Annotated in this window: 100 protein-coding genes (2 of these 100 running past the window's edge); 64 read left to right on the top strand and 36 right to left on the bottom strand. The window is 67.3% G+C overall.

What is annotated here, in order from left to right; all coding sequences use genetic code 11:
- A protein-coding gene (locus ACN8ZM_RS24660; RefSeq protein WP_420211015.1) for a hypothetical protein crosses the window boundary here: on the bottom strand, positions 1–121 show its 5' portion. 47 nt of this gene lie to the left of the window's left edge; 121 of the gene's 168 nt are visible here — the first part of the coding sequence; its start codon is at positions 119–121; its stop codon lies beyond the left edge, outside the window.
- A gap of 289 nt (positions 122–410) precedes the next feature.
- Between ACN8ZM_RS24660 and ACN8ZM_RS24655 the strand changes: the two genes are divergently transcribed.
- The 5 genes from ACN8ZM_RS24655 (at position 411) to ACN8ZM_RS24635 (ending at position 7152) form a co-directional block, all read left to right on the top strand.
- Positions 411–776, top strand: coding sequence for a hypothetical protein (locus ACN8ZM_RS24655; protein ID WP_420211014.1), 366 nt, complete (start codon positions 411–413; stop codon positions 774–776).
- Positions 777–822: 46 nt separating this feature from the next.
- The gene (locus ACN8ZM_RS24650; protein WP_420211013.1) at positions 823–2457 is read left to right on the top strand and encodes an LVIVD repeat-containing protein; all 1635 of its coding nucleotides are present in this window, start codon (positions 823–825) and stop codon (positions 2455–2457) included.
- A gap of 129 nt (positions 2458–2586) precedes the next feature.
- Complete coding sequence (locus ACN8ZM_RS24645) at positions 2587–4221, top strand: LVIVD repeat-containing protein (protein WP_420211012.1); 1635 nt, start codon at positions 2587–2589, stop codon at positions 4219–4221.
- Complete coding sequence (locus ACN8ZM_RS24640) at positions 4221–5636, top strand: DUF6765 family protein (protein WP_420211011.1); 1416 nt, start codon at positions 4221–4223, stop codon at positions 5634–5636. The genes ACN8ZM_RS24645 and ACN8ZM_RS24640 overlap by 1 nt, the downstream gene beginning before the upstream one ends.
- Positions 5637–5727: 91 nt before the next feature.
- Positions 5728–7152: a hypothetical protein gene (locus tag ACN8ZM_RS24635; RefSeq protein WP_420211010.1), complete on the top strand. Its 1425-nt coding sequence runs from the start codon at positions 5728–5730 to the stop codon at positions 7150–7152.
- On the opposite strand, the gene ACN8ZM_RS24630 is transcribed toward ACN8ZM_RS24635, so the two are convergent.
- Both ACN8ZM_RS24630 and ACN8ZM_RS24625 read right to left on the bottom strand, forming a co-directional pair.
- Complete coding sequence (locus tag ACN8ZM_RS24630; protein ID WP_420212669.1) at positions 7115–8026, bottom strand: helix-turn-helix domain-containing protein; 912 nt, start codon at positions 8024–8026, stop codon at positions 7115–7117. The genes ACN8ZM_RS24635 and ACN8ZM_RS24630 overlap by 38 nt on opposite strands.
- Before the next feature lie 250 nt (positions 8027–8276).
- Positions 8277–10133, bottom strand: coding sequence for a sulfatase-like hydrolase/transferase (locus ACN8ZM_RS24625; protein WP_420211009.1), 1857 nt, complete (start codon positions 10131–10133; stop codon positions 8277–8279).
- Positions 10134–10267: 134 nt separating this feature from the next.
- On the opposite strand from ACN8ZM_RS24625, the gene ACN8ZM_RS24620 reads away from it, so the two are divergent.
- Entirely contained in the window at positions 10268–11284 is a 1017-nt protein-coding gene (locus ACN8ZM_RS24620; protein WP_420212628.1) for a LysR substrate-binding domain-containing protein, read from the top strand.
- 338 nt (positions 11285–11622) lie between these two features.
- Positions 11623–13872 (top strand): putative bifunctional diguanylate cyclase/phosphodiesterase, encoded by a 2250-nt coding sequence (locus ACN8ZM_RS24615; RefSeq protein ID WP_089453286.1) that lies wholly within the window; start codon positions 11623–11625, stop codon positions 13870–13872.
- Between the two features lie 27 nt (positions 13873–13899).
- On the opposite strand, the gene ACN8ZM_RS24610 is transcribed toward ACN8ZM_RS24615, so the two are convergent.
- Together ACN8ZM_RS24610 and ACN8ZM_RS24605 are read right to left on the bottom strand one after the other, a co-directional pair.
- Positions 13900–14976, bottom strand: coding sequence for a diguanylate cyclase (locus tag ACN8ZM_RS24610; protein ID WP_420212627.1), 1077 nt, complete (start codon positions 14974–14976; stop codon positions 13900–13902).
- A gap of 54 nt (positions 14977–15030) precedes the next feature.
- Positions 15031–16035 carry a chemotaxis response regulator protein-glutamate methylesterase gene (locus tag ACN8ZM_RS24605; RefSeq protein WP_043179381.1) on the bottom strand — a complete coding sequence of 335 codons (1005 nt, stop codon included), beginning with the start codon at positions 16033–16035 and terminating at the stop codon, positions 15031–15033.
- 48 nt (positions 16036–16083) lie between these two features.
- On the opposite strand from ACN8ZM_RS24605, the gene ACN8ZM_RS24600 reads away from it, so the two are divergent.
- The gene (locus ACN8ZM_RS24600) at positions 16084–16656 is read left to right on the top strand and encodes a hypothetical protein (RefSeq protein ID WP_301766734.1); all 573 of its coding nucleotides are present in this window, start codon (positions 16084–16086) and stop codon (positions 16654–16656) included.
- A gap of 137 nt (positions 16657–16793) precedes the next feature.
- Complete coding sequence (locus ACN8ZM_RS24595) at positions 16794–17222, top strand: hypothetical protein (protein ID WP_043181250.1); 429 nt, start codon at positions 16794–16796, stop codon at positions 17220–17222.
- Positions 17223–17298: 76 nt separating this feature from the next.
- Here the strand turns inward: ACN8ZM_RS24595 and ACN8ZM_RS24590 are convergent, their stop codons facing one another.
- Positions 17299–17523, bottom strand: coding sequence for a hypothetical protein (locus ACN8ZM_RS24590; protein WP_011355611.1), 225 nt, complete (start codon positions 17521–17523; stop codon positions 17299–17301).
- 340 nt (positions 17524–17863) lie between these two features.
- Between ACN8ZM_RS24590 and ACN8ZM_RS24585 the strand changes: the two genes are divergently transcribed.
- The 5 genes from ACN8ZM_RS24585 to ACN8ZM_RS24565 all read left to right on the top strand — a co-directional run bounded on the left by ACN8ZM_RS24585 (position 17864) and on the right by ACN8ZM_RS24565 (position 21614).
- A complete protein-coding gene (locus ACN8ZM_RS24585; RefSeq protein WP_089453282.1) occupies positions 17864–18553 on the top strand; it encodes a DUF969 domain-containing protein in 690 nt (229 codons plus the stop codon).
- Positions 18550–19500, top strand: a complete 951-nt coding sequence (locus ACN8ZM_RS24580) for a DUF979 domain-containing protein (RefSeq protein ID WP_420212626.1) — start codon at positions 18550–18552, stop codon at positions 19498–19500. The genes ACN8ZM_RS24585 and ACN8ZM_RS24580 overlap by 4 nt, the downstream gene beginning before the upstream one ends.
- Positions 19501–19519: 19 nt before the next feature.
- The gene (locus tag ACN8ZM_RS24575; protein ID WP_043179372.1) at positions 19520–20542 is read left to right on the top strand and encodes a DUF2891 domain-containing protein; all 1023 of its coding nucleotides are present in this window, start codon (positions 19520–19522) and stop codon (positions 20540–20542) included.
- Positions 20543–20621: 79 nt separating this feature from the next.
- A complete protein-coding gene (locus tag ACN8ZM_RS24570) occupies positions 20622–20876 on the top strand; it encodes a hypothetical protein (protein WP_043181248.1) in 255 nt (84 codons plus the stop codon).
- Between the two features lie 414 nt (positions 20877–21290).
- Positions 21291–21614 carry a hypothetical protein gene (locus tag ACN8ZM_RS24565; protein ID WP_043179369.1) on the top strand — a complete coding sequence of 108 codons (324 nt, stop codon included), beginning with the start codon at positions 21291–21293 and terminating at the stop codon, positions 21612–21614.
- Positions 21615–21773: 159 nt separating this feature from the next.
- On the opposite strand, the gene ACN8ZM_RS24560 is transcribed toward ACN8ZM_RS24565, so the two are convergent.
- Positions 21774–22598 (bottom strand): IclR family transcriptional regulator, encoded by an 825-nt coding sequence (locus ACN8ZM_RS24560; protein ID WP_420212625.1) that lies wholly within the window; start codon positions 22596–22598, stop codon positions 21774–21776.
- A 186-nt stretch (positions 22599–22784) separates the two neighbouring features.
- On the opposite strand from ACN8ZM_RS24560, the gene ACN8ZM_RS24555 reads away from it, so the two are divergent.
- From ACN8ZM_RS24555 to ACN8ZM_RS24525, 7 genes are all read left to right on the top strand, one after another.
- The gene (locus tag ACN8ZM_RS24555) at positions 22785–24440 is read left to right on the top strand and encodes a GMC family oxidoreductase (protein ID WP_420212624.1); all 1656 of its coding nucleotides are present in this window, start codon (positions 22785–22787) and stop codon (positions 24438–24440) included.
- 127 nt (positions 24441–24567) lie between these two features.
- A complete protein-coding gene (locus ACN8ZM_RS24550; RefSeq protein ID WP_043179364.1) occupies positions 24568–25872 on the top strand; it encodes an MFS transporter in 1305 nt (434 codons plus the stop codon).
- A 567-nt stretch (positions 25873–26439) separates the two neighbouring features.
- Positions 26440–27855 carry an NAD(P)/FAD-dependent oxidoreductase gene (locus ACN8ZM_RS24545; protein ID WP_043179362.1) on the top strand — a complete coding sequence of 472 codons (1416 nt, stop codon included), beginning with the start codon at positions 26440–26442 and terminating at the stop codon, positions 27853–27855.
- A gap of 178 nt (positions 27856–28033) precedes the next feature.
- On the top strand, positions 28034–29455 hold the full coding sequence (locus ACN8ZM_RS24540) for an amino acid permease (protein WP_043179361.1): 1422 nt from the start codon (positions 28034–28036) through the stop codon (positions 29453–29455).
- 224 nt (positions 29456–29679) lie between these two features.
- Complete coding sequence (locus ACN8ZM_RS24535; RefSeq protein ID WP_420212623.1) at positions 29680–32616, top strand: molybdopterin-dependent oxidoreductase; 2937 nt, start codon at positions 29680–29682, stop codon at positions 32614–32616.
- A 16-nt stretch (positions 32617–32632) separates the two neighbouring features.
- Positions 32633–33379: a 4Fe-4S dicluster domain-containing protein gene (locus tag ACN8ZM_RS24530; protein WP_043179359.1), complete on the top strand. Its 747-nt coding sequence runs from the start codon at positions 32633–32635 to the stop codon at positions 33377–33379.
- Between the two features lie 40 nt (positions 33380–33419).
- Positions 33420–34367, top strand: coding sequence for a dimethyl sulfoxide reductase anchor subunit family protein (locus tag ACN8ZM_RS24525; RefSeq protein WP_205824347.1), 948 nt, complete (start codon positions 33420–33422; stop codon positions 34365–34367).
- A gap of 32 nt (positions 34368–34399) precedes the next feature.
- On the opposite strand, the gene ACN8ZM_RS24520 is transcribed toward ACN8ZM_RS24525, so the two are convergent.
- Positions 34400–35152: an IclR family transcriptional regulator gene (locus tag ACN8ZM_RS24520; protein ID WP_301766722.1), complete on the bottom strand. Its 753-nt coding sequence runs from the start codon at positions 35150–35152 to the stop codon at positions 34400–34402.
- Positions 35153–35339: 187 nt separating this feature from the next.
- Here ACN8ZM_RS24520 and ACN8ZM_RS24515 point away from each other — a divergent pair, with 187 nt between their 5' ends.
- Together ACN8ZM_RS24515 and ACN8ZM_RS24510 are read left to right on the top strand one after the other, a co-directional pair.
- Entirely contained in the window at positions 35340–36329 is a 990-nt protein-coding gene (locus tag ACN8ZM_RS24515) for an AAA family ATPase (protein WP_043179354.1), read from the top strand.
- Positions 36326–38047, top strand: a complete 1722-nt coding sequence (locus ACN8ZM_RS24510; RefSeq protein ID WP_420212622.1) for a cobaltochelatase CobT-related protein — start codon at positions 36326–36328, stop codon at positions 38045–38047. Before ACN8ZM_RS24515 ends, ACN8ZM_RS24510 begins: the two co-directional genes overlap by 4 nt.
- A 103-nt stretch (positions 38048–38150) precedes the next feature.
- On the opposite strand, the gene ACN8ZM_RS24505 is transcribed toward ACN8ZM_RS24510, so the two are convergent.
- The 4 genes from ACN8ZM_RS24505 to ACN8ZM_RS24490 form a co-directional block, all read right to left on the bottom strand.
- Complete coding sequence (locus ACN8ZM_RS24505; protein ID WP_043179351.1) at positions 38151–38918, bottom strand: sulfite exporter TauE/SafE family protein; 768 nt, start codon at positions 38916–38918, stop codon at positions 38151–38153.
- On the bottom strand, positions 38915–39949 hold the full coding sequence (gene pta, locus ACN8ZM_RS24500; protein WP_420212621.1) for a phosphate acetyltransferase: 1035 nt from the start codon (positions 39947–39949) through the stop codon (positions 38915–38917). The genes ACN8ZM_RS24505 and pta overlap by 4 nt, the downstream gene beginning before the upstream one ends.
- Positions 39950–40076: 127 nt before the next feature.
- On the bottom strand, positions 40077–41894 hold the full coding sequence (gene xsc, locus ACN8ZM_RS24495) for a sulfoacetaldehyde acetyltransferase (protein WP_043179349.1): 1818 nt from the start codon (positions 41892–41894) through the stop codon (positions 40077–40079).
- A gap of 171 nt (positions 41895–42065) precedes the next feature.
- Positions 42066–42464, bottom strand: a complete 399-nt coding sequence (locus ACN8ZM_RS24490; RefSeq protein ID WP_226264921.1) for a nuclear transport factor 2 family protein — start codon at positions 42462–42464, stop codon at positions 42066–42068.
- 518 nt (positions 42465–42982) lie between these two features.
- On the opposite strand from ACN8ZM_RS24490, the gene ACN8ZM_RS24485 reads away from it, so the two are divergent.
- From ACN8ZM_RS24485 to ACN8ZM_RS24475, 3 genes are read left to right on the top strand one after another with little or no spacing between them, the layout of a single operon-like run.
- The gene (locus ACN8ZM_RS24485; protein WP_301766717.1) at positions 42983–43507 is read left to right on the top strand and encodes a PAAR domain-containing protein; all 525 of its coding nucleotides are present in this window, start codon (positions 42983–42985) and stop codon (positions 43505–43507) included.
- A 4-nt stretch (positions 43508–43511) separates the two neighbouring features.
- Positions 43512–44159 carry a M35 family metallo-endopeptidase gene (locus ACN8ZM_RS24480; RefSeq protein ID WP_301766716.1) on the top strand — a complete coding sequence of 216 codons (648 nt, stop codon included), beginning with the start codon at positions 43512–43514 and terminating at the stop codon, positions 44157–44159.
- A complete protein-coding gene (locus ACN8ZM_RS24475; RefSeq protein ID WP_420212620.1) occupies positions 44149–44601 on the top strand; it encodes a hypothetical protein in 453 nt (150 codons plus the stop codon). Before ACN8ZM_RS24480 ends, ACN8ZM_RS24475 begins: the two co-directional genes overlap by 11 nt.
- A 45-nt stretch (positions 44602–44646) precedes the next feature.
- Here the strand turns inward: ACN8ZM_RS24475 and ACN8ZM_RS24470 are convergent, their stop codons facing one another.
- Positions 44647–46173, bottom strand: coding sequence for a PLP-dependent aminotransferase family protein (locus ACN8ZM_RS24470; RefSeq protein ID WP_420212619.1), 1527 nt, complete (start codon positions 46171–46173; stop codon positions 44647–44649).
- A 271-nt stretch (positions 46174–46444) separates the two neighbouring features.
- Here ACN8ZM_RS24470 and ACN8ZM_RS24465 point away from each other — a divergent pair, with 271 nt between their 5' ends.
- Together ACN8ZM_RS24465 and phnY are read left to right on the top strand one after the other, a co-directional pair.
- Entirely contained in the window at positions 46445–46801 is a 357-nt protein-coding gene (locus ACN8ZM_RS24465) for a GNAT family N-acetyltransferase (protein WP_420212618.1), read from the top strand.
- A gap of 44 nt (positions 46802–46845) precedes the next feature.
- Positions 46846–48300 (top strand): phosphonoacetaldehyde dehydrogenase, encoded by a 1455-nt coding sequence (gene phnY, locus ACN8ZM_RS24460; protein WP_420212617.1) that lies wholly within the window; start codon positions 46846–46848, stop codon positions 48298–48300.
- Between the two features lie 45 nt (positions 48301–48345).
- Here phnY and ACN8ZM_RS24455 read toward each other — a convergent pair whose 3' ends face one another.
- Positions 48346–50583 (bottom strand): TonB-dependent receptor, encoded by a 2238-nt coding sequence (locus ACN8ZM_RS24455; protein ID WP_301766768.1) that lies wholly within the window; start codon positions 50581–50583, stop codon positions 48346–48348.
- Positions 50584–50906: 323 nt separating this feature from the next.
- Between ACN8ZM_RS24455 and ACN8ZM_RS24450 the strand changes: the two genes are divergently transcribed.
- On the top strand, positions 50907–51971 hold the full coding sequence (locus ACN8ZM_RS24450; protein ID WP_420212616.1) for an asparaginase: 1065 nt from the start codon (positions 50907–50909) through the stop codon (positions 51969–51971).
- A gap of 105 nt (positions 51972–52076) precedes the next feature.
- Here ACN8ZM_RS24450 and ACN8ZM_RS24445 read toward each other — a convergent pair whose 3' ends face one another.
- On the bottom strand, positions 52077–53051 hold the full coding sequence (locus ACN8ZM_RS24445) for a LysR family transcriptional regulator (protein WP_043179338.1): 975 nt from the start codon (positions 53049–53051) through the stop codon (positions 52077–52079).
- A gap of 141 nt (positions 53052–53192) precedes the next feature.
- On the opposite strand from ACN8ZM_RS24445, the gene aspA reads away from it, so the two are divergent.
- A complete protein-coding gene (gene aspA / locus ACN8ZM_RS24440) occupies positions 53193–54599 on the top strand; it encodes an aspartate ammonia-lyase (protein WP_043179337.1) in 1407 nt (468 codons plus the stop codon).
- Positions 54600–54706: 107 nt separating this feature from the next.
- The gene (locus ACN8ZM_RS24435; RefSeq protein WP_043179336.1) at positions 54707–56218 is read left to right on the top strand and encodes an amino acid permease; all 1512 of its coding nucleotides are present in this window, start codon (positions 54707–54709) and stop codon (positions 56216–56218) included.
- Between the two features lie 62 nt (positions 56219–56280).
- Here ACN8ZM_RS24435 and ACN8ZM_RS24430 read toward each other — a convergent pair whose 3' ends face one another.
- Positions 56281–56964: an alpha/beta hydrolase gene (locus ACN8ZM_RS24430; RefSeq protein WP_043179335.1), complete on the bottom strand. Its 684-nt coding sequence runs from the start codon at positions 56962–56964 to the stop codon at positions 56281–56283.
- A gap of 213 nt (positions 56965–57177) precedes the next feature.
- On the opposite strand from ACN8ZM_RS24430, the gene ACN8ZM_RS24425 reads away from it, so the two are divergent.
- The 4 genes from ACN8ZM_RS24425 (at position 57178) to ACN8ZM_RS24410 (ending at position 60369) form a co-directional block, all read left to right on the top strand.
- On the top strand, positions 57178–57420 hold the full coding sequence (locus tag ACN8ZM_RS24425; RefSeq protein WP_043179333.1) for an antitoxin: 243 nt from the start codon (positions 57178–57180) through the stop codon (positions 57418–57420).
- Positions 57417–57824: a type II toxin-antitoxin system VapC family toxin gene (locus tag ACN8ZM_RS24420; protein WP_043179332.1), complete on the top strand. Its 408-nt coding sequence runs from the start codon at positions 57417–57419 to the stop codon at positions 57822–57824. The genes ACN8ZM_RS24425 and ACN8ZM_RS24420 overlap by 4 nt, the downstream gene beginning before the upstream one ends.
- A gap of 509 nt (positions 57825–58333) precedes the next feature.
- The gene (locus ACN8ZM_RS24415) at positions 58334–58642 is read left to right on the top strand and encodes a DUF485 domain-containing protein (protein ID WP_043179330.1); all 309 of its coding nucleotides are present in this window, start codon (positions 58334–58336) and stop codon (positions 58640–58642) included.
- The gene (locus ACN8ZM_RS24410; RefSeq protein ID WP_420212615.1) at positions 58639–60369 is read left to right on the top strand and encodes a cation acetate symporter; all 1731 of its coding nucleotides are present in this window, start codon (positions 58639–58641) and stop codon (positions 60367–60369) included. The genes ACN8ZM_RS24415 and ACN8ZM_RS24410 overlap by 4 nt, the downstream gene beginning before the upstream one ends.
- Positions 60370–60532: 163 nt before the next feature.
- Here ACN8ZM_RS24410 and ACN8ZM_RS24405 read toward each other — a convergent pair whose 3' ends face one another.
- The gene (locus ACN8ZM_RS24405) at positions 60533–60772 is read right to left on the bottom strand and encodes a hypothetical protein (RefSeq protein ID WP_420212614.1); all 240 of its coding nucleotides are present in this window, start codon (positions 60770–60772) and stop codon (positions 60533–60535) included.
- Positions 60773–60829: 57 nt separating this feature from the next.
- Between ACN8ZM_RS24405 and ACN8ZM_RS24400 the strand changes: the two genes are divergently transcribed.
- The 5 genes from ACN8ZM_RS24400 to ACN8ZM_RS24380 are packed head-to-tail and all read left to right on the top strand — an operon-like array spanning position 60830 to position 65938.
- Positions 60830–63211, top strand: a complete 2382-nt coding sequence (locus ACN8ZM_RS24400) for an MCP four helix bundle domain-containing protein (RefSeq protein WP_089453256.1) — start codon at positions 60830–60832, stop codon at positions 63209–63211.
- Positions 63212–63233: 22 nt separating this feature from the next.
- Positions 63234–63962 (top strand): methyl-accepting chemotaxis protein, encoded by a 729-nt coding sequence (locus ACN8ZM_RS24395; protein ID WP_420212668.1) that lies wholly within the window; start codon positions 63234–63236, stop codon positions 63960–63962.
- A complete protein-coding gene (locus ACN8ZM_RS24390) occupies positions 63959–64540 on the top strand; it encodes a hypothetical protein (RefSeq protein ID WP_420212613.1) in 582 nt (193 codons plus the stop codon). Before ACN8ZM_RS24395 ends, ACN8ZM_RS24390 begins: the two co-directional genes overlap by 4 nt.
- 32 nt (positions 64541–64572) lie before the next feature.
- Positions 64573–65532: a chemotaxis protein CheX gene (locus ACN8ZM_RS24385; protein ID WP_043179324.1), complete on the top strand. Its 960-nt coding sequence runs from the start codon at positions 64573–64575 to the stop codon at positions 65530–65532.
- 40 nt (positions 65533–65572) lie between these two features.
- Entirely contained in the window at positions 65573–65938 is a 366-nt protein-coding gene (locus tag ACN8ZM_RS24380; protein ID WP_011355572.1) for a response regulator, read from the top strand.
- A gap of 40 nt (positions 65939–65978) precedes the next feature.
- Here ACN8ZM_RS24380 and ACN8ZM_RS24375 read toward each other — a convergent pair whose 3' ends face one another.
- Positions 65979–66509 carry a DMT family transporter gene (locus tag ACN8ZM_RS24375; protein ID WP_043181246.1) on the bottom strand — a complete coding sequence of 177 codons (531 nt, stop codon included), beginning with the start codon at positions 66507–66509 and terminating at the stop codon, positions 65979–65981.
- Between the two features lie 90 nt (positions 66510–66599).
- Between ACN8ZM_RS24375 and ACN8ZM_RS24370 the strand changes: the two genes are divergently transcribed.
- From ACN8ZM_RS24370 to ACN8ZM_RS24350, 5 genes are all read left to right on the top strand, one after another.
- Entirely contained in the window at positions 66600–67505 is a 906-nt protein-coding gene (locus ACN8ZM_RS24370; protein ID WP_420212612.1) for a LysR family transcriptional regulator, read from the top strand.
- Between the two features lie 140 nt (positions 67506–67645).
- Complete coding sequence (locus ACN8ZM_RS24365; RefSeq protein WP_205822466.1) at positions 67646–68230, top strand: hypothetical protein; 585 nt, start codon at positions 67646–67648, stop codon at positions 68228–68230.
- A gap of 10 nt (positions 68231–68240) precedes the next feature.
- Positions 68241–68693: a DUF3592 domain-containing protein gene (locus ACN8ZM_RS24360; protein WP_205822465.1), complete on the top strand. Its 453-nt coding sequence runs from the start codon at positions 68241–68243 to the stop codon at positions 68691–68693.
- A 153-nt stretch (positions 68694–68846) separates the two neighbouring features.
- A complete protein-coding gene (locus tag ACN8ZM_RS24355; RefSeq protein ID WP_420212611.1) occupies positions 68847–69791 on the top strand; it encodes a hypothetical protein in 945 nt (314 codons plus the stop codon).
- 35 nt (positions 69792–69826) lie between these two features.
- Positions 69827–70261: a DUF3592 domain-containing protein gene (locus ACN8ZM_RS24350; RefSeq protein WP_301766696.1), complete on the top strand. Its 435-nt coding sequence runs from the start codon at positions 69827–69829 to the stop codon at positions 70259–70261.
- A 12-nt stretch (positions 70262–70273) separates the two neighbouring features.
- Here the strand turns inward: ACN8ZM_RS24350 and ACN8ZM_RS24345 are convergent, their stop codons facing one another.
- Positions 70274–71155, bottom strand: a complete 882-nt coding sequence (locus ACN8ZM_RS24345; protein WP_420212667.1) for a LysR family transcriptional regulator — start codon at positions 71153–71155, stop codon at positions 70274–70276.
- 133 nt (positions 71156–71288) lie between these two features.
- Here ACN8ZM_RS24345 and ACN8ZM_RS24340 point away from each other — a divergent pair, with 133 nt between their 5' ends.
- Positions 71289–72698 (top strand): MFS transporter, encoded by a 1410-nt coding sequence (locus ACN8ZM_RS24340; RefSeq protein WP_420212610.1) that lies wholly within the window; start codon positions 71289–71291, stop codon positions 72696–72698.
- Positions 72699–72818: 120 nt separating this feature from the next.
- On the top strand, positions 72819–73613 hold the full coding sequence (locus ACN8ZM_RS24335) for an enoyl-CoA hydratase (RefSeq protein WP_122949759.1): 795 nt from the start codon (positions 72819–72821) through the stop codon (positions 73611–73613).
- Positions 73614–73761: 148 nt separating this feature from the next.
- Here the strand turns inward: ACN8ZM_RS24335 and alr are convergent, their stop codons facing one another.
- The gene (gene alr / locus ACN8ZM_RS24330) at positions 73762–74883 is read right to left on the bottom strand and encodes an alanine racemase (RefSeq protein ID WP_420212609.1); all 1122 of its coding nucleotides are present in this window, start codon (positions 74881–74883) and stop codon (positions 73762–73764) included.
- Positions 74884–75184: 301 nt separating this feature from the next.
- Between alr and ACN8ZM_RS24325 the strand changes: the two genes are divergently transcribed.
- Positions 75185–75556 (top strand): MAPEG family protein, encoded by a 372-nt coding sequence (locus ACN8ZM_RS24325; RefSeq protein WP_043179313.1) that lies wholly within the window; start codon positions 75185–75187, stop codon positions 75554–75556.
- 27 nt (positions 75557–75583) lie between these two features.
- On the opposite strand, the gene ACN8ZM_RS24320 is transcribed toward ACN8ZM_RS24325, so the two are convergent.
- The gene (locus tag ACN8ZM_RS24320) at positions 75584–76552 is read right to left on the bottom strand and encodes a LysR family transcriptional regulator (RefSeq protein WP_089453247.1); all 969 of its coding nucleotides are present in this window, start codon (positions 76550–76552) and stop codon (positions 75584–75586) included.
- Positions 76553–76671: 119 nt separating this feature from the next.
- Here ACN8ZM_RS24320 and ACN8ZM_RS24315 point away from each other — a divergent pair, with 119 nt between their 5' ends.
- The 8 genes from ACN8ZM_RS24315 (at position 76672) to ACN8ZM_RS24280 (ending at position 86887) form a co-directional block, all read left to right on the top strand.
- A complete protein-coding gene (locus ACN8ZM_RS24315) occupies positions 76672–80211 on the top strand; it encodes an ATP-binding cassette domain-containing protein (RefSeq protein ID WP_043183236.1) in 3540 nt (1179 codons plus the stop codon).
- Positions 80212–80748: 537 nt separating this feature from the next.
- A complete protein-coding gene (gene glnH / locus ACN8ZM_RS24310) occupies positions 80749–81501 on the top strand; it encodes a glutamine ABC transporter substrate-binding protein GlnH (protein ID WP_043183237.1) in 753 nt (250 codons plus the stop codon).
- A 66-nt stretch (positions 81502–81567) separates the two neighbouring features.
- The gene (gene glnP / locus ACN8ZM_RS24305) at positions 81568–82224 is read left to right on the top strand and encodes a glutamine ABC transporter permease GlnP (protein ID WP_011355557.1); all 657 of its coding nucleotides are present in this window, start codon (positions 81568–81570) and stop codon (positions 82222–82224) included.
- A complete protein-coding gene (glnQ, locus tag ACN8ZM_RS24300; RefSeq protein ID WP_205822459.1) occupies positions 82221–82949 on the top strand; it encodes a glutamine ABC transporter ATP-binding protein GlnQ in 729 nt (242 codons plus the stop codon). The genes glnP and glnQ overlap by 4 nt, the downstream gene beginning before the upstream one ends.
- A gap of 20 nt (positions 82950–82969) precedes the next feature.
- Positions 82970–84019, top strand: a complete 1050-nt coding sequence (locus ACN8ZM_RS24295; RefSeq protein ID WP_420212608.1) for a C45 family autoproteolytic acyltransferase/hydolase — start codon at positions 82970–82972, stop codon at positions 84017–84019.
- Between the two features lie 15 nt (positions 84020–84034).
- Entirely contained in the window at positions 84035–85369 is a 1335-nt protein-coding gene (locus ACN8ZM_RS24290; protein ID WP_420212607.1) for an aspartate aminotransferase family protein, read from the top strand.
- A 32-nt stretch (positions 85370–85401) separates the two neighbouring features.
- On the top strand, positions 85402–85956 hold the full coding sequence (locus ACN8ZM_RS24285) for a carboxymuconolactone decarboxylase family protein (RefSeq protein ID WP_420212606.1): 555 nt from the start codon (positions 85402–85404) through the stop codon (positions 85954–85956).
- Positions 85957–86116: 160 nt separating this feature from the next.
- The gene (locus ACN8ZM_RS24280) at positions 86117–86887 is read left to right on the top strand and encodes an extensin (protein WP_420212605.1); all 771 of its coding nucleotides are present in this window, start codon (positions 86117–86119) and stop codon (positions 86885–86887) included.
- Between the two features lie 95 nt (positions 86888–86982).
- Here ACN8ZM_RS24280 and ahpF read toward each other — a convergent pair whose 3' ends face one another.
- From ahpF to ACN8ZM_RS24260, 4 genes are all read right to left on the bottom strand, one after another.
- The gene (gene ahpF, locus ACN8ZM_RS24275; protein ID WP_089453242.1) at positions 86983–88581 is read right to left on the bottom strand and encodes an alkyl hydroperoxide reductase subunit F; all 1599 of its coding nucleotides are present in this window, start codon (positions 88579–88581) and stop codon (positions 86983–86985) included.
- A 128-nt stretch (positions 88582–88709) separates the two neighbouring features.
- Positions 88710–89273 (bottom strand): alkyl hydroperoxide reductase subunit C, encoded by a 564-nt coding sequence (gene ahpC / locus ACN8ZM_RS24270; RefSeq protein ID WP_006488685.1) that lies wholly within the window; start codon positions 89271–89273, stop codon positions 88710–88712.
- 287 nt (positions 89274–89560) lie between these two features.
- Positions 89561–89770, bottom strand: coding sequence for a ribbon-helix-helix protein, CopG family (locus ACN8ZM_RS24265; RefSeq protein ID WP_089453241.1), 210 nt, complete (start codon positions 89768–89770; stop codon positions 89561–89563).
- Between the two features lie 128 nt (positions 89771–89898).
- Positions 89899–90795 (bottom strand): LysR substrate-binding domain-containing protein, encoded by an 897-nt coding sequence (locus ACN8ZM_RS24260; protein WP_011355549.1) that lies wholly within the window; start codon positions 90793–90795, stop codon positions 89899–89901.
- A 177-nt stretch (positions 90796–90972) separates the two neighbouring features.
- On the opposite strand from ACN8ZM_RS24260, the gene ACN8ZM_RS24255 reads away from it, so the two are divergent.
- The 3 genes from ACN8ZM_RS24255 to ACN8ZM_RS24245 are packed head-to-tail and all read left to right on the top strand — an operon-like array spanning position 90973 to position 93961.
- The gene (locus tag ACN8ZM_RS24255; protein ID WP_420212604.1) at positions 90973–92139 is read left to right on the top strand and encodes a branched-chain amino acid ABC transporter substrate-binding protein; all 1167 of its coding nucleotides are present in this window, start codon (positions 90973–90975) and stop codon (positions 92137–92139) included.
- A 33-nt stretch (positions 92140–92172) separates the two neighbouring features.
- Positions 92173–92697 carry an L-2-amino-thiazoline-4-carboxylic acid hydrolase gene (locus tag ACN8ZM_RS24250; RefSeq protein ID WP_043183259.1) on the top strand — a complete coding sequence of 175 codons (525 nt, stop codon included), beginning with the start codon at positions 92173–92175 and terminating at the stop codon, positions 92695–92697.
- The gene (locus tag ACN8ZM_RS24245) at positions 92690–93961 is read left to right on the top strand and encodes a Zn-dependent hydrolase (RefSeq protein WP_420212603.1); all 1272 of its coding nucleotides are present in this window, start codon (positions 92690–92692) and stop codon (positions 93959–93961) included. Before ACN8ZM_RS24250 ends, ACN8ZM_RS24245 begins: the two co-directional genes overlap by 8 nt.
- Positions 93962–94053: 92 nt before the next feature.
- Here the strand turns inward: ACN8ZM_RS24245 and ACN8ZM_RS24240 are convergent, their stop codons facing one another.
- Positions 94054–94533, bottom strand: a complete 480-nt coding sequence (locus ACN8ZM_RS24240; RefSeq protein WP_205822450.1) for a GNAT family N-acetyltransferase — start codon at positions 94531–94533, stop codon at positions 94054–94056.
- A 29-nt stretch (positions 94534–94562) separates the two neighbouring features.
- Positions 94563–95396 (bottom strand): c-type cytochrome, encoded by an 834-nt coding sequence (locus ACN8ZM_RS24235; RefSeq protein ID WP_420212602.1) that lies wholly within the window; start codon positions 95394–95396, stop codon positions 94563–94565.
- Positions 95397–95570: 174 nt separating this feature from the next.
- Between ACN8ZM_RS24235 and ACN8ZM_RS24230 the strand changes: the two genes are divergently transcribed.
- Positions 95571–96425: a DUF3626 domain-containing protein gene (locus ACN8ZM_RS24230; RefSeq protein WP_420212601.1), complete on the top strand. Its 855-nt coding sequence runs from the start codon at positions 95571–95573 to the stop codon at positions 96423–96425.
- Between the two features lie 57 nt (positions 96426–96482).
- Here the strand turns inward: ACN8ZM_RS24230 and ACN8ZM_RS24225 are convergent, their stop codons facing one another.
- The 9 genes from ACN8ZM_RS24225 to ACN8ZM_RS24185 all read right to left on the bottom strand — a co-directional run bounded on the left by ACN8ZM_RS24225 (position 96483) and on the right by ACN8ZM_RS24185 (position 109373).
- Positions 96483–97751 (bottom strand): hypothetical protein, encoded by a 1269-nt coding sequence (locus tag ACN8ZM_RS24225; RefSeq protein ID WP_420212600.1) that lies wholly within the window; start codon positions 97749–97751, stop codon positions 96483–96485.
- Positions 97748–99571 (bottom strand): glutamine--fructose-6-phosphate transaminase (isomerizing), encoded by a 1824-nt coding sequence (glmS, locus tag ACN8ZM_RS24220; protein ID WP_420212599.1) that lies wholly within the window; start codon positions 99569–99571, stop codon positions 97748–97750. The genes ACN8ZM_RS24225 and glmS overlap by 4 nt, the downstream gene beginning before the upstream one ends.
- A 118-nt stretch (positions 99572–99689) precedes the next feature.
- Positions 99690–100178, bottom strand: coding sequence for a Biofilm PGA synthesis auxiliary protein PgaD (locus ACN8ZM_RS24215; RefSeq protein WP_420212598.1), 489 nt, complete (start codon positions 100176–100178; stop codon positions 99690–99692).
- Positions 100156–101427 carry a poly-beta-1,6-N-acetyl-D-glucosamine synthase gene (gene pgaC / locus ACN8ZM_RS24210; RefSeq protein WP_420212597.1) on the bottom strand — a complete coding sequence of 424 codons (1272 nt, stop codon included), beginning with the start codon at positions 101425–101427 and terminating at the stop codon, positions 100156–100158. The genes ACN8ZM_RS24215 and pgaC overlap by 23 nt, the downstream gene beginning before the upstream one ends.
- The gene (gene pgaB, locus ACN8ZM_RS24205) at positions 101424–103523 is read right to left on the bottom strand and encodes a poly-beta-1,6-N-acetyl-D-glucosamine N-deacetylase PgaB (RefSeq protein ID WP_420212596.1); all 2100 of its coding nucleotides are present in this window, start codon (positions 103521–103523) and stop codon (positions 101424–101426) included. Before pgaB ends, pgaC begins: the two co-directional genes overlap by 4 nt.
- Before the next feature lie 15 nt (positions 103524–103538).
- On the bottom strand, positions 103539–106238 hold the full coding sequence (gene pgaA / locus ACN8ZM_RS24200) for a poly-beta-1,6 N-acetyl-D-glucosamine export porin PgaA (protein WP_420212595.1): 2700 nt from the start codon (positions 106236–106238) through the stop codon (positions 103539–103541).
- A gap of 105 nt (positions 106239–106343) precedes the next feature.
- On the bottom strand, positions 106344–107156 hold the full coding sequence (locus ACN8ZM_RS24195; protein ID WP_420212594.1) for a hypothetical protein: 813 nt from the start codon (positions 107154–107156) through the stop codon (positions 106344–106346).
- Positions 107157–107219: 63 nt separating this feature from the next.
- The gene (locus ACN8ZM_RS24190; RefSeq protein WP_420212593.1) at positions 107220–107663 is read right to left on the bottom strand and encodes a hypothetical protein; all 444 of its coding nucleotides are present in this window, start codon (positions 107661–107663) and stop codon (positions 107220–107222) included.
- A gap of 711 nt (positions 107664–108374) precedes the next feature.
- On the bottom strand, positions 108375–109373 hold the full coding sequence (locus tag ACN8ZM_RS24185) for a LysR substrate-binding domain-containing protein (protein ID WP_420212592.1): 999 nt from the start codon (positions 109371–109373) through the stop codon (positions 108375–108377).
- A 601-nt stretch (positions 109374–109974) separates the two neighbouring features.
- On the opposite strand from ACN8ZM_RS24185, the gene ACN8ZM_RS24180 reads away from it, so the two are divergent.
- The 4 genes from ACN8ZM_RS24180 to ACN8ZM_RS24165 form a co-directional block, all read left to right on the top strand.
- The gene (locus ACN8ZM_RS24180; RefSeq protein WP_043183281.1) at positions 109975–111390 is read left to right on the top strand and encodes a circularly permuted type 2 ATP-grasp protein; all 1416 of its coding nucleotides are present in this window, start codon (positions 109975–109977) and stop codon (positions 111388–111390) included.
- Positions 111391–111454: 64 nt separating this feature from the next.
- Positions 111455–112396, top strand: coding sequence for an alpha-E domain-containing protein (locus tag ACN8ZM_RS24175; RefSeq protein ID WP_043183282.1), 942 nt, complete (start codon positions 111455–111457; stop codon positions 112394–112396).
- Between the two features lie 8 nt (positions 112397–112404).
- Complete coding sequence (locus tag ACN8ZM_RS24170) at positions 112405–113388, top strand: transglutaminase family protein (protein WP_089453220.1); 984 nt, start codon at positions 112405–112407, stop codon at positions 113386–113388.
- 96 nt (positions 113389–113484) lie between these two features.
- Positions 113485–115343: the 5' portion of a DUF2126 domain-containing protein gene (locus ACN8ZM_RS24165; protein WP_420212591.1), read on the top strand. The gene runs 1555 nt beyond the window's last position; the window shows 1859 of its 3414 coding nt (coding positions 1–1859); its start codon is at positions 113485–113487; its stop codon lies beyond the right edge, outside the window.

Genomic DNA, 115343 nt, shown 5'->3' with positions numbered 1-115343 from the left:
GGCGGTCGGTGCTGCGGCCCGGCCTGCGCATCCCGTTGCGTTCCTTCATCGCATCGAGGCCGTTGCCCCGGTTAGGGCGTGAGATCGAACCGCCCGGCATCGTCGCGCGCGAATCGCCCATCGCCCATCGGGCGTGATCGGCTCGCGAGATTCGCGTGTGCCGGTTCCCGAATCCGGCGCGCAACCTTGCCCGGCCAGCCCTGGCTCGGGTTACTCCGGACGCAATTTTCCGACAACCCGCAATAAGCAGATATCGCTGCATCGGGGCGCTCACTACCATTCGTCGAACGGCTGAGGGCCGCGCGGATGGCCGGCCTGCCGGCACGAGATACGGCGCGGCGTCAGTGCCGATGAAACGGAGCGCCGCCATGGAGGAAGGGAATCGGCGGCAGCGGCGTCGACTCGTCGCGTTGATCGCGACCGTGTCGGCGCTGGTGCTGGCCTACGGTGTCGCGCGACATCTGTCGCACGCGTCGACGAGACCGCCGGATCAACAGGTGTTTTCCGTCGACGTCGATCGGGACAAGGCGCCCTGGGAACGATCCGTGATCGCGATTCGCGAAGGGATGCCGGCGCATATCAACGTGCATTCGCGAGAGGCGGGTGTGCTGATGGCGCATGAAATACCGGGTGCGCTCGCGGCCTGCACCGTCGGAACCGAGCAGTCGATGGACATTCTCCCGGTCGGGATCACCGGGCGCTTTTCGCTGCACTTTCACAGCCGGACCGGCGAGCAGATCGAGGTGGCTGTCATCGAGATATATCCGGACAACTAACGATAAAGCCGGCTCGGAACGACATTCGAAACAGGAGGAGGCAAAGATGCAGGCACTGTCCCGGATAGCGCTCGTGCTATCGCTTGGCGCCGTCGCGCTCGCCGGCTGCGGCGGAGACGTCGACGACACGACGAGCGCGACGCCCGCCGTATCGGTGGCGGACTACGTCGTGCCGCGGGTGCCCGGCTGCAGCCCGGGCGACACGCCCGAGACGGCGCTGCAAGGGCAGGTGCCCGCCGCGCTGCGCCAGTCCGGATTCGGCGGTTTCAACTGCAACCTGAAGCGCGTCGGCCAGGTTCAGGGCGAGGGCGCTTCATGGTCGGCGGCGACCTATACCGACCGGCAGGGCCGGACCTGCTTCTACCACTCGACGATGGGCGCGACGCCGGTCTTCAACAATCCCGATGCGCCGCCGCGCGTGAACCCGGGCGTGCCGGTGATCGACATCACCGATCCGGCCACGCCGGTGCGGGTGAGTTCGCTGACGTCGACCTCGATGATCGATCCGTGGGAATCGCTGCGCGTGAACGTCGCGCGCGGGATTCTCGCCGCCGACAACGGGCTCGGCGGCGCCGGCGGCCCCGAAGTCGACCTGTACGACGTGGCCACCGACTGCACGCGCCCGCAGTTGCTCGCGAGCGTGCCCGTCGGCACGGGCGCCGACGGCGGCATCCTCCCGGCCACCAAGGCGCTCGGCCATGAAGGCGGTTTCTCTCCCGACGGCTTCACGTATTACGTCGGCGGATCCGCAGTGCGTTCCTACTATGCGGTCGACCTGACGATCCCGACACGGCCGAAGCTGATCTCGGCGATCACGATGGCCGATCTGGGGTTCGGGACGCTGTCCCACGGCTTGTCCGTCAGCCAGGACGGAAACCGTGCGTACTTCGTCGCGACCGGCAATGGCGGTGCGGCAATCGGCACGGGCGCACCGCCGCTGAACAACCCGAATGCGACCGGCGACAACGGGTTCTTCGTCATCGACACCAGTGAAGTGCAGAGCCGGCGCCCGAATGCACACATGCACCGGATCGCGACGGTGCCGGTGCGCGACGGCAGCGGGGCCCAGCATACGATCTCGTTCTCCGTGGGCGGCAAGCCCTATCTGATCGAGGTCGATGAAGGTGGCTCGGGCGGGCTTCAGGATCCGGGCGCGGCGAGCGTGAAGGCCGCGTGCATTGCCGGGATGACGCCGTTCCCGCTGGGCCACATCTACGACATGTCGAACGAAGCGGCACCGCAGCTCGTGTCCGAGCTGCGGCTCGAAACGCACGCGGTGCAGAACTGCGGCAAGGTGATTCCCGATGTGCTCGGCCTTGGCACATTCACGTACGGATCGCACTACTGCAGTGTCGACAACCGGGAGAACGCGACGGCGCTCGCGTGCAGCTACTTCAATTCCGGCATCCGCGTGTTCGACATTCGCGACCCGGCGAAGCCGAAGGAGATCGCGTACTACAACCCGCCTTCGGCCAAGTCGCCCGGCGCCGGCTCCGGTCATCTGATGCTCGGCCAGTATCGCCCGGGCGGCCCGGACTGGTGTGCGTCGCGCCTCGATTTCGATTTCGACCGCCATCTGCTGACTACCGCCTGCCAGGACAACGGCCTGCTCGTGCTGTCGTTCGAGAACGGGGCATGGCCGTTTCCCGAAAGCACGAAAGCGACGGAGGCCGGCAATTGACGCGCGGGCAGCGCACCCCTGCCATGCGACGCAACCGGGATGACTCACAGAAGCGGCCGGCATAGCCGGTGATGGCGACACCCGAGCCGCGCCACATCGACATTTTCAGCAATCCAGGAGGAGACAAGCATGCAATTACCGACCCGGCTGGCGATCGCGATATCGCTCGGCACACTCATGCTCGCCGGCTGCGGCGGAGACGACAACGACGTGACGAGCACGACACCCGCCGTATCGGTGGCGGACTATGTCGTACCGCGAGTGCCCGGCTGCAGCCCGGGCGACACGCCCGAGACGGCGCTGCAAGGGCAGGTGCCCGCCGCGCTGCGCCAGTCCGGATTCGGCGGCTTCAGCTGCAACCTGAAGCGCGTCAGCCAGGTGCAGGGCGAGGGCGCGTCGTGGTCGGCCGCGACCTACACCGACCGGCAGGGCCACACCTGCTTCTACCATGCGACGATGGGTGCCACGCCGGCCTTCAACAATCCCGATGCGCCGCCGCGCGTGAACCCGGGCGTGCCGGTGATCGACATCACCGATCCGGCCAAGCCGGTGCGGGTGAGTTCGCTGACGTCCACGGCGATGATCGATCCGTGGGAATCGCTGCGTGTGAACGTGGCGCGCGGCATCCTGGCTGCCGACAACGGGCTCGGTGGCGGTGGCGGCCCGGAGGTCGACCTGTACGACGTGGCGACCGACTGCACGCGCCCGCAGTTGCTTGCCAGTGTTCCCGTCGGCACGGGCGCAGACGGCGGCATCGTGCCAGCCACCAAGCAGCTCGGCCACGAAGGCGGGTTTTCTCCGGATGGGTTTACCTACTACGTCGGCGGGGCGTTTACAAAATCCTATTACGCGATCGACCTGACCGTGCCGACCCGGCCGAAGATGATCTCGGCCATCAGTGTGCCGGACCTGGGCATGGGGACCATTTCCCACGGACTGTCGGTGAGCCAGGACGGGAACCGCGCGTACTTCGTCTCGTCGGGGAACGGCGGCACGGCGATCGGCATGAGCGCACCGCCGCTGGACAACCCGAATGCGACCGGCGACAACGGGTTCTTCGTCATCGACACCAGCGAAGTACAGAGCCGGCGTCCCAATGCACAAATGCACCGGATTGCGACGATGCCGGTGCGGGACGGCAGCATTGCACAACATACGATCTCGTTCTCCGTGGCGGGCAAGCCCTATCTGATCGAGGTCGATGAAGGCGGCTCGGGCGGGCTTCAGGATCCTAGCGCCACTGCCGTGAAGGCCGCGTGCAATGCCGGCGTGGCACCGTTCCCGATGGGGCACATCTACGACATGTCGAACGAAGCGACGCCGCAGCTCGTCTCCGAACTGCGACTCGAAACGCACGCCGTGCAGAACTGCAGCAAGGTGATTCCCGACATTCTCGGCCTTTCCACGTTCACGTACGGGTCGCACTACTGCAGCGTCGACAACCGGGAGAACGCCACCGCGCTCGCGTGCAGCTACTTCAACTCCGGCGTGCGCGTGTTCGACATTCGCGATCCGGCGAAGCCGAAGGAGATCGCGTATTACAACCCGCCTTCGGCCAAGTCGCCCGGCGCCGGTTCCGCGCACCTGATGTTCGGCCAGTACCGCCCGGGCGGCCCGGACTGGTGTGCGTCGCGTCTCGATTTCGACTTCGACCGCCATCTGCTGACTACCGCCTGCCAGGACAACGGGCTGCTCGTGCTGTCGTTCGAGAACGGCGCGTGGCCGTTTCCCGAAAGCACCAAAGCGACGGAGATCGGCAATTGATGCATAGCAGACAGGTTGCTCGCGGGTCATCGCGTGAAGCGGTCGCAATCGGCAGGGCAGGCGCGCGAGGCCGCGCCCGGCGCAATTCGGGCGTTGCCGCGCTGGCCTTGCTGGCGGCGCTCGCGATGCCGCTGACGTGCTCGGGGTTCGAAGCGGACGTGCACTTCGGCCTCACGTTCTGGCTCGCGACGCAGGCGGGGTTCGCGTCCGGCGAGGCCGACGCGATTGCGCTCGCCGACCAGCGGATGGATGCCGGCTCGATCGAATACATGACGTCGCCGCTGCAGTTTGCCTGCCTGTCGCGCTTCGCGCCCGATGCGCAGGATACCCAGGCGGCGCACTATCCGAGCGAGACCCGTGTGGCGGCCGCGGCCGCCGCCCGGATCGTGGTGCCGGACGGCCCGGCGTCACGGTCTTCGGTCGATGCCACGCTGCGGCGTGCCGAGGGTCGCAACGCGGCCTTCATGCTGGGCGAGTTCGGCCGGTCGCTGCATGCGCTGCAAGACGCGTGGGCGCATCAAGGCACGCCGTCGGTACCGGACTGGCGCCGCTACGGTATCGAATGCGACGCCAGCCTGGCGATGGCCGCGCCGCTCGCGCGCGGTGGCCCGTCCGGCCACGCTGCCGAGATGACCTGGCGTTGGCCCGTCGATACGGAGGCGATGGCGAAGTCGACGTATCTCCAGATGATTCGTTATCCGAAGATCAATGGCGTGTCGAGAAACGCGCGGCCGTGGGAGCAGGTCCGGCCGATGCTCGCCGGTTTCATCGACGCGCGAACCAAGCACGCGAAATCCGGCTGGTTCGTCGCGAACGGCCTGAAGGACACGTCGTTCCTCGACGGCACGAGCCTGCCGGACGGCCCCGCGTGGCAGGCGGTCCGCTGGCACGGCCGGCGCGACGTGCCGAAGCCGGTCGCGCCGACCGGGCAGCCCGGCGTCGACAAGGGGCTCGTCGATTTCTACGCACGCTTCTTCAGCGACTGGGTCACGACATCGCCTGTGGACAAGCGCTGGCTGCCCGCGCTGGCTACCGGCCACGCCGGCAAGCCCGACGGCCCGCTGGTCGAGCAGTTGACCGGCTGGCGCTTGCGGGATCACGGCACCTACCTCGCGATCGGGACGCCCTCGCTGCCGACGGGAAGCGCCGGCGCGAGCCTGCGCAACCGCGCGTCGTTCGCGGTCTTCAAGTCGTTGAACGATGCGGTGCTGCCGCTCATCGTGGAGGGCGACAAGCCGTCACCGATTCTGCCGTTCCTGGTTTTTCCGCTGCCCGATTCGGCCGACGGAAACAAGCGTGCCGTCGCGCTGATCAAGCTGCTCGATGCGCCTTACGACACGATCGGCGTGGTGTCGGAGCAGCGCAGCGGGGCGGGCTGGAAGGTCACGGGACTGATTTCGTCTTCCGATTACTGATATGCGCGACGACTTCGAAGATGGTGCGCGTGGCGCGACAGCCCCCGTCGACAACGGGGTCTCACGCCGCAACGCGTGGCGGGCCCCGGGGGTGGCGGCGCTTCTCGCTTGCGCGCCGACCTGCGCGGATGCGCATGCGTGGAATATTCCGTACTACCTGCCGGTGCCGTTGTGGCTCTATGCGTACGCGGCCACCGGCACGCTCGTGGTGTCCTTCATGATCCTGGCGTTCGCATCGGGCGCGCGCATTCCGGACACGCGCGCGCCGGCGATCCGATGGCGGCGGGAAGGGCGGATACCGGCCGTGGCGCTCGCGGCGGGGCAGGTTGCGAGCATGGGCTTCGTTGTCCTGCTGATCGTGTCGGGCCTCGCCGGCACCCAGAACCCGTTCGTCAACCTCAGCATGTCGGGATTCTGGCTCTGGTTCTATCTTGGGTCGATCTACGTCAGTGCGGTGTTCGGCGACCTCTATGCGTTCACGAACCCGTTTGCGTTGCTGCTGCGGATCGTGGCGCGCGGCGTCCCGGCATTCGACAGGGGCCGGTATCGCTATCCTCGCGGCCTCGCATCGTATCCCGCGCTGCTCGTGTATGTCGCCCTGATCGCGCTGGAGCTGTTCGGCGCGGCACGGCCGCGCGACGCCAGCCTGTTCCTTGCCGGCTACGCGATCTATGCGCTGGCCGGTTCGTTCTGCGTCGGCCGCGACGTGTGGCTCAGGCATTTCGATGCGTTCGGCATCCTGTGCGGATTGTGCGCACGACTGTCGCCGCTCGAGTGGCGTCGCGTGTCGGCGCGCGAAATCGGCATCAGGCTGAGGAATCCGGTCGCCGGCATGGCGTCGGAACCGCCGTTCGACACCAGCGTCGTGATCTTCCTGTCGTTCATGCTGTCGTCGACGGCTTATGACGGCTTGCGCGATACAGCCGTCTGGAACACCTTCTTCTGGCGCGGCATCTATCCGCTGATCGTCGCGGTGTCGCCGGCGCTGAAAAACGACTACGCGATCGCGGGGGACCTCGTGCTCGCCGGGCAGTGGGCCACCTTTGCCGCGGTCGGGCTGGCCTACCATGGCCTGTTCCGGGGCTTCTGCGCGCTCGGCGCGGCGGGATCGCGTTCGACGCTGGATGGTCACGCGTTTGCGCGGCAGTTCTGCCTGTTGCTGTTGCCGATCGCGCTGTTCTACAACGTGTGTCACTACTTCACGCTGTTCATCGACCAGGGGCGGCAGATCGTCTCACTGCTGTCCGATCCGCTCGGGATCGGCTGGAACCTGCTGCCGATCGACCCGGCGCAGGTCGCGCCGACCGCGCTCCTGATCAACGTCGGCTATATCTGGCATGCGCAGGTGCTGCTGATTCTCGCCGGCCATGTGCTGAGCGTGGTCGTCACGCACGCGATCGCCGTCCGTCATCGCGTGCTGGCCGGCGCCGTGGTGCGCAACCAGTTGCCGCTGCTGGTGCTGACGATCGTGCTGACGGTCAGCGGCCTGTGGATCCTGTCGCTGCCGCTCGCGTGACGTTCGCGGCACGCGGCTTGAGCCCGGACGGCGAGCATCCCCACCGTTTGCGGAACGTGGCCGAGAAGTGGCTCGTGGTCGAAAAGCCGCACGCGAGCGCGGCCTCGGTCACATCGCATCGGCCGCGTTCGATCAGGTCGCGGGCGGCTTGCAGCCGGGTCTCGACGATGTACTGATGCGGCGTCACCCCGTTGGCCTTCTTGAAGTTCCGGATGAACGAATACAGGTCGCCGGGATAGTCGACCGCTTCGACCAGCGTCACGAGCGTCAGCGGATCGCGGAAATTGTCGCGGATGTACTCGACGGCTCGCCGCATCCCCTGCGCATGCGTGTACTCGCGGGCCTTGCGCGTCGACTCGAGATACGACATGCGGCCGAGCGCGGCCGCGCCCAGGGTTTCGACATAGGTCGGCCCCGACGGCATCCCCGCGACCGCATCTTCATGGATGCTCCTGATGATCTGCACGAGCAGGTCGTCGTTCACGTCGAAGCGGGGCACGGCCGGCGTGCCGGGCAGCAGGCCGGACCGGGCGAGCCAGGACACTTCGAAGTGGACGGCGAGCCATTCGATGTCGTTCGACCATCGGCTGGAACACCCGAAGCCGGGCGGCACGTAAGTCAACGGCGTGCGCATCACGTGCGGGGCCCAGCCGTTGCTGTCGTCCGTGCGCATTTCGAATCCGGTGGGCATCCGCAGGTGCAGCGTGAAGACCGGCTCGGTCGTTTCGAGATCGATCAGCTCCGATGCTTGCGCGATGTAGTGATCGATCGCCACGACACCGCGCGACGGCGTCGCCAGCTGTCGTTTCCAGCCCGCCGGCGGTTGCCAGTTCGACCGGCGTCCGTCGGGATGTTTTGCACACACATAACTCATCGTTGGCCGGTTCTGCATGCCTGTTCCCTTCATGTCGCCCGGATACCGGCGAAGCGCGCGCTCGCCGCGATGATCCGCCTTGGAGAATCAGCACACTGTAGGGCGTCATGCTTACTCGATGCTTACCTGTCCGGAACGACGATGAAAAGCGGCGCCCCGCGTGCGGTCGAACGGCGCAACCGCACGGCAGGGGATCGCTGGATGCGGAATCGTCCGATGTTTGCCGGTACCGGACGATGGCCGGCCGCCGTCAAAGCCCCTTGCGGATCTGCACCTGGACCTTGCCGTCGCGAATCGGCATCACGTCGGGGCTGTCGTCGCCGACTTCGCTGGCGATCAGGTCGTTCAGGCGGCCGTTCATCGCGAGCAGCAGCTCGCCGTGCCTGTTCCTGTCCGTCGCGAGATTGCGCATCTCGCCCGGATCGCTCGCGACGTCGAACAGCTCGACGTCGTTGCGCGCGAACAAGTTTTCCATCGTCGTCGGCCGGTTGAATTCGAGTGGCGAGAAATAGCGCGTGAACCGGTAGCGGCCGTCGAACACGCTGCGGATCGTGCCGCGCAACCGGAAATCCGGCTGCTGCGCCAGCGCGCGGCGCAACAGCTCGTCCTCGGGCACGCCTTTCTGCCGCAGCGTGCCCAGTTCCTTCAGCATCCATTCGCTGTCGTAGTACAGCAGCATCGCGTAGTTGAACAGCGTCGCGTCGCGCGCCGCGTGCAGCTTCGTCTCGGCCGGCTTCGCGAGCCAGCGTGTGAGGTCGTGCCCCTTCAGCGCATTGCCGCGGATCGACGCGAGACGCGCGTCGTCGAGGCCGGTGAGCCCGAGCAGCGTCGGCGCGATGTCGATGTGCGACGTCAGCGCATCGCACTGCATGCCGCCCGGATACGCGGGATGGCGGATCACGAGCGGCACGTGGTTCTGCGGCTGGTACGCGGTTGCGCCCTTGCCGACGAGCTGGTGCGCGCCGACGTGGTCGCCGTGGTCGGCCGTCATCACGACGATCGTGCGTTCGTCGAGGCCGAGCGATTGCAGCGACTGCAGCAGGCGCACGACGTGCGTGTCGCAATCGCGGACGCAGTTGAAGTAGTTGTCCTGATAGATGCGCAGGCGTTCGTCGGTGAACGGATAGCGGCCGACGAGGTTCGCATGCGCGGCGTTGAACATCCCGTGCGCGGGCGGTCGCCCCGGCTCGTCGTAGCGCTGCCGCCGCGATGCCGCGAGCGGCACGTCGGTCCACGACGTGCGATACAGCGCGTCGTTCGGCGGCGGCGCGTTGCCGAGCAGCGGGTGGTTCGCGTCCTGCACCGTCGAGCCGTTCGTGTCGGTGTTCACGAACATCGCGTCGTGCGGGTTCACCAGATTCACCGCGAGGAACCACGGCTTGCCTTCCTTCGCGAGCCGCGGCGCGTGGTTGCGCATCCAGCTGACCGCGGCCTCGGCCGTGATCCCGTCGTACTGGTAGCCGCCGCGCGCCGCCCCGATCAGGTCGCCCACGCCGAAATAGTCGTCGAAACCGTACGACCGGATCGTGCGGTTGTAGTCGGCCACGGGCGCCGTGTACGGGCTCGTGGTTTCGTGCATCGACGCGCTCAGGTGCCATTTGCCGAGATACGCGGCGTAGTAGCCTGCATCGCGCAGCATGTGGCCGACGGTACGCACGTCCGGCGACATGTCCTTCTGCCAGGGTGCGCCCGCGTTGTCGAGCACGCCGGTGTGCTGGATGTGCTGCCCCGTGTAGATCGTCGAGCGCGACGGCGAGCACACGCATGCGGCGATCTGGTGGTGCATGAACGTGATGCCGTCGCGGCGCAGCGCTTCGCGGCCCGGCACCGGAAACGGCCAGCGGTCGAAGTGGCGCTCCTGGTCGGTCAGGATGAACAGGATGTTGTAGCCGGCTGGCGGCGCGGCGGGCGCGGTCGTCGCGCCATGGAACGCGGGCGCGGGATCGACGCCTGCACCGGCGGCAACCGGGGCGGCCGGCGGCGGGTTCGCGGCCAGCGCGTCGGCGCCGAAGCCGGCCGCCGCGACCGCCGCGCCGGCCAGCTTGAGGAACTGGCGCCGCGCGGTGGGTTCGGCGGCGGCGGCGGGGGTGTCCTGATCGTCTTTCACGTCGGCTGTCTCCTGGTCATGCCGGCTCGTGCCGGGGGTTTTCATGCCGACGACTATGCGGCAGGATCGCGTATCGATCGATGAAAGATCGAGGTCGATCAATAACCTGGCGAACATGAATGACGGAGACGCTCGTGACCCACGATCCACACGGCCCGGCTGGCCGCACGCGGCCGGAACCGCTCGCGCTGCCCGGCGCGCCGGCCCACGAGCAGCGCATCGCGCAGGCGCTGCGGCGGCTGCGCGTGCGCGACATGGAAACGCTCGACACGCTCGGGCGCACGCGCAGCTTCGCGCGCACGGCCGAGGCTGCGTCGATCACGCAGCCCGCGCTGTCGAAATGGCTGCGCGAGCTCGAGGAATCGCTCGGCCTGCCGCTGTTCGAGCGCACGTCGCGGCGCGTCGCGTCGACCGCGTACGGCGATGCGCTGCTCGAATGCATCGGCCGCGTGCTGACCGACATGCGCGGCGTCGCGCCCGCGTTCGATGCGTTGCGCACCGGCACCGGCCGCCCGGTGACGATCGGCCTGCTGCCGAACATGGCGCCGCAACTGATTCCGGGCGCGCTGGCGTGGCTGCGGGAAGCCGGCCGTCCCGTGCAGCTCAACGTGCGCGAGGACACGTTCGACCGGATGCTCGCGCAGGCGCAGCGCCGCGAACTCGACCTGCTCGTGTGCCGGCTCGATGCGTCGGCGCTGAGCGCGGGGCTCGACGTCGCGCCGCTGTACCGCGACGACATGATCGTCATGTGCGGGTCGCGCCACCCGCTGCTCAGGCGCGCGCGGATCGGCTGGCGCGACGCGGCCGCGTTCCCGTGGATTGCGCCGCCGCTCGGGTCGCCCGCGCGCACGGCGCTGGACGCCGAGTTCGCGAAGGCTGGCCTGGCGCCACCGTCCGTGCTGATGGAATCGGTGTCATGGCAGACCAACCGCGCGGTGGCCGAGCAGTTGCCGTGTCTGTTCGTGCAGTCGGCGCGTGCGTTTGCGCTGGCCGCGCGCGCAGGCGAGCGCGTCGGCCGGTTGCCGCTGAAGCTGTCGACGATGCCTGAAACGGTCGGCGCATTGTATGCGGCGCCCGCGGGCGTGTCGGTCGCGGCCGCGATCGATGCGTTGAAGGCTGTGACGCGCACGGATCCTGGCGCGGACGACTGAACGCGAACGGAGCCGGGGGCACCGCCACGATCCGACGCACCGTGTGCGCACGCGGCGCGGGCCGGGCCCGGTCTTGCCCGGGGGCGTCGCATCGCGCGCGAGTCTTTCGGCAAGCTGACTGCCGGCGGCAGACGCCGCACCGACCGCGCGTAACCCCTGATGCGCACGGATCCCCGGCGTGTCACGGATTGGTGTTAAATAGTTTTCGGCGCGCGTTGGCACCGCGCGTTTCACGGGGCGCACCGGGCATCGGCGTAAACCCGGGGCGAAAAACGGCACGAAGGATCGAAAACGAATCGGGCGCATCAGACCCGATCGGACCGACGGCAGGATTCATCTTGAATACCGAACCGCAAAGTTCTCGTTACAGTCTCGGGCTCGCGGCGGAAGTGCTTGCGTCCGAGCAAAGCGTGCTGAGACTGATCACGCGCAACACACCGCTGCCGGAGCTGTTGGTCGAAGTCTGCCGGCGTGCCGAGGCTTTGCTCGGCGACGGCGCGTCATGCACGATCCTGCTGCTCGATCCCGACGGCGTGCACGTGCACGTCGGCGCCGCGCCATCGTTGCCCGCGCAGTACAGCGCGGCGATCGAAGGCGCGTCGATCGGCCCTGCGGCCGGCTCGTGCGGCACGGCGATGTACCTGCGCCGGATGGTCGCCGTCGAAGACATCGAAACCGATCCGCTCTGGGCCGACTACCGTTCCGTCGCGTTGCCGCTGGGCTTGCGCGCCTGCTGGTCGGTGCCGTTCCTTGACGACACCGGCGCCGTGCTCGGCGCGTTCGCCGTCTATCACCGCACGCCGCGCCGGCCGGGCGACGAGGAAACCGCGTTGTTGCGCGATATCGGCAACAGCGTGGGCCTCGCGGTACACCAGGACCGGATCGCGCGACAGCTCGCGCGCAGCGAGGAGCATCACCGGCTCGTGGTCAACAGCCTGCACGAAGGGATCCTCGTCGTGTCGCGCGACGGCGTCGTGGTCGCGAGCAACCCGAGCGCGAACCGGATGATGCGCGTGCACGGCGACCTCGTCGGCCGCCGGCTGTCGACGGTGATCCTGCGCAAGCTGCATGAAGACGGCTCGCCGATCGCGCCCGACGAATGGCCGAGCCGGCGCGCGCTCGAGACGGCCACGCCGATGCTCGACTACACGGTCGGCTTCGGCCTCGCGGACGGCGACGTCATCTGGGTGCGCGGCAACGCGGTGCCGATCGTGAGGCCGGGCGACAAGCAGGCCGACTCGGTGCTCGTGTCGTTCAACGACATCGGCCCTGTGCGCGAAGCGCAGCAGCAGTTGCGCTACCTGGCGACGCGCGATGCGCTGACGGGCCTCTACAACCGCCGCTGGCTCAGCGACCGCATGCGCGAGCTGTTCGGCGGACACGATGCGGCGGGCGGGCCTGCACGCGTCGCGATCCTGTTCATCGATCTCGTCGGCTTCAAGAAGGTCAACGACACGGCCGGCCACGAAGCGGGCGACGCGCTGCTGCGCAGCGTCGCCGCACGGCTCTCGGCCTGCGGCGGCGGCCAGTACGCGCTCACGCGGGTGGGCGGCGACGAGTTCGTGATCCTCGTCGAGGACTGCGCCGATCCCGAGCGGCTCGCGGTGCTCGCGCGCGAAGTGATCGATGCGATCGCGAAGCCGTTCGCGATCGCGAACAACGAATACTGGCTCGGCGTGTCCATCGGGATCAGCGTCGCGCCGCGCGACGGCGACGATGCCGTCACGCTGATGCGCAACGCCGATTCGGCGATGTACGACGCGAAGCAGCGCGGCCGCAACCACTTCACGTTCTTTACCGCGCAGCTCAACCTGCGGCTGCAGCGCCGCTTCGCGATCGAGCAGTCGCTGCGCCGCGCGCTCTCGTCGGACATGCTGCGGCTCGCGTATCAGCCCGTCGTCGACGCACGCAGCGGCCGCACGGTCGGCGCCGAAGCGCTGCTGCGCTGGACGAGCCCCGAGCTTGGGCCGATGTCGCCGACGGAGTTCATTCCGGTCGCGGAAGATACGGGGCTGATCGTCGCGATCGGCCAGTGGGTGCTCGAAACCGCGTGCCGGCAGGCGGCCGAATGGCGCCGCACGATCGCGCCCGACCTGATGCTGGCCGTCAACCTGTCGCCGCGGCAGTTCCACGAGGGGCTCGTCGAATCGGTCGATCGCTGCCTCGCGCAGACGCGGCTCGATCCGTCCGCGCTCGAACTCGAGATTACCGAAGGATTACTGATGAACGACACGGACACCGTGCTGCCGATGCTCGAGGCGCTCACGGACATGAACGTGCGGATCTCGGTCGACGATTTCGGTACCGGCTATTCGTCGCTCGCGTACCTGAAGCGCTTTCCGCTGCACAACCTGAAGGTCGACCGCTCGTTCGTGTCGGGCGTGCCCGATCATCACGATTCGGTGGCGATCACGCAGGCCGTGGTCGCGATGGCGCATTCGCTCGGGATGAAGGTCACGGCCGAAGGCGTCGAGACGCAGGCGCAGTCGTGGTTTCTGCAGCAGATCGGCTGCGACATGCAGCAGGGCTATCTGTTCAGCCGTCCGCTGGATCCGAACGACTACGCGCGCCGGCTCGGCGCCGTGTGAGCGCGGCGCGCGCCCGGCGTTCAGCGTTCAGTCGCCGCGCGGCGCGCCAAAGCCGCCGAACCCGCCGGGGCCCGGCGTCGTCGGCGTCGCATCGATCTCGACGCGGTTCTTGCCTTCGTGCTTCGCGCGATAGAGCGCGCGGTCGGCCGCTTCGATCAGCAGGGTCGTCGGCAGGCCGGGCATCGGCACGATGCTCGCGCCGCCGATGCTGATCGTCACGGTGCTGCCCGTCGACGACTGCGCGTGCCGCAGCCGCAGCGCCTCGACCGCGAGGCGGATCTTCTCGCCGAGCAGCCGCGCGGCGCCGGGCGACGTGGCCGGCATCACGACCGCGAATTCCTCGCCGCCGAAACGCGCGGCGAGATCGCCCGACTGGCCGAGGCAGCGCTCGATGGTCGACGCGATCTGCTTGAGCACGCTGTCGCCCGACACGTGGCCGTACGTGTCGTTGTACAGCTTGAAATTGTCGACGTCGATCATCAGCAGCGACAGCTCGCTGCGCTCGCGCGTGCCGCGCCGCCATTCGGCGGCGAGGTATTCGTCGAGATAGCGCCGGTTCGACAGCCCGGTCAGGCCGTCCGAATGCGTGAGGCGCCGCAGCTCGAGATTGGCTTCGAGCAACTGCTGCTGCGATTGCCGCAGCGCGCGGTAGGCCTCGTCGCGCTGCAGCAGGTTCATGTACGAGCGCGAGTGGTAGCGCACCCGCGCGACGAGCTCGATGCGGTCGGGCAGCTTCACGAGGTAGTCGTTCGCGCCGGCCGCGAACGCGGCGCTCTTGATCGTGGGCTCTTCCTGCGTCGACAACACGATGATCGGCACGTCGCGCGTCGCCGGATTCGTCCGGTACGCTTTCACGAGGCTCAGCCCGTCGGTGCCGGGCATCACGAGGTCCTGCAGGATCACGGTCGGCCGCGTCTCGATCGCGGTGGCCATCGCGTCGTCCGACCGCGGGCAGTAGTGGAAATCGATCCCTTCCTCGTCGACGAGCGCGCGCCGCACGGCTTCCGCGACGATGGTCTGGTCGTCGACCAGCAGCACCATCGCCGGCACGTCGGCGGGCGGCGTGTAGGGGCCGCCTGGCGGGCGAGTCAGGTCAATGGTCATGGTCGATGCGGGTTGTTGCGAGGGCAGGCATGGGTGTTGCGCGGGCTCATGGGCTCAGATCCGCGCGAGCGCCGCCAGCTCGCCCGCGATGCGCCCGAGCGGCAGGATCGCGCGCGCCGCGCCGAGCGTCGCGGCCGCCTTCGGCATGCCGTACACGGCGCTCGTCGCCTCGTCCTGCGCGATCGTATGGTAGCCCTTCATCCGCAGCGCCTTCAGGCCGATCGCGCCGTCGCGGCCCATCCCCGTGAGCAGCACGCCGATCACGCGGCCGGGCCAGTGCTCGGTCAGGCTGTTGAAGAACACGTCGACCGACGGGCGATACGGCGTGGCGGCCGGCTCGCGCGTGTATTCGAGCGTGCCGGCGCGCGTGATGCGCAGGTGATCGTCGGTCGCGGCCAGCAGCGCGACGCCCGGTTGCGGGCGGTCGCCTTCGCGCGCGACGCGCACGGCAAGCGGGGTCTGGCCGTCGAGCCATTGCGCCATGCCTTCGGCGAACGCGCGGTCGACGTGCTGGACGATCACGATCGGGGCATTGAAATCGGCCGGCAGGCCGCCGAGGACCGACGCGAGCGCGCCGGGGCCGCCGGCCGACGCGCCGATCGCGACCAGCGGGCCGCCGCCGGTGCGGGGAGGCGTGCCGGCGAGGCGCGAGCCGCCGGGTGCGTCGAGCAGGCGGCCGATCTGGTCGATCTTCGCGAGCAGCAGTTTGGTCGTGTCGCCGGCCGCGCCGTCGCCGAGCCGCGGCGTGTCGACCGCGTCGAGCGCGCCGGCGCCCATCGCCTCGAACACGCGCCACGCATTCGCGCCGATGCAGCTCGTCACGATCAGGATCGCGCACGGTCGTTCGGATCGCATGATCCGCCGCGTCGCTTCGACCCCGTCGAATTTCGGCATGATCAGGTCCATCAGCACGACGTCGGGCGGCTGTGCGGCGCACAGCTCGACGGCTTGCGCGCCGTCGGTCGCGACCCACAGCACGCGGTGCTCGGGCCGTCGCGCGATCGCGCGGCGCATCGCCTCGACGGCAAGCGGGAGGTCGTTGACGATGCCGATGTTCACAAGCGGAATTCTCCGGTCGGTTCGTAATGTTGGAGGTGGGCCGGGTTCATGGAAGGGGCTGCCTGTTCGGCGCCGCCGGACGGCATCGGCGGCCGGACGGCACGGCATTCTTTTCGGTTGGCGACGCCCCGCATGCTGTCATGCGGCGCGGGCGGCGGCAATCGAAAAATTTGCGCATTGCGCCGTTTCAGTGCGTTTCCTCCATGGCTGCGCGGTGTTTCGGGCGGGCAAAGGGCACGGGCCGACGAAGCGGACATGTTACCGTGGCGCCTTCGACAACAAGAACGGCCGCCACGCAGCATGGGGTACGGAAAGAGAGACCGTGACATCAGCGCCACGTATTGCCGCAGCTATCTGGTGACGCTCGGTGCCGCCTTCGCGGGCGGCAGCGCGTTTGTCCTGTCTGCCGCGCCGGCGGGTAACTGGCCGGGGTGGGGCATCGGGCTGCTCGCCGCGTTTCTGATCGGCGGCGTGCTGCTGGTTGCAATCGGACTGTTCGGCTCCGAGCGGTTCGTGCGCCGTTGCGCGGAATCGGCGTCGGGGCACGAGGCCACGCTGATCGTCATGGCGGTGGCTTATCCCGTGTATCTTCTGCTGCGCCTGGTCTACGACCGGCGCTAGCATCGGCTGGCGTGCGACCGGCAGCGTCGCGCAGCACTTTTTCCGGCAGACGGGGAATCACTACAGATGGCTTTCACAGACGGACGATGGCACGCCATCCGGACGGGGGCGGGCAACCGCATCGCGTGGCGTTCGCGATGACCGCGCCCGACACCCTACTCGTCAGCCGCGACCCGCACGCGCCGATCGTGATCGAGCGCGACGGCGGGTTGCTGTACCGGATCACCATCGAGAGCGGACACGCGTCGTTCTACCGCGATTTTCCGGTCGATCCCGACGCGGTGCGCGTGCTGAGTGACGACGCCGAGCGCTTTTACTTCCTGTTCGCGGCGCTTCACCATCCGTACCAGCTGAGCGCAACGAACCTGTCCGACACGGAACGCGAACGCTATTTCAGCACGATCCTGTTTGCCGGCCGCGACGACGTCGAAGCGTTCATGACGGAACTCGACCGTGCCAGCAACGGTGCCGTCGCGAACCTGCTGAGGATCTTCACGCAGGCCGACTACCGGCAACTGCGCGCGGGCCGGTGGTTCGACATGGGCGCCGGCACGCCGGCCGCGTAGCGCCCGCGCAAGCCCGTCGTCAACCTCAACGGGCGCGGGCGAAATCCGGCCGCGCACCCGGTGCGCGGCCGCGCCATCAATGGCTGCGCGCGTAGCCCTGGATCAGCGCGCGCATCATCCCTTCGACCGTCGCGTCGAGCAGGTCGGTTTCCTGCTCGGACTCCTCGACGAGCGCGGCATACGCGGTCGCGAGCGTCACGCGATCGACCTCATGGCGTTGCTCCATCAGCGTCACCATCCCGTCCTTCGCCAGATGAGCGGAGAACGCGCGGCTGCCGATGGTCTGGAATACGTCAATCATGGCGGCTCTCCCGTCCGTTGCCGATGCTTTCCAGTTTAGTCGGCGCACCGGGGCTCCGCCACGCGCGGCGGGCCGCCGCACGCTGCCCCGGAACGCGTACGGGCGAGCCGCGGCCGGCGCGCCCGTGCCGGCCGGCCGACCACCGTTTCCTCGGATGAAACACCGGCGACACATGGCCCGGGCACGGTATCCGCGCGCTTCAACGTTTACCCGAAGCAGCAAATTGTCGACTTTTTGTCGATAAAGTCTCATGTTAGATTGCGCCGTCCGTCCGAGCCCGGTCGAAACCGGGCAGGCGGCGCGTTGTCACGGCGCCGCGCGTCCGCTACAAGGAGGAGCAATGCTGGTGCTGATTGGGGTGCCGATCGTCGTGATCGGTTTTGCGCTGCGCTTCAATGCGCTGCTGGTGGTCACGATCGCGGGGCTCGCGACGGGGCTGGCGGGCGGGCTGAATCTGGTCGACATCGTCAGCGCGTTCGGCAAGGCGTTCACCGACAACCGCTACATGGGGCTCATCTGGCTGACGCTGCCGGTGATCGCGCTGCTCGAGCGCAACGGGCTCAAGGAGCAGGCGAAGCGGATGATCTCGCGCGTGCAGGCGGCCACCACGGGCCGCGTGCTGATGCTGTATTTCGTGCTGCGCCAGGCGACCGCCGCGCTCGGCCTCACGTCGCTCGGCGGCCATGCGCAGATGGTGCGGCCGCTGATCGCGCCGATGGCCGAGGCCGCCGCCGTCAACCGGCACGGCGAGCTGCCCGAGTCGGTGCGCCAGCAGATCCGCGCGCATGCGTCGGCTGCCGACAACGTCGCGGTGTTCTTCGGCGAGGACATCTTCATCGCGATCCAGTCGATCCTGCTGATCAAGGGCTTTCTCGAACAGAACGGGATCTCCATCGAGCCGCTGCATCTGTCGGTGTGGGCGATCCCGACCGCGATCGCCGCGCTGCTGATCCACTGCGCGCGCCTCGCGCTGCTCGACCGCCGGCTGGCGCGCGGCTTCGGCCTGCTCGCGCAGGAGGGCGCGCGATGATCGGCCTCGAATCGCTGTACACGCTCGCGGGGCTGATGTTCGCCGCGTTCGCATGCTTCAACCTGACCGACCGCACGAACCCGCGCCGCATCGTCAATTTCGCGTTCTGGGCGATCTATGCGGTCACGTTCCTGTTCGGCGCGCTGCTGCCGCATTTCGTGACGGGCTGCCTCGCGATCGCGCTCGCGGTGATTGCCGGTTCGGGCAAGCTCGGGCGCGGCAAGTCCGATGAAGCCGGGGAGGCCGCGGCCGTGCGGCGCGAAACGCTCGCGCAGCGTTTCGGCAACACGCTGTTCCTGCCCGCCCTGCTGATTCCGGTCGTCACGCTGATCGGGACGTTCGCGTTGAAGCTGGTGCCGTTCGTCGACCAGAAGAGCGTAACGCTGATCTCGCTCGTGCTCGGCACGCTCGTCGCGTTCGCCGTTGCGCTCGCGATGCTGCGCGATTCGCCGGTGCATGCGGTGAAGGAGGCACGCCACACGATGGACGCGGTCGGCTGGGCCGCGATCCTGCCGCAGATGCTCGCGGCGCTCGGTGCGCTGTTCGCGGTCGCGGGCGTCGGCGGCGTGGTGTCGGGGCTCGTGAAGGAGTGGGTGCCGATCGATTCGCCGTTCGCGGTGGTCGCGGCCTACACGGTCGGCATGGCGCTGTTCACGATGATCATGGGCAACGGCTTCGCTGCGTTCCCGGTGATGACGGCCGGCATCGGCCTGCCGCTGATCGTCCACCAGTTCCACGGCAACCCGGCGATCGTCGGCGCGATCGGGATGCTGAGCGGTTTCTGCGGTACGCTGATGACGCCGATGGCCGCGAACTTCAACATCGTGCCTGCGGCGCTGCTCGAACTGAAGGACAAGAACGGCGTGATCAAGGCGCAGTGGCCGACGGCCGTACTGCTGCTCGCCGTGAACACGCTGCTGATGTACGCGTTCGTATTCCGCTTCTGACTCGAAGGACGAGATGCCCATGACCGACCGACTCACGCCCGAACTCGCCTCGACATTCGCGTCGCTCGCGCTCGCGCACCTGACCCGCGAATATCCGAACAAGCTCACGCATTCGCTCGAAGGGCCGCACGACGTGCAGGGGCCGCGCGCGCTGCACCCGATCTTCTACGGCAGCTACGACTGGCACTCGTGCGTGCACGGCTACTGGCTCGTGCTGCGCGTGCTCGAACGCTACCCGGCCTTGCCCGAGGCCGAACGCATCATCGCGATCGTCGATGCGCACTTCACCGATGCGAACGTCGCCGGCGAGCGCGCGTATCTCGCGCTGCCGCACAACAGCGGCTTCGAGCGGCCGTACGGCTGGGCGTGGCTGCTCGCGCTCTCCGCGCAACTCGAGCGGCTCGCGCTGAAGGGCGCGCTGCCGCAGGCCGCGCGCTGGGCGAAGACGATGGCGCCGCTCACCGACCTGTTCGTGGCGCGCTTCGAAACCTTCCTGCCGAAAGCGACCTATCCGCTGCGCGTCGGCACGCACTTCAACACCGCGTTCGCGCTGTCACTCGCGCTCGATTTCGCACGCGACACGCAGCGCGACGGGCTCGCGGCGCTGATCGTCGATACCGCGAAGCGCTGGCACCTGAACGATGTCGCATGCCAGGCGTGGGAGCCGTCGGGCGACGAATTCCTGTCGCCAGCGTTGATGGAGGCGGAGCTGATGCGGCGCGTGCTGCCGGCCGCCGAATTCGACGGGTGGTTCGCACGCTTCCTGCCCGATCTCGCGCGCGGCGAGCCGGCGACGCTGTTCGAGCCGGCGACGGTCAGCGATCGCAGTGACGGCAAGATCGCGCACCTCGACGGGCTGAACCTGAGCCGCGCGTGGTGCCAGCGTGCGTTGGCCGGCGCGCTGCCGGAAGGCGATGCGCGACGCGCGAAGCTGCTCGATGCGGCCGACCGGCATCTCGCGAGCGCGCTCGCGCACGTGGCCGGCGACTACATGGGCGAGCACTGGCTCGCAACGTTCGCGGTGCTCGCGCTGGAGGCGTAGCGCGGCGGGTGCTGCGACATGACGGGTTTTCCGCCTGTCGCGGCAGCCGAGCGATGGAAGGGGCATGCAGGAGCGGACGATGGATCAACGTGACGAAAAACGGGCCTGGGTGACGGCAATCATGACGTTCATCGAAACGCAACCCTATGACCCGGACAGGTGCGCGCGATATGTGTACACCGAAGCGCTCGATGCCCAGGCGTATCGGTACCGTGACCGACGGCTCGACACCTTGCTCGATACGATTGGAGGAATGAGTGCAGGGGACGAGTTTCACTATTCACGGGATGAACTCGTTGAAATGTTGCGATCGTATTTGCGCGATGCCGAGTGAGCAGCGGAGCTGAGCGACTCGTTGCCGAACCGGGAAGCGGATGTGCCGAGACATGCCGCTCACGGATCAGGCATGAGCGGGGTGTTGTCCGCATCACCCATTTCCTGGCGCGAACCGCGTCGCCGCTTCCCGCATCGTCGGTACGTTCTCCCGTCAATCGCCAATCGCCAATCGCCAATCGCCAATCGCCAATCGCCAATCGCCGAGCGTCGCGCGCGGGCCGAGCGCGATGCCCCGGGTATGGTTGCGCGAGCAAGCACTGGCTCGCGGCGTTCGCGTTGCTGGTGCGGGCGGTGTAGCGCACGAAACCCCGCCGGCGGCAAGGTCTTCGGCGCGCGGCTATACTCGGCGCTCGGGTTGCCTCGTTCCATGCGTATTGCGCGAGGCGGCCATCCATTCGTTCGCCGCCTCGCCATGGACAAGCTCATTTCCTACGTTGCCGCGATCCACGGGCTCGCGGGCCCGGTGTCGATCGTGTCTCACGCGACGTCGCACGACCGCTGGACCGACGACGACGTCGAGGTCACGCGCGACGAAACCGAATACCGCTTCGACAACGGCGCGATCGTGCGCCGCTCGGTCGAGCAGGACCGCGCGCCGTCCGATCTGCTGTGTGCCGAATGCTGGATCGACTACGACGTGCTTCGCCATCCCGATGCGCAGCGAATCGGTCCGACGAGGATGACGTTCGACAACGCATGCCGCGAAACCTTCTGGCTGCGTTATCACCTCACGTGACTGCGTGACTGCGTGACTGCGTGACTGCGTGACTGCGTGACTGCGTGACTGTGTGACTGCGTGACTGCGTGACTGCGTGACTGTGTGACTGCGTGACTGCGTGACTGCGTGACTGCGTGACTGCGTGACTGCGTGACCGCATGACCGCGCGCAGTCTCGTCAACCCGGCGGCGTGCCCTCAGCCGCATTCAGCAGCGGCGCGAGCCGCGTCGCCGCTTCCCGCATCTTCGGCACGTTCTCCAGCAGGTCGCTGAGCGTCGCCCGCGCGGTCGGCGCATGCACGGCGAGCGCCGCGAGCACGCGTCCACTCGCGGCATCTTTCACCGGCACCGCAACAGCCACCATCCCGCGCACGAATTCCTCGTTGTCGATCCCGACACCGCGCGCCGCGAGCCGGTCGAGTTCGGCCGCGAGCAACTGCGCATCGGTCAGCGTCCGGTAGGTCATCTTCTTCAGCGTGAGCCGCGCGAGCATCGCGTTGCGCTCCAGCGCATTCATCTGCGACAGGAACAGCTTGCCGCTCGCCGTGCAATGCAGCGGCACGCGCATGCCGGGCCGCATCTCGAGCCGCAGCGGCTCGGTCGTCTCGACGCGCTCCACATACAGCACCGTGTCACCGTCGAGCGCGGTGAGGTTGCAGGTCTCACCGAGCACGTCGACGAGCGAACGCAGCACCGAGCGGCAGCCGCGCGTGAAGGTGTTGTTCGACAGCGCCGCGAGCGCGAACTGCGCGGCGCGCGGGCCGAGCGCGATGCCGCGGTCGTGGCCGCGCGAGTCGGGCATGTGGATCACGTAGCCGCGCGTTTCGAGCGATTCGATCAGCCGCAGCAGCGTCGCCTTTGGAATGTGCAGCCGCGCGGCGAGTTGCGACAGCGTGTACGGCTGGCCGGCCGACGCGAGCGCTTCGAGCACCGCGAGGGCGCGCAGGACGCGCGCGTCGTCGGCGGGCGCGCCGTCGGGCGGCGCGGGGGCGGTTTCGCGCATGTGTCTCCTCCGTCGGGATCGGCGTGCGTCCCGGGATGGTTGTGCGATGGAAATGAAACGAATTGAACGGTTTTTGTACCACATTCGCGGCGTGGACAATAAATCGGCTTGTATGCGTTCCGTGTGCTCCATAAATTTGGACGAAACATACCGGATTTTTCCAATACCCCGGAACGGAGACACGGAATGACACGCAGCTTCGACTATGTCGTGGTCGGCGCGGGATCGGCTGGTTGCGTCCTCGCCAACCGGCTGTCCGACGGCGGCCGCCATACGGTGTGCTTGCTGGAAGCCGGCCCCGCCGACAACTACATGTGGATCCACGTGCCGATCGGGTACGGCAAGACGATGTTCCACCCCGTGTACAACTGGGGCTTCCACACCGATCCCGATCCGAACATGCACAACCGCCGCCTGTACTGGCCGCGCGGCCGCACGCTCGGTGGCTGCAGTTCGATCAACGGGCTGATCTACGTGCGCGGGCAGCAGCAGGACTACGACCACTGGGCCGCGCTCGGCAATCGCGGCTGGAGCTGGCGCGACTGTTTGCCGTATTTCCGCAGGCTCGAACACAACACGCTCGGAGAAGGGCCGACGCGCGGCACTGGCGGCCCGCTGTGGGCGTCCGCGATCCGGCAACGGCACGAACTCGTCGATGCGTTCGTCGCCGCGTCGAACCGGCTCGGCGTGCGTACGGTCGACGATTTCAACACGGGCGACCAGGAAGGCGTCGGCTATTACCAGCTCACCACGCGCAACGGGCTGCGCTGCTCGACGGCGGTGGCCTACCTGAAGCCTGCGCGCGGGCGGCCGAACCTGCATGTCGAAACCGATGCGCAGGCGCTGAAGGTGCTGTTCGACGGCACGCAGGCGTGCGGCGTGCGCTACGTACAGCACGGCAAGGTGCGCGAGGTGCGTGCGTTGCGCGAGGTGGTTCTGGCCGCGGGCGCGCTGCAGTCGCCGCAACTGCTGCAGGTGTCGGGCGTCGGGCCGGCCGCGCTGCTGAACCGGCACGGGATTCCGGTCGTCGCCGATCGCGCGGGCGTCGGCGAGAACCTGCAGGATCATCTGCAGATTCGTCTGATCTACGAAGTGACGAAGCCGATCACGACCAACGACGAACTGCATTCGTGGGTCGGCCGCGCGAAGATGGGGCTGCAATGGGCGCTGTTCCGCGGCGGCCCGCTCGCGATCGGCATCAACCAGGGCGGCATGTTCTGTCGTGCGCTGCCGGACGAATCGGCGACGCCCGACATCCAGTTCCATTTCTCGACGCTGTCGGCCGATTCGGCGGGCGGCAGCGTGCATCCGTTTCCCGGCTGCACGTATTCGATCTGCCAGTTGCGGCCCGAATCGCGCGGCACCGTGCGCATCCGCACCGACGATGCGCGCGATGCACCGTCGATCCAGCCGAACTATCTCGACACCGAGCGCGACCGCCGCACGACGGTGGCCGGCGTGCGTTTCGCGCGACGCGTCGCGGCCACCGAGCCGATGGCGCCGCTGATGAAGCGCGAGGTGCGGCCGGGCGCGGACGCGCAGACGGACGACGAACTGCTCGAGTTCTGCCGCGAATACGGGCAGACGATCTTCCATCCATCCGGCACCGCGAAAATGGGCGTCGCGAGCGATCCGCTCGCGGTCGTCGACGAGCGGCTGCGCGTGTACGGCACGCGCGGGCTGCGCGTGGTCGACTGTTCGATCATGCCGACCCTCGTATCGGGCAATACCAACGTGCCGATCGTGATGGTCGCCGAGAAGGCGTCCGACATGATCCTCGAAGACGCGCGCGCGGCCGATCGCGGTCATGGCGTCGCATCGGCCGCCGAGGCGCTCGCGTAGGGCCTCGCCACGCATCACCCGCGTGGCCCGTGCTCCTGCGCCCGGACGGCCGCCGCGCGTTTATCGATGCCCCCGCCGGCACGGCGCCGGGGCAGGTTGCGGCGCATCCTTACCTGGAGAAGCTCGCATGGCAATCGATTCCCGGGTCGTCCGACGCGTGGCCGCGGCCAGCGTGATCGGCGCGACCGTCGAGTGGTACGACTTTTTCCTGTACGGCGTGGTCGCCGGCATCGTGTTCGACAAGCAGTACTTTCCGTCCGGCGACGCGTTCGTGTCGACGATGCTCGCGTATGCGACGTTCGCAGTCGGCTTCGTCACGCGGCCGCTCGGCGGCCTGCTGTTCGGCCATCTCGGCGACCGCGTCGGGCGCAAGTCCGCGCTGATCCTGACGATGCTGATCATGGGCGTGTCGACGGCCGGCGTTGCGTTCCTGCCGACCTATGCGCAGATCGGCATGTGGGCGCCGGTGCTGCTGCTGACGCTGCGCGTGCTGCAGGGCATCGGCCTCGGCGGCGAGTGGGGCGGCGCGGTGCTGATGGCCTACGAGTACGCACCGCCGCACCGGCGCGGGCTGTATGCGAGCCTGCCGCAGATCGGGCTCGCGATCGGACTGTGCCTCGCGGCCGGCGTGGTCGCGGCACTGTCGCGTGCGTTGCCGGACGCCGCATTTCTCGCATGGGGCTGGCGCGTCGCGTTCGCGGCGTCGCTGTTGCTGGTCGCGGTCGGCTTCTACATCCGCACGCGCGTGGCCGATACGCCCGAGTTCGTCGCGCTCAAGCGCCAGCGGCGCGATACGAAGCTGCCGGTCGTCGAACTGCTTGCGAATTATCGGCAGGCGATCTTGCTCGGGATGGGTGCACGCTATATCGACGGCGTGTTCTTCAACGTGTTCGCGGTGTTCTCGATCGGCTACATGACGCGCAACCTGTCGATCTCGCGTGGCGACGCGCTGCTCGGCGTGATGAGCGCGGCAGTCGTGATGTGCGTGTTCATCCCCGTGTTCGGCAGCCTGTCGGACCGGCTCGGCCGTGCGCGTGTGTACCGGTGGGGCGCGACGCTGTGCGGGCTGTCGGTGCTGCCCGCGTTCTGGCTGCTGCAGACGCAGTCGACCAACCTGCTCGCCGTGTGGCTCGCGCTGGTGATCCCGTTCGGGATCTTCTATGCGATGGCGTACGGGCCGGAGGCCGCGCTGTTCGCGGAGCTGTTCGACGCGAACGTGCGTTACACGGGCATCTCGTTCGTCTACCAGGTGTCGGGCATCTTCGCGAGCGGCCTCACGCCGATCGTCGCGACCGCATTGCTGCGCGTGAACGGCGGTGCGCCGTGGCTCGTCGGGGTTTACGTGATGTTGTCTGCACTCCTGTCGATCGTGTCCGCGCGGGCGATCGAGAAGCGCGGCGGGATGGACGGCGTCGCGGTGCGCGCGATGTGACGGCGGGCGGGGCGGATGGGGTGAGGGGCGGCGTGGCGTGGGGCCGTATCGGCGCCCTGGTCTTCTTGCGGGGTCATGCCTGCGCCGCTGGCTGCCACTCACCGACGCCGTCTGCCGGTCGCTCGCGGTGGCCCGCCGTTCGGCTTCACGGCCGTCCGGCGGCGTTGCACCCGCACCGATGATCCTTGTTGACCGACGCCGTCTGCTGGCTGCCCGCCATTCGGCATTCCGATCGTCCGGCGGCGTCGGGCCCGTGTCGCTGATCCCTTTCGGCCGTTGCCGTCCACCGGTTGCCCGCCGCCCGCCGTCCCGCGCGCTGGTCCAAGCGAATCCGGTCCACTGGCCCTACCTCCGAAAAAACGGCCTGCCTACACTTTCCTCGACAGATCGCTGCATTGAAGCATCTGCACACGATCGACCCGAAGAGAACGATCAGGAGACAGGCATGACCAACAGGCAGTCGGCAGCATTGGCCCGCGCGGCGCGCGCGCGCCCCGCATCAGTCCATCGAATCGCCTCGTGCGCCCGTTGCGGCGCGGCAGGCAAGCCCGCGTCGGAGGGCTGACCATGTCGACCCCTTCCATCGAACGTACCGCGAGCGGCTTCGCCGGCGGCCGGTCGAACGATACGCGTTACGACCCGACCTACGATCCGCTCGTGTCGCCCGGGCCCGGGTGCGGCAAGCAGTACGCGCCGACCTACTGGGTCGCGACGGCCGGCACCCCGCCGCCCGACGACGGCCCCGTCACGCGCGATCTCGATGTCGACGTCGCGATCATCGGCGCCGGCTACACGGGCCTCGCAACCGCGCTGTGCCTTGCTCGGGACCACGGCATCAAGGCCGTCGTGCTCGAGGCCAACCGCACGAGCTGGGGCTGCAGCAGCCGCAACGGCGGGCAGGGGCAGAACGCGTCGGGCCGGCTGTCGCGCTCGCAGTGGATCGAGCGCTGGGGCAAGGACGTCGCGCTGAAGATGCACGACGAGATCCTCGAAGGCTTCGACCACTTCAAGTCGCTGGTGTCGGAAATCGACTGCGATCCGCAGCCGGGCGGCCATTTCCTGATCGCGCATCGTCCGCGCATCATGGCGAAGCTCGCGGCCGAGGCGAAGGTGTGGAAGGACGTGTTCGGCTATCCGTCGGAGCTGCTGAGCGCGGAAACCTTCCGCCGCGAATTCCTCAACGACCACGAGGCAGCCGGCGCGCTGCACGAGCCGGAAGGCATCGGCATCCATGCGCTGAAGCTCGCGTTCGGCTACCTGCGCCTCGCGCGCGAAGCCGGCGCGAAGGTGCATACGAGCAGCCCCGTGCTCGGCTTCGAGACGATCGACGGCGTCCATCACCTGCGCACGCCGGGCGGCGTCGTGCGGGCCCGCGCGGTCGGCATCGCGACCGGCGCGTACACCGCGCAGACGCTGCATCCGTCGCTGCGCAGCAAGGTGATGCCGATCCTGTCGAACTCGATGGTCACGCGCCCGCTCACCGACGCGGAGATCGACGCGTGCAATTTCCGCACGACGCAGGTGCTGACCGATACGCGTACGCTGCGCTTCTACTACCGTTTCCTGCCCGATCGTCGCTTGCAGATCGGCAGCCGCAGCGCGATCACCGGTGACGATGCGCCGAACCCGCGTCACTTCGAATTGCTGAAGGAAGGGATGGCGCGCAAGTTTCCCGCGCTGCGCGGCGTGCAGATCGATTATTCATGGTGGGGCTGGGTCGACGTCAGCCACGACATGATGCCGCGCGTGTGCCAGCCCGACCCGCGACAGTCGGTGTACTACGCGCTCGGCTACGGCGGCAACGGCGTGTCGTACTCGCAGCAGGCCGGCCGCCGGCTGGCCGAGCAGATCGCGGGGAAGGGCGCACGCCAGACGCTGCCGATCTTCACGTCGCCGCTGCCTGGCCACCCGTTCGCGCCATTCCGGCGCATCGGGCAGCGGATGCTCTACCTGTCGTACTTCAGGAACGACGAAAAGCCCTGAACGACGTGCACCTCGCCCGGCGTGATGCAACGCGCCGGGCCGTCCAACACAAGAAAAGCAACAGAAATCCGTGCGGCCGGGGCTGCAGGCGCCCCTGCACGCGCCGTCGCCGGCGGCGCCCGCGCTCACCCGACGGTGGCGTGCGGGCGGCGTCCGGACAACTGGATATGGAGAAGACATGCAACCCTCGAACCAGAGTGACCTGAAGTGTGGACTCAAGCAGCGCCACATGACGATGATTGCGCTTGGCGGCGTGATCGGTGCCGGGCTGTTCGTCGGCAGCGGTGTGGTGATTCAGCAGACCGGGCCGGCCGCGATCCTGTCGTTCCTGATCACGGGCGGGCTCGTCGTGCTCGTGATGCGGATGCTCGGCGAGATGGCCTGCGCGATGCCGGCCGTCGGTTCGTTCTACGAATACGCGCGGCTCGCGTTCGGCAACTGGCGCGGGCCCGGCAAGATGGCGGGCTTCCTGACCGGCTGGATGTACTGGTATTTCTGGGTGATCGTCGTCGCGCTCGAAGCGGTGGCCGGCGCCAAGCTGATCCAGTTCTGGCTGCCCGATACCCCCGCGTGGATCATCAGCCTCGCGCTGCTGGTCGTGCTGACGCTCACGAACCTGATCTCGGTCGGCAGCTACGGCGAGTTCGAGTTCTGGTTCTCGTCGATCAAGGTCGGCGCGATCGTCGTGTTCCTGTTCCTCGGCGGCCTGTACGTGCTCGGCCTGTGGCCCGCGTCGATGCACACCACGTCCGTGCTGCCGACGCTGCTCGGCCACGGCGGCTTCATGCCGCTCGGCATCGGGCCGGTGATGAGCGGGGCGGTCGCGGCCACGGGCTTCTACTTCGGCGCGGAAATCGTCACGATCGCGGCGGCCGAGGCCAAGGAACCGGCGAAAGCGGTCGCGAAGGCCACCAATTCGGTGATCACGCGTGTGCTGGTGTTCTACGTCGGCTCGGTGGCGCTCGTCGTCGCGCTGGTACCGTGGAATTCGCATCAGATGGCCACGCCGTATGTGAGCGCACTCGAGGTGATGGGCCTGCCGGCCGCTGCTAACGTGATGAACGCGATCGTGCTGACGGCGGTGCTGTCCGCGCTCAACTCGGGCCTCTATGCGGCGTCGCGGATGCTGTTCGCGCTGACCCGCCACGGCGACGCGCCGGCCGCGCTCGCGAAGGTCAACAAGCGCGGCGTGCCGGTGCGCGCGATTCTGCTCGGCACGGTGTTCGGCTACGTGTCGGTGGTGATGTCGTACGTGTCGCCCGATACCGTGTTCGCATTCCTCGTCAACTCGTACGGCACCGTCGCGCTGTTCGTGTACGTGCTGATCGCGTTTTCGCAACTGCGCCTGCGCAAGCGCCTCGACCCGGTGGCCGCCAGCAAGCTGCGCGTCAAGATGTGGGCATACCCGTACCTCACCTGGGTTGCGATTGTCGGCATGGTCGGCATCCTCGTCGCGATGGCGTTCATCCCGGATCAGCGCAAGCCGTTGTGGCTCGGCGTTGCCAGCCTGGGCGTGCTGGTCGTCGCCTACGGGCTCACGCGCCGCAGCCGCCGCGAGCATCTCGACGACAGCGAACTGCTCGCCTATCCGCCGCGGTAATGCGCGGTCACGCATGACGCCGAAGGCCCGGCCCGCAAGCCGGGCCTTCGCGCATGCGGCTTCTCGCCCGAGCCGATGGATGGCCGGGGCAACTATCGGGCCGACCGATAGCACCGATCAGAGGATGCGACTTTATGTCGGCCGCGTGCCGGCATAGCATGGATGAACCGATTCACGGGTGCGCCCCGGCGGGGCGCGCCCTCATCCGCGAACGAGGACAGACGATGGAACATCGGGCACGCGAGCGCGACGAGCAGGCCGAGATCAAGACGACGACGTGCTACATGTGCGCGTGCCGCTGCGGCATCCGCGTGCACCTGCGCGACGGCGAAGTCCGCTATATCGACGGCAATCCCGCGCATCCGCTGAACCAGGGCGTCATCTGCGCGAAAGGTTCGTCGGGAATCATGAAGCAGTATTCGCCCGCGCGGCTCACGCAGCCGCTGATGCGCAAGCCGGGCGCCGAGCGCGGCGACGCGCAGTTCGAGCCGGTGTCGTGGGAGGTTGCGTTCGACGTGCTCGAAAAGCGCCTCGCGCACCTGCGCGCCACCGACCCGAAGCGCTTCGCGCTGTTCACGGGCCGCGACCAGATGCAGGCGCTCACCGGCCTGTTCGCGAAACAGTTCGGTACGCCGAACTATGCGGCGCACGGCGGGTTCTGCTCGGCGAACATGGCGGCCGGGATGATCTACACGATCGGCGGCTCGTTCTGGGAATTCGGCGGCCCCGATCTCGACCATGCGAAGCTGTTCTTCATGATCGGCACCGCGGAAGACCACCATTCGAATCCGCTGAAGATCGCGCTCGGCAAGTTCAAGCGCGCGGGCGGCCGGTTCATCGCGATCAATCCGGTGCGCACCGGCTACGCGGCGATCGCCGACGAATGGATTCCGATTCGCCCCGGCACGGACGGCGCGCTGTTCATGGCGCTGATGCACGAGCTGATCGCGCGCGATGCGTTCGACCTCGAATTCGTGTCGCGCTTCACGAATGCGGCCGAGCTGGTCGATCAGCGTGACGGTGCCGACACGTTCGGGCTGTTCGTGCGCGACGCCGGCGCGCCAGAGGTCAACGCGCTGTATCCGCAGAACCGGATGTGGTGGGACACGAAGACGAACCGCGCGGTGCTGCATCACACGGACGGCGCGGAGCCGGCGCTCGACGACCGCTATACGCTCGACGACGGCACGCCCGTCGCACCGTCGTTCACGCTGCTGCGCGAACAGGTGGCCGAGTGCACGCCCGAATGGGCGGCCGAGATCACCGGCATCGCGGCCGACACGATCCGCCGCCTGGCGCGCGAGATGGAGACGGTCGCGCGCGAGCATGCGATCGAGCTGCCGGTGCGCTGGACCGATTCGTGGGGCAAGGAGCACGCCTCGGTGAAGGGTGTGCCGATCGCGTTCCATGCGATGCGCGGGCTCGCCGCGCATTCGAACGGCTTCCAGACGATCCGCGCGCTTGCCGTGCTGATGTCGCTGCTCGGCACGATCGACCGGCCAGGCGGCTTCCGGCACAAGGCGCCGTATCCGCGCGCGGTGCCGCCGTCGGCGAAACCGCCGAACGACCCGGCGCAGATCAAGCCGAACACGCCGCTCGCCACCGGCCCGCTCGGCTGGCCGGCGGGACCCGAGGACCTGTTCGTCCATCCGGACGGCACGCCCGCGCGGCTCGACAAGGCATTCTCGTGGGAATACCCGCTCGCGGTGCATGGGCTGATGCATTCGGTGATCACCAACGCGTGGCGCGGCGATCCCTATCCGATCGACACGCTGCTGATCTTCATGGCCAACATGGCGTGGAATTCGTCGATGAACACGACGGAAGTGCGCAAGATGCTGGTCGACAAGCGCGACGACGGCGAATACCGGATTCCGTTCCTCGTCGTGTGCGATGCGTTCGCGTCGGAAATGACGGCGTTCGCCGACCTGATCCTGCCCGACACGACCTACCTCGAACGGCACGACGTGATGTCGGTGCTCGACCGGCCGATCTCCGAATTCGACGGGCCGGTCGACTCGGTGCGCGTGCCGGTCGTGCCGCCGACCGGCGAATGCAAGCCGTTCCAGGAGGTGCTGATCGAGCTTGCGAGCCGGCTGAAGTTTCCGGCCTTCACGACCGCGGACGGGCAGCGCAAGTACCGCGACTATCCGGATTTCGTCATCAACTTCCAGACCGCGCCGAATTCCGGCACCGGCTTCCTGATCGGCTGGCGCGGCAAGGACGGCGACAAGGCCGTCGTCGGCGAGCCGAACCCCGACCAGTGGAAGCGCTACGCGGAGAACAACTGCGTGTATCACCACCGGCTGCCGGAGCCGCTGCAGTACATGCGCAACTGCAATGGCCCGTACATGCAATGGGCAGTCGACAACGGGATGCGCAAGTTCGGCGTGCCGATCGTGATCCAGCTCTACTCGGACGTGATGCAGAAATTCCGGCTCGCCGCGCAGGGCCGCACGTCGGGCCGCCAGCCGCCCGACCATCTGCGCGAGCGCATCGCGCGCTATTTCGATCCGCTGCCGTTCTGGCATCGCTCGCTCGAGAGCGGGCTGACCGATGCGGGCCGCTATCCGCTCGCGGCGATCACGCAGCGGCCGATGGCGATGTACCACTCGTGGGATTCGCAGAACGCGTGGCTGCGGCAGATCCACGGCGAGAACCACCTGTTCGTGAACCCCGTGACGGCCGCCGCGCAACAGATCGACGACGGCGCGTGGATCTACGTCGAATCGCCGTGGGGCAAGGTGCGGTGCCGCGCGCGCTACAGCGAGGCGGTCGAGCCCGGCACCGTGTGGACGTGGAACGCGATCGGCAAGGCGGCCGGCGCGTGGAATCTCGGGCCGCAAGCGGGCGAGTCGCAGCGCGGCTTCCTGTTGAACCACGTGATTACCGACGAGCTGCCGGATGCGGCGCGCGACGGCGCGCGCATGTCGAATTCCGATCCGATCACGGGGCAGGCCGGCTGGTACGACGTGCAGGTGCGGATCTATCCGGCCGAAGCCGATGCGGCGACGACCTTGCCGCAGTTCGCGCCGATGCCGGCGCTGCCGGGCACGCCACGCGTGCTGCAGCGCGTGCAGGCGTATTTCGCGGGAACCGGCGCATTCGCCGCGCGGCTGCGGCGCGCGACGTCGGCCGGCCCTCAGTCTGACGACCGCTGATCGAAGGAGCGCAACCATGACCCAGATGGCCCTCGTCATCGACCTGAACGTATGCGTCGGCTGCCATGCCTGCGTGACGAGCTGCAAGGAATGGAACACGTCGGGCGAAGCCGGCAGTCTCGCCGACATGCGCCCGTACGACGACGATCCGTCCGGCACGTTCTTCAACCGCGTGCAGACCTACGAAGCGGGCGTGTTCCCGATGACCGACACGATCCACTTCCCGAAATCGTGCCTGCACTGCGAGGATCCGCCGTGCGTGCCCGTCTGTCCGACCGGCGCGAGCTACAAGCGCAAGTCGGACGGGATCGTGCTGGTCGACTACGACAAGTGCATCGGCTGCAAGTACTGCGCGTGGGCCTGCCCGTACGGCGCGCGCGAGCTCGATGAAGGCCGCAAGGAGATGACGAAGTGCACGCTGTGCGCGGACCGCATCGACAACGAGGCGCTGCCCGAACGCGACCGGAAACCGGCCTGCGTGCTCGCGTGCCCGACGTCGGCGCGGCTGTTCGGCGATGTGCACGATCCCGAGTCGGACGTGTCGCGCGCGATCCGAGAACGCGGCGGTTATCAGCTGATGCCCGAATGGGGCACGCGGCCGTCGAACCATTACCTGCCGCGCGTGAAGACCGAAGCGTCGTGCGGTTGCGGGAGTAGCGGCGGGTGCGGCAGCGGGTCGGTCGGCGTCGATGAAGACGAGTCGTTTGAAGGCCGTGCGGCGCGTGGCGACATCAATCTCGTGTCGCTCGCGACGCAGCGCTGAGCGCGAAGCCCTTCACTCATACGAAAAAACGGAGTCCCCAATGCGCCCAGCCTTTTCGGTCGTTTTCCTCACCACGCTGTGCGGCGCCGCACAGGGCCTGCTGCTGACGCTCGTGATCGTCGAGGCGCTCACGCGGCTGGCCGGCATCGACGTGGCCGCCGCGTTCTACGTGACGGGCGCGGCGCTGTCGGTCGCGCTCGGCGTGCTCGGCCTGTTCGCGTCGTTCTTCCATCTCGGCCACCCCGAACGCGCATGGCGCGCGATCGCGATGTGGCGCACGTCGTGGCTGTCGCGTGAATGCATCGCACTGCCGGTGTTTCTCGCGTGCGCATTCGCGTATGGCGCGGCACACCTGTTCGGCTGGCCCGGCACGTTGCTGATCGGCGCGGCGGGCGCGCTCGCGAGCGTCGCGCTGTTCGTATGTACCGCGATGATCTACGCGTGCCTGCGGTTCCTGCAGGAATGGGCGAGCCCGCTGACGCTCGTGAACTTCGTGCTGCTCGGTTGCGCGTCGGGCTGCACGCTGGCGACGGCCTGCGCCGCGTGGCTCGCGCCGGCGCTGGTCGGCCGGCTCGCGGTGGCCGCGTGCGTGCTGACGCTCGCGGGCTGTGTCACACGGCTCGCGTCGCTCGCACGCAATGCGCGGTTGCGGCCGAAGTCGACCGTGCAGAGCGCGACCGGGATCCGCAATGCGAAGGTCGAACAGAAGTCGCGCGGCTTCACGGCCAGCGCGTTCAATACGCGGGAGTTCTTTCACGGGCAGGGCAACGGCACGCTGCGCGCGGTGAAGGCGGGCTTCCTGATCGGCGCATTCGCGGTGCCGTTCGTGCTGACCGGCGCGGGCGCGCTCGCGCCGACATCGGTCGCGGCGGCCGTCGCGCTCGGCGCGGCGTTCGTGATCCAGTATGCGGGGCTGGTTGCGGAACGCTGGTTCTTCTTCGCGGATGCGCGGCATCCGCAGAACATCTACTACCAGCGCGCGTCGTGACGTTGCGTGTGCGCGTCCACGCCGTGCGGGAACTAGAACGTTGCCGCGAGCGCGCGAGCCGCTTCCTGCAGGCGCGGCACGTGGTCGAGCAGTCGCGACAGCGGAGCGCGCGACACGGGCGCATGCACGGCGACCGCGGCGATACACGCGCCGTCGTCGCCGACGATCGGGGCCGCGATGCACACGATGCCCGCGACGAATTCCTCGTTGTCGATCGCGACGCCCTTGTGCGCGGTGCGGTCGAGTTCGGCTTCGAGCAGTTCGGGATCCGAGATCGTGTTCGGGGTGTAGCGCGGCAGTGCCAGCGCGCGCACCAGCGCGGCGCGTTCGTCGCGCGGCAGCAGCGCGAGCAGCAGCTTGCCGCTGGCGCTGCAGTGCGCGGGCACGCGCGAGCCGGGTTTCAGGTCGAGCCGCAGCGGCCAGTCGGCCTCGACGCGGTCGAGATAGACGACTTCCGTGTCGTGCAGCGCGGTCAGGTTGCAGGTTTCGCCGAGATCGGCGACCAGCCGTTCGAGGATCGCATGGCGCAGCCGGCGCGCGCCCGCATGCAGCATCACGCCGGTGCCGAGCCGTGCGAGGCGCGGGCCGATCGCGTACGCGTTCTTGCGGCCCGGCTCGCGGATCACGAGCCCGCCGGCTTCGAGCGACGCGAGCATCCGGTGCAGCGACGCCTTCGGGATATCGACTTCACGCGCGAGATCGGCGAGCGACACGGCATCGCCGGCCTGGACGAGATGTTCGAGCAGCGCGAAGGCGCGCAGCGTGGGCGTATCCACGGGCAGCATGGCAGGCGTTCCGGAAACTGGACTGCGGCCATTGTACCGAACGGCCCGGCAGGCCAGCCGCACGGGGCCGGGATCGATGGAATCCGGCACGCATTTTCGGCAACGGAACGAATCGTTCCGTAAATACGACTGACGCGGGCACGACGATCGACGTCCGCGCAATACGCAACGACAGGAGCGCAACGCAATGGATGGGGTGGCGAACAAGCCGGACTGCATGGTGTCGGTCCGCGAACGGTTCGGGTTCGAATCGGACCTGATGGTGCCCGCGTTCAGCGCGCGCGACGATCACGTGCCCGATATCGACGACGCGTACCGTTTCAACCCGGACGTCACGCTCGCGATCCTCGCGGGGTTTGCGCGCAATCGCCGCGTGCTCGTGCAGGGGATGCACGGCACCGGCAAGTCGACGCATATCGAGCAGGTCGCGGCACGGCTGAACTGGCCGTGCGTGCGCGTGAACCTCGACGGCCATATCAGCCGCCTCGACCTCGTCGGCAAGGATGCGATCGTCGTGCGCGACGACGTGCAGGTGACCGAGTTCCAGGAAGGGATCGTGCCGTGGGCGCTGCAGCGTCCGGTCGCGCTGATCTTCGACGAATACGATGCGGGGCGGCCGGACGTGATGTTCGTGATCCAGCGGATTCTCGAACGCGATGGCAAGTTCACGCTGCTCGACCAGAACCGTGTGATCCACCCGCATCCGTCGTTCCGGCTGTTCGCGACCGCGAACACGGTCGGGCTCGGCAACCTGAACGGGCTCTATCACGGCACGCAGATGCTCAACCATGCGCAGATGGATCGCTGGAACGTGGTCGCGACGCTTGACTACCTGCCGCGCGACGAGGAGATCGGTATCGTGCGCGCGCGCGTGCCGGAACTCGCGGACGAAGCCGGCCGCCCGCTGCTCGAATCGATGGTGAGCCTCGCGGAGTTGACGCGCAACGGCTTCGCGACCGGCGACCTGTCGACGCTGATGTCGCCGCGCACGGTGATCAACTGGGCCGAGAACTGCCAGATCTTCCGCGATCCGGCGCTCGCGTTTCGGCTCACGTTCCTGAACAAATGCGACGACGCGGAGCGGCCGGTCGTCGCCGAGTATTACCAGCGCTGCTTTGGCGAGGAGCTGGCGGTCGCGTCGCGTGCCGGCGGCGGTGAGCCGGGAGCGGGGCGGTGAGCGCCGATCGCGACGCCGCGCGCCGCGCATCGGCGCGCGAAGCGCTGGGCGCGTCGACCGTGCGCGCGCTGACGCGCGACGCGGCGCTGCATTACCGTGCGGGCCGCGTGTGCCGCGACCTGCGGCCGCTGCCGATCCATGCACCGCACCTGCGCGCGCAGGCGGCCGACGACGATCTCGCGTCGTGGCGCGGTGCGGCCGACGGCGCCGCGCTGCGCATCCTGCATTCGGATGCCGACCTGCATCGCGCGTTGTCCGGCGACGATCCGGTCGAACGCGTGTTGTTCGAAATGCTCGAGCAACTGCGCTGCGAATCGCTGGCGCCGCCTGCCATGCGCGGTGTCGTGCAGAACCTGCGCCATCGTTTCGACACCTGGTCGCGTGCGTTCCACCGGTCGGGGCAGGCCGATACGCATGTCGGGATCCTCGTGTACACGGTCGCGCAGATCGCCTGGTCGCGGCTGACGGGCCGGCCGGTGCTCGAAGAAACGGAAGACCTGATCGAAGCGTCGCGTGCGGCGATCGTGCCCGAGATCGGCGTGCAGCTCGCGGGGCTCAAGCGGTGCCGGCACGATCAGCGCGCATTCGCGGAACACGCGCTGGCGCTCGCGAAGCGCATTGCGGCGATGATCCGCGACGCGCGGGCGGCTATCGTGGAAACGGAGACGGAAGACGCGCGTGAGCAGGACGACGCACTGACGAATTTCTCGCTGTGGGTCGATTTCGACGATACAGGCATCGACCTTCCCGCACTCGTAGAGACGGGCGACAGCGTCGTGCTGCAGGGCAGTGATGCCGTCTACCGCGCATATACGACGCGTTACGACCGCGAGCTCCGGCCGGCCGCGCAGATCCGCGCGGCCCTGCTTCGCGAGTACCGCGACCGGCTCGACGGCCAGGTCGCCGCGCAGCGGATCAACGTCACGCGGCTCGCGCGCGTGCTGCGCGCGGCGCTCGTCGTGCCGCAGGCCGATGGCTGGTCGTTCGGCGAGGAGCACGGCCGCCTCGATGGCCGCCGGCTCGCGCAGCTCGTCAGCTCGCCGGCTGAACGGCGGCTGTTCCGGCTCGAACGCGTGCGGCCGCATGCCGACTGCGCGCTCGCGTTCCTGATCGACTGCTCCGGGTCGATGAAGACGTGGATCGACGGCGTCGCGCTGATGGTCGACACGCTGGCCCGCGCGGGCGATGCCGCCGGTCTCGCGACCGAAGTGCTCGGCTTTACGACGCTCGCGTGGAACGGTGGCCGCGCGCGACAGGACTGGCTCGCGCGCGGCAAGCCGCGCCATCCGGGCCGGCTCAACGAAACCGCCCACCTGGTGTTCAAGGACGCGGACACGCGCTGGCGGCATGCGCGCACGGGCATTGCCGCGCTGTTCAAGGCCGATCTGTTCCGTGAAGGCGTGGACGGCGAAGCGGTCGAATGGGCGTGCGCGCGGCTCGCGGCGCGGCCGGAGGCGCGCAAGATCCTCGTCGTGATCTCGGACGGCAGCCCGATGGACGGCGCGACGGCGCTCGCGAACGATCCGTTCTATCTCGACAACCATCTGAAACAGGTGGTCGCGCGCCAGGAGGCGGCGGGCCGTGTCGAGGTGCTCGGGCTCGGCGTCGGGCTCGATCTCGGCCCGTATTACCGGCACCGGCTCGCGATCGATCTCGCGTCGGCGCCGGACATGAAGCGGCTCGTCGAAATCGCCGGATGGATCGGCGCGCGGCGGTGAAGCGCGCGACTGCATTCGACGCGGACGCGGTGAACGTGTACGCGTCGACTCCGAATCGATTGCCGGGAACAGGGTGGGTCGACGCGGCGCACGCCGCGCGAGATCAAGCGCGATGCAGCAGCGGCGGCAGCGACGTCGCAATCAGCCCGATGCCGATCGCCATCAATACACCGAACGCGAGCCGGCGCAACGCGACCGGCGACAGCGGCGGCGGGTAGTGACGCGCGGCGACCGTCGTCAGCATCACAACGGGCGTCGCGATCGCGGCCAGCACCCAGATGTCGCGATCGAGCTGGCCTTCGCATGCGCTGTACAGCACGCGCGTGGCCGAGGTCGTCGTGAACAGCACGATCAGCGCGCAGCGGATCTGCACGAGCGTCAGCGGCTGCCGGTAGAACTGGAAGATCAGCGGCGGCCCCGATACGCCGAACATCCCGCTGAGCAAGCCGCCGAACAGGCCGCTGACGAAGAAGCTGCGGTTGTCCGAGCGCTCGGTGAGCGGCGCCGGGCGCAGCGCCGCGCTCAGGCCGCCGTACAGCACGACCGCGCCGAGAATGAGCTGCAGCAGGTCGGCCGCCGAGCGGCTCAGGCATTCGAGCAGCAGCACGCCCGCGACGACCGACGGCAGGATGCCGAGCGTCGCCGCACCAACCGCGCGCCAGTCGATGTGATGCAGCCGGCCAGGCAGCGCGGTTGCGCCGTTCGCGAGCGACACGACGCTCATCAGCGTGGCGACGGTGGCGAGCGGCGCGAGCCCGAAGCCGCTCGTCGCGCCCATCACGATCATCCCGAGCCCGAAGCCGGTGACGGTCTGGAAATAGCTGCCGGCGCCGATCACCGCGATCAGGATCGCCAGTTTGTCGGCGGTCATGCGTGTGCGGCCTCGCCGGTCGCGGCGCGCTGCGCGGCTGCCTGCGCCTGCACGGTGGTCGCCGCGATCACGTGATACACGTCGTCGGCGCTGCAGCCGCGCGACAGGTCATTCGCGGGGCGACGCAAGCCTTGCAGCAGCGGGCCGACGGCTTTCGCACGGCCGATCCGCTCGGCGAGCTTGTAGCCGATGTTGCCGGCTTCGAGGCTCGGGAACACGAGCACGTTCGCGTGGCCGCCCACCTGCGAATGCGCGATCTTGCGCTCGGCGATTTCCGCGACGATCGCCGCGTCGAGCTGCACGTCGCCGTCGATCGCGAGCGCGGGGCGCCGTTCGCGCACCTGCGCGGTCGCGGCCGTCACCTTGTCGACCGCCGCGTGATGCGCGCTGCCGCTCGTCGAGAACGACAGCATCGCGACCCGCGGCTCCTCGCCGAGCAGCGCGTGCGCGCTGTCGGCCGCGGCCATCGCGATCTCGGCGAGCTGATTCGCGTCCGGATCGACGACCAGCGCGCAGTCGGAGAAGATCAGTCCGCCCTTGATCGTGTGAAACGGTTCGCACAGCATCATCAGGAAGAAACTCGACACGATCCGGAACGCCGGATCGACACCGATCAACTGGATCGCCGCGCGCACGACGTCGGCCGTCGCATGCACGGCGCCCGCGACCGAGCCGTCCGCATCGCCGAGCCGCACCATCAGGTTCGCGTGGCAGAGCGGGTCGAGTACCGCGTCGCGCGCGGCATCGGCCGTCATGCCCTTGCTCTTGCGCAGCGCATGCAGCGTGTCGGCATAGGCATCGCGTTGCGCGGCAGTGGCCGGATCGACGAGCGTCATGCCGTCGAGATCGATCGCGTCGCGCGCGGCCGCCGCGTGGATCGCCGCACGGTTGCCGACGAGCACGATGCGGGCGATGCCGTCGCGTGTTGCGCGCGCGGCGGCCTGCAGCACGCGCGGATCGTCGGCTTCGCACAGCGCGATGCGCATCGGCTGGCGGCGCGCGGAGTCGAGAATGCGGTCGAGGGCTTTCATCGTTCGCTCGGGTAGGAAAGGAAAAACGGCCGGATGCGGCGGCCCGCACGGGGCACGGCGTCCGGCCGGAAGGCCGGCCGCGCGAGAGGGGCGCGCGACCGGCAACGGGTGCGTCAGCGACGCGGCGTTACACGTAGTCCTTGTACTTGTCGAGCATGCGAACCGGCTTCGACAGCGCATCGCGACGGAACGGATCGCCGAGTTCACGCGTGCACATGATCTCGATGATCGTGGTCTTGCCTTCGTTCATCTGCATGTCGATGGCGCGCTTGAGCGCCGGGCCGACGTCTTCGAGGCGGTCGACCGTGATCCCTTCGGCGCCCATCGCGCGCGCGATCGCCGCGAAGCTCTGGTTGTCGAGCTCGCCCGCGACGAAGCGGCGGTTGTAGAAGTCAACCTGGTTCTTCTTCTCCGCGCCCCACTGGCGGTTGTGGAACACGACGGCCGTGACCGGAATGTTGTGGCGCACGCAGGTCATCGTTTCCATCAGGCTCATGCCCCACGCGCCATCGCCCGCATACGACACGGCCGGGCGGTGCGGTGCGGCGACCTTCGCGCCGATGATCGTCGGGAACGCATAGCCGCAGTTGCCCCAGCTCATCGCCGCGAAGAAGCTGCGCGGCTTGTTGAAGCGCAGGTAGCTGTTCGCGACCGAGTTGATGTTGCCGATGTCGGTCGACACCATCACGTCCTCGGGCATCGCCTTCTCGAGCTCGCGCAGCACCTGGCGCGGATGCAGGTACTGGCCGCCGCTGAACGGCTTCTCGTGCTTCTGCTCCTCGATCATGTCGAGGCTGTACGCGTCGCGCTCGTGCGTCCAGTCGTCGAGTTCCTTTTCCCACGCGGCCTTCTCGGTCGCGATCTGGTCGGCGCGATCGCCGCGCGAGCCGTCGCACGCGAGCGTGCGGCCGTCGAGGCGTTGCGTGAGCGCGATCGCCGCGGCCTTCGCGTCGCCGCAGATGCCGACCGAGATCTTCTTCACGAGGCCGAGCATCTTGTGGTCCGCGTCGATCTGGATGATCTTCGCGTCCTTCGGCCAGTAGTCCATCCCGTGCTGCGGCAGCGTGCCGAACGGCCCGAGGCGCGAGCCGAGCGCGATCACGACGTCCGCGCGCGACAGCAGTTTCATCGCGGCCTTCGAGCCCTGGTAGCCGAGCGGGCCGCACCACAGCGGATGGTTCGCCGGGAACGAGTCGTTGTGCAGGTAGCTGTTGACGACCGGCGCGCCGAGCCGTTCGGCGAGCGCCTTGCATTCCTCGATCGCGTCGGCCATCACGACACCGCCGCCCGAGATGATCACCGGGAATTTCGCCTGCGCGATCAGTGCGGCCGCGTCGTCCAGGCTCTGTTCGCCGCCGGCGCCGCGATCGAGCCGGCGCGGTTGCGGAATCTCGACCTTGACCTTGCCGTAGAAGTAGTCGCGCGGGATGTTCAACTGCGTCGGGCCCATCTCGGCCTGCGCGCGGTCGAAGCAGCGCGCGGTGAATTCGGCCATCCGCGCCGGGTGCGTGACGTGGCCCTGGTACTTCGTGAATTCCTGGAACATCGGCAGCTGGTTCGCTTCCTGGAAACCGCCGAGGCCGATGCCCATCGTGCCGGCTTCCGGCGTGACGATCACCACCGGGCTATGTGCCCAGTACGCGGCCGCGATCGCGGTCACGCAGTTGCTGATGCCGGGGCCGTTCTGGCCGATCACGACGCCGTGGCGGCCCGACACGCGTGCATAGCCGTCGGCCATGTGGCCCGCGCCCTGTTCGTGCACGACCGGGATCAGGCGGATGCCGGCCGGCGCGAAGATGTCCATCGCATCCATGAACGCGGAGCCCATGATGCCGAACATGTCGGTCACGCCGTTGGCCGCGAGGGTCTCGACGAAGGCTTCGGACGGCGTCATGTCCTGCGGACCGTTCGCCGATGCACGCAGGGAAGTGGATTGTTCGCTCATGGGTTGTCTCCGATTGTTCAATTAACGGAACGTCTTGTTCCAGATGCTATTTGCTGGGGAAAGCCGGTCAAGTCATTCCGCCCGATGTCGGGGAATGTGGAATGAAATGAAATGATTCGTTTCAAAATGTGCGCGGGGGGCGGTGGCCCGGGTAGCGCGCGAGGCGCGCGCTCAGGCCGGCTGTTTCGGCCGTTCCTTGCGGAAGGCGCGCTTGACGGCGATCAGCCCGTCGCGGAATTCGAACAGGTCGCAGCCTTCGGCCTCGATGCGCCAGCCTTCGGCGTGCGTGCCCGTGAACACCCACTCGGAGACGCCGCGCTCGCCCGCGACGGTGTGGCGGCCGCGACCCCAGTGCGCGTCGGGGAAGGTCTTGAACACGGCTTCGAACGCGGCGCGTACCGCGTCGCGGCCGACGAAGCGCGTGCCGTGGATGTCGGGGCCGCCGGCCGCGTCGAATACGCAGTCCTCGGTCATGAAGCCCATCAACGCGTTGGCGTCGTGCCGGTTGAATGCGTCGGAAAATGCCGCGAGCGTGGCGGCCGTGACGGGGGCGGTGAGCGTGTCGGACATAACGTGTCTCCTGTCGAATGGTGGGCGGCCGCAAGGCGCTGGCGCGCATGCGGCACGCGGTATCGACACGTTAGTGAGCGCTCGTTTTTGGCGGTAGCGCCAGTCGGGAGGTTTCGCTTGGGCCAGAGTCGGATGCTTATCTGCAGGGCGGCAGAGGATGGCTTGCGTCACACTTTTTGATCATTTCCTGGTTGTCAAGGTATGCGGAGGTACTGAGATTATTTTCAGAGGGAGAGGAGGTTTTAATGTGAAAAGTAAGAATTAATTTTCGAGATTAAAGGTGAGGGTGGGAGTTGTTCGAATTTGACCGAACGTAATCGAAATAATCCGAAATTCAATGTGCCTCTTGGTCGACTGACAGCTTGAGGATCTGCTAGTGCGTGCGCGGTTTCCTCGCTCAATGTTTCGTTGGGTCTGCGTGATCATTGCCCGATTCAGTTGACGTCAAGCGCTGCCGATCAAGTCGGGAGCGCAGACGTGCGATCGGCTTTTTACCAACTTCATTCGAGGAATCGACTATGTCGCGACGAGCAGTCAGAAACGGCGACCCGACGACTACAGGAGGCTTCGTCATCGCAACGACAGCAACGATGTTTAGCGAAGAGAAGCATGTGGCCCTTAGCGGCGACGAGGCAACATGCGGCCATTGCGATGGATTGTTCAAAATCGTTGGAAGCGCCGTGCATATGACGTGGGACGAACGCAGCGTTGTTCTCGAAGGCGACTCCGTGCTCTGTCCATGCGGAATGAACCGGGTTCTAGCGGGCAGCGATTGCACGATCTTTTACGATGATCCCGGCCACGCGACCGCAGTCGGCACACGTTCGTCAAGTGCATTCACGCAAGCCGTTGCGCCGATGATCCATGACGACCAGTTCGTGATTCGAGACAAGCGGACGAAGCGACCACTGAGTAACGTTGAATATTGGATCAAGGATCTATCCGGCAACGTGCTTGCATCCGGCATGAGCGACGCGCGGGGATGTACTTTGCGTGTGAGTACGAAAGGTGCGCAAACGCTGAAGCTCGTAGTGGGAGACTGAGAAGATGGCGAATCAAACCACCGTTGCCGAGACGACAACAAATACCGTTGAAGGATCGCAACGATTCGTTGACGTTGACATGCGGCCGATCTGCGAGAACATGACGAACTCCGAGTTTCGGATCATGTTTGCCAAGGCGCAGGTGCTTGCCGTGAGTCGACTGGAGGCACGCGTTGCCTCCCTGAAAGTGTGGTCGCGGTACGAGAAAGATCGTGTGTTCAAGTGGTTCGGTCGCGACGATGATCAAACCCGTACGCGGCTTCTTACCGGCTTGGCGAAGGTGCTGAATGTCGTTCGAACGTTCAACGAGCACAATGTCGTTCGTACCGGCAGCGCTGCGGATCTGGCGACGGGGTGTACACCGCATCCGCTTGGCACCGATCAGGAAGCCGCACATGTCTGCGCACCGGACACTGCAACTCACACGTTCTCGATCAGCCCCGAGTTTTGCACGATGCGCCCGTGGACTGCGTACGCCGATTCGCAGGTATCGGTCATCATTCACGAAGCAAGTCATTTCCTGGACACGATGGCGGCAACCGATGACCAGTACTACATCACTCCGTTCCTTCCGGCATGGGGGCGTTCACATCCGGATTTGGCGATCAACAATGCCGAAAGCATCGCAGGGTACGTCGTAGATGGCGACTAACTTCGTGGCTGCTGTCGTGCTCTCGTTGTTCCTTGCGCAGACGGCGCTTGCGTGCGAAGGGCCACAAAACCTTCCCGGTCAATACATTGACGTTCACTTTGAAGCTGATTCGAGCGAGATTTCAAGGACCGAACTGGCACGGTTGTCAGCATGGTCGAGTGATTTACGCAATCGCTTTCCGATTATCGATGTTGTCTGGCTTGTAGGGCTTTCGGAATCGACGGAAAAGAACGCTCAGCAGTTGGCGCACCGACGGGCTGAAAACGTCATGAACGCGCTTGATCAGTTCACGATCAAAGGCAGGCGGAGCGCATTTATCGGTCGAATCTACCAGCCGGTTCCCGAGATTGATCAAAGCGGGCGGCGTGTGGAGGTCAATGTGGGTCCGGGATGCCCGGACCATTGTTGCTCAACCTTGAGCCCTCCACCCGCCGGGCGTTGACGTTACATGCCACACTGACAAGGCCCGCGACATCGCGGGCCTCTCTCATTGATCGGGCTTCTGCGCCCGCACACACTGCGCGAGTGCCCGCACCCCCGGCTCGATCCGCTCCAGCGGAATCGCGGAAAACCCCATCCGGAAGCATCGACGCGCATTGCTGTCGTCGTTCATGAAGAACACGCCGCCAGGCTCGATCAGAATGCCGGCCTCCTGCGCGTCCACCGCGAGCCGCGCCGCATCGAGCCACGGCGGGCCTTCGACCCAGCACGATGCGCCGCCCGTCACGCGGACATGGCGCGCTTCCGGCAGATGCGCATCGAGCGCGGCCATCAGCGCCTGCGAGCGCTCGCTGTATGCATGCGCGAGTCGACGCAACAACGCGTCGTGATGGCCGAGCGCGAGAAAGGTCGCGAACGCCCGCTGGATATACGCAACCGGATGGCGCACCATCAGCCGCCGCAGCGCACGCAACTCGCGGATCAGCTCGCGCGGCCCGACCACGTAGCCGAGCCGCAGCCCCGGCGCGAACGTCTTCGACAGGCTGCCGACGTAGATCACGCGGTCGGCCGTGTCGAGGCTCTTCAACGCCGGATGCGGCGTGCCGGAGAACGTGTTTTCGCTCTCGTAGTCGTCCTCGATGATCACGAAATCGTGCTGCTGCGCGTAATCGAGCAGCGCGCGGCGGCGTTCGATCGGCATCGTCGCGGTGGTCGGGCACTGGTGGCTCGGCGTCACGTACACGTAGTCGCAGCGCGCGAGCGTATCGCCGAGCGCGTCGGGCGCGATGCCGTGGCCGTCGACCGGCAGCGGCAGCAGCCGCGCGTTGCGGTTCTCGAAGATGTTGCGCGCGTCCGGATAGCCGGGGTTCTCGAAACCGACCGTCGTGTGCTTGCCGCACAGCAGGTCCGCGATCAGGTACAGCGCCTGCTGGCAGCCGTTCGTGACGACGATCTCGTCGGGCATCGCGAACACGCCGCGCCGCGGCAGCACGCGTGTGCGGATCTGCTGGATCAGCGATTCGTCGTCGCGTTCGATCAGGTCGGGCGCCCAGTTGCGGATCTCCATCACCGACAGCGCCTTCAGGCAGCATTCGCGCCAGTCGTTGGTCGGAAACAGCGACTGGTCGAACTGCCCGTAGATGAACGGAAATTCGTAGTGCTGCCAGTTCGCGGGCTTCACGATGTTGCGCTGCCTCGACGGCGGATGCGTGATGCGTTTCTCCCAGGCAGGGCGTCCGGGCACGTCGTCGCCACCGGCGGGCACGGCGCCGGCCCGGACCAACGCGAAGCCGGGCACGCCTTCGAGCATCTTCGGGTTCACGAAGTGCCCGCTGCGTTCGCGCGAGATCAGGTAGCCCTCCTCGACGAGCATCTGGTACGCGAGCACGACGGTGTTGCGCGCGACGCCGAGCTGGTCGGCGAGCTCGCGGCTCGACGGCAACGCGGCATCGGGAGCGAGCTGGCCGTCGAGGATCGCGGCCACGAGCATCCGCCGGATCTGGTCCTGCAGGCTCGACGCCGACGACCGCCGGAACTGCTGGGCCCATAAGGCGGTCGGGGTACGACTCGACATGCTTCCTCCTGTGATCGGTACGGGAAACGCGAGGCGGTGCGCGTGGTGTGCACGTGGCCCGCGAGAGGCGCGGTGTCGCGAGAATACGCGCGTCGCGCCGCGGATGTGGACTCAATGAAATGTGTCGTCTGGCACTACTGCGCGCCGACGTGGCAAGACGATACTCAACTCGTCGCGCCCGGACGATCCGGATAACTCCCCGGTACGCGGGCGCAGGAGGGCGTGCGCGCATCGCGTTCGCCTGCCGCGTGATGCAAAGGAGGGAGACGCCATGCACGTCGTCGTGTTCAGGGATCGCTGCGAGCGCGTGATCCGCATCGTGTTCGACGATGCACGCGCGACAGCAGTCGCGTATCGCGACGACGAGGCGATCGGAGCGCTCGACCTCGACGACGACGGTGGCGATGCCGTGCGATCGCCGTCGCTCACGCGGCTATACGTCGAACCTGCGTACCGGCGCAGCGGCATCGCGCACACGCTGCTGGCGTGCGCGTCGCGCGAATTCGGGCAGCCGATTCGCATCGACGCCGGCGCGCGTGACTGGCCCGATACGCCGGCGTGGTCGACGCTGTGCCGCTGCCTCGAATACGAAGGATTGGTCGTGGTGCGCCAGGCCGCGCTGCGGTAACCGCAAGCGTGGCCACGATCACGCTGCATCAAGACGGAGACGACATGAGCACGGTCCTGAAGCCGATTCCCGCATCCGACGTGCGGCACGAAGCGTTGCGCATCGACGGGCAGCGCGTGTGGCGCGACGCAGTGATCGACGTGCGCAACCCGTACGATGGCTCGCTGGTCGGCACCGTGCCGAAGGCGACGCTGGACGACGTGCGGCGCGCGTTCGCGGCCGCGCGTGCGTACCGGCCGACGCTCACGCGCCACGATCGCGCGGCGATCCTGCGCCGCGCGGCCGATATCGTGCGTGCGCGCACCGTCGAGATCGCGGCGCTGATCACGGCCGAGTCTGGCTTGTGCCTCAAGGATGCGACCTACGAAGCGGGCCGCGTCGCCGACGTGCTGACGTTCGGCGCCGGTGAAGTGCTGAAGGACGACGGGCAGATCTTCTCGTGCGACCTGACACCGCACGGCAAGAAGCGCCGCGTGTACACGCAGCGTGACCCGCTGCTCGGCGTGATCTCGGCGATCACGCCGTTCAACCACCCGATGAACCAGGTCGCGCACAAGATCGTGCCGTCGGTCGCGACCAACAACCGGATCGTCGTGAAGCCGTCGGAGAAGGTGCCGCTGTCGTGCTACCTGTTCGCGGACATCCTGTACGAAGCCGGCCTGCCGCCGCAGATGCTGCAGGTGCTCACCGGCGACCCGAAGGAGATTGCCGACGAGCTGATCACGAACCCGGCGATCGACCTCATCACGTTCACCGGTGGCGTATCGATCGGCAAGTCGATCGCGTCGCGGATGGGTTACCGGCGCGCGGTGCTCGAGCTTGGCGGCAACGATCCGATCATCGTGATGGAAGACGCCGATCTCGACGAAGCGAGCACGCTCGCGGTGTCGGGTTCGTACAAGAACTCGGGGCAGCGCTGCACCGCGATCAAGCGGATGCTCGTGCACGAGTCGGTGGCCGATCGCTTCACGGAGCTGGTGGTCGAGAAAACGAAGGCGTGGTCGTACGGCAATCCGGCCGATCCTTCGGTCGACATGGGCACGGTGATCGACGAGGCAGCCGCGAAGTTCTGCGAGCAGCAGGTGAACGACGCGATCGCACGCGGTGCGCGGCTGCTGGTCGGCAACGTCCGCGACGGCGCGCTGTATTCGCCGACGGTGATCGATCGCGTGACGCCCGACATGCCGCTGGTGAAGTACGAGACGTTCGGCCCGGTGTCGCCGATCATGCGCTTCCGCGACATCGACGAAGCGATCCGGATGTCGAACAGCACCGACTATGCACTGTCGTCGTCGGTCTGCACGAACCGCTTCGACAACATCACGCGCTTCATCACCGAGCTGGAAGTCGGCAGCGTGAACGTGCGCGAAGTACCGGGCTACCGGCTCGAACTGACGCCGTTCGGCGGCGTGAAGGATTCGGGGCTGGGGTACAAGGAGGGTGTGCAGGAAGCGATGAAGAGCTTCACGAACGTGAAGACGTATTCGCTGCCGTGGTGAGCGAGGCGGGGAGGGGCGTGTCGCACCCGCCCGCCTCACTGGGCGTTACTGATAGAAGTTGAGCGTGACCATGGCCGAACGGCCCGGTGCCCACGTCGCGTAGATCGGATACGCGCTCGCGTAATACTTCTTGTCGAACAGGTTCTGCACGTTCAGTTGAACGTCCATCGTCTTGTTCACGCGCCACGTTGCGGCCGCATCGAAGCGCGCGTAGCCGGGCGTCCATTTCTTCGTCGTCGCGGATACCGACGCATAGGTCTGGCTCATCACCGTCGCCCCGGCGCCGAGCGTGAGCTTCGGCATCACGTCGTAGCTCGTCCACAGCGTGAAGTTGTGCTTCGGCACCATCACCATCGGCAGGCCCGATGCGCCCGGGCTGCCGGGGCCTGCGTCGGTCGTGATCGCGTTCAGGTACGAGTAGCCGCCGAACACGTGCCACTTCCGCGTCAGGTTGCCCGCGAAGCCGAATTCGAAACCGCGCACGCGCTGCTTGCCCGCGTTGACCGTGTGACCAAGGCCGTCGCTGACGCGCGCGTTGGTCTTCTCGGTCTGGAACAGTGCCGACGTCAGCGACAGCTGGTCCTGCAGCACGTCCCACTTCGCGCCGACCTCGATGTTGCGCGAGCGCTCGGGGGCGAGGTCCTGGTTCGTCGCAGTGATCTGGTCGGTGCCGCCGCCGAGGCCGCCGTTCGACCCCGGCGGGTTCGACGACGTGCCGTACGACGCATACAGGCTCACGTTGGTCACCGGCTTGAACACGAGGCCGAACTGGTAGCTGAACAGGTTCGACGTGTTCGACAGGTCGGCGACGCCGGCCTGTTTGCCGGTCGTGTCGTAGCGGTCGAAGCGCAGCCCCGTGTTGAACTGCCAGCGCTCGGACAGCTTCACGGTATCGAAGATGTACGCGGACACCGTGTCGGTGCGCGTGTTCGTCGTCGGGCCGGGGAAGCCCTTGTCGCCGTTCAGCACGACGCTGCCGGTCCACGGCATGTTCGGGTTCCAGCCGCCCGCGAGCGGCGTGCAGTTGCCGGCCACCGAGCAGGGGCCGCCCGAGCGGATGTTGTTGCCGGCCGAATCCGACACGAGGTAGCCCTCGTAGCGCGCCTGTTCATGGCTGAACTCGACGCCGGCCGTCATCGTGTGCTTCATGCCGAACAGGCTGGCGCTGCCGGTCACTTCGGTCTGGTTCGAGAAGCCGTTGAGCGCGTACTTGCCGCTCTTCGCCTGCAGGCCCAGCATGTTCGGGTTCGACGCGAGGATCTGCGGATTCGTCGCGACGTAGTCGAGCGTCGAGCGGCCGAACATCGTCGTGTTCTTCAGCTTCCAGTCGTCGTTGAGCTTGTGCTCGACCCGCACCTGGGCGGTGTCGGTCTGCCCGTAGCGATAGTCGCGCGTGTTCAGCCCGAAGAACTGCCCGCGATCGGTCGGCACCGGCGTGCCGCCCGTCGAACGGAACGGCACGCTGAAGTCCGGCATGTCGTACGAGTTCATGTGGTAGTAGCTGACCGTGACCGTGGTCGGCGTGTTCAGCCCGAACACAATCGACGGCGCGACGCCCCAGCGCTTGTTGTACACGTCGTTGCGGCCGGCCTGGTTCGCGTCGTGGCCCATCACGTTCAGGCGCACGGCCGTCGTGTCGTTGATCTTGCGGTTCGCGTCGACCGTCGCGCGCTTGTAGCCGTCGGTGCCGAAGCCGATGCTGCTGTTGATGAAGTCGTCGTTCTTCGGCGTCTTCGTGACGATGTCGATGCTGCCGCCCACCGATCCGCGGCCCGCGTAGACCGAGTCGGGGCCCTTGATCACGCTGATCTGCTCGACCGCGAAGGTCTCGCGGTTCTGCAGCCCCGAGTCGCGCATGCCGTCGACGAAGATCGAGTTGCGCGATTCGAAGCCGCGGATCACCGGACGGTCGGCCGACGGGTTCGCGGCCGCATCGCCGCCGAGGAACGTGATGCCCGGTACCGAGCGCAGCGCGTCCGCAAACGACGTGACGTTCTTTTCCTTGATCAGTTGCTCGGGGATCACCGTGACCGAGCGCGGCGTATCGAGCAGCGGCGCGGTGAACTTGTACGACGGCGAGCGCTTCACCTGCATGTCCGACAGCGCGGACGACTGGACCGCGATCGTCGGCAGCGTCGCCGGCACGTCGGCGGACGGGGCCGGCTGGTCGGCGGCGGCGGGAGCAGGGGCGGTTTCGGCGGAAGCGAGCAGCGGCGTCAGGAACACGGAGCAGGTCAGCGCCGATACGAGGGCGCGAGGCCTCGTCTTGAACTGGGCGGGCATATCGGGAAGCAACGGAAGATTCGGTGAACGGGTGCGTTTTCTCGATGCCGGCCGGGCAGGCGAGGGACATCGGAGACGTCAATGTAAATGCGTATGATTCGCGTTAGCGGTCGCAATTGTACGGATTGGTACCAAATATGTAAACGATTGAATGGTTTTTGTACTAAATCGGTCAGGTTTTCGTGGGGGCACGATTGCCTTTGCGTCGCGTGCAACACGGCTTTCCATGACCCGACCGGCGCGCGGCGGCGGCGACTCGATACACTGCCGTACCGGTTGGACGGGCCCCGGCAAGCAGGCCCCGAGCAAGGAGACAACACACGATGGACACCCAACGCGCAGCAGTCGTCACGTACCGCGGCGATGCGATCGAGAACACGCACCTTGCCCATGTGGCGGTGGTCGATGCCCGCGGCGGGCTGCTGGCCCGGTTCGGCGATCCGTTCCGGATGACGCTCGCGCGCTCGGCGGCCAAGCCGGCCCAGGCGTTGTCGGTGATCGAGACGGGCGCGCCCGAGCGCTTCGGCTTCGACGATGCGGACATCGCGCTGATGTGCGCGTCGCACAGCAGCGAGGACCGGCATATCGAACGCACGCGCGCGATGCTCGCCAAAGTCGCCGCGCACGAATCGGACTTGCGTTGCGGTGGCCATCCGCCGTTGTCGGACGCGGTGTACCGGTCGTGGATCAAGCGCGACTACACGCCGACCGGCGTGTGCAGCAACTGTTCGGGCAAGCATGTCGGGATGCTGGCCGGCGCGCAGGCGATCGGCGCCGAGATCGCCGATTACCATCTGCCCGAGCATCCGATGCAGGTGCGCGTGAAGCACGTGGTGGCCGATGCGTGCGGGCTGCGCGACGACGAGGTCGACTGGGGCATCGACGGGTGCAACCTGCCGACGCCGGCGTTTTCGCTGGATCGGCTGGCGCGTCTCTACGCGTCGCTGGCCGACGGGGCGGATACGGTGGAAGCGGGCGGTGGCGCTGTCACCGATCGTGTGCGCGCGCTGGCGCGCATTCATCGTGCGATGACCGCCTATCCGGAGCTGGTTGCCGGCGACGGGCGCTACTGCACGGTGCTGATGAGCGCGTTCGACGGGCAGGTGGTCGGCAAGCTCGGCGCCGATGCGTGCTACGGAATCGGCGTGCGGGCGTCGGCGCGCACGCGGGAGCTGGGCGCCGACGGCGCGCTCGGCATCTCGGTGAAGATCGAGGATGGCAATCTCGACGTGCTCTACATGGTCGTCAGCGAACTGCTCGAGCGGCTGCAGATCGGCACGGCCGCGCAGCGCGCACAACTGGCCGGCTTCCATCGGCCGCGGATGCTCAACACGCAGGGCGTCGAGATCGGGCACGCCACGTTCCCGTTCGAGTTGCAGCCGGCCTGAATGGCGCGGATGCGCTACGGCCGCCGGCCTGCGACCCGGGCCATGCGCCGCGGCGCGCACGCGCCGGCCTGCCGGCCGACGCGTGCGTGAATGCAGGCGCGGGCGCTACGCGCTCGCGCCGCGAATCTTCGTCAGTTCCAGCTCCGACAGCTCGCCGATATGCGCGAGGTGTTCCGCGAGAAAGTCCTTCAGTACGCGCAGCTTCGCCGAGCTGCGCCGGTTCGCCAGATACGCGATGTAGATGTATTCGCCCGTCAGCCGGTTCTGCAGCCGGTAACGCGGCAGCACGGCTTCGAGCCGGCCGCTCGCGAGCAGGTCGCGCACCAGCCAGATCTCGAACTCCGCGATGCCGAGCCCCGCGCAGGTCGCTTCGAGCAGCAGCTCCGAATGGTCGGTGACGAGGTTGCCGGCCGGCAGCAGGCTGTGATGCGCGTCGCCGTTCACGAGATCCCAGCGCGGATCGCCTTCGGGGTGCACGTAGCGCAGGCAGTTGTGCTGCCTGAGGTCGTCCGGCGTGGACGGGCGCCCGCAGCGGTCGAGATAGCCGGGCGTCGCGCACAGGATGCTGTCGTTGCGCGACAGGCGGTGCACGACGAGGTTGTCCAGGTAGTTCTCGCCTTCGTGAATGTCGAGATCGAAGCCGCCGGCCACGAGATCGTTGTGGTTGTCGGTGAGCCGCACGTCGAGCTGGATCGTCGGGTAGCGCGCGAGAAACGGCGCGACCAGTGGCGCGAGATGGCGGCGGCCGAATGCCACCGGCGCGGTGAGCTTCAGCGGGCCGCTCGGCTGCGCATTCAGTTCGGCGACGACGCGCAAGGTGTCGTCGAGATCGGCGATCAGCGTGACGGCGCGCTCCAGGTAGATATGGCCGGCTTCTGTGAGCGTCACGCTGTGCGTCGAGCGGTGCAGCAGCGCGACGCCGAGTGCCTCCTCGATCGCCGTGACCTTGCGCGCGACGGTCGACGTCGACACGTGCATCTCCTTCGCGACCGCCGAAAAACTCCCCGTTTCGACCACTCTCACGAACGCGCGCATCGCGCCCAGGTGATCGATGCCGGTTTCTCTCGCGCCTTTTTTCATTCGATTCTCGCTGTTGCGTCCCACGCAAAACCGCTTTCGATAATACAGAAGCGAGCTTGTTTTTGCAAAGGCATAGAATGCGAACCCGTCGCGTCGGGAAGCGGCGAACGACGAGCGGCACGAGACACTCAGGAGGGCACGATGACAGAAAACGGCTTCCGCGTCGAAGCGGATCTTTTAGGTAAACGAAGTATTCCGGACGAGGCGTACTACGGCGTCCATACGCTGCGCGCGAAAGAGAATTTCGACATTTCGGGCCGCACCATTGCGTCGCTGCCGTATCTCGTGATGGCGCTCGCCGCCGTGAAGGAGGCCGCGGCCGACGCGAACTGCGAGCTCGGGCTGCTGCCGCGGCCGTACCGCGATGCGATCGCCGCGGCGTGCGTCGAGATCCGCGAAGGGCGTCTGCACGACCAGTTCGTCGTCGACATCATCCAGGGCGGGGCAGGTACGTCGACCAACATGAACGCGAACGAGGTGATCTGCAACCGCGCACTCGAAATCATGGGGCACGCACGCGGCCAGTACGAGTACCTGCATCCGAACGAGCACGTCAACCTCGCGCAGAGCACCAACGACGTCTATCCGACCGCGATCCGGGTCGCGACCTGCTTCGCGGTCGAGCACCTGATCGAAGCGATGGCGCGCCTGCGCGATGCGTTCGCGGAGCGGGCCGATGCGTTCGCCGGTTTGCTGAAGCTCGGCCGCACGCAGTTGCAGGATGCGGTGCCGATGACGCTCGGCCAGGAGTTCTCGACCTACGCGGTGATGCTGACGGAAGACATTGCGCGCCTGCAGGAAGCCGGCTGGCTGATTCGCGAGATCAACCTCGGCGCGACCGCGATCGGCACCGGGATCACCGCGCATCCGGAGTATGCGGAGAAGGCGCTGGTGGCGCTGCGGCGCATTACCGGGCTCGACCTGAGCACCGCGCCGAACCTGATCGAAGCGACGCAGGATTGCGGCGCGTTCGTGCAGGTGTCGGGCGTGCTCAAGCGCATCGCGGTCAAGCTGTCGAAGATCTGCAACGACCTGCGGCTGCTGTCGAGCGGCCCGCGCGCGGGGTTCGGCGAGATCAACCTGCCAGCCGTGCAGGCGGGCTCGTCGATCATGCCCGGCAAGGTGAATCCGGTGATCCCGGAAGTCGTCAACCAGGTCGCGTTCGAGGTGATCGGCAACGACCTGACCGTGACCTTCGCGGCCGAGGCCGGGCAGCTTCAGCTCAACGCGTTCGAGCCGGTGATCGCCAGCGCACTGTTCCGCAGCTTCAGCCATCTGACGGCTGCGTGCACGACGCTCGCGCAGCGGTGCGTGAGCGGGATCACCGCGAATCCGGAGCGGCTGCGCGAAACGATGGAGCGCTCGGTCGCGCTCGCGACCGCGCTGAACCCGTACATCGGCTACAAGCGCGCGACCGCCGTGGCGGCCGAAGCGCACGCGACCGGCAAGTCGATCCGCGAGGTCGTGCTGGAGCGCGCGTGGATGACCGACGCGCAGGTCGAAGAGGCGCTGCAGCCCGAAGCGCTGATCCGGCCGCGCGTGCTTTGACGCCGGCTGCGCGGCACCGGCACCGGCTGCCGGCGGCCCGCGCGCGATAGACCCAGACGCGCCCCCTGCGCGGGGCGCGGCACATCAAGAAACAACGGAGACTCACGATGAAACACAGCAGCGAGCGCCCGGCCGATCCGGCCGGCGGCGCGGATTCCCGTCATGCCGACCCCGACGCGATGTTCGCGTCGCACGAAGCCGGCTATGCGAAGCAGTTGAAGCCGCGGCACGTGCAGATGATCGCGATGGGCGGTGCGATCGGCACCGGCCTCTTTCTCGGGGCGGGTGGGCGCCTGCAGCACGCGGGGCCCGCGCTCGCGCTCGTGTATCTCGTCTGCGGCGTGTTCGCGTTCCTGATCATGCGCGCGCTCGGCGAGCTCGTGATGCACCGGCCGACCAGCGGCAGCTTCGTGTCGTACGCACGGGAGTTCATGGGCGAGCGCGCGTCGTTCGTCGCGGGCTGGATGTACTACCTGAACTGGGCGACGACCGGCATCGTCGACATCACCGCGGTCGCGATCTACATGAAGTACTGGGCCGTGTTCACCGACGTGCCGCAGTGGGTGTTCGCGCTCGGCGCGCTCGGGATCGTGTCGGTGATGAACATGATCGGCGTGAAGGTGTTCGGCGAGATGGAATTCTGGTTCTCGATCGTCAAGGTGGGGACGCTCGCGGTGTTCCTCGCGGTCGGCGCCGTGTTTCTCGCGAGCGGCCATCCGGTCGCCGGCCAGATGCCGGGGCTTCACCTGGTCGCGGATCACGGCGGGATCTTTCCGCACGGCATCCTGCCGGCCGTGCTGATCGTGCAGGGCGTCGTGTTCGCGTACGCGAGCATCGAGCTCGTCGGCGTCGCGGCGGGCGAGACCGCCGATGCGCGCAAGGTCTTGCCGAAAGCCATCAACAGCGTGATGTGGCGCATTGCGCTGTTCTACGTCGGCTCGGTCGTGCTGTTGACGATGCTGCTGCCGTGGACCGCGTACAGCGCACACGAAAGCCCGTTCGTGACGTTCTTCAGCAAGCTCGGCGTGCCGTACGTCGGCACCGTGATGAACGTCGTGGTGCTGACCGCCGCGCTGTCGAGCCTGAATTCCGGCCTCTATTCGACCGGGCGCGTGCTGCGCTCGCTCGCGATGGGCGGCTCGGCGCCGCGCTTCGTGTCGCGGATGAACGCGCGCGGCGTGCCGTACGGCGGGATCCTGATTACGGTCGCGATCAATGCGATCGGCGTGCCGCTGAACTACATCGTGCCGGCCCAGGCGTTCGAGATCGTGCTGAACATGGCGTCGCTCGGGATCATCACGACATGGGGTTTCATCGTGATGTGCCAGATCCTGTTCCGTCGCGCGGTCGATCGCGGCGAGCTGAAGGCCGTGTCGTTCCGGATGCCCGGCGCGCCATTCACGTCGTGGCTCACGCTGGCCTTCCTCGTCGGCGTGCTGGTGCTGATGGCATTCGACTATCCGGGCGGTACGTGGACCATCGCGACGATTCCGGTTGTCGTGCTCGCGCTGGTGGTCGGCTGGAAGCTGGCGAAGCGCGGTGCCGCGCGGGAGCAGGCGGCGGATGCGCTTGCGTCTGCGGCCCCGCGCGCCGTTGCCGATCCGGCTCGGGGCGCCTGAAGACGGTACGTGCCGGGCGCGCCGGCTCGTTCGCGAGCCAGCGCCCCGGCGCCCCGTGACAGTCAGTTCAATCCGGTGCGTTCGCCGATCCATCGGCCGAAATCGCCGGCCATCTCGTCGGTCAGTTCGTGGCCGGCCTCGTACAGCCGCGTGTCGTGCGCGACGCCGAGCGCCGTGAGTTTCGCGTCGGCGGTGTCGGCCCACGCGACGGGCAGCTTGTCGTCGAAGCGGCCGTGCATGATCAGCGCATGGAGCGGGCGGAGCGCATCGCGCGGCGCGACCAGCGGATCGATTTCGGGCAGGATGCGCCCGCACAGCACGGCGAACGCGGCGACATCGCCCGGCGACGTGAGCCCGACGCTCGCGCTCATGATGCCGCCCTGGCTGAAGCCGGCGATCACGGTCGGCAACTCGGCACCCGCACCGTCCCGCGCGCGGAAGGCACGCAGCAGCGTGATCAGCTTGAGGCGGCTGGCGTCGGCGCGGGCCGCGTCGATTTCGGGGCCGTTCGGGCCGAAGCGCACCGGAAACCACGCGTGCTGGTTGGGCCCGAACGAGAGCGGGGCGCGCAGGAACGCGATCTCGATGCGCGGATCGATGACGTCGGCCAGGTTCAGCAGGTTGGTCTCGTTGCCGCCGACGCCATGCAGCAGCAACAGGCGGGCAACGGGGTGGCCGGGGGCCGGGCGCAGCCGGTACTGGAAGCCCGACTCGGGATCGGTGGTCAGCGGCAGGACGTCGGTCATTGCGTGGGTCCGGAAAGGGGAGCGATGCGACAGTCTAGAGCGTGCGGACGGGGAGGTGAATCGCCGTTGTGCGATTGATTGTTTCCTGGCAGGAGTCAATCGGGTGTTCCACGGCGCACCGGTGCTAGTTTTTCATATGCCGATCGGATGACTCGTCACCGGAACGCGTAGTTGCTAAAATAGATACATTTCGTAGATACATGAGGGGCGGGGATGGATACTGCCAAGATTTTCAAGCATGGCGGATCGCAGGCCGTCCGTCTGCCGAAGGATTTCCGTTTCGAAACGACCGAGGTCCGGATTCGTCGCCACGGTTCATCCGTCATTCTCGAACCGGTGCCGCAAGACTGGGCATGGTTGACACCGCTGATCGGCCCGGTCGACGCCGATTTCGAAGCCGCCGCAACGACCGAGCCTGCCGCTCAGGAGCGCCCGGGTCTGGACGTATTTGAATGAAATTTCTGCTGGATACCAATGCGGTAATCGCCATCATGAAAGGCGAGCCGGCCATGCTGGCTCGGCTGCGCACGTATCAGCCAGCAGATTTCGGCATGCCGGCAATCGTCGCGCATGAACTCTACTACGGTGCCTACAAGAGCCAGAGAGCGGCAGCGAACGTGGCACGTGTCGAGGCACTTCAGTTCGAGGTGGTGTCGTTCGATGTGGAAGATGCTCAGCACGCCGGCGAGATTCGTGCGCAACTGGCCGTGACCGGAACCCCGATCGGTCCGTACGATGCCTTGATCGCAGGGCAGGCACGCGCTCGGCGTCTGGTGCTCGTCACACATAACATGCGCGAGTTTGCGCGCGTCCCGGGGCTACAGGTCGAGGATTGGCTCGCCGAGACGCGTGAAAACTGATCGCATGACGGTCATGCTGCAACGGGAGTGGATTCGTCCGGCGAGCGGGCGCTGCCCGGACATCACCGCTACCGAATCACCGTGGACTTCAACTCCTTATATTTCTCCAGCGCGTGCAGCGAGTTGCAGCGCCGAGGGAGATAGCGCGCCGTCGTCGTGGCTTCGCCGTTGCCGCGTCGATGCCATGCGCCGTCTACGCTCATACCCTTCCATCAGCATCGATCGATGCGAGTGACTGTCCTTGCACGGAAGTATCCGTTTATTGAGGACTATCGAAAAATTGCGTCCTGACTAACCCGCATCGCTACGCCGAAAGAGCGGTGACGTTACAGTGCGCCCCGCGCACGGTCGCGTACACGCATCAAGGGTGACAGCGTCACGGCGCCCCGTACCGCTAGGGAAAACCATAGTGCCCAGGATGCCGCGTGCGAAAGATCGAGTAAGCCCGCAGTCAGCTTCGCTGTTCAGAATCGCCGGACTCATTCAAAAAGCAAACCAGGAGACAGGCGATGCATGATGGGTTGGTGAAAAAAATCGAAGCGCATCCGAAGTATGCGCAGCTCAAGCGACGACGCAACACGCTCGGTATCTGCCTGACCGTGCTGATGCTGATCGTGTACTACGGCTATATCGCCCTGATCGCATTCGACAAGTCGTTCCTCGCGAAGCCCGTGAGCACCGGCGTGACGAGTGTCGGCGTACCGGTCGGCATGGCGGTGATCGTGTTCACCGTCGTCATCACCGGCATCTACGTGCGTCGCGCAAACAACGAATACGATCAACTGACGCAGGACATCCTGCAGGACGTCGCCCAATGAAGAAGACTCTTTCGATGACGCTGGTTGCGCTGCTGGCGGCGGGCGTGTGCGGCGTGGCCGTCGCGGGCGGCGGCGACGTCGGGCAGACCGCCAAGCAGGCGACCAACACCACGGCCATCGTCCTGTTCGCGCTGTTCGTGGCAGGGACGTTGTGGATCACCAAGTGGGCGGCGTCGCGCACGCGTTCCGCCGCGGATTTCTACACGGCCGGCGGCGGCATTACCGGTTTTCAGAACGGCCTGGCGATCTCGGGCGACTACATGTCGGCGGCCTCCTTCCTCGGCATTTCCGCCGCGGTGATGACGTCGGGTTACGACGGCCTGATCTACTCGATCGGCTTCCTGGTCGGCTGGCCGGTCATCACGTTCCTGATGGCCGAGCGGCTGCGCAACCTCGGCAAGTTCACCTTCGCCGACGTCGCGGGCTACCGCTTCGAGCAGGGGCCGATCCGCAGTTTCGCCGCGGTCGGCACGCTGGTGGTGGTGGCGTTCTACCTGATCGCGCAGATGGTGGGCGCGGGACAGCTCATCAAGCTGCTGTTCGGTCTCGACTACTGGGTGGCCGTCGTCATCGTCGGTGCGCTGATGATGGTCTACGTGCTGTTCGGCGGCATGACCGCCACCACGTGGGTGCAGATCATCAAGGCGTGCATGCTGCTCGCGGGCGTGACGTTCATGGCGATCATGGTGCTCGCGCAGTACGGCTTCAGCCCGGAGGCGCTGTTCGCCCATGCCGTGGAAGTCAAGACCGCGATCGCCGCGAACGCCGGCAAGTCGCCGGACAACGCGACCCGGATCGGGCTGTCGGTGATGTCGCCGGGCGGGTTCATCAAGGATCCGATCTCGGCCATTTCGTTCGGCATGGCGCTGATGTTCGGCACCGCCGGCCTGCCGCACATCCTGATGCGCTTCTTCACGGTGCCGGATGCGAAGGAAGCGCGTAAGTCCGTGTTCTGGGCCACCACCTGGATCGGCTACTTCTACGTGCTGATCTTCATCATCGGTTTCGGCGCGATCACGCTGGTGCTGACCAATCCGGAACTGTCCGACGTGGCCAAGGGCGTGATCAAGGGCGGCGCAGGCACGGCCAACATGGCCGCGGTGCTGGTGGCCAAGACGGTGGGCGGCGACGTGTTCTACGGCTTCATCTCGGCCGTGGCCTTCGCGACGATTCTGGCGGTGGTCGCCGGGCTCACGCTGTCGGGCGCGTCCGCGGTGTCGCACGACCTCTATGCCACCGTCTTCAAGAACGGCAACGCGAACAGTGCGGACGAGCTGAAGGTGTCGCGCATCACGACGCTGGTGCTCGGCGTGATCGCCGTGCTGCTGGGCATCGCGTTCGAGAAACAGAACGTCGCGTTCATGGTGTCGCTGGCGTTCGCAGTGGCGGCGTCGGCCAACTTCCCGGTGCTGTTCCTGTCGATGATGTGGAAGGGCTGCACCACGCGCGGCGCGGTCATCGGCGGGTTCCTGGGGCTGGTCTCGTCGGTGGGGCTGACCATCGTGTCGCCGTCGGTGTGGGAGGCGACGCTCGGTTATCCGAAGGGTTCGGCGTGGTTCCCGTACACGTCGCCTGCGTTGTTCTCGATGACGATCGGCTTCGTGGGCGTGTGGCTGTTCTCGGTACTCGACACGAGCCTGCGCGCGAAGGCGGAGAAGGGCGCGTTCGCCGCGCAGCAGGTGCGTTCGGAAACGGGGCTCGGGGCGACGCGCGCCAGCAGCCACTGAGCGGTAGCCGGTCACGCCCGCCCCGGGGCCGACGATGCGATGCGCTTGATCGTCGCTCGTCGGCCCCGGGGCGGGCGGCATCGTTTTCATCCATCCGTCGAATGACTCGACGGCAATAAAAAATCGCGAATTCGACTGGATTCGCCGATAATGCGCAAACGTTTTACGAAAGCCCGATTGCAGCTAATTCGCGGATTAAACAAATAAAAAGAAAATATCCGAATCCCGGATTTTCAGCCTGCGCCGTAGTGCCGCTCGAAGCCTTGTGGCAGGAGGTTAACGGCAGATTCCGGCAATACTTTAGGGTTCTTTCGTCACAATTGTTCATTTCATTTTTATCAATGAACGATTGATTTCCGGTCATCGGAGCGTCATACACCATCCCCGATAATTCGGCGCTCACATTCTTTCAATAGACCAAACGGCGGTCGAAGCCGAATCGCTGCGGGGAGCTGTACTCATGACCATTCGTCATCGCATTACGCTGCTAGTCGTCCTGACGTTCTTCGCGCTGTCCGCGATCGGCATCTATGCCGTGTACCAGACGCGCAAGAGCGCGTCCGAGGTGCGCCAGGTCACCCAGGGAATCGTGCCGAGCGCGCTCGCGTCGGCGGATCTCGTCGCCGATGTGAAGAACATCCAGATCGCGACGATGACGCTCATCTACGCGCCCGACGCGAATACCGCCGCGCAGGCGCGCGACGAGCTGAAGGCGAAGCAGGCCGCGCTGCGCGCCGCACTCGACGTGCAGGCGAAGTCGGCGGTCGGGCAGGCGCAGGTTGGGCTCGTCTCGCAGGCGAAGGACAGCGCCACGAACTACTTCGCGGCGATCGACGACACCGTGAAGATGAAGACCGACGGCAAGCCCGAGATGGCGCAGGCGTACCTGTTCGCGAACGTCGCGCAGTATCGCGACGAACTCGAAAGCATCGTCGACACGATGCGCGTCGAGAAGAACCGCCAGAAGGACGACGCGATCAACGCGCTGAACGGGATGCTGTCGACGACGGCGACCGCGATCGCGGGCGTCGCCGGCACGGTGATCGTGCTGCTGACCGCGCTCGGCCTGCTGCTGTATCGCCAGATCACGCGCCCGCTGAGCGGGATGCAGACGGCGATGAGCGAGATCGCGACGAGCCAGGATTTCACGCGCCGCGTGCCGGTGGGCCGGATGGACGAAATCGGCCATTCGATCGTCGCGTTCAACGGGATGATCGAGAAGATCCAGGAGAATGCGGCGCAGCTCAAGCAGAAGACGGCCGACATTCAGGCGATGCTGCAGAACATGCAGCAGGGGATCCTGACGGTCGTCGAAGGCGGCGTCGTGCATGCGGAGTATTCCGCGTACCTCGAAACCATCTTCGAGACGAACGACATCGCGGGCCGCGACCTGATGGCGCTCGTGTTCGACGATTCGAACATCGGTTCCGACGCACGCTCGCAGGTCGACGCGGCCGTGCACGCGTGCCTCGGCGAGGACAGCATGAACTTCGAGTTCAACGAGCACCTGCTGGTGAACGAAGTCGCGAAGCGGATGCCGGACGGCCGCGAGAAGTGGCTCGACCTGAGCTGGTCGGCGATCACCGACGAGACCGACACGGTCGTGCGCCTGATGCTGTGCGTGCGCGACGTGACCGAGATTCGCGAGCTGACCGCGCAGGCCGGCGAGCAGCAGCGCCGCCTCGAAATGATCGGCGAGATCCTGTCGATCAGCCAGGACAAGTTCCACGACTTCGTGCACAGCGCGAAGGGCTTCCTCAGCGAAAACGAGCGGATGATTCGCCAGCACGAGCGCGCCGATCACTCGATCGTCGCGGCGCTGTTCCGCAACATGCACACGATCAAGGGCAATGCGCGCACGTACAGCCTCCAGCACCTGACGAACATCGTCCACGAAGCGGAGCAGGCCTACGACTCGCTGCGCCGCGCGGACGGCGGCCCCGAGTGGAACCGCGACGCGCTGATGGACGACCTGGCGCGCGTGCGCGAGGCCGTCGAGCACTACGCGACGATCAACGCGGTCACGCTTGGCCGCAGCGGCGATGCGGTGCAGGGCGCCGATTTCCTGATGGTCGAGCGCGCGCACATCAGCGAGAGCCTGCGCGTGCTCGACGGCGCCGATCCGGCGAACGCGGCCGACTGGCACGCGGCGCGCGACGCCGTGCGCCGCATGCTGGGCCAGCTCGGCACGCAGGGCATCGGCGATGCGCTCGGCGGCGTGATCGAGTCGCTGCCGTCGCTCGCGGCCGAACTCGGCAAGCCGGCACCCGTCGTGCATATCGACAGCCACGGCCACCGCGTGCGCAGCGAAATCGCCGCGACGCTGAAGAACGTATTCATGCACCTGCTGCGCAACTCGATGGACCACGGGATCGAATCGTCGGACGAGCGGCGTGCGGCCGGCAAGGCGGCCTCCGGCACGATCGACATCGCGGTCGGCGTGGGCGGCGGCGAGCTGTGGTTCGTGCTGAGCGACGACGGCCGCGGCCTCGCGCTCGACCGGATTCGCGGCATCGCGCGCGAGCGCGGCTGGATCGACGCCGACCACGATGCGGCGCTGTCCGATGACGAGGTCGCCGAGCTGATCTTCCGGCCGGGCTTCTCGACCGCGAGTGCCGTGACCGAAGTGTCGGGGCGTGGCGTCGGCATGGACGCGGTGCGCAACTTCCTGAAGCGCGACGGCGGCGATATCGCGCTGCGCTTCACCGACGATCGCGTCGGCGCGCCGTATCGCGCGTTCGAGACGATCGTGTCGTTGCCGGCTCGCTTCGCGGCCGACGCTGCTGCGCAGGGCGTCGCGCACGAGCGTGCGCGCAGCGCGGATATCGGCGCGGCGGAGTGACGACGTGATCGTGCAGGCGTGGATGATTCAGATGGCCGCCGCGCTGGCGGGCGGTGCCGTCGTCGCAATCGTGGCGGCGGTCGTGTTTCGCGTGACGCGCAAGCGGCTCGTCACGGCGCTCGAACGCGATACGGAACAGTTGCGCGGCGCGCTCGACGCAGCCGATGCGCGCGTCGCCGACGCGGCGTCGGCGCACGCCGAGGCGGCCGACGCATGGGCGCAGCGCGAGGCGCAGCTCGAGGATGCGCTGGCGCGCGAGACGTCCGCTGCCGGCACGCAGCGCGACGCCATGCAGGCGCTGTCGGCCGATCGAACGGCGCTCGCACAGCACGCGATGAAGATCGCCGACGAAGCCGCGCGCCTGCGCGGGCTCGCGGGCACCTTCGAGCGCTGGCACGAGCAGATGATCTCGCTGACCACGCAGAACCAGGACATGCGCACGAAGAACCTGGAGCTGTCGGCGATCGTCGCGCACGTGTCGATCGTGTCGCTGAACGCGTCGATCGAGGCCGCGCGCGCCGGCACGGCCGGACGCGGCTTCTCGATCGTCGCGAGCGAGGTGCGCGGGCTGGCCGCGCGCTCGCAGCAACTGTCGAACAGCTATCGCGACAGCCTGAACCGTAACGATCTCGTGACGGCCGCGACGTTCCAGGACATCCAGGCCGGCGGCAAGATGATCACGGCCGCGCTCGCGACCGTCGAGACGCTGGCCGGGCAACTGCACGCGCGGATCGAAGGAGGCGCGGCGTGATCAGCGCGCAGGCGAAAGCCGGCTTCGAACGGATCTTCTTCGACGCGGCGCGCACACGGCTCGCGTCCGGCGGCGCGTGCGACATCCGGCCGTCCGCCGGCCCCGCGCACGACGGGCACGATCACGCGCATGCGAAGTCGCGTGCGAAGTCGAAGGTGCCCGAGCATGTCGCGGTGCTGACGATCTCGGCGCTGCATTTCCGCCTGTTGCTCGCACTGCGCTTCAGCGACGACGACGCGACGCGCCGTCATTTCGCCGGTGCGACGGCGGGCACGAGCAGCCAGCGGCCGCTGCCCGAAGCGTTCATGGAAGTCGCGAACCTGTGCTGCGGCGCGATCAACCAGGCGCTGACCGTGCCGTTTCCCGACCTGGGGATGTCGACGCCTTATCTGCTGAGCGGATCGAGCATCGACTACCTGCACGCGCTGGCGCCGAATCACGTGGCCGCCTACGACCTGACGCTCGATGGCGACGTGCGGGTCGGTGCGACGTTGTGCGTGTGCGCGAACGCGCCGGTCGATTTCCATATGCCGGAAACGGCCACGGTGGATACCGGCGGCGAGCTCGAACTGTTCTGACCGACCCTGATCGACCATTAGGAAACCTTGAGATGACCCTGGACAAACCCGTCAGCAAGGTGCTCGTACTCGACGACAGTCGCGCGCACGCCGACGCGATCAAGCGTTTCTGCGACGAGCACAACCTGGTCGGCCTGACCGTGCGGCGCAACCGGCTGCTGAAGGTGCTGCGCTCGAACATCGATCTCGGCGCGATCCTGCTGGCCGAGGATTACGGCGGCTCGCCGGCCGAGAGCGCGATCATCGCGACGCAGATCGATGCGCTGCGCCCCGAGCTGCCGATCATCCTGCGCCGCGAATCGCTCGCGTCGCGCGACGGGCTGCCGGAGGCGCTCGCGCGCGTCGCGTGCGCGGCCTACGTCGCGGACGACATGACGCCGCTCAAGCGCGCGATCGACGAATACCTGTTCGGTCGCGATTACCCGAACGCGCTCGTGCGCGGCATCTCGGAGATCACCGAGGCGCGCATCGACAGCCTGTTCCCGGGCATGACGATCGAGCACGAAACGCCGTGCATCGTGCGCGACCAGATCATCTTCGGTGAAGTGTTCAGCCTGATCGCGCTCGAAAGCGCGTGGTGCCGCGGCTACATGCTGCTGCAGACGAGCGAGCAACCGCTGCTCGACATGATCGGCGGCACGCGCGACGCCGGCCGCGCGCCGGATTTCCGCGACGTGAACAGCGTGCTCGGCGAGCTCACCAACCTCGTGTGGGGCGCGTTCAAGAACCGCTATCTCGGCGACGCCGAGGCACTGGCGCGCCATCCGGTGCAGGTGCCGCTCGTCGTCAATCACAAGCAGAAGTTCATCTCGTTCGGCGGCGACTGCCCGCAGCTCTGCTTCAAGTACCGGATGACCGACCCGGCATCGGGGCGCTCAGTTTGTCTCGATCAACGTTTCGTGTTCAGCCTCAGTTGGTCGCCGGAGGATTTCCGCGAATCGGTGCAGGACGTGGGGCCGATGGTCGAATCGGGCGAACTCGAACTGTTTTGAATAGTGAAGTCAGCAACAAGGAAAGGAAGGGGAATACGACATGGCAAAGATTCTGGTGGTCGACGATTCGGGCACGGTGCGCGACGAGGTCGCGGGCTTCCTGCGCAATCACGGGCTTGACGTCGCGACGGCCGTCGACGGCAAGGACGGCCTCGCGAAGCTCAAGGCGACGCCCGGCGTGCGCCTCGTGATCAGCGACGTGAACATGCCGAACATGGACGGCCTGACGATGGTCGAGAAGATCCGCGGCGAGCTGGCGAACTCGACGGTCAACGTCGTGATGCTGACGACCGAAAGCAGCCCGGCGATGAAGGAGCGCGGCAAGGCCGCCGGCGTGAAGGGCTGGATCGTGAAGCCGTTCAAGGGCGACGCGGTGCTCGACGCGCTGAAGAAGCTCGCGGGCTGACGCACACCGGGCTTTCGCGCGCCCGCTGCCGCCCGCGCATTCAGCGCTGCGGTTCCGGCTGCGCGACCGTCGCGTCGCCGGTTGCGGCCGGCGCGCGTGGCGCGGGCGTCTGCCATTGCACGACGATCATCCCCGCGAAGATCAGCGCGACGCCCGCGATGCGGCCGGGTGTCGCGAGCCGCTGCGCGAGCCCCATCAGCCCGTAGTGGTCGATCAGCAGCGACGCGAGCGTTTGCCCGGCGACGACGCAGACGATGAAGGTCGTCGCGCCGAGCCGCGGCGTCAGGATCAGCGCGAGCGTGATGTAGATCACGCCCGCGAGGCCGCCGAGCCACATCCACAGCGGGCGCTGCAGCGCGTCGCCGACGAGCGGCGCGTTCGCGCGGGTGGCCAGCAGCATGGGCAGCACCGCGAGCAGGCTGACCGTCAACGACGCGACGCTCGCCCACAGCGGGTGGCCGAGCGCGCGCCCGAGCGCGGCATTGCTGCCGCCTTGCAGCGGCACGAGCGCGCCGGCGACGAAAGCCGCGGCGGCGAGCGGAAGGGTGGCGAAGGAAAGGGAAGTCGTCATCTTGGTCGGTGATGAAAGGATGTTGAAATGATTGTTATCCATTAAGATCGCGAATGGAAATTCGTTCTTCGGATGCTTCATATTCCCTTCATGAATAATCTGGCCCGCATCGACCTGAACCTGCTCGTGACGCTGCACGCGCTGCTGAGCGAAAAACACATCTCGCGCACGGCCGTCCGGCTGCACCGCAGCCAGCCGGCCGTGAGCCATGCGCTCGCGCGCCTGCGCGAAATCTTCGGCGATCCGCTGCTCGTGCGGCGCGCGGGGCGGCTCGAGCTCACCGCGCGGGCGAACGAACTGGTCGAACCGCTGAACGACGTTCTTGGCCGGCTCGGCACGCTGATCGAGCCGCAGGCGTTCGATCCGTCCGCGGCCACGCGCGTCTTTCGCATCGCGATGTCCGACTACGGCGCGCGGATCGTGCTGCCGGCGCTCGTGAAGACGCTGCGCGCCGATGCGCCGGGCATCGAGCTGATCGTGTCGCAGGCCACGCGCGAGGCGATGCGGATGCAGCTGATGGACGGCGAGGTCGATCTCGCGCTCGGCGTGCTGCCCGCGTTGCAGCGCGACCTGCACGCGCAACCGCTGTTCGTCGAATCGTTCGCGTGCCTGGCCGATGCGAGCCGCCTGCCGGCTGGCGGCGAACTCGCGCTCGACGCCTGGCTCGCGCGGCCGCACGCGCTGGTCGCGATGCGCGACGGGATGGACAACGAAGTCGATCGCGCGCTGGCGCGGTTGAGGCACGAGCGGCGCATCGCGGTGATCCTGCCGTTCTGGAGCGTCGCGAACGACCTGATCGCCGGCACCGACCTCGTGCTGACCGTCGCGCGCCGCAATCTCGATCGCGTGCGCGACGACGCGCGCCTGCGCGTGTTCGAGCCGCCATTCCCGATCGATTCGTTCGAGTTTTCCCAGTACTGGCACGCGCGCCGGCACGGCGACGCCGCGCATATCTGGCTGCGGCAGACGATCGTGCGCGTCGCGAGCGGCGGGTAGCCGCGCGGCGCGGCCGGCAGGGCACGCAATTTACAGCGCGCCGCGATATCCGTATCCTGCGGAATGCCGAGGGCGGCGTGGCGGCGCGACAGGCGCAGCACGCCCGGCATCCACAACAATCAGGAACGGGACACCTTCCCATGAAAATCAAGATCGAGCGGGCACCGCTCGCGCGCGGCGCATGCGTGATGCTGATGGCTGCGCTGGCAGGCGGGTGCGCTGGCACCGGGCAGCAGCAGGCACAACAGGCCGCCGTTGGCGGCGGCTCGTCGTACACGTGCAACCCCACGCAGGCCGACGGACAGGCGACGGCCGGGAGGGGCGCCAACGGGTGCTATTTCGTGCTGCACGATCCCGCGACGAAACAGGTGCTGCCGAACACGCACTATGCATTCGCGCTTTACACGAGCGCAGCCCAGGACAACCAGGAACTCGAGGTCGAAGGCACGACCGACGCGCAGGGGCGTACGGTCTACGTGCGTTCCGCCGCGCCGATCGATGCGGCGCGCATGGTGCTCGTCCGCACGGTCGGCGACGGCCCGATGGGGCGCATCCCGGTGCTGGTCCGGCCGCAGGACGGCAAGCGCATTCCGTTCGCGCAATACAAGGTCACGGGCTGCAACGGCCCGTATGAAGGCGTGACCGACGAAACGGGGCGCGGCGTGATGTACCGCTGCAAGACGCAGTCGAAGATCGAGGTGTCGTTCTATCAGTCACGCAAGTAGGGTGGGCGGGATGGTGTCCGGATCCGGCCGCACCGCCGCGCAGCAGACCGAGACGCTGATCGCGAAGGGCATCGTCTTTACCATCGCGGGCACGTGCATGCTGGTCGGCACCGCGCTGTACGCACAGTCGACGCGCGAATTCCTGCGCACGTCGGTCGTCGTGCCGGGGCGCGTCATCAAGCTGAACGCGGGCCCGCATCATCCTGAGATCGCATTCACGACGCTCGCGGGCGAGCAGGTCGAATACCCGCAGGGCGGCTCGGTGAGCGAGCAGGACGGCGCGACCGTCGAGGTGCGCTACACGCCCGACGAGCCCGGAATGAGCGCGCGGTTGAATACGTTCGGCGCGATCTGGGGCGACGTACTGATGTTAGGCGTGATGGGCGTCGTCTTTTTCCTGGGCGGCGTCGGTCAACTGCGGTCGGGCGTGCGCGCGTGGCGCAGCGGGCGCAAGCGCGCGTGACCGCTGGCGCCGCACCGAATCCTGCCGAACTTCGTCGAGCAGAACATTATGAAACGCCTGCACGAGACTGCCGGGCCGATCTGGTTGACGCGCGAACGCTCGCGTGCGCGACATCGCTGCAGGCTGTCTTGTCACTTCAAAGAGCATTCCGACATGACCATCCGCTTGATACCGTGGCTGATCGCGATCGGCACCGCATGTGCGGGCCTGGCCGCACACGCGGCGGGCACCGCGCATTCGCTTGACGAGGTGCCGGGGAAGTTCAGTTCGCCCGAAGCACGCGCCGCGTACGCGCGCGACATGAGCGGCGCGCCCGAACAGGACGGTTTCGGCGTACACCTGCCGCCCGGCTTCACGAAAGAGGCGCTGGTCGCGCAGCTTGCACCCGGCCAGCCGCTTGGGCGCGTCGTGCTGGTCGGCGCGAAGCCGTGGCCGCAGCGCCCCGGTGCGTTTGTCGCGATCGTCTGCGCGGCACCGACCGACGGCCTCGCGCGCGACGTGCTGCGATTCCGTGCGCCCACCGATTGTGAGGGCTATGAGCGCCACACCGATGCCGATGAAACGAAGGAGCTGGTCTGGCTGGGCGTGTTCGAGCGCGGTCCCGACGGAGCGCCGCGCCTCGTCGCACGTACCGAACAGCCGCTCGACCAGGGGATCGACTGGAGCGATACGAATATCGAGAGTCCCGACTCCATCAATAAGGTGAACGATTTTGCAATACGGCCCGAGCGGTGGTTGCGGTTCGATCTCGCACCCTATGCGCTGCGGGCGGGCGATGCGGCATTCGGCGTGCGGGCAGGCTGGTCGATCGGTTATTCGGGCGGCGGCGCATCGTTCGAGGCGTTGTACCTGTTCCGGATCGACGGCAAGACGCTGCGCGTCGTGTTCGCGCAGCCGATGATGTACTACGAGGATCTCGCCGGCGACTGGCATCGCGACGGCACGCGCGATCACGACATCACGGAGGCCAGCAATACGCTGAACGTGCTGCCGACGTCGACGGAGGGCTTCCACGACCTGCAGCTGCGCCAGCGCGGCGGCAAATGGCGCCAGACGTTTCGCTGGTCGCCGGCCGACGGCGAGTATCAGCCGCGCTGAAGCGGCGCGATCGTCGACGGCCACGCGCTTCGAACATGACGCAGACATCCGGCATGCAGGTATTCAAGGGCGGCCTCGCCGTGCTGACCGGCACGGTGCTGCTGGCCTTTGCGGTCTTCGATTGCCAGTCGACCCGCGATTTCATGCGTGAGTCGATCATCGTGCCGGGGCGTGTGGTCCGGCTGACCTACGGGCCGCATCATCCGGACATCGTATTCACGACGCGCGCGGGCGAACGTGTCGAATACCCGCAAGGCGGCGCGGTCGACGTCCATCTCGGCGAGGCGGTCGAGGTGCGCTACCTGCCTGCCGGACCGCGCATGAGCGCAAGGATGAATACGTTTGGCGCGATCTGGGGCGACGCCCTGATGATCGGCGGGATGGGCGTCGTCTTTTTCCTGCTCGGCGTCGGCGAACTGCGGTCGGGCGTGCGCGCGTGGCGCAGCGGGCGCAAGCCGGCCGCGCGTTGACACACGGGCGCGCTACCGGGCAGAGGGCCCGGCCGTCGCGAATTCCTCGACGACGGCTTCGATCACGGCCTGCACGCGGGCGGTCTTGTAGAGATCGGCATGGGCGACGAGCCACACGTCGAAATGATTGCATCGCCGCGCCATGAGACGCACCAGTTCGGGCTCCGCGTCGGCGCGGAAGCACGGCAGCTCTGCAATGCCGAGCCCCGCTATCGCAGCCTCGACCAGCATCATCGTCGACGAGGTCTGGAACATCACGCGGCCGCGCGAAGTCGGTTCGCCGCACAGCGCGTCCCACATCGTCGGCACCACCGGCTGCTGGTACATCACCAGATCGTGTCCATCGAACGCGCTGCCCGCGACCGGTTCGCCTCGCTCGGCCAGATAGCGGCGCGAAGCATAGATGCCCGTTTCGAGATGCCCGAGCCGCCTGACGATCAGATCCGGCGAATCCGGCCGCAACGTGCGAATCGCGAGGTCCGCATCCCGGCGTGTGAGGTTGGCGATCTCGGCCGATGTCACGCACACGACGTCGATGCCTGCATGCCTGCGCCGCAGGCGGGCGATCGCGGGCACCACGAAGCGCTTGCCGAGCGAGTCGGTCGTGGCGATGCGCACGGACCCGGCCAACTGCTCGTCGAGCCCCATCACGCGGCGTTCGATCGTGAGTGACGCCCGTTCCATCATTTCGGCCGGTTCGAGCAGGGCTTCGCCCGCGGTCGTCAGCACATAAAGGGTCGGCGTTCGAAGAAACAGGCGGGCGGAGAGTTCATCTTCCAGCGCGGCGATCCGGCGTCCCACCGTCGCCTGGTCGACGTTCAGTTGCGCCGCGGCGCTGCGCAGCGTGCCGGTGCGCGCCAGGGCCAGGAAGAAGCGGGCGTTGTCCCAGTTCATGCGGGTCGACTGTGTCATCGGGCGGGGCGGTGTGCGGGGAGGGTGATGCAAATCTGCATCAGGTAAATGCGAAATTACCACTTTTCTGCATCGCGTTCCGTTTCTAGACTCCCGGCATCCGTCTGGAGGTTTCATGTCCGATTGCAATCCTGTATCCGTCCCCGTGCCGATGACGGCCGCGTATCGCCCCACGACGCGCGAGCAGCGTTTCACGCTGGCGCTTGTCGCGATCGGCATGTTCATGGCGGTCCTCGATTCGACGATCGTCAACGTGGCGCTGCCCGCGATGCGGACGAGCCTCGGCGCGACGGTTGCGGAACTCGCGTGGATCGTCGACGCGTATACGCTCAGCTTCGCCGCGCTGATTCTCGCGGGCGGCGCGCTGTCCGACCGGTTCGGCGCGAAGCGCGTGTATCTCGCGGGGCTGGCGCTGTTCGTCGGCGCATCGGCGGCGTGCGGCGTCGCGGGGTCCGTGGCCATCCTCGTGGCCGCGCGCTTCGCGCAGGGCATCGGCGCCGCGCTCTTCCTGCCCGCGTCGCTCGCGGTCGTGCGCAGCACCTTCGACGTGCCCGCCGAGCGTGCGCGGGCGATTGCGGTCTGGGCGGGCATCGCGTCGGTGGCCGTCGCCGTGGGGCCGGTGCTGGGCGGCATCCTCGTCGACGATTTCGGCTGGCGCAGCGCATTCCTGATCAACGTACCGACCGGTGCGGTCGCTTTTGCCGGCGCGGCGGCACTCGTTCGGGCATCGGTCGCGCAGCATGTGCGCCACTTCGATTGGGCCGGCCAGGGTGTCGGTGCGACGGCGCTCGGCGCACTGTGTTTTGCCGTGATCGAATTGCCGACGCGCGGCGCTGGCGCTGCGGACGTCTGGGGCGCGTTGCTGGTCGCCGGGCTCGCATCGGTCGTGCTGATCATCGTCGAGCGGCGTGCGCGCAATCCGATGGTGCCGTTGGCGTGGTTTCGCAATCCCGTCTTCGTCGCGATGAACCTGATGGGCAGTCTCGTCTATGTCGGCTACTTCGGCTTGCTGTTCGTACTGAGCCTGTATCTGCACGGACGCTTCGGCATGAGTGCGCGGCAGACGGGGCTGACGCTGTTGCCGTTCGCGCTGAGTTTGTCGCTGGGCAACCTGTTGTCGGGAAAGCTGCATGGCCGCGTCCGCCCGGTCCGGTTGATGGCGAACGGCCTTGGGGTGGCGGCGCTGGCGATCCCTGCGATTGCGATCGCGCTCACGCTGCGCGCGCCGTGGCCGGTGGTCTGGGCGGTCATGGCCGCATTCGGCACCGGAACCGCGCTGTCGGTGGCGCCAATGATCGCGACCGTGCTCGAACAGGTGCCCGCGGACGCGGCGGGCGTCGCGTCAGGATTTCTCAATGCGGCGAGACAGGCTGGCAGCCTGCTCGGCGTGGCCATCGCAGGCGCCGCGACGATACTGTTGCCGGATCTGACCGAGGCGCTGTGGGCGATCGCCGCGGTCGGTTGTGTCGCCTATGCGATCGCCGCCTTTGCCGCGCGGACGGCCGGCAGGGCGAGTGGCACGTGACTGGACGCCACTCGGAATGTGGAGGACCATTTGATCACCACGGTGCCGTGAACGTGCGTGCATCAACGCCGCGCGTTTGCGCCGCATCGAATCGTGCCGAACCCCAACGAGCGGAACATCATGGAATCCGATCAAGAGACTGCCGAGCCGATCCTGCTGCGCGACGCGCACGACGGCGTCGTCACGCTGCGGTTGAACCGTCCGCAGCAGTTCAACGCATTGTCCGAGGCGATGCTCGCCAGCCTGCACGATGCGTTCGACACGCTGGCGGCCGATCCGCACGTGCGCTGCGTCGTGCTGGCCGCCGAAGGCAAGGCGTTCTGCGCGGGCCACGACCTGCGGCAGATGCGCAGCAAGCCCGAGCTCGACTATTACCGCACGCTGTTCGCGCAGTGCAGCCGCGTGATGCTCGCGATGCGCGCGTTGCCGGTGCCGGTGATCGCGCGCGTGCACGGCATTGCGACGGCGGCCGGCTGCCAGCTCGTCGCCGCGTGCGACCTGGCGATCGCGGCCGATACCGCGCGCTTCGCGGTATCGGGCATCAACGTCGGGCTGTTCTGTTCGACGCCGGCCGTTGCCTTGAGCCGCAACGTCACGGCGAAGCGCGCGTTCGACATGCTCGTGACCGGGCGCTTCGTCGACGCGGCGACGGCTGCCGCGTGGGGGCTCGTCAACGAGGCGGTGCCCGAGGACGCGCTCGACGCGGCCGTCGCACGCAAGGTCGCCGAGATCGTCGCGAAGAGCCCGGCCGCGGTGCGGGTTGGCAAGCAGATGTTCTATCGCCAGCGCGAGTTGTCGCTCGACGAAGCCTATGCGTATGCGGGCGACGTGATGGCGCGCAACATGATGGAAGAGGATGCGGGCGAAGGGATCGACGCGTTTCTCGAGAAACGGAAGCCCACGTGGCGTTCGTAGTGCGTTGTCGAAGGGGGCGTTGAACGGCGCGGCAGGGCCGTCATCCACGCCTTTCCCGCCCGCCGCAAAGCAAACGGGCCGCCCGAGGCGGCCCGCCAATCCAGCGGTACGCAAGCGACGCGAGCGCGCGCCGCCGCCTCGACGCCGGTCAGCGCCCGTAGCTTCCGGTGCGCAGCGTCGGCTGTTCGCTCGACGCACCCGGCGGCACGATCACGACCGGCACGCGGCGCGCGAGTGCGCACATCAGCTCGTAGCCGATCGTGCCGCTGGCTTCCGCCACGTCATCCACCTTCACCTGGTCGCCCCACAGCTCGACACTCGACCCGATGCCCGCGTTCGGGCACGGCGTCAGGTCGACGGTCAGCATGTCCATCGACACGCGGCCGACGACGCGCGTCAGCACGCCGTCCACCGCGATCGGCGTGCCGGTCGGTGCGTGGCGCGGATAGCCGTCCGCGTAGCCGCACGCGACGACGCCGATCCGCATCGGCCGGTCGGCCGTGAAGCGGCGGCCGTAGCCGACGGTTTCTTCCGGCGACAGCGTCTGCACGCCGATGATCTTGCTCGTCAGCGTCATCGCGGCCATCAGCGGCGTGCCGGCGATATCTCGCGATGCACCCGTCGGCGACGCACCGTACAGGATCGTGCCGGGCCGCACCCAGTCGCGGTGCGCGCGCGGATGCCACAGCACGGCGGCCGAGTTCGACGCCGAGCGCTCGCCCGGAATCCCCGCCGTCGCCGCATCGAACTGGTCGAGCTGCCAGTCGACTTCGCCTTCGTCGGCGTTCGCGAAATGCATCATCAGCGTGATCTTGCCGATCGACGGCGCGCTGGCTGCACGCTCCCATGCGGCACGGAAAGCGGCGGGGCGGTAGCCGAGCCGGTTCATCCCGGAGTTCATCTTGAGCTGGATGTCGATCGGCTGCTGCGGCTTGGCCGCGATCAGCAGGTCGAGCTGCTCGTCGCAGTGCACGGCCACCGTCAGGCGGTGACGGTCGGCCAGCTCGACGTCGGCCGGCTCGAAGATTCCTTCGAGCAGCAGCACGGGCTTGTTCCAGCCGAGCTCGCGCACGCGCACGGCTTCGTCGAGATCGAGCAGCGCGATGCCGTCGGCAGCCGCGAGGCCCGGGTAGATCCGCTCGATGCCGTGGCCGTAGGCATTGGCCTTGACCACGCCCCACACGCGCGATTGCGCGGCGGTGCGGCGGATGAAGTCGAGGTTGTGGCGGACGGCGTCAGGGCGGATATGGGCGACGATGGGACGGGGCATGGCGATGTCTCGGATCGGATGTCGTTTGGCGCGCGCGGCGGCGCGGGTTCGGCAGGCTGGTGCGACAACGCACCGAGCCAGTGTTGAGCGCTATCTTATTGGTGTTCGACCAGTTTTAATTAACGTTTTTGTCGATGATTTGGTGGAAATTTTGGTGTCTGACCGGGCTGTCCGCGGCGGTCGGCGGGCCTTGCAGCCGAGTCTCCCGTCTAGAAAACCGGTGCGCGAACAGCACGGCGCGATGCTAAGCTCTCGGCGATCTTGTCATTGATCAATGTAATCATAAAGGAGGAGACTGTTGATGACGACGTCCCAGCTGTGCCTGTTCATCGTGGCGCTGTTGCCGTTCCCGATGACGTTTCTCGCGAAGGCCCGCAAGGGCTACGACAACCGCGTGCCGCGCGACTATCTGGCGAAACTCGAAGGCTGGCGCGCTCGCGCGCAGGCCGCGCACCAGAACGCATGGGAAGCGCTCGCGCTGTTCACGGCCGCGCTGGTGGTGGCGTGGCACAACGGCGCGAACGTGCATCGCGTCGACCAGCTTGCGATGGCGTTCGTCGCGATCCGGATCGTCTATACGCTGATGTACCTGCTGAACTGGGCATCGCTGCGTTCGCTCGTGTGGTTTGGCGGGATGGCGTGCGTGGTCGCGTTGTTCTTCGCTGCGCCGTAAGCCGCGTGTGCAGGCGCGGCCGGCGCGTTACTTGCCGGTCGCGCCACCCGTGCCGCGCACGAGACGGTCATTCGATGCGGGCGCAACGATCGTGCCGGCGAACGGCGCGGCATCCGCTTCTTCTGCGGCTTCGCGGTGCAGGAAGGCGATCAGCGGATCGAGCAGCCGGTGCCGTGTCGATGGATTGCGGCGCAGCACGAAGCGCCACGACGCGGCGCGCTCGAGGCCCGGCCGCAGCGGCACGAGACGCCCGCTCCGCAGCTCCGGTTCGATCAGCGGCGTGCGGCCGAGCGCGATGCCCGCCCCGCCGACGGCCGCGCCGATCACCTGGCTGAAACTGCTGTAGCGGACGATCTTCGTTTCGAAGTCGCCCGGCAGGCCGAATTCCGCCGACCAGTTGCGCCAGTCGATCTCGGGCGTGTATTCGTTCATCTCCTGCAGCAGCCGGCAACGGCACACGTTCCCCGACGCGAACGGATGCAGCTCGGGGCTGCAGACCGGGAACACGGTTTCCTGCAGCAGCACGTCGTCGTCGGTTTTCAGGCGGTGCGCCGGCACGTTCACGATCGCCAGATCGACGCCGTGGCGCGCGAAATCGGGTTCGTCGTCGAGCGCGACGGCGTGCAGCGGCGTTTCCGGATGGCTCGACGAGAATTCCGCGAGGCGGCGCGCAAGCCACATCGACGAAAACGACGCGTTGGCGGATACCGTCAGCCGTTGCGCGGTGCCGCGAATCTCGGCGCAGGCGTCGGTCAGGCGCGACAGCGCGTCGCTGACGGCCGGCAGCAGGCGCGCGCCGGCCGGCGTGAGACTGATGCCGCCGAGCCCCGTACTGCGTTCGAGCAGCCGTGCGCCGAGCGATTCCTCGAGCGCGCGGATCTGGTGGCTGACCGCGCTCGTCGACACGTTCAGCTCGACGGCCGCGCGCGCAAACCCGCCGAGGCGGACGGCCGCCTCGAAAGCCCGCAATGCGCTGAGGGGAGGGAGGTGCGACATGCGGGGTATTGTAGTTGACTCAACACCCGTTGAAAAATCATCTTTTGCCGCGCACGGGTGGCGCGGGTAGCCTCGATCCGGTCAAGAAAAAACATCATCGGACACTACCGGAGGGCTTCATGTATTTCGACCGACGACTATGGGCAATGATGGCGGGACTGCGCTGGCGGGTCGCCGCGGCCGTCGCGCTCGGGCTGCTCGCGATGGGTGTCGGGATCCTGCGCTTCGTGTTTCTCGGTCGCGTGCTGGCGCTGGTCTTTTCTGGCGCGCCGGCGCGCAGCATCGGCGAAGCCGTCGTTGCAACGGCGGCCTGCGTGCTGCTGCGCGCATGGCTCGACCATCGCCGCACGGTGCTCGCGCAGCACACGGCCGGGCGCGTGCAGGCCACGCTGCGCGCGCGGCTGTTCGACCGGATCGCCGCGCTCGGCCCCGCCTGGTTCAGCGGTGAACGCACGGGCGGCGTGATGCTGGCCGTCGTCGACGGCGTCGAGCAGCTGCAGACCTTTTTCGGCACTTATCTGCCGCAACTCGTGATCGCCGCCTGCGCGCCGGTGATGATCTTCGCGGTACTCGCGTGGTGGGACGTGCCGACGGCCGCGATCCTGCTGGTCGCGGCGCTCGTCACGCTCGCGCTGCCGCAACTCGTGCATCGCGCCGACAAGCGCGCGGCGCTCGCACGCTCGGCCGCCTTCAAGGCATTCGGCGAGGAGTTTCTCGACGCGGTGCAAGGCCTGCCGACGCTGAAGGCGTTCGGGCAAAGCACGGCGTTCGGCGCGAAGCTGGCGGCGAAGGCGCGCGCGCTGTCCGACAGTACGTTCTGGGTGCTCGCGCTCGGCCTGCTGACACGGCTCTTCACCGATCTCGGCACCGGCCTCGGCGCGGCCGCCGCGATCGCGGTCGGCGCGTGGCGCGTGCGGCACGGCGACATGAGCCTCGAGGCGCTGCTGATCGTACTGATGGCCGGCAGCGAAATCTTCCGGCCGCTGCGCGACCTGCGTTCCGTGCTGCACCAGGGGATGATCGGCCAGTCGGCGGCGAATGCGATTCACGCGCTGCTCGAAGCGGATAGTCATGCACCGGCCAACGACGCGCCGCGTGTGACGGGCCTGCGGCCGGAGATCGCGTTCGACGCCGTCAGCTTCGCGTATCCGGGGCGCCGCGCGGACGCGCATGCGGCGCTGAGCTTCTCGGTTCGCGAAGGCGAGACGGTGGCGATCGTCGGGCCGAGCGGCGCGGGCAAGTCGACCATCGTGCGCCTGCTGCTGCGCCAGCACGATGCGCAGGGCGGCGCGATCCGCATTGGCGGCCACGACGTGCGCACGCTCGATGCCGGCCAGGTACGCGAGATGATCGCGGTCGTCGCGCAGGATGCGACGCTGTTCGACGGCAGCGTGGCCGACAACCTGCGGCTCGGCCGCCCCGACGCGAGCGACGCGGACATGATCGCCGCCGCGCGCGCGGCCAACGCACACGATTTCATCTCGGCGTTGCCCGACGGCTACGCGACGCGCATCGGCGAACGCGGGCTCATGCTGTCGGGCGGCCAGCGCCAGCGCCTCGCGATTGCCCGCGCGCTGCTGCGCGATGCGCCGATCCTGCTGCTCGACGAGGCGCTGTCGTCGGTCGACGCGGAAAACGAAGCGCTGATCCAGCAGGCGCTCGACCGGCTCACGCGCGGGCGGACCACGCTCGTGCTCGCGCACCGGCTGTCCAGCGTGATCGGCGCCGACCGCATCCTGGTGCTCGACCAGGGGCAGGTGGTCGACGAGGGCACGCACGCGGCGCTTATTGCACGTGACGGCCCGTATCGCCGGTTGATGGGGCCGCAACTGGAAGCGGCCGTCGAATCGGTCGGCACGGCAACGACGGCCGGCGCGACCGCGCGCGCGTCGTCGGGCCCGCAGGTGCGGCCGCTGAACGACGATGCGGCGGAGATCGGCTGGCCGGAAACCCTGCAGACGCTGCTGCGCTTCGTGCGTCCGTGGACGGGCAAGGTCGTGCTGACGGTGCTGTTCGGGATCGGGCGTGTGCTCGCGTTCATCGGCGTCGGCGTGATCGGCGCGCTGGTGGTTGGCGCGGTACCGGGCGGCCACGTGAACCCGACGCTCGTCACTGCGCTGCTCGTGATCGCGCCGGTGGCGGCCGTGCTGCACTGGCTCGAATCGTGGCTCGCGCACGACATGGCGTACCGGCTGCTCGCGGAAATGCGCATCGCGCTGTTCGCGACGCTCGAACGTCTCGCGCCGGCCGGGCTGCTGCGCCGCCGCTCCGGCGATCTCGTGTCGCTCGCGACGCAGGATGTCGAGACCGTCGAATATTTCTATGCGCACACGCTGGCGCCCGCGTTCGTCGCGGTGCTGGTGCCGGCCGCCGTGCTGGTGCTGCTCGCGTCGGTCGCGTGGCCGCTCGCGCTCGTGCTGCTGCCGTTCCTGTTGTGGGCCGGGCTCGCGCCGGTGCTGGCGCGGCGCGACGTCGACCGGCTCGGCACCGGCGCGCGCGAAGCGCTCGGCCAGCTCGGCGCGCACCTGACCGAAACGATCCAGGGGCTCGCGGAGCTGACCGCGTTCCAGGCCGTCGCGCGCCGTCGCGCAGCGTTCGTGGCCGAAGTCGATGCGTACCGGAAGCAGCGCGCGAAGCTGCTCGACGACCTGTCGACGCAGAGTGCCGCACTGGAAGTCGCGAGCGGGCTCGGCGGGTTGGCCGTCGCGGCGCTTGGTGCGCTGCTGTGCGCGCGCGGCTGGTTTCCGCGCGAGTCGTTGCCGCTGCTGGTGCTGATTGCGGTGGCCGCCTTCATGCCGGTGGCCGAGATCGGCCAGGTCGCGCGCCAACTTGCCGACACGATCGCGTCGACGCGCCGCCTGCGTGCGCTGGAGAAGGAGCCCGTGCCGGTGACGGACGGCGCGGAGGCGATGCCGGCCAATCCGGCGGTGCGTTTCGAAGCCACGTCCTTCACATACCCGGGCCGCAGCGTGCCCGCGATCGACCGCGTGAGCTTCGAGGTGCCGCCGGGCAGCACGGTCGCGCTGGTCGGTGCGTCGGGCGCCGGCAAGTCGACGGTCGCGAGCCTGCTGCTGCGCTTCTGGGATCCGCAGCAGGGCCGCGTGACGCTCGGTGGCGTCGATCTGCGCGACTTGCGGCTCGACGACTTGCGGCAGCACATCGCGCTGGTTGCGCAGGATACCTACCTGTTCAACGACACGCTCGAAGCTAATATCCGGCTCGCCGCGAACGACGCGTCCGACGCGGACGTGCAGCGCGCGATCGACCATGCGGCGCTCGGCGACTTCGTCGCGCGGCTGCCGGACGGGCTCGCGACGCGCGTCGGCGAACGTGGCGTGCAGTTGTCGGGCGGCCAGCGTCAGCGTGTCGCGATTGCGCGCGCGTTCCTGAAGGATGCGCCCGTGTTGATCCTCGACGAAGCGACGTCCCATCTGGACACGATCAGCGAGCAGCAGATCCGCGCGGCGCTGGAAGACCTGATGACGCAACGCACGTCGATCATCATCGCGCACCGGCTGTCGACCGTGCGCAATGCCGACCTGATCCTCGTGATGGCGCACGGCAGCGTGATCGAGGCCGGCCGGCATGCGGACCTGATGGCACGGCAGGGCGCGTATGCGCGGCTCGTGTCGCATCAGGCGAGCGGGGTGGCGGCGTAAGCGACGCAGTATCGGCGCGCGGCCGGCTGGCGGGGCCGCGCGCATTTCGCAACATGCGTTGAACCGCGTCGGTGGGTGCCGGCATCGCGGAGGGTAGCCGCCCCGGCACGGCGCGACGCCGCGTCGAATCGCCGACGATTCATGCTGACAAACGCGTGAACGGCGGCGATCCGCGCCGTGCAGTCGCGCAGTCATCATCCTCTCGGGCGTGATGTCCTGGACGGCAACCCCGCCCGACCAGCCCACAGTCACCGCCAACCACTCCTCAAGCGCCGCCATCGGCCGCCGCAGCACGATGCGGCCCGGGCACGTTGCCCCGGGCCGCATTCCCTTTCCTCCGATTTATCCGTCCCACGCGCCCCGGGTTTGTCTCGATGCATTTACCCGTTGCGGACTTTTTTGTTGTCGTAGTATCGCCATTGACAACACTTGTTGCACTAAGGTCTAATTCGACATCGCATGTTGCGGTGCGGCTTGATGTCGTCGTTCCGCCGGCCGGCTGGCCGGTCACATCGCTCAATCATGCGGAGAGAAACCATGAGTCGCCGTTCCTTCCTGAAAGCCGTCGCGGTGGTTGCCGCGCTCGGCGCAAGCCTCGCGCACGCGGACACCAAGACGCTCGTCGTCGGGACCGACACGTCGTTCATGCCGTTCGAGTTCAAGCAGGGCGACAAGTACGTCGGCTTCGATCTCGACCTGTGGGCGGAGATCGCGAAGGACCAGGGCTGGAAATACACGATCCAGCCGATGGATTTCGCGGGCCTGATTCCGGCGCTGCAGACGCAGAACATCGACGTCGCGCTGTCGGGGATGACGATCAAGGAGGAGCGCAAGAAGGCGATCGACTTCTCCGCGCCGTACTACGACAGCGGCCTCGCGGCGATGGTGCAGACCGGCAACACGACGATCAAGTCGATCGACGACCTGAACGGCAAGGTGATCGCCGCGAAAACCGGCACCGCGACGATCGACTGGATCAAGGCGCACCTGAAGCCGAAGGAGATCCGCCAGTTCCCGAACATCGACCAGGCGTACCTCGCGCTTGAAGCCGGCCGGGTCGACGCGGCGATGCACGATACGCCGAACGTGCTGTTCTTCGTGAACAACGAAGGCAAGGGCAAGGTGAAGGTCGCGGGCCAGCCGGTCAGCGGCGACAAGTACGGGATCGGCTTCCCGAAGGGCAGCCCGCTCGTGCCGAAGGTCAACGCATCGCTCGTGAAGATCCGGGCCGATGGCCGCTACGCGCAGATCTACAAGAAGTGGTTCGGTGCCGAACCGCCGAAGATGTGAGCGTGACGCCGCAGCAGTGCGCGGCCGGGTGGCCGCGCCGGTCTTGAATCGAACGGGGAGCGACAAGTGAATTTCGATTGGTCGGCGATCTGGGCGGCGTTGCCGGACCTGATGGACGGGGTCCGGTTGACGGTGTTCATCGCATTTTTCGGGCTGGTGGGCGGTTTCATCGTCGGGATGATCGCGGGCATGTTCCGCGCATACGGACCGAAGGCGATGAACGTGCTCGCACAGGTTTATATTGAATTGATCCGCGGCACGCCGATTGTCGTGCAGGTGATGTTCCTGTATTTCGCGCTGCCGCTGCTCGCGCATATCCGCATCGACGGCCTGACGGCCGCGATCATCGCGATCACGGTGAATTCCGGCGCGTATCTCGCGGAAGTGGTGCGCGGCGCGCTGCTGTCGATCCCGAAGGGGCTGACGGAAGCGGGGCTCGCGATGGGCTTGTCGATGCCGCGCGTGCTGCTGAAGGTGGTCGGGCCGCTCGCGTTCCGGCGGCTGATTCCGCCGCTCGGCAACCAGTGCATCGTGAGCCTGAAGGACACGTCGCTGTTCATCGTGATCGGCGTCGGCGAGCTGACGCGCAAGGGGCAGGAAATCATCGCGGGCAATTTCCAGGCGGTCGAGATCTGGACGGCCGTGGCCGTCATCTACCTGTTGCTGACCGGCGCCATGACGTTGACGCTGCGGCTCGTCGAGAAGAGGATGCGCATCTTATGAGCATGATCGAATTCCAGAACGTGTCGAAGAGCTTCGGCCACGTGCCGGTGCTGAAGCATATCGACCTGAAGATCGACGCGGGCGAGGTGGTCGTCGTGATCGGCCCGTCCGGCTCGGGCAAGTCGACGATGCTGCGCTGTATCAATGCGCTCGAGAAAATCACCGGCGGCGAGCTGCTGGTCGACGGCCAGAGCGTGCGCGGCAACGCGACGACGATCCGCAACATCCGGCTCGAAGCCGGCATGGTGTTCCAGCAGTTCAACCTGTTTCCGCAGATGACCGCGCTCGAGAACGTGATGTTCGGGCCGATCCAGGTGCGCGGCGCTTCGCGTGCCGACGCACGCGACCAGGCGATGGCGCTGCTCGACAAGGTCGGCCTCGAATCGCGCGCGAATCATTACCCGTCGGAGCTGTCGGGCGGCCAGCAGCAGCGCGTCGCGATTGCACGCGCGCTCGCGATCCGGCCGCGGCTGATGCTGTTCGACGAGCCGACTTCGGCGCTCGATCCGGAATTGCGCCACGAAGTGCTGAAAGTGATGCAGGATCTCGCGACCGAAGGGATGACGATGATCGTCGTCACGCACGAGATCGGCTTTGCGAAACGGGTCGGCACGCGCCTGCTGTTCATGGATCAGGGCGGGATTGCCGAGGACGGCCATCCGGTCGACCTGATCGACCGGCCGCCGACCCCGCGCCTGAAGGATTTCCTGAAACACGTGTCCTGAACGAAACCGAACCCTCCGACATGCCGCTTTCCCTTTCCTCCGTCATCGCCGGCGCGCCGTTCGACATCGGCGTGCGCCTCGGCGAGCTCGCCCGTCCCGTGTTCGATGCCTACATGCAGCAGAGCAGCGCGTGGCAGGCCGTGCGCCGCTGGCGCGGCCATCCGTTCGTCGCTGCGCTGCGGCAGGCCGCGCTGGCCGCGTATCCCGATCTCGTCGCGGAACTGGACGGGATCGCGGCGGGCGTCGGCTGGCCGGCCGAGGACATCTTTCTGTGGAACTGTCGCGGCGAGCTGATCCACAACGCGCCGGACGGCTGCACGACGCTTGCCGCGCGTGACGCGAATGGCACGCGCTGGATCGCGCACAACGAGGACGGCGATCCGTACCTGCGCGAGCGCTGCCTGCTCGTCGACGTGCAACCGGCAGGCAAGCCGGGCTTCATCAGCTTCTATTACCCCGGTTCGCTGCCGGGCCATACCTTTGCCGCGAACCGCGCGGGCATCGCGCAGGCGATCAACAACCTGCGGATCCGCACGCCGGCAGCGGGCGTGCCGCGCATGATCCTCGCGCGCGCCGTGCTCGACGCGACGTCGCTCGACGCGGCGGCCGACGTGCTGCGCGGTCATGCGCGTGCAAGCGGCTTTCATCACACGCTGGGCGCGACCGGCGATGCGCGGCTGCTGAGCATCGAGGCGAGCGTCGCGCGCTGTTCGGTGATCGACGTCGCGCGGCTCGCGGGGCATGCGAACCATCTCGTGCATCCCGGCTGCGACGCGGAAGCGCAGATCGTCACGCAATCGTCGGCCGACCGCCAGCGCCGCGTCGATGCGCTGACGCCCGCCATCGACGCAATCGATGAAGCCGCGCTGCTGCGCGTGCTCGGCGATCGCGCACCGGAAGGGCTGCCGATCTATCGCGACGATCCGGCCGACCCCGACGACGAGAACACGCTGGCCACGGCCGTGTTCGCGATCGGCGCGGCATCGATCGATTTCACCATTCACCAACAGGGCGCGCAGTGTTTCGCGACGCGCATCGTGCCGTCCGGACGCGCGCACGACGCATCCTGATCCATGAGGCAACGCATGACGACCGTTTTCCATCGCGCACCGCGCGCCACCTTGCCCGTTGCCGTCGCCGGCGACGGCATCGAGATCATCGACTCGACCGGCAAACGCTATATCGACGCCTGCGGCGGCGCGGCCGTTTCGTGTCTCGGTCACAGCAACCAGCGCGTGATCGACGCGATCAAGCGGCAGGCGCAGCAACTGGCGTACGCGCATACGTCGTTCTTCACGACCGACGTGGCCGAGGAGCTGGCCGACCGGCTCGTCGACGCCGCGCCGGCCGGCCTCGAACACGTGTATTTCGTGTCGGGCGGGTCCGAGGCGGTCGAGGCCGCGCTGAAGCTCGCGCGCCAGTATTTCGTCGAGAAGGGCGAGCCGCAGCGCCGTCATTTCATCGCGCGGCGCCAGAGCTATCACGGCAACACGCTCGGCGCGCTCGCGATCGGCGGCAATGCGTGGCGGCGCGAGCCGTTCCTGCCGCTGCTGATCGAAGCGCACCACGTGAGCCCGTGCTATGCGTACCGCGATCAGCAGGCGGGCGAGACCGACGAAGCGTATGCGCAGCGTCTCGCGGACGAGCTCGAGCAGAAGATCGTCGAACTCGGTGCGGACAACGTCGCGGCGTTCGTCGCGGAGACGGTGGTGGGCGCAACGGCCGGTGCGGTGCCGCCGGTGCGCACGTACCTGAAGAAGATTCGTGCGGTGTGCGACAAGTACGGCGTGCTGTTGATCCTCGACGAAATCATGTCGGGGATGGGGCGCACGGGCTATCTGTACGCATGCGATGAAGACGGCGTCGCGCCCGATCTGCTGACGATCGCGAAAGGGCTCGGCGCGGGCTACCAGCCGATCGGCGCGACGCTCGTCAGCGACCGCATCTACCGGACGATCGTCGACGGCTCGGGCTTTTTCCAGCACGGCCACACGTACCTCGGCCATGCAACCGCCTGCGCGGCCGCGCTCGAAGTACAGCGCGTGATCGCCGAGGAGAAGCTGCTCGACAACGTGAAGGCGCGCGGTGAGCAACTGCGTGCGTCGTTGCGCGAGCACTACGGCGCGCATCCGCATATCGGCGACGTGCGCGGCCGCGGGCTGTTCGTCGGCGTCGAGCTCGTGCGCGATCGCGACAGCAAGGCGACGTTCGATCCGGCGCTGAAGCTGCACGCGGCGGTCAAGCGCGAAGCGATGCAGCGTGGCCTGATGGTGTATCCGATGGGCGGGACGATCGACGGCGTGCACGGCGATCACATCCTGGTCGCGCCGCCTTTCATTTGCACCGCGCAGCAGATCGATACGATCGTCGAGCGGCTGTCGGGCGCGATCGGTGCGGCGCTCGCGTCGGCCGGCGCGTGAGCGCATTCGTCGAACCTTCTCCGGACCTCGCCATGACCAACAGATTGCCTCTGTTCGATCCCGCATCGGCCACCGATGAGCAGAAGGCCGTGCTGGCCGACATTCTCAGCGGCCCGCGCGGCAACCTGAACGGGCCGTTTCTCGGCTGGATCGCGAGCCCCGAGCTCGCTCAGCACGCGCAGAAGCTCGGCGCGTTCTGCCGCTATCGCACGGGCCTGCCGCTGCGCCTGTCGGAACTCGCGATTCTCGTGACGGCCGCGCGCTGGCGCTCGCAGGCCGAGTGGCACATCCACCATCCGATCGCCGTCGACGCAGGCGTGCCGGCCGCGACGGCCGACGCGATCCGGCGCGGCGTCGCACCCGCCTTCGAGTCGGACGACGATGCGCTGATCCATGCGTTCGCGAGCGAGCTGTACGACACGCGGCGCGTGACCGACGCGACGTTCGCGCGGGCGGAAGCACGCTTCGGCCACGAAACCGTCGTGAATCTCGTGGCATTGCTCGGCTACTACGCGCTCGTCGCGATGACGCTGAACACGTTCGGCATGCGCGCGGAAGGGCAGACCGAATTGCCGTTTCCGGAGTAACCGCCGCGTTTCGACAGTGCCGGAGCAGGGCGGCGATACGTCTGATGAACACCGCGCCGACCTGTTCCCGGCACAATGCAACCAAATGTATTCATGCGGGATCGATGGCCGATCGCCGCGTATGATGGCTAGTTCACGTCGATATGAGCGGTGAGCAAGCATGACGAGTACCCGCAAGACCTTGATGATCGCCGGTGGGCTCCTGGTAGCCGCAGCCGGCACTGCCTACGTGATGCTCCTGCGCGCGGACCACCGTGCGATCGAAGATGCCGGCATCGGCGATTCGGCCGCGCCCGTTGCCACGGCGCCTGCCAGTAACGATCACGCAGTGCAGGGCACCATCGCGCCGCCGGCCACGGCCGCCGCGATGGCCCCGAAACAGGCGGCTGTCGCGCCGCCACCTCCCGCACCGGCACCTACTGCGCCGGCCGCAACTGCACGCGTCAGCGCAGCGCCTGCGTCTGCTCCTGCCGTGCCGGTTGTCAGCGACAAACCGCAGCCGGTGACGAAGCCGAGCGCACCGCCGCCGAAGGTCAATGTCGTGACCGTCGATGCGCAGGATTCGACCCCGCCGGCACCACCGCCGGCCGCCAAAGCTGTGCAGCAGGCCGCACCCGCCCCCGCGCAGGTCACGCAACGCGCGCCGCGCAAGCGTGACGGTCTCGAACGCCACGCGGCCGCAGCACCCGCTGCAACGAAATCCGAAACGCCGGAGACGGCCGCACTCGTCAGGGAATCGGCGAAGCTCGACCCGTCGTTGCCGCCGCCGTCGATGCCATCGAGCAGCGGTTCGTATCGGCACGGCAGTTCGTCGTCGGGCTCGAATCCGGTTGCTGCCGCGATGACCGAGCAACTGGTCAGGGAATCGAGCAATTTCAAGTCGGCACCGTCAGCGGCGCCGGCGAACGGCGGCCCGACCACGACCAAGTAACCGCGCTCGCTTCCGGAATAAAAAGGGCCCCGCACGCCGACCAAAGCATGCGGGGCCAAGAGAGACAAACTGTTGTGCCGATGGGATGACGCGCGTTACGCGGCGACTGCTTCCTCGGCCTGCGGCTGCGCGGCGGCAACCGGCGCCACGTCCTGCCGGATCAGGTGGTCGAACGCGCCGAGCGATGCCTTCGCGCCTTCACCGACCGCGATCACGATCTGCTTGAACGGCACCGTCGTCACGTCGCCGGCCGCGAACACGCCCGGCACCGACGTCGCGCCGCGCGCATCGACGACGATCTCGCCGTGCTTCGACAGTTCGACCGTGCCCTTCAGCCATTCGGTGTTCGGCACGAGGCCGATCTGCACGAACACGCCTTCCAGATCGATGCGCTGCGTGTCGCCCGAGCGCAGATCCTTGTAGACGAGCCCGTTCAGCTTGCTGCCGTCGCCGGTCAGCTCGGTCGTTTGCGCCTGCGTGACGATCGTCACGTTCGGCAGGCTGCGCAGCTTGCGCTGCAGCACTTCGTCCGCGCGCAGTTGTGCGCCGTATTCGATCAGCGTGACGGCCTTCACGATGCCGGCGAGGTCGATCGCGGCCTCGACACCCGAGTTGCCGCCGCCGACCACCGCGACGCGCTTGCCCTTGAACAGCGGGCCGTCGCAGTGCGGGCAGTATGCGACACCGCGGTTGCGGTATTCGCGCTCGCCCGGCACGTTGATTTCGCGCCAGCGTGCGCCGGTCGCGAGGACGATCGTCTTCGCCTTCAGCACCGCGCCATTCGCGAGGCGGATCTGGTGCACGTCGCCCGGAATCAGCGCGTCGGCGCGCTGCACGTCCATGATGTCGACGTCGTACTGCTTCACGTGCTGTTCGAGCGCGGTCGCGAACTTCGGCCCTTCGGTTTCCTGCACCGACACGAAGTTCTCGATTGCCATCGTGTCGAGCACCTGGCCGCCGAAACGCTCGGCCACGACGCCCGTCGCAATGCCCTTGCGCGCCGAGTAGATCGCGGCTGCCGCGCCTGCCGGGCCGCCGCCGACGATCAGCGTATCGAACACCGGCTTGTTCTCGAGCGACTTCGCGGCACGTGCGCTCGCACCCGTGTCGAGTTTCGCGAGGATTTCCTTCACGCTGCTGCGGCCCTGGCCGAACGATGCGCCGTTCAGGAACATCGTCGGCACAGCCATGATCTGGCGCGACTCGACTTCATCCTGGAACAGCGCGCCGTCGATCGCGACGTGACGGATGCGCGGGTTGACCAGCGACATCACGTTCAGCGCCTGCACGACCTCCGGGCAGTTCTGGCACGACAGCGAGAAATACGTCTCGAACGCGTAGTCGCCGTCGAGCGCGCGGATCTGTTCGATCACGTCGTCGTCGAGCTTGATCGGGTGGCCGCCCGTCTGCAGCAGCGCGAGCACGAGCGACGTGAATTCATGGCCCATCGGAATGCCGGCGAAGCGGATGCCGGCCGGCTTGCCGGGCTCGCCGATCGAGAACGACGGCTTGCGCTCGGCGTCGTCGCGGCGTTCGGTCACGGTCACACGATCCGTCAGCGACGCAATCTCGTTCAGCAGCGCCAGCAGTTCCTGCGATTTCGCGCTGTCGTCGAGCGAGGCGACGAGTTCGATCGGGCGCGTGATCTTTTCGAGGTACGCTTTGAGTTGGTTCTTGAGATTGGCGTCGAGCATGGCGTTTCGGATTCCGTATTAATGATTCTGGTCGGGCACGTCGTGCCGGAGGAGGGCGCGGGCCGCATGCTGCAGCGGCCCGTGTTGGTGTGTCTCGCGCGCCTCGTGCGAGGCGCGCGGAGCGATCGTCAGATCTTGCCGATCAGGTCGAGCGACGGGGTCAGCGTTTCCGCACCCGGCGTCCACTTGGCCGGGCACACTTCACCCGGGTGCGCCGCGATGTATTGCGCAGCCTGCACCTTGCGCAGCAGTTCGCCTGCGTCGCGGCCGATCCCGTTGTCGTGGATTTCGCACAGCTTGATCTCGCCTTCCGGGTTGATCACGAACGTGCCGCGCAGGGCCATCCCTTCTTCCTCGATCAGCACGTCGAAGTTGCGCGACAGCGTGAGCGTCGGGTCGCCGATCATCGGGTACTTGATCTTGCCGATCGTGTCCGACGTGTCGTGCCAGGCCTTGTGCGTGAAGTGCGTGTCGGTCGACACGCCGTAGATTTCGACACCCAGCTTCTGGAATTCCGCGTAACGGTCGGCGAGGTCGCCCAGTTCGGTCGGGCAGACGAACGTGAAGTCGGCCGGGTAGAACACGACGACGGACCACTTGCCCTTGAAGTTCTCTTCCGAGACGGGCACGAAATCGCCATTGTGGTAAGCGGTTGCCTTGAACGGCTTGATTTGGGTGTTGATGATCGGCATCTTGCGAGTTCCTTTGCGGTGGTGTTGATGAAGTGTTCCCAGTATCCGGGTTCACCCTGAGTTTGTGAAATTGCTTGTTTCAATCCGGGGCATCGGGAATTTCTATCTGCTTCCGGCCCTTGATTGGGTGGAGTGTGCGGGGGAGGTGATTGACGTGCGGGTGCGTGGACGCGCGGCAGCCGGGCGGAGACGCGGCGAGAGGGATGACATCGAACGTCAAAGGCCGCGGTGGATCGACTCCGGGCGGTGCCGAAGGTTGCTCGGGTGGCGGATGTTGGGGCGCGCGTTCACCACTCCGAGCGGAAGTCTTCCTGGTATGCGACGACGCGCCCCTTCCAGAGGCCGAACACATTGTCAGCAAGTGTCCGGTTCTGCAGCGCGATGTAGGCATCGATCGCGTCCCGGATGATCTCTGCAGGGGAACGGCTCTGGTGCGCGGCGATGCGGGCCAACGCGGCATGCTGGTCATCTGATAGATCGACCGGAATTCTGTTCATTGCAACCTCCGTGACGTGACACGGTCATCGTGGCGATCCGGCGGGACAGGCGCAAGTTCACGGCACGTCCGACGCGAATGCGGGTTCCAGAATCGCCCGGCTGTCGACTCGACGTCGTCCCGCTCCACTCAAATCCCCGCCATCTTCCTCAACCACTCCGCCAGCCGCCGGGCCCCGTCCGGCATGTCCGCGTCCTCGCGCGTGCACAGGTAGTAATCGCGCCCGTCGTCGAGCGCGTGATCGAACAGCTTCACGAGTTCGCCATTCGCCAGCTCGCGCTCGACCAGCGGCGCGCGCAGCAACGCCGCGCCGAGATCCGCGCGCGCGGCGCTCAGTGTCAACTGGCCGTCCTCGAACATCGGCCCCACCGCATGCGACACGTGCTTCACGCCCGCGCCCTGCAGCCAGTTGACCCACGTGCTGCGATCCTCGTCGTGCACGAGCGGGGCGCGCGCGAGATCGGCCGGCGTGCGGAACGGCCCGTGACGCTTCAGGAACGACGGGCTGCACATCGGCACCATCGCGCCCGGCAGCAGCCGTTCGCAGCGGTAGCCGGGCCAGTCGCCGGTGCCGAAGCGGATCGACAGGTCCGACGCATCGCTGCGGTAGTTGCGGTGATGCGCGTACAGCACGGTCACGTCGACGTCGGTGTTGTCGGCCAGGAACGCGTGCAGCCGCGGAATGAACCAGCCGATGCCGAGCAGCGGAATCAGGCTGACGGTGATCTGCCGCAGCGACGACCGGTCGCGCACGAAGCGCGTCGCGCTGCGCAACACCGAGAACGCGGCGCTGATCGAGCGGTAGTAGTCGCGGCCTTCGTCGGTGAGCGCGAGCAGCCGGCCCTCGCGCACCGTCAGCGGCGTCTGGATGAACGCTTCGAGCAGCTGCAGCTGATGGCTCACAGCCGACGGCGTGATGTCGAGCTCGCCCGCCGCCGCGGTGACCGACCCGAGACGCGCGAACGCTTCGAACGCACGCACCGCGCGCAGCGGCGGATCGTGCGGCAATTGTTCGATATTTTTCATGTGTCGAATTTTATCGAAAAGTCAGGGTAAGCGACAACATGAAAATATCCTGTATTTACAATTATTTAAGTTAATGTGTCGAGAACGGCATAAGCATCCAACAATTGGGTATTTGGGGTTTGGGTGCTGAATATTTAATATTTTTCATGTTTTGATCCGATTCACCGATCCTCGCACATGAAAATCGCTTTCTTCCCCGCCAGCCTCGCCTTCTCGGCGGCCGCCCTGGTTGCCGCCGTTCCCGCGTTCGCGCAATCCGCTCCGCAGACGATCCTGATCGGTCTCGCCGCGCCGCTCACCGGCCCGTCCGCGCGGATCGGCAAGGACTTGCAGAACGGCGCGCAACTCGCGATCGACGACGCGAACGCGAAGCATCCGACCATCGGCGGCAAGCCGGTCGTCTACAAGCTCGTCGCGGCCGACGACCAGTCCGACCCGCGCACGGCCGTCGCGGTTGCGCAGCAGCTCGTCGACAAGCACGTGATCGGCGTCGTCGGCCACTGGAATACGGGCTGCAGCGTGCCGGCGTCGCGCGTCTATCGCGATGCGGGCATCCCGCAGATCGCGCCGGCGTCCACCGGCCATCAATACACGCAGCAGGGCTACGTGACGGCCTTCCGCATCATGGGTCACGACGATGCGGGCGGCAATTTCACCGGCGCGTACGCGGTGAAGACGCTGAAGGCGAAGCGCATCGCGGTGATCGACGATCGCACGTCGTTCGGCTCGGGGCTCGCCGACCAGTTCATCAAGGGCGTGCAGGCGAACGGCGGCGCGATCGTCGATCGCCAGTACGTGAACGACAAGACGACCGACTTCAGCGGCGTGCTGACCGCGATCAAGGGCAAGCGCGCGGATCTCGTGTTCTTCGGCGGCCTCGATGCGCAGGCTGCGCCGATCTCGCGCCGGATGCGCCAGCTCGGCGTGAACGCACCGCTGCTCGGCGCGGGCGGCTTCGTGAGCCAGACCTTCCTGTCGCTCGCGGGCAAGGACGGCGACGGCGTGACGGCGCTCGAACCGGGCCTGCCGCTCGACCGGATGCCGGGCGGCAAGGCGTTCGACACGCAATACCAGGCGCGCTTCCACGCCCCGATCGAACTGCATGCGCCGTTCGCGTACGACGCGGCCGCCACGCTGATCGCGGCCGCGCAGAAGGCCGGCACGACGCAGCCGGCGAAGCTGGTCGCGGCGGTGCGTGCGATCGACCGGCCCGGCGTGACGGGGCGGATCGCGTTTGACAACGAAGGCAACCTGAAGGACCCGGCCTTCACGATCTATCAGGTGCGCGGCGGCAAGTGGACCGTCGTCGACGTGCTCGGCGGCTCGCGCACCGCGGCCAAGTAAACGAAACAGCGTAAAAAAACCAAGACGATCCCCATGACCGAAGCGACCCAGACACCCGCCGCCGCACCCGAGGACACGCGCCTCGGCATCCTCGCGCGGCGCCGCATCGAAGCGGAAATCATCAAGCCGATCTACGAGATCATGAAGCGCGAGTTCGGCGCCGAGCGCGCGCAGGCCGTGATCGCGGAAGCCGTGCGCGGCGCGGCCGTCGACGCCGGCCGCACCTTCGCCGCGCAGGAGCCGGACGGCGCGAGCGTGAAGTCGTTCATCGCGCTGCAGGTGCTGTGGGAGAAGGACGATGCGCTCGACGTCGAGGTGCGGCGCGCGGACGACGCGCACTACGACTACGACGTGCATCGCTGCAGCTACGCGGAGATGTATCACGCGATGGGGCTCGGCGAGATCGGCCACCTGCTGAGCTGCGCGCGCGACAGCTATTTCATCCAGGGCTATGCGCCGGACGTCGCGCTCACGCGCACGAGCACGATCATGCAGGGCGGCAAGCGCTGCGATTTCCGCTACGCGCTGCAAGCCGCGCCGGAGAACGGCGATGCGTAACTACACCGCCCATACCAATGCGGCAAACGCGAGTGCGCCGCGCGTTGACGGCGACCGCCTGTGGGCGTCGCTCGACCGGATGGCGCAGATCGGCGCGACGCCGAAGGGCGGCGTCTGCCGCCTCGCGCTGACCGATCTCGATCGCGAATCGCGCGACCTGTTCGTGCAATGGGCGCAAGACGCCGGCTGCACGGTGCGCGTGGACCAGATGGGCAACGTGTTCGCGCGCCGCGCGGGCCGCCATCCCGACGCCGCGCCGGTCATGACGGGCTCGCACGCCGATTCTCAGCCGACGGGCGGCCGATACGACGGCATCTACGGCGTGCTCGGCGGGCTCGAGGTCGTGCGTGCGCTGAACGACGCGGGCATCGAGACCGAGCGCCCGATCGACGTCGTGATCTGGACCAACGAGGAAGGCTCGCGCTTTGCGCCGGCGATGGTGTCGGCCGGCGTGTTTTCGGGCGTCTATACGCTCGAGTACGGACTGTCGCGCACTGACAGTGCGGGCAGGACGATCGGCGAGGAACTGGCGCGGATCGGCTATGCGGGCGCCGAGCCCGTCGGCGGCTATCCGGTGCATGCGGCGTATGAGCTGCATATCGAACAGGGCGCGATTCTCGAACGGGCCGGCAAGACGATCGGCGTCGTGACGGCCGGGCAGGGGCAGCGCTGGTACGAGGTCACGCTCACCGGTGTCGACGCGCACGCGGGCACGACGCCGATGGAATTCCGCCGCGATGCGCTGGTCGGCGCCGCGCGGATGATCTCGTTCGTCGAAGTGCTCGGCCGCCGTTACGCGCCGTACGCGCGCGCGACGGTCGGGATGATCGAGGCGCGGCCGAACTCGCGCAACACGGTGCCGGGCGGCTGCTTCTTCACGGTCGAATTCCGTCATCCCGACGACGCGGTGCTCGACGAGCTGGACGCGGCGCTGCGTGCGGAGCTGGCGCGCGTGGCCGACGAAACGGGCCTCGGCGCGCAGATCGAGCAGATCTTCACGTATGCGCCGATCCCGTTCGCGCCGCGCTGCATCGACACGGTGCGCGATGCGGCAAAGGCGCTCGGGCTGTCGCACATGGATATCGTGTCCGGCGCGGGTCATGACGCCTGCTATGTCGCGCGCGTCGCGCCGACGGGGATGATCTTCGTGCCGTGCGTCGACGGGCTGAGCCACAACGAGGCCGAAGCGATTACGCCCGAGTGGGCGGCGGCGGGCGCCGACGTGCTGTTGCGTGCGGTGCTGCAGAGCGCGCAGGAAGCCTGAGCCTGGACGTGATGGCGGCGGTCTGGCGGGAGCGTTTTCTCCGCGCCGGGCCGCGCCGTTTCGCGCCTGACGACGCGAACGCGCGGTTCGCGTCAGGCCGCCGGCGAGTGTCGATCGAGATATCGCCGCATCACATGGAACGCCGTATCGGTGCGCCCCGGCATCGTCACCATCGCGCCATCGGCTGCGAAGCCGAGCTTTTCGTAGAACCGGTACGCGGCTTCGCGTGCCGTGCACCACACGAGCGCGGCCCCATGTGCTTCCGCATGCCGCACGCACACCTGCACCAGCACGCGCCCGAAGCCCAGGCCGCGAACCGCAGGGTGGACGGCCATCCCGCGCAGCCGCCACGCCGGCCGCGCACGATCGTCGTCGCGCCACTCCTCGCAGAGCGACGCAACGGCGACGATGCCCGATGCGTCGCGTACGCCGACGTGCAGGGTCGTCGGCGCATGGTCGCCAGCCAGTTCGCACGCGTTCAGATCGCCGTTCAGCAGGATCGTCGCCCGGAGCGGGTGCGTCTGCGCGGCTTCGATCGATGCGATGGTGAACAGCGTGTCGTGTGACGTCATCAACGTTCCTTGTGGAGTCCGGCCGCGCGTTACTGAGCGGCCTTGCGCCGTGCCATGTACGCGAGATACGCGACGATCTGGTCGAGTTCGCGGTCGCTCAGCTGATCGGGCGGAAACGCCGGCATGCTGCGGCCCGGCCAGTCGCGCACCGACGCCGGGTTGCGGATGTAGCGGCGCAGCGCGGCGGGCTGGAAGTAGTCGACCGGATTCATCGGCGTGTTCAGGTCGGGGCCGGCATGGCTGCTGCCCGCGCCGTCGATGCGGTGGCACGCGAGGCATTGCGTGACGAACAGGTGCTGGCCGGCGCGGGCCGGGTCGTTCGCGGGCAGCGCGGCATCGACGGCAAGCGACGGCCAGCGCGCGAGCGGCGACGATTCGATCGTGACGCGCACGATCTGGTACGGCCATTGCTCGCCGCGCACCGACGACGCTTTCGGCCCGAGCCAGACGAGATAGAACGGCCCCGCGCTGACCGCCTTGCCCGGCAGTTTCGGCCACGGGTGCGCGGGATCCTCGATCGCGAGCCATGCAACGGCGCCGGCCGGCGCGTGGCGGCGCACGAGATCCAGCGGCAGTTGCGCGGCGAAACCGTCGGCCGCGCGGGTTTCGAGCACGCCGTCGGCCGGCAGCGTGTCGCCGAGCAGGTCGGCGAACGGCACCGCGCGGAAGGTCATCGGCTTGCCGTACGCAATGTCGCGCGGCACGCGGATCGTCGCGGCGTCGGGGCGCGCGAGCAGCGCCTGCGGCGTGAAAGAGCGGGGCGTGTCGCCGGTCGCGAGTTCGAGCGCGGACTCGGCGAATGCGCGCTGCCCGAGCAGGCAAACCGTCAGCAGCAACAGCGGAAACAACCGGCGCTTCAGCATTCGTTCTCCAGGGAGGGCAGGTTCGGCAACGGCGGGAGGATACCGCGCGGCGCGCCGATGGCATGAGTCGGGCGACAGTCTATCCGGTACGGGCGCGGCCGGCACGGGAAACGGACGTCAGGCGATGGTGTATCGTGCTCCGATGCGCCGCGTGGTGCGGCCGGACAACACGACATGGACCCTTCCGTCACCCGCGCGCTCGCGCATATCCGGCAGTCCTGGCCGCCCGGCCGGCCGTCCGACGCTTGGCCGGTGACGCTCAACTTCCATCCGGACACGCAGGTCGACGGTGTCGGCACCCTCGGGCGGATCGTCCGCGATGGCCTCTACCGATCCCAGTTCGAAACGGCGACGAGCAACGGCGGCCTGACTGCGCATCCCGGCGGCGCGCGCTGGTTGTGGGAAAGCCGGATGTTCGGGCAGGCCTACGATGCCGCCGATCCCGTCTGGCGGCCGAAATACGGCGCGCTGAATCATCGCCGCGATCCTGCCGGCGGATCGCGCCGTTTCGGTTCGTGCCACTTGCGCCTGCGCGGCCATGTGCTCGAACGGACGACGTTCTGCTATCCCGACAGCTACTACGAGCCGCGGCATTTCGCGATCCACGACGGCACGCCGCTGGTCGCGCTGGCGACCGAGAATCGCGACGGTTTCGATCCGCAGCTCGACAACTACATCGAAGCGCACGTGCACGGCGTGGTCAGTCTGGCCGACGACGTCGAGGCGATCGTGCTCGATCCCAGCTATCGCGATACGCCGGTCGAGGCCATCGCTCGCCGCTCGGGCTGCCGGGTCGAGTGGCACGACGGCTTTCGGCTGTCGCTGGCACGGCTGGAGGCGTGCCGGCAGTTTCGGGGCGACGCGGCAGCCGACGCGATCGCACGCATCGGCGTCGATCGCGTCGTGACGCCCGCCACGCTCGACCGTGCCCGCGACGGACTGCTCGACTACCAGACCGCCAAATGGGTGTGGCACTGCGTGGCGCGTTTCGGACAGGACGAGCCTGGCAGTGAAACGGCCGGGCGTTAGCGTTCACCGCGATCGAGTCGTTCGAGCGAAGCGACCGACGGGCGGGCCGCGCCGTCCTCACTGACCCGAACAGCGCAACTCTGCCTCGGGCAGCGGCTTGTCCCGTGCCGGTTCGAAATCGGCTTCGCGTGCGCCGGACGGCGTCAGCGACACGAAATGCATCGCGTCGCCGCGCGCCGGGAAACCGGCGATACCGGTCGTGCCCCACGGAATCGGCGAAGGCTGCGCGCCGCTCGCGGCGATGCCGGCCGGCGACAGTGCGAGCGTCAGGAGCCGCCCGTCGCGGATCGGCACGTACGCACGCGCCCCGGCGACACCGATACTGGATTCGCGCACCGTCGCCGGCAGGCAGTCGAGCGTCGCGGTACGCTGGCCGTCCGGATCGATCAGCATCGCGACGCCGCGGCCGTTCGCGGTCGTCGTGGTGACGATGAAGCGGTCGATCGCCGGCACGTAGGCCGCGGAATAGACGTAATACTGGATGGCGTCGTTCAGCTCGCCCAGCATCTCCAGCTTCGCGGTCACCGGGTCGAACATCGCGTACTCGAGCTTCGCATCGGTGCTGTCGTCGATGAACTTCTGCCAGACCAGCAACGCCTTGTGCGGCGAACCGGCGATCACGGGCCACCATTCGCGGCGGTGCGGCGCGACCTCGACATGATTCAGCACGCGCCCGGCGGCGTCGTAGGTTTTCACGTAGACGCCGTTGCCGGTGCCGAGATTGTCGACGCCGCCGCCGTCGATCCAGTCGGCCGAATAGAACACGACGAAGCGGTCGGCCGCCGTCGCGACATGCCCCGAGTGGCCGCCCGATTCGACGTCGTTCGGGTAGGGCTTGATCGGCTTCAGGTCGCGGCGATAGACGCCGTAGCGCTGGCTGACCTCCTGCGGTGCGTTCCAGCCGTCCTCGAACGTGACGAAGATGTCGCCGCGCGCGTTCTGCGCGATCGACACGGGCTCCTGCGCCTCCGGGCGGCTGATGAACGTATGGACGTGCAGCAGGTGCGGCTTGCCGGGCAGCCATTCGCCGACGTACACGTCGTGCGGCCAGTTGCCGTTGCGCAGCGCGCCGCGCGGCACGATGCCCGAGCTGCTGAAGAACACCCAGCGCTTGCCGTTGCCGGCGTCGGCCACGCCGATGCCGTGCATGAAGCTGCGCGGATCGACGGTCGGGCGGGATGACGGGGCGTCCGGCACGGTGACCGTATGCACGGCCGGCGTGGCGGCGAAGGCCGGTGGCGGCACCGTGACGATGCCGCATGCTCCGCACAGCGCGGCCGCGACGCACTGCGCGACCGCCTGCGCCGGGCACGCTCGCCGCTTCATTCGACGGTCACCGATTTCGCGAGGTTGCGCGGCTTGTCGACGTCGGCGCCGCGCGCGCAGCCGACGTGATAAGCGAGCAGTTGCAGCGGGATCACGTTGACGATCGGCGACAGCAGGTCGCCCGATTCGCGCACGCGGATCAGGTGCGTGTCGCGATCGGCGTCGATCCCGAGCTGATCGCCGGCCAGCACGTAGAGCCGCCCGCCGCGCGCACGCACTTCGGCCATGTTGGATTTCAGCTTCTGGAACAGGCGATCGTCCGGCGCGATCGTGACGACCGGCATCGCGCTCGTGACGAGCGCGAGCGGGCCGTGCTTCAGTTCGCCGGCCGCATAGCCTTCCGCGTGGATGTAGGACACCTCCTTGAGCTTCAGCGCGCCTTCCATCGCGATCGGGAAATGAATCCCGCGCCCGAGGAACAGCGCGTTCTCGGTGCCGGCGAACTTCGCGGCCCAGCCCATGATCTGCGTTTCGAGCGCGAGCGCGTGGCCGATGCGCTCGGGCAGCGCACGCAGCTGCTTCAGGTGCAGCGCGACCTGCGCCGCGTCGAGCCGCCCGCGCAGTTGCGCGAGCGTCAGCGTCAGCACGAACAGCGCGACGAGCTGCGTCGTGAACGCCTTGGTCGACGCGACGCCGAGCTCGATGCCGGCCCGCGTCAGGAACCGCAGCGGCGCGTTGCGCGCGATCGTGCTGGTCGCCACGTTGCAGATCGCCATCGACAGTTGCTGGCCCATGTCGCGCGCCCGCTCGATCGCGCCGATCGTGTCGGCTGTCTCGCCCGATTGCGAAATACCGACCACCAGCGTGCGCGGATCGGCCACCGTATCGCGGTAGCGGAATTCGCTGGCGATCTCGACCTGCGCGGGCACGCCCGCGATGGCCTCCAGCCAGTATTTCGCGGTCAGGCCCGCGTAATAGCTGGTGCCGCAGCCGAGCAGCAGCACGCTCCTGACGCGCGACAACAGCGCCCGCGTGCCGTCGGTCGCGTCGAACAGCGCCGGCGAGATCGTGTCGATGCCGTCGAGCGTGCTGTCGATCGCCTTCGGCTGCTCGAAGATCTCCTTCTGCATGAAGTGCTGGTACGGGCCGAGCGCGGCATCGCCGTCGCGCGCCTTCACCTGGCACAGCGGGCGCTGGGCCTCGTGCCCGCCCGAGTCGACCACGGCGATGCGGTCCGGCGTGATCAGCGCGACGTCGCCGTCTTCCAGATAGACGAAGCGGTCGGTCAGGTCGCCGAGCGCCGCGCAGTCGGACGCGAGGTAGTTCTGTTCGGCGCCGATGCCGATCACGAGCGGCGAACCGGCGCGCGCGGCGACGAGACGCTGCGGCTCGCGCGCGCTCAGCACCGCGATCGCGTACGCGCCATGCAGCCGCTTGACCGCGCGCACGACCGCGTCGAACAGGTCGTCGCGGTAGAGGCTGTGGATCAGGTGCGCGATCACCTCGGTGTCGGTCTGGCCGCGAAACGTGTAGCCGCGCTCGCGCAGTTCCACACGCAGCGCGTCGTGGTTCTCGATGATGCCGTTGTGCACGACCGCGATCGTGTCGCCGGACATGATCGGATGCGCGTTCATTTCCGACGGCGCGCCGTGCGTCGCCCAGCGCGTATGCGCGATGCAGGTCTGCGCTTCGAGGCCCTGCGTCAGCACGCGGGCCTGCAGGTCGGTCACGCGCCGCAACGTGCGTTCGCTGCGCAGGCGGCCGTCGTCCTGCACGGCGATGCCGCACGAGTCGTAGCCGCGATACTCGAGCCGGCTCAGCGCATTGACCAGTTGCGGCACCTGATTGTTCAGGCCGCTTGCTCCGACGATTCCGCACATGATTCACCTCATCCACAAAAGGTTGCCGGCCTGCCGGCAATGCGCGGCAGCACGGTGTCAGGAACGGCGCCGCACGGCACCGGGTGGGTGCCGTGCGTGGCGGCGCGGCTCCGCTGATCTACTCGCGGGGCGGCGGCCCGGCGTGGGCGACCCATTCGATGCCCGAGATCGAGCCGTTCGCGTCGTGCGACGCGACGAGAATGCGCGTCGTGCGCCGCGCGCCGCGCCGGCGGGCGCTGGCCAGCACGGTCGGCGGCACCGAGCGCATCTTCGCGCTGGCCGAGCGCCGCAGCATCTTCGACACGCGCAGCCGGTAGGCCAGCGGATGCACGACGCGTCCGGCGATCAGCCACATGACGATGGTGCCCGCGATGAGCGCGATGCTGGTCGCGTAGAACACCATCTGTTCGATCGGCATCTCGGCCGGGTTGAACGGCAGCAGGTAGCGGTACGTGTAGATGCAGATCGATGCCCAGACGGCACCCACCAGCGCCGGCCGCAAGAGCCGGAACCAGACGACCAGCACGGAGCCGACGATGCGGCCGCGTTCGGCGATCATTTCGCGCGGTGCGCGCAGGGAGAGGTCAATAATCGGCGCGTTCTTCATGTTGAATGCCTCGGTCGGGGCTGACCCATACGGCCCGCTTGCCGCGGCCCCGCAGCACGATGGCGGGCAGGGCGACGACGGTGGTGATCATGCTGATCAGCCAGAAGGCGACGGGATACCAGACGGTGTCCAGGAAATACATCAGGAGTTTTTCGTCGTAACGACGATCGATCATGCTGCCGATGATCAATTGCAGGATGCAGGTGGCGACCAGCAGCATCCCGTGCCAGTGCGGCACGACGGATACATGCCAGCTTTGCGGCAGCGGGTACACGACATTGATCAGCGCGAGCAGCAGGATGAACGACATCGAGTACGCCCACGCGATGCCGATCAGGTACTCGGCGAACAGCGGCCACATCATCATCTGCGTCGGCCGCGCAAGCGTGCCCGCGTACTTCATCAGCACCTGGATGCCGCCCTTCGACCAGCGCAACCGCTGCCGGTACAGGCCCTTCAGCGTTTCGGGCATCAGGATCCAGCTCAGCGCGTGCGGCTCGTACACGACACGCCAGTCGCGGCACTGCAGCTTCCAGCTGATGTCGATGTCCTCGGTCAGCATGTCCGAGCTCCAGTAGCCGACGTCGGCGAGCGCGGTCTTGCGGAACATCGTGATCACGCCGGATACCGTGAAGATGCGGCCGTACACCTGCTGCGTGCGCTTGATCAGCCCGACGATCGACGAGAATTCGCCGACCTGCATGCGGCCGAGCAACGACGTGCGCGTGCGGATGCGCGGGTTGCCGGTCACGGCGCCGACGCCCGGATCGGTCAGGAAATGCTCGAGCATCCAGCCGATCGCATCGTGCGCGAGCAGCGCGTCGCCGTCGATGCACAGCAGGTATTCCGCGTTTGACACGGCGGCCGCGGTCGTGAGCCCGACCGCCTTGCCTTCGTTGCGCGCGTGATGGATCACGAGCAGCCGCGGGATCTCGACGGCCAGCTCGTTGAGGATCTCGCCGGTGCGATCCTGGCTGCCGTCGTTGACCGCGATGATGTCGTAGTTCGGATACTGCATCCCGTTCAGGTGGCCGATCACGCTGCGCGCGTTCGCGGCTTCGTTGAAGCAGGGCACGACGATCGAGATCTTCGGGATCCCGCTCGACGCGATCGTCCGCGTGGACAGCTCGCGGCCTTCCTCGAGCAGGAAGTAGTGCACGACGCCGCCGATCATCCACAGGTACGACATGAAGAACGGGTAGTAGAAGACGAAATCCTGCAGGCGCTGGATGATGCTGTGGGTGGTCATGGCGTCTTCGTCCCCTGCGGTTTCTGCATCTGCATCAATGCGTTGATCGACGTCGGGTCGAGGCGCGACTTCAGCGACATCACGTCGCGCATCGCATCGAGTTCCGGCAGGCCGTTCAGGAAGTTGTCCGGGTAGTAGCCGAAATTCACCGCGCCCTCGCTGCGCAGCCGCCGCATCTGCGTGAGCAGCGTGCTGGCGGAGACCTCCTTGCGCGCGTGCCAGTCGTACGACTGCAGTTCGAACACGGTGCGCCGCAGCCCGAGCTTCTTCGCACGGACGGCCTTCACGAGCTGGTCCAGCCAGCCGTCGGGATCCTTCGCCTGCTCCATGTACGGCATCGCCATCAGCGCGACGTAGTCGTAGGTGGCGAGGAAATCGTCGTAGTTCTGCGCGTACCACGCTTCCGATTCGGGCTTGAGCACCGGCAGCGCGAAGATGTTGCGCGCGGTCAGCACGTCGCCCACGTTCTGGTGGGCCAGCACGACCTGTTCGAGCTGGCGGGTCAGGTCGATCAGGTAGCGCGACTTCTGCCGGGTCCAGCGGTTCAGCAGGTCGGGGTTCTCGCGGATCTTGCCGACGTCGGCCGGCAGCCCCCACTGCGAATAGGTGCGCAACGCATGCCGGCCGGCATCCTCGTAGTCGTCGAGCACGGCGTCGTCGCTGAACAGGATGCCGCTGAACGACGCGTGCTTGCTGAGATCCTCGTAGACCTGCTGGATCATCAGCCGCGCATCCGGATCGAACGGGCTCAGCCGGAACGTGCGCGTGCCGTTCTCGCGGGCCGGTGCGCCGCCGTAGGCACTCACGGCCTCGAGCCCGCGCAGCTTGTCGGCCGGCGGCCGGAACGCGAGCACCGGCATCCAGGCGTACACCTGCACGTTGGAGCGCGTGTTGAGCTGCCACGCGGCGCGCGAGAACAGGTCGGCGCGCATCGGCAGGTGCCGGTTCGGGAAATACACGGCTTCGGCCACGCCCGTGCCTTTCGGGTCCGCAAACGCCTGCAGGTACACCGATTTCGGCTGCATCCGGTAGATGCGCTCGATCAGCTTGCCGAGATTCGCTTCCTGCCGCGCGGGATCCGGATCGTAGACCTGGTCCAGGTCGACCTGCACGGTGCGCTCGGGCACGTCGACGTCGCCGCGGTTCGACGCCGGCTCGCGCATCGAGCGCTCGAACCCGCCGATGTCGACGTCGTACATCATCAGGATCCGCCGCAGCCGGTCCAGCGGCACGTCCGGCGTATTCGGGCCGGAATCGAGGCTGAACTGGATGTCCATGCCGAGCGACGTCGATATCTGGCGCACCGGCTGGTTTTCCGCGCCGTATGGCCACACCATCGAGCGTGCGACGATGCCGGTATGTTCGTGGATCTGCCGCACGCATGTCTGCAGGTCGTTGTGCACGCGCGCTTCGAATTCGGCGTCGGTTTCATAGCGCTTCTCGTCCTGCAGGTAGAGGTGCGACGTGGTCGCCGGCAATTCGTTGCCTTGCGGATTCGCGATCGCGCCGTGATGGAGGTTGTGCGTGTGGCAGCCGAGTTCGACGAACGGCGACTGGCCGAGACGCTTCACCTCGTCCCACGACATGAAGTAGTCGCGCGGCACCTGGACCTTGTCGCTGAGGCGGATCGGCGTATCCGGCGGGGTATCGATCCACGCGGTGACGATGCCCATCACGGCCGGATACTTGAACCGCTCGAGCAGCGGCAGCACCTTCGTGTAGTGGCTGCGAAAGCCGTCGTCGAACGTGATGAGCACCGCGCGCGGCGGCAGCGGCCTGCCGCCGTGCCGCGACTCCTCGATCTGCTTGACCGTGATGGTGTGGTAGTTGTTGGTCTGCAGCCACGAGAAGATCGCGGTCAGCGTGCCGGTATCGACCGCGAACGGATCGATCAACGCCGACGTCGACGGCGACGAAAACGACGCCATCAGGTTGTCGCGCACGTCATGCATGCAGATCACGCGAAACGTCTTGCCGTCGGCCGGGTCGGAAGGCGGCAGCAGGTCGATCATTTTGGCGTTGGTCACGCCAGGAAACAGCGAACAGGCGGCAAACGTGCCGAGGCATCCGCACATGAAGGTCCGTCTGGATTGCATTACCCGATCTCCTTGCTAGAACGGCAGGTTGACCGACATGAAGCCGGTTTCGGAGCGTTCGCGCTCGCCGTCATACGCGTGGCTGCTGACCTCGACGCCATAGCTCAGCGTGATGTCGTGCTTGAACGTCCACGCGTGCTCGAGGCGCGCGCTCCACAGAGGGCTGGTGCCGAAGCCGCGCTCGTTGTACACGCCGCCGGACACCGAGACACGCTGCTGCAGCCCCATGTCGCCCTTCTTCCACAGGGTCAGCTGGTGCATGACGGTCGCCGCGGCCGCATAGTCGCGGCCCGGGTTGAAGTAGGGCGCGTTCTGGCGCGTGTTGCTGTCGGTGCCGAGATCCAGCGAGACGTTGACCTGCTGGTTGGCGGTCGTGTACACGCGCTGCGTGGCGGTCGCCGAAATTTCCTGGTGCAGGTTCGTGTCGCTGTAGCGGCTCACGCCGTAGCTCAGCTTGACCTCGCGCCGGTCGTTCTGGCGATACACCACCGAGACGTTCGCCGTGCGGCCCCAGATGTGCGCGGCATACGCTTTCCACGGCAGCGAGTTGTCGTTGGTGTCGAGCGAGCCGCTGACGGTCCAGTAGTCGTTCAGCGCATACGCGATCGACCCGCGGCCACCGGTTCGGCCGTCCGAGCCGAGCGAGCGCGTGACTTCGCCCTGGACCGTGAGCGGCCCGTGACGGTAGTCGCCGCCGACGCCCGTACGCGTGCGGCTGAGGTTGCCGGCGTCGGTCTGCGCATAGCCGAAGAACGTGTGCGAGAAGACGCGCCAGTTGTCGCCGAACGGTTGCGAATACACATAGCTGTCCGACGTGAAGCTGTTGTCGGCCAGTGCGCTGTTGCCGTGCTCGTAGCTCAGGTCGGTCGTGAACACGGGGCTGCGGTATGCGTTGTAGTCGCGCTTGAAGCTGCGCACGGCACCGCTGTCCGGGAACGTGTTGTCCAGGGTCTGGTCGACGTTCTTCGCGGTCGCGTAGTCGTCCGCGGCGAGCGATGCGCGGCCGAGGCCCGCGAGCATTTCGACACTGTCCGGGTGGTCGGTCAGCGACGCGTGATACATCGCGATCGCCTGGCGGGGATGCGACTGGCCGGACACCGCGTCGGCGTGCGCGGCACGGATCTCCGCGTTGAACGGCACCTGCTTCTCGAGCGCCTCGAGCGCAGCGATCCCCTGATCGACGTGACCCGTGAAGATCAGGTATTGCGCGCGCAGCCGGTAGTAGCGCAGATAGTCGCTTTCCCCCGGGCCGACGGTTTGCACCTCCTTGGCCGGCGGCAGCGATGCGCCCATGTCGTCGAGCACCTGTTTCGCGTCCGCCGCGCGGCCCTGGTCGACGTACGACCAGAACAGCCCTTCGCGCAGTTCGATCGGGCGCGTGCGTGCACCGTACTGGAAGCCGCGGGTCGCGCGATCCGTCGGCGATGCGGTTGCCTGCTTCAGCGCGCGCTGGTACACGGCGTTGGCCTTGCCCGGCTCGCTCAGGTACAGGTAGGCATCGCCGACGGCCGACAGCGCGTCGATCGAAATCTCCGCGTTGGACGGAATGGTCTCGAACGTCGAGACGGCCTGCTTCATGTCGCCGCGCGCGGCGTAGGCGACCGTGCGGTCGCCCGCGAGCGCCGTCCGGACCGGCGTGTACTCGGGTGTGGCCGGCATCCGCTTGTCGAGGTCGTCGGCCGCGCGCAGCGCGTTGTCGATCCCGTCGAAGCGGTCGGAACTCGTCATCGAGCGCGACTTGTCGCGTCCGCCGCGCACCTGCTGGCGAATTGCCAGTTCTTCAAGTTGCGCGATATCGACGGCGGAGAACGCATCGGGCCGTGCCTTGGCTTCGTCGAGCGCCTTGATCGCGCCGCCGCTCGCCGCGAGGCCGAACACGTCGTTGCGTACGGTCGCGACGTCGGCGGTGCTCAGATTAGGTGCCTGGGCATTCGGGGTCTCGACGTCGGGTCCTTGCGATCGTTGTGTCGGCTCGCCGGGTAGCTGGGCGCCGGGCGTCTGCGCGTTCGGCGCCGGGGGCGACGGCGGCGGCGCGCCAGGCATCTGCGGAACGGGCGCAGGCGAGTTCGGCATCGGGGTGCCGGCGGCCTGTGCGGTTTGCGTCGGCGTATTCGACGGTACGGCGGGCGCAGGTTGTGCGACTGTCGGCGGGGCGTCCGGCGTGGGCGCGATCGGTGCTGGAGAAGGAGATGCCGGCGTGTCGGACGTCGTCGCGGCAGGAAGCGTCGGCGCATCGGGCGGCCGGGCGGTCGTGGCCTGTGCTAGCAGCATCGGCGTGTCCGGTGTCTGTGCGACCGGTGCCGGCGTATGCGGCGTATTCGGCGTCGTCGGCGATCGCGCGACCGGCAACGGGTCGCTCGATTTCGGCGCCTCCGGTTCGACCACGACCGTGGTCGGCTGCTGCGGGTTCGATGCTTGCGCGATCTGCATCGACGCATCGGAAGCCTGCGCGATCGGCGTCGGCGCATGAGGGGGCGGGTCGCCCCCAGCGTCGGCAATCTGGATCGACACGACCGTGGGCTGCATGGCGCGCGGCGGCGCATCCGGCGCGCCGTGGGTCCCGGCGATTGCGTTGACGCCGCCCGCTTCCGTATCGCCGTCGGCGGAGAAGCAGGGGCCGGACGCGACGAGCAGCAACACCAGCGGCGCATGCAGGAGGATCCGCCGGTTGGACGGAGCGTCGGTGGTGCATTGTTGTTTACGATTGTTGTCCACGAGGTGTCCTCCTTTCGAAACGATCACATCGGTTGCACGCCTGACGACGCGCGTCGGCGCGCATCGCGTGGCCGGGCTGCGAGTGCCCGGCGATGCGGATCCGGCTTACAGCCGGTTGCGGATCGCTTGCCCAAGCAACGCGCGCGATTCGCTGTTCTTCGGGTCGATCGCGAGCACCCGGCTCGCGTTTTGTTCCACACAGTTCCATTCGTCGATCACCGCGCACGAGCGCGCCTTCGCCAGCGCACGTGCACTTTCCAGATCCGAGCGCGTGACGCTTGCCGTCTGCATGCGGGCCGAATCGGGTCCGTACGACTGCGGTTTCGGCGCGAGGTCCATGCGCTTTCTCGTGCCGGCGAGCGTTTCGGTTCGCGGTGCGCGATGCGCGGCGCCGGGCCGTATGGCGGCGCGGCTGTGGGCGGGCGCGGCACGCGTGTTGGCCGCCAGCGTCACGGACGGTGCATGCGACGATTGCCGGTGCTTCGCGACGGCGTGGGTCCGTGCCGGTGGCGCCGCCTCCGGCTCGACCGCGAGCGTGACGGGGCGCACCGTCGATACCGCGAGCGCTTCCGACGCGGACGGCTGCGGTGTGACGGGGGGCGTGGCCTGTGCGAGCGCCGGCGTCGGCATGGGGGCGGGGTCGGAGGCGGTCGACGTTCCGGGCGCGCCGGACGCGCTGGTTGCGCGCGCCGTGGCGGCTACGATTGCGTGGCGGGTTTTCCCGACGGCGGTTCTGATCACACCGGAGATGTCGTGCGTCACGCTTGCATGGCTGACTGTCGTGTCCCGTTCGACATAGGCGAAGATGCCGAAGATCGCGGCGAATGCGACGAAGCTGAGCGCCGCGTTCTTTCCGGGCCCCCAGGAGGGTTTCGGCGGGTGGGCGGGCGAACCGTCCGGTCGTTCTCCACGAGTCATGCAAAGCTCCTCGATTCGATACGTTGCGGTGAAAGTCGCGATTCGGGCGGGGTCAGGTGGCGTTCACCATCGCAACTGCGTGGTCAGCGCACCCGTTTCGACGATCGCGAACTGGGTCGCGCCCTGATAGGTGCCTTCGACCCGGTAGCTCGCATCGGGCACGCTGAACAGGCAGCGCGACCCCGATGCATTGAATTCGACGAGTACGCGACCATGTCGTCGCAGGCGCACCTGGACGTTGGCGAGCGGCTGCCCCGTCTTGGCGGAAGCAAACGACACGCCCAGGTTGTACGGCCGGCCATCGGGGGGCAGCGGTGCCGTACCGTCGATTCGCGCATCGCCGCAGATATACGAAATGACGTAGCGGCCCGCACCCGGGTCGGATGCCGGGGCAGGGGCGGGGGCGGGTGGCTGGGACGCGAGCGTCTGGGCCATCGTATTCATGCAGAGCGCGGAGATGAATGCGCTCACGTAAGGGCGAGCATGCTGTCGAAACGAGGAAGACATTGCAACCTCCCGTCCGGAATCAATGACGAGCATTTATTCCGAGTCAGATTTGCCAGCGTTCTTTTTGCGACACGCTATTGATACACGATGGTTTTTGAACCAACAACCGCGTGTGGCCGGAATGGCACGTCGGTGAAATATCCTATTTAAATAGGATAACGACGGATTCGTATGATTCTCTTAACGCAGAAGAAAGTCGTTATTGCCGAATATGATTATTGCTATTCGGTAGCGATGATCCAGCACGGATTGAATCATGTCGGAGGTATCGACATTCGTGCCGAAAAATAACGACTGACAAAAGGAATTTTTGCGGCTGTGTTTCAGGAGAATTGATATCGTCCCGGATACAGGTCACACGATGTGAAATGAGGGGCGGTGTTTTTGGTATTTTAGATTGTTACAGGTAAATCGAAACTTTTAATTTGTTCTGTAACAGGGTATTTCTGTCCTGATAATCAGACGGAAAATGCCGGGACCCTGTCGCGGGCGTAAAGAATTCATCTCGGTAGTGCAAACGTTTGCGATTCGTCTGATATCGATTCCGGGTCTGGCGCGGTAATTTTTCAGGCGATAGCGGGATCGCGGTTTGCTACCGGAGAGCGGGGCGCGTTCGCTGAGAGACGACGCGACGTCGATGCATGCGCATTCGGATCGCTGCAAATCGTACCCGCATTCGCGTCGCCGACGGGCGCGACGCGAACGCGAAGATCAGCGGCTGCCGCCCGCGCTGCGCCGCGCGATGCGCATCGCCGGCGCGGCCGCTGATTCGGTCGCGCCGGCCGCACCTTCGACCGCCGCGCGCGGCCGGTTCATGATGTAGGTCCACAGTTGCTCGGCCGCGAGCCCGCGCTTGCGCGCCGACCGGTACAGGCGGATTTCGAGCTCGGTGATCCAGTCGCCGGCCCCCGCGCACACGAGCGTGCCTTCCGCGAGTTCCTTCGCGACGCAGCTTTCCGGCAGCCAGCCGATCCCGTGCCCGGCCACGACCATGCCCTTCAACGCCTCGGACATGTGCGTCTCGAAGCACCGGTGCAGCACGTACGGCTCGGTCGCATTCAGCAGCAGCATCTCGACGATATTGCCGAGAAACGCGCCCGACGAATACGCGAGCAGCGGCAGCGGCGCATCGGCGGTGCCCGGCAACTGGAACACGGGTTTGCCGCGCGCGTCGGGCGTCGACACGGGCAGGATCCGTTCGACGCCGAGGCTGACGAACGGGAAGTGGTTCGGGTCGAGCACGATCGGCAACTGCGGATGGTGATAGCCGAGCAGCAGGTCGCATTCACCTTCGACGAGTTGCTGCACGCCTTCCGGCACGTTCACCGCGTTGACGCGCGCGGTCACGTGGCCGACCTCGCCGTTGAGCTGCTTGAGCCATTCGGGAAACAGCGTGAAGACGAGCGTATGGGCAACCGCGAAACGCACGACCTGATCGCTGGCCGCGAACTGGTCGTAGCCGTTCACGAGATTGCGCGCCGCATACATGCTGCGCAGGATGTCCGCGGCGAGCCCGCGGAACATCTGGCCGGCCGGCGTCAGCGTGATCGGGTTGATGCTCCGGTCGACCAGCTTCGCGTCCATCCAGGTTTCGAGTGCGGCAATTCGTCTGCTGAATGCCGATTGCGTGAGGTGCCGGTTACGCGCGGCCCGGGAAAAGCTCTTGGTATCCGCAAGGCTCAGGAAATCTTCCAGCCACTTTGCTTCCATTTCGATCTTCGCTTTTTATAGTCGGGCGCCTGAAGGGCGGCGCCGCTTCGCTGCACGAACGTTCTAGCGTACCGCGCCTCGCATGTGGCGGGCCGATGTTTTTTTTCGATGGGTGTCAGTCGAAATATGCATGGGCGTTGTCGGCGGGATTACGGCTGCATAGCGTTGAGGTGCCGGACCCGGCTAACCGGACAGTTCATCGCGTCGAACTGCCGGTGCGGCCGCAGACGGTACTTCCCCCCAGGGCCGGTTGCGCCGTGCGCGTACCGGCCCGCCTTCCCATCCTTTCGTTGCGGCGCGTTCCCGCGCCCGGGCGGGCCGTTTTTTGTGCAGTGCAGATTGCACATTCGTGACACGCGGGGGAACTATGTTTGAAAGTCGCAGCGCAGCATGGGGCACGCGCGCCTGCGACGCACCGTCGTCGCCCGTCGCGTCGGGCGCTGCACCGCCGTGGTGCGTCATGCCGCGCAGGCGTGCCTGGCGCGGCGCAAAAAGGGGGGATTATCGAGGGGATCGCGCAAGGCACGTTCCTTGCGACGCAGTCGTTACGCCGGTCCGGCATGCGCAATGCCGGGGAAAACGATCGATGGAGAAAAGATCGATGAAGCCATTCGATGAAATGCTGCAATCCGGCGACATGGTAAGGGCGCCCTACGCGCGCCTGAAGCAGTGGCTCGACACGCAGAATCCCGCGAGCCTCGCCCAGAAAGCCCACGACGCGGAAGGCGTGTTCCGCAAGACGGGCATCACGTTCGCCGTCTACGGCGACGCGGAGGCCGCCGAGCGGCTGATTCCGTTCGACATCGTCCCGCGCATCATCTCGGGCGCCGAATGGAGCCGGCTGTCGCTCGGCATCGAGCAGCGCGTGATGGCGCTCAATGCGTTCCTCGACGACATCTACCATCGCCAGGAAATCGTGCGCGCGGGCATCGTGCCGAAGCACCTGATCGCGCACAACGAAGCGTTCATTCCGGAGATGATCGACTTCCGGCCGCCCGGAAACGTTTACACGCACATCATCGGCGTGGACATCGTGCGCACCGGCGAGAACGAGTTCTACGTGCTGGAAGACAACGCGCGCACCCCGTCCGGCGTGTCGTACATGCTGGAAAACCGCGAGACGATGATGCAGCTCTTCCCGGAGCTGTTCCAGCAGGTGAAGGTGCGCCCGGTCGAAACCTATCCGCAGATGCTGCGCCAGTCGCTCGCGGCCGTGTGCCCGCCGGGCGGCAACGCCGACAACCCGACCGTCGCCGTGCTCACGCCCGGCATCCACAATTCCGCGTACTACGAACATTCGTTCCTCGCCGACCAGATGGGCGTGCATCTCGTCGAGGGCAGCGACTTGCAGGTGATCGACGGCCGCGTCGCGATGCGCACGACCGAGGGCTTCCGCCCGATCGACGTGCTGTACCGCCGCGTCGACGACGCGTTCCTCGATCCGCTCACGTTCCGTCCCGATTCGGTGCTCGGCGTCGCGGGGATCATGGACGTCTACCGCGCGGGCAACATCACGATCGCGAACGCGCCCGGCACCGGCATCGCCGACGACAAGGCGATCTACTCGTACATGCCGGAGATCGTCGAGTTCTACACGGGCCGCAAGGCGCTGCTGGAGAACGTGCCGACCTGGCGCTGCGGCGAGGCCGACAGCCTGAAGTACGTGCTCGACCATCTCGACGAACTGGTCGTGAAGGAAGTGCACGGTTCGGGCGGCTACGGGATGCTGGTCGGGCCGTGCGCGTCGAAGGCGGAGCTCGAAGCCTTTGCCGCGAAGCTGCGCGCGCGCCCGGCGAACTACATCGCGCAGCCGACGCTCGCGCTGTCCACGACGCCGATCCTGACCGAAGCCGGCCTCGCGCCGCGCCACGTCGACCTGCGGCCGTTCGTGCTGGTGTCGGACCGGATCCGCATCACGCCGGGCGGGCTCACGCGCGTCGCGCTGAAGGAAGGATCGCTCGTCGTCAACTCGAGCCAGGGCGGCGGCACCAAGGACACCTGGGTGCTGGCCGACTGAGCCGGACGCGACCGCGCGCGCCGGAACCGGCGCGCCAACCGAACGAAGACGGAGTGGACACGAGATGCTTCTGGGACGTACTGCAAGCGGTCTCTACTGGATGTACCGCTATATCGAGCGCGCGGAGAACATCGCGCGCATCGTCGATGCCGGGCTGCGGATGGCGCTCACGCGCACGTCCGACGCGCCGGCCGAATGGTCGTCGGTGCTCGTCAGCTCGGGCACGGACGACGGCTACCGGCAGAAATACGACGCGTATGCGGCCGATACCGTGACCGACTACCTGCTGCGCGACCGCGACAACCCGTCGAGCGTGCTGTCGTGCATCGAGGCCGCGCGCTCGAATGCGCGGATGGTGCGCACGGCGCTCACGCGCGAGGCGTGGGAGAGCGTGAACGGCGCGTGGCTCGCGCTGCGCCGCGCGCTCGCGCAGCCGGTGCCGGAGAGCGAGCTGCCGGCCGTGCTCGACCAGGTGAAACGCGAAACCGCGCTGATCCTCGGCAGCTTCTACAGCACGATGCTGCGCAACGAGATCTTCGATTTTGCGCAGATCGGCGCGTTCGTCGAGCGCGCGGACAACACCGCACGGATCATCGACGTCAAATACCACCTGCTGCTGCCGTCGGTGTCGCACGTCGGCACGATCCTCGACAACTACCAGTGGGAGACCATCCTGCGCTGCGTCGCCGCGCACCGTTCGTACCGCTGGGTGTACGACGTGCAGTACAAGCCGATGAACATCGCCGACTACCTGATCCTGAACGGCCGCATGCCGCGCTCGCTGCGCTATTGCTACGGGCGTGTCGTGTCGAGCCTGAACCTGCTCGCGAAGGATTACGGCGTGACACATCCGTGTCACGACACGGCCGCGAAGATCCTGCAGATGCTGTCCGACACCTCGGTCGAGCGGATCTTCAAGAGCGGCCTGCACGAGTTCCTGACCGACTTCATCGGCCGCAACAACAGCCTCGGGCTCGAAATCGCCCAGGCTTACAACTTCGACTGAGACTTGCCATGCGACTCGCCATCCGACACATCTCGCGTTATCAGTTCGACGATCAAGCCACCCATGCGCTGCAACGGCTGCGGCTGCGTCCGCAGTCGGGCCCCGGGCAGACGGTGCGCGCGTGGCAGGTCACGATCGACGGCGTCGAGCCGACGCTGTCCTATGCCGACGGGCTCGGCAACCGGATCGACCTCGTGCGGCACGACCGCGGCGCGAAGGCCGAGATCGTCGTCATCGCGGCCGGCGTCGTCGAGACGCAGGACCGCGCGGGCATACTCGGTCATCCTGAAGGCTATGCGCCGCCGTGGATCTTCGAGCGCGAAACGGCGCTCACGAAGGCGGGCGACACCGTTCGCGCACTCGCGCAAGCGCTGCCGATCGAGCCGCACAGCCTCGATGCACTGCACTGGCTGATGACGGAAGTGCACGACCGCATCGCGTATGCGCCGAACCTGGCCGCCGAAGCGCCCGTCGATGCGGAAACCGCGCTGCAGAGCGGCGAGGGCACGAGCCGCGATCATGCGCATGCGTTCATCGCAGCCGCGCGCGTGCTGAAGATTCCCGCGCGCTATATCTCGGGCTACGTGCTGGCAGACAGCGCGATGCAGCGCATTGCCGACGCGAAGCAGAACGCGGGCGACAACGAGGAGGAAGAAGCGCTCGCGCTGCAAAGCGGCGAGGGCATGCAGCAGGTGCTCGGCGCGTCGCATGCCGCGCAATCGCAGTCGCAGGGGATGCCGCAGCCGGCGCACGGTGCGCAGCCGCAAGCGGCCGGGCTGATGCAGCAGCCGGCCGGCCATGCGTGGGCCGAGGCCTATGTCGAAGGGCTCGGCTGGGTCGGGTTCGATCCGTTCATGAATCGCTGCCCGGACGAGCGCTACGTGCGCATCGCGGTCGGCCTCGACTATCGCGACGCGCAGCCGGTGACGGGGCTCGGCGCGACGGCCGTCGGCGTCGAGATCAGCGTCGTGCAGACGCCGGAACTCGTCTGACCCGACGCACGCTTTCGCCGAATCCGCCAGGCCGGGCCACCGCGTCGCATCGAGCGCGACGCGGCGCGCGGCGGGCCCAACCCGAACCGAGCTCCCATGTCCATCCACGTCGCGCTGCATCACACCACCCGCTATCGCTACGACCGGCTCGTCAACCTCGGCCCGCAGGTCGTGCGGCTGCGGCCCGCGCCGCACTGCCGGACGCCGATCCTTGCGTATTCGATGACGGTCGAACCCGCGCAGCACTTCATCAACTGGCAGCAGGACCCGTTCTCGAACTATCTCGCGCGGCTCGTGTTTCCGGAGCGCACCGAGCACTTCGAGATCACGATCGATCTCGTCGCCGAGATGTCGGTGTACAACCCGTTCGACTTCTTCCTCGAAGCGAGCGCGGAGCAATACCCGTTCAGCTATGACGACGCGTTGAAGACCGAGCTCGCGCCGTATCTTGTGTGCGACCCGCAGACGAGCGCGTCGCAACTGTTCCGCACGTATCTCGACGGTGTCGACCTCACGCCGGCCGGCACCGTGAATTTCCTCGTCGCGCTGAACCAGCAACTGCAGCGCGACATCGGCTATCTCGTGCGGATGGAGCCGGGCGTGCAGACGCCCGAGCAGACGCTCGAACTCGCGTCGGGCTCGTGCCGCGACAGCGCATGGCTGCTCGTGCAGCTGTGCCGCCACCTCGGCATCGCCGCGCGTTTCGTGTCGGGCTACCTGATCCAGCTCACGCCCGACGTGAAGTCGCTCGACGGCCCGAGCGGCACGTCGGTCGACTTCACTGACCTGCACGCGTGGTGCGAGGTGTATCTGCCGGGCGCCGGCTGGATCGGCTTCGACCCGACCTCGGGCCTGCTCGCCGGCGAGGGCCACATTCCGCTGGCCTGCACGCCGCAGCCGACCAGCGCGGCGCCGGTCGAGGGGCTGATCGACGAGTGCGAGGTATCGTTCGAGCACGAGATGAGCGTGACGCGCGTGTACGAATCGCCGCGCGTGACGAAGCCGTATACGGACGTGCAATGGGACGCCGTGCTGGCGCTCGGCACGCAGGTCGACGGCGCGCTGGCAGCTGGCGACGTGCGGCTCACGCAGGGCGGCGAGCCGACCTTCGTGTCGATCGACGATCGCGACGGCGCCGAGTGGAACACCGACGCGCTCGGCCCGACCAAGCGCGGCTACGCAACCGAGCTCGTGCAGCGGCTGCGCGCCGAATACGGCGACGGCGGCTTCCTGCATTTCGGGCAGGGCAAGTGGTATCCGGGCGAGCAACTGCCGCGCTGGGCGCTGTCGATCTTCTGGCGGGCCGATGGCCAGCCGGTGTGGCACGATCCGTCGCTGTTCGCCGACGAGCGCGAGCCGTCCGCTTATACGACCGACGACGCGAAGCGCTTCATCGACGCGCTGGCCGCGCGGCTGAACCTGACCGGCGAATTCATCCGGCCCGGCTACGAGGACGTCTGGTACTACCTGTGGCGCGAGCGCCGGCTGCCGGTCAACGTCGACCCGTTCGACTCGCGTCTCGACGACGAGCTCGAACGCGCGCGGCTGCGCAAGGTGTTCGAGCAGCAGCTCGACTGCGTGGTCGGCTATGTGCTGCCGGTCAAGCGTGCAGACGATGCGCCGGGCCTCGACGGCCCGCGCTGGCAGACGGGCCCGTGGTTCTTCCGCGACGAGCGGATGTACCTGATGCCCGGCGATTCGCCGATGGGCTATCGGCTGCCGCTCGATTCGCTGCCGTGGGCGAGCCGCGCCGACTACCCGTACCTCGTCGAGCGCGATCCGTTCGCGCCGCGCGACGTGCTGCCGGACGCCGCCGCGATCCGCGCGCGCTACGCGGGCCCGGCCGATGCGCCGCGCTACCTGTCCGGCGTGCATCGCGAGGCGGCCGCGCAGACCGTGATGCAGTGGCGCGACGACGGCACGGCCGGAAAAGGGCGGCCGGCCGCGCGCGACCC

This window comes from Burkholderia aenigmatica, assembly GCF_048627025.1.
In the GTDB taxonomy this organism is placed as follows: domain Bacteria; phylum Pseudomonadota; class Gammaproteobacteria; order Burkholderiales; family Burkholderiaceae; genus Burkholderia; species Burkholderia aenigmatica.
The sequence above is the reverse complement of the archived record's forward strand: the minus strand, read 5'-3'. Positions and strand labels throughout refer to the sequence as shown.

Coding starts and splice junctions, on each gene's coding strand:
- ACN8ZM_RS24650 (WP_420211013.1), top strand. CDS start 823: ATGCAGGCACTGTCCCGGATAGCGCTCGTGCTATCGCTTGGCGCCGTC.
- ACN8ZM_RS24645 (WP_420211012.1), top strand. CDS start 2,587: ATGCAATTACCGACCCGGCTGGCGATCGCGATATCGCTCGGCACACTC.
- ACN8ZM_RS24640 (WP_420211011.1), top strand. CDS start 4,221: ATGCATAGCAGACAGGTTGCTCGCGGGTCATCGCGTGAAGCGGTCGCA.
- ACN8ZM_RS24630 (WP_420212669.1), bottom strand. CDS start 8,026: ATGAGTTATGTGTGTGCAAAACATCCCGACGGACGCCGGTCGAACTGG.
- ACN8ZM_RS24610 (WP_420212627.1), bottom strand. CDS start 14,976: ATGACCATTGACCTGACTCGCCCGCCAGGCGGCCCCTACACGCCGCCC.
- ACN8ZM_RS24600 (WP_301766734.1), top strand. CDS start 16,084: ATGGAAGGGGCTGCCTGTTCGGCGCCGCCGGACGGCATCGGCGGCCGG.
- ACN8ZM_RS24595 (WP_043181250.1), top strand. CDS start 16,794: ATGACCGCGCCCGACACCCTACTCGTCAGCCGCGACCCGCACGCGCCG.
- ACN8ZM_RS24590 (WP_011355611.1), bottom strand. CDS start 17,523: ATGATTGACGTATTCCAGACCATCGGCAGCCGCGCGTTCTCCGCTCAT.
- ACN8ZM_RS24585 (WP_089453282.1), top strand. CDS start 17,864: ATGCTGGTGCTGATTGGGGTGCCGATCGTCGTGATCGGTTTTGCGCTG.
- ACN8ZM_RS24580 (WP_420212626.1), top strand. CDS start 18,550: ATGATCGGCCTCGAATCGCTGTACACGCTCGCGGGGCTGATGTTCGCC.
- ACN8ZM_RS24575 (WP_043179372.1), top strand. CDS start 19,520: ATGACCGACCGACTCACGCCCGAACTCGCCTCGACATTCGCGTCGCTC.
- ACN8ZM_RS24570 (WP_043181248.1), top strand. CDS start 20,622: ATGGATCAACGTGACGAAAAACGGGCCTGGGTGACGGCAATCATGACG.
- ACN8ZM_RS24565 (WP_043179369.1), top strand. CDS start 21,291: ATGGACAAGCTCATTTCCTACGTTGCCGCGATCCACGGGCTCGCGGGC.
- ACN8ZM_RS24560 (WP_420212625.1), bottom strand. CDS start 22,598: ATGCGCGAAACCGCCCCCGCGCCGCCCGACGGCGCGCCCGCCGACGAC.
- ACN8ZM_RS24555 (WP_420212624.1), top strand. CDS start 22,785: ATGACACGCAGCTTCGACTATGTCGTGGTCGGCGCGGGATCGGCTGGT.
- ACN8ZM_RS24550 (WP_043179364.1), top strand. CDS start 24,568: ATGGCAATCGATTCCCGGGTCGTCCGACGCGTGGCCGCGGCCAGCGTG.
- ACN8ZM_RS24545 (WP_043179362.1), top strand. CDS start 26,440: ATGTCGACCCCTTCCATCGAACGTACCGCGAGCGGCTTCGCCGGCGGC.
- ACN8ZM_RS24540 (WP_043179361.1), top strand. CDS start 28,034: ATGCAACCCTCGAACCAGAGTGACCTGAAGTGTGGACTCAAGCAGCGC.
- ACN8ZM_RS24535 (WP_420212623.1), top strand. CDS start 29,680: ATGGAACATCGGGCACGCGAGCGCGACGAGCAGGCCGAGATCAAGACG.
- ACN8ZM_RS24530 (WP_043179359.1), top strand. CDS start 32,633: ATGACCCAGATGGCCCTCGTCATCGACCTGAACGTATGCGTCGGCTGC.
- ACN8ZM_RS24525 (WP_205824347.1), top strand. CDS start 33,420: ATGCGCCCAGCCTTTTCGGTCGTTTTCCTCACCACGCTGTGCGGCGCC.
- ACN8ZM_RS24520 (WP_301766722.1), bottom strand. CDS start 35,152: ATGCTGCCCGTGGATACGCCCACGCTGCGCGCCTTCGCGCTGCTCGAA.
- ACN8ZM_RS24515 (WP_043179354.1), top strand. CDS start 35,340: ATGGATGGGGTGGCGAACAAGCCGGACTGCATGGTGTCGGTCCGCGAA.
- ACN8ZM_RS24505 (WP_043179351.1), bottom strand. CDS start 38,918: ATGACCGCCGACAAACTGGCGATCCTGATCGCGGTGATCGGCGCCGGC.
- pta (WP_420212621.1), bottom strand. CDS start 39,949: ATGAAAGCCCTCGACCGCATTCTCGACTCCGCGCGCCGCCAGCCGATG.
- xsc (WP_043179349.1), bottom strand. CDS start 41,894: ATGAGCGAACAATCCACTTCCCTGCGTGCATCGGCGAACGGTCCGCAG.
- ACN8ZM_RS24490 (WP_226264921.1), bottom strand. CDS start 42,464: ATGTCCGACACGCTCACCGCCCCCGTCACGGCCGCCACGCTCGCGGCA.
- ACN8ZM_RS24485 (WP_301766717.1), top strand. CDS start 42,983: ATGTCGCGACGAGCAGTCAGAAACGGCGACCCGACGACTACAGGAGGC.
- ACN8ZM_RS24480 (WP_301766716.1), top strand. CDS start 43,512: ATGGCGAATCAAACCACCGTTGCCGAGACGACAACAAATACCGTTGAA.
- ACN8ZM_RS24475 (WP_420212620.1), top strand. CDS start 44,149: ATGGCGACTAACTTCGTGGCTGCTGTCGTGCTCTCGTTGTTCCTTGCG.
- ACN8ZM_RS24470 (WP_420212619.1), bottom strand. CDS start 46,173: ATGTCGAGTCGTACCCCGACCGCCTTATGGGCCCAGCAGTTCCGGCGG.
- ACN8ZM_RS24465 (WP_420212618.1), top strand. CDS start 46,445: ATGCACGTCGTCGTGTTCAGGGATCGCTGCGAGCGCGTGATCCGCATC.
- phnY (WP_420212617.1), top strand. CDS start 46,846: ATGAGCACGGTCCTGAAGCCGATTCCCGCATCCGACGTGCGGCACGAA.
- ACN8ZM_RS24455 (WP_301766768.1), bottom strand. CDS start 50,583: ATGCCCGCCCAGTTCAAGACGAGGCCTCGCGCCCTCGTATCGGCGCTG.
- ACN8ZM_RS24450 (WP_420212616.1), top strand. CDS start 50,907: ATGGACACCCAACGCGCAGCAGTCGTCACGTACCGCGGCGATGCGATC.
- ACN8ZM_RS24445 (WP_043179338.1), bottom strand. CDS start 53,051: ATGAAAAAAGGCGCGAGAGAAACCGGCATCGATCACCTGGGCGCGATG.
- aspA (WP_043179337.1), top strand. CDS start 53,193: ATGACAGAAAACGGCTTCCGCGTCGAAGCGGATCTTTTAGGTAAACGA.
- ACN8ZM_RS24435 (WP_043179336.1), top strand. CDS start 54,707: ATGAAACACAGCAGCGAGCGCCCGGCCGATCCGGCCGGCGGCGCGGAT.
- ACN8ZM_RS24430 (WP_043179335.1), bottom strand. CDS start 56,964: ATGACCGACGTCCTGCCGCTGACCACCGATCCCGAGTCGGGCTTCCAG.
- ACN8ZM_RS24425 (WP_043179333.1), top strand. CDS start 57,178: ATGGATACTGCCAAGATTTTCAAGCATGGCGGATCGCAGGCCGTCCGT.
- ACN8ZM_RS24420 (WP_043179332.1), top strand. CDS start 57,417: ATGAAATTTCTGCTGGATACCAATGCGGTAATCGCCATCATGAAAGGC.
- ACN8ZM_RS24415 (WP_043179330.1), top strand. CDS start 58,334: ATGCATGATGGGTTGGTGAAAAAAATCGAAGCGCATCCGAAGTATGCG.
- ACN8ZM_RS24410 (WP_420212615.1), top strand. CDS start 58,639: ATGAAGAAGACTCTTTCGATGACGCTGGTTGCGCTGCTGGCGGCGGGC.
- ACN8ZM_RS24400 (WP_089453256.1), top strand. CDS start 60,830: ATGACCATTCGTCATCGCATTACGCTGCTAGTCGTCCTGACGTTCTTC.
- ACN8ZM_RS24395 (WP_420212668.1), top strand. CDS start 63,234: ATGATTCAGATGGCCGCCGCGCTGGCGGGCGGTGCCGTCGTCGCAATC.
- ACN8ZM_RS24385 (WP_043179324.1), top strand. CDS start 64,573: ATGACCCTGGACAAACCCGTCAGCAAGGTGCTCGTACTCGACGACAGT.
- ACN8ZM_RS24380 (WP_011355572.1), top strand. CDS start 65,573: ATGGCAAAGATTCTGGTGGTCGACGATTCGGGCACGGTGCGCGACGAG.
- ACN8ZM_RS24375 (WP_043181246.1), bottom strand. CDS start 66,509: ATGACGACTTCCCTTTCCTTCGCCACCCTTCCGCTCGCCGCCGCGGCT.
- ACN8ZM_RS24370 (WP_420212612.1), top strand. CDS start 66,600: ATGAATAATCTGGCCCGCATCGACCTGAACCTGCTCGTGACGCTGCAC.
- ACN8ZM_RS24365 (WP_205822466.1), top strand. CDS start 67,646: ATGAAAATCAAGATCGAGCGGGCACCGCTCGCGCGCGGCGCATGCGTG.
- ACN8ZM_RS24360 (WP_205822465.1), top strand. CDS start 68,241: ATGGTGTCCGGATCCGGCCGCACCGCCGCGCAGCAGACCGAGACGCTG.
- ACN8ZM_RS24355 (WP_420212611.1), top strand. CDS start 68,847: ATGACCATCCGCTTGATACCGTGGCTGATCGCGATCGGCACCGCATGT.
- ACN8ZM_RS24350 (WP_301766696.1), top strand. CDS start 69,827: ATGACGCAGACATCCGGCATGCAGGTATTCAAGGGCGGCCTCGCCGTG.
- ACN8ZM_RS24345 (WP_420212667.1), bottom strand. CDS start 71,155: ATGAACTGGGACAACGCCCGCTTCTTCCTGGCCCTGGCGCGCACCGGC.
- ACN8ZM_RS24340 (WP_420212610.1), top strand. CDS start 71,289: ATGTCCGATTGCAATCCTGTATCCGTCCCCGTGCCGATGACGGCCGCG.
- ACN8ZM_RS24335 (WP_122949759.1), top strand. CDS start 72,819: ATGGAATCCGATCAAGAGACTGCCGAGCCGATCCTGCTGCGCGACGCG.
- alr (WP_420212609.1), bottom strand. CDS start 74,883: ATGCCCCGTCCCATCGTCGCCCATATCCGCCCTGACGCCGTCCGCCAC.
- ACN8ZM_RS24325 (WP_043179313.1), top strand. CDS start 75,185: ATGACGACGTCCCAGCTGTGCCTGTTCATCGTGGCGCTGTTGCCGTTC.
- ACN8ZM_RS24320 (WP_089453247.1), bottom strand. CDS start 76,552: ATGTCGCACCTCCCTCCCCTCAGCGCATTGCGGGCTTTCGAGGCGGCC.
- ACN8ZM_RS24315 (WP_043183236.1), top strand. CDS start 76,672: ATGTATTTCGACCGACGACTATGGGCAATGATGGCGGGACTGCGCTGG.
- glnH (WP_043183237.1), top strand. CDS start 80,749: ATGAGTCGCCGTTCCTTCCTGAAAGCCGTCGCGGTGGTTGCCGCGCTC.
- glnQ (WP_205822459.1), top strand. CDS start 82,221: ATGAGCATGATCGAATTCCAGAACGTGTCGAAGAGCTTCGGCCACGTG.
- ACN8ZM_RS24295 (WP_420212608.1), top strand. CDS start 82,970: ATGCCGCTTTCCCTTTCCTCCGTCATCGCCGGCGCGCCGTTCGACATC.
- ACN8ZM_RS24290 (WP_420212607.1), top strand. CDS start 84,035: ATGACGACCGTTTTCCATCGCGCACCGCGCGCCACCTTGCCCGTTGCC.
- ACN8ZM_RS24285 (WP_420212606.1), top strand. CDS start 85,402: ATGACCAACAGATTGCCTCTGTTCGATCCCGCATCGGCCACCGATGAG.
- ACN8ZM_RS24280 (WP_420212605.1), top strand. CDS start 86,117: ATGACGAGTACCCGCAAGACCTTGATGATCGCCGGTGGGCTCCTGGTA.
- ahpF (WP_089453242.1), bottom strand. CDS start 88,581: ATGCTCGACGCCAATCTCAAGAACCAACTCAAAGCGTACCTCGAAAAG.
- ahpC (WP_006488685.1), bottom strand. CDS start 89,273: ATGCCGATCATCAACACCCAAATCAAGCCGTTCAAGGCAACCGCTTAC.
- ACN8ZM_RS24265 (WP_089453241.1), bottom strand. CDS start 89,770: ATGAACAGAATTCCGGTCGATCTATCAGATGACCAGCATGCCGCGTTG.
- ACN8ZM_RS24260 (WP_011355549.1), bottom strand. CDS start 90,795: ATGAAAAATATCGAACAATTGCCGCACGATCCGCCGCTGCGCGCGGTG.
- ACN8ZM_RS24255 (WP_420212604.1), top strand. CDS start 90,973: ATGAAAATCGCTTTCTTCCCCGCCAGCCTCGCCTTCTCGGCGGCCGCC.
- ACN8ZM_RS24250 (WP_043183259.1), top strand. CDS start 92,173: ATGACCGAAGCGACCCAGACACCCGCCGCCGCACCCGAGGACACGCGC.
- ACN8ZM_RS24245 (WP_420212603.1), top strand. CDS start 92,690: ATGCGTAACTACACCGCCCATACCAATGCGGCAAACGCGAGTGCGCCG.
- ACN8ZM_RS24240 (WP_205822450.1), bottom strand. CDS start 94,533: ATGACGTCACACGACACGCTGTTCACCATCGCATCGATCGAAGCCGCG.
- ACN8ZM_RS24235 (WP_420212602.1), bottom strand. CDS start 95,396: ATGCTGAAGCGCCGGTTGTTTCCGCTGTTGCTGCTGACGGTTTGCCTG.
- ACN8ZM_RS24230 (WP_420212601.1), top strand. CDS start 95,571: ATGGACCCTTCCGTCACCCGCGCGCTCGCGCATATCCGGCAGTCCTGG.
- ACN8ZM_RS24225 (WP_420212600.1), bottom strand. CDS start 97,751: ATGAAGCGGCGAGCGTGCCCGGCGCAGGCGGTCGCGCAGTGCGTCGCG.
- glmS (WP_420212599.1), bottom strand. CDS start 99,571: ATGTGCGGAATCGTCGGAGCAAGCGGCCTGAACAATCAGGTGCCGCAA.
- ACN8ZM_RS24215 (WP_420212598.1), bottom strand. CDS start 100,178: ATGAAGAACGCGCCGATTATTGACCTCTCCCTGCGCGCACCGCGCGAA.
- pgaC (WP_420212597.1), bottom strand. CDS start 101,427: ATGACCACCCACAGCATCATCCAGCGCCTGCAGGATTTCGTCTTCTAC.
- pgaB (WP_420212596.1), bottom strand. CDS start 103,523: ATGCAATCCAGACGGACCTTCATGTGCGGATGCCTCGGCACGTTTGCC.
- ACN8ZM_RS24195 (WP_420212594.1), bottom strand. CDS start 107,156: ATGACTCGTGGAGAACGACCGGACGGTTCGCCCGCCCACCCGCCGAAA.
- ACN8ZM_RS24190 (WP_420212593.1), bottom strand. CDS start 107,663: ATGTCTTCCTCGTTTCGACAGCATGCTCGCCCTTACGTGAGCGCATTC.
- ACN8ZM_RS24185 (WP_420212592.1), bottom strand. CDS start 109,373: ATGGAAGCAAAGTGGCTGGAAGATTTCCTGAGCCTTGCGGATACCAAG.
- ACN8ZM_RS24180 (WP_043183281.1), top strand. CDS start 109,975: ATGAAGCCATTCGATGAAATGCTGCAATCCGGCGACATGGTAAGGGCG.
- ACN8ZM_RS24175 (WP_043183282.1), top strand. CDS start 111,455: ATGCTTCTGGGACGTACTGCAAGCGGTCTCTACTGGATGTACCGCTAT.
- ACN8ZM_RS24170 (WP_089453220.1), top strand. CDS start 112,405: ATGCGACTCGCCATCCGACACATCTCGCGTTATCAGTTCGACGATCAA.